The sequence below is a fragment of the Streptomyces sp. NPDC051064 genome, assembly GCF_044455985.1.
GTDB lineage: Bacteria > Actinomycetota > Actinomycetes > Streptomycetales > Streptomycetaceae > Streptomyces.
Genome location: NZ_JBITFK010000005.1, coordinates 399,038 through 511,610 on the forward strand (window position 1 = coordinate 399,038; position 112,573 = coordinate 511,610).

Genomic DNA, 112,573 nt, shown 5'->3' on the forward strand with positions numbered 1-112,573 from the left:
TGCAGATCATGATCGCGATCGGGATGTTCCGGCGGGGGTTCTTGACCTCTTCACCGGCGGTGGTGATGGCGTCGAAGCCGATGTACGAGAAGAACGCCACCGACGCGCCGGCGGTGATCCCGGCCATGCCGTGCGAGGCGAACGGCGAGAGGTGTCCGTCCTGGAACGCGGTGAAGGCGATCGCGCAGAACGCGATGAGGATGCCGATCTTCAGCACCGCCATCGCCGCCGTGGCGCCCGCGCTCTCCCTGATGCCGCGCACCAGCAGGGTGGCCGCCATCATGACCACCACGACGGCCGGCAGGTTGATCACGCCACCGTCGCCGGGTCCGGAGGAGAGCGCCGCCGGCAGGTTCCAGCCGATGAGGCTGTCCAGCAGCTCGTTGACGTACTGGCTCCACCCGACCGCCACGGCGGAGACCGAGACGCCGTACTCCAGCAGCAGGCACCAGCCGACGAGGAACGCGACCCGCTCCCCGAGTGTGGCGTAGGCGAAGGAGTAGGAGCTGCCGGAGACCGGGATGGCGCCGCCGAGCTCGGCGAAGGAGAAGGCGGTGAAGATGCAGGTCACTGCGGCGAGGACGAACGAGACCACCACGGCGGGGCCCGCCTCGGCGACGCTGTCGGACAGCCCGACGAAGATCCCGGTGCCGACGATCGCCCCGACACCGAAGCAGACCAGCTGGAACAGCCCCATGGTGCGCCGCAGGCCGTGCCCTTCCAGGTCGGCTCCGGACTCGGCGAGCAGCAGTTCGGGACTCTTGACGCGTGCCCCTGTCCTGCGCGGGGGGCTCTGCGGGGTGGAGGAGGCGGGACTCATGGGGGGACGGGGTCTCTTCTCTGGTGATGCGGGGGAAATGAGCCCGTGGGGAGGCTCGCACCTGGGCAAGCGCCCCTGACGGGGCACGTGAAAAGGGGTTCGGACGTGCGAGCCCGAACCCCACCAAGTAGCACCATCGTAGCCACTTGTACGCATGTTCACCCAATCGGGTGCATGTTCATGCGGTGTGCGCGCCGCCTGCCAGTGTCGCGACGAGGACCGCCTTGATCGTGTGCATCCGGTTCTCGGCCTCGTCGAAGACGACCGAGTGCGAGGACTCGAAGACCTCGTCGGTGACCTCCAGCTCCGACAGGCCGTGCCGCTCATGGATCTCCCTGGCCACCTTCGTACCGAGGTCGTGGTAGGCGGGGAGGCAGTGCATGAACTTCACGTCGTCGTTGCCCGTGGCGCGCAGGACGTCCATGGTCACCGCGTACGGCGAGAGGGCCGCGATGCGCTCGTCCCAGACCTCCTTGGGCTCACCCATGGAGACCCAGACGTCGGTGACGACGAAGTCGGCGCCCAGGACGCCCTCGGCGACGTCCTCGGTGAGGGTGATGCGCGCACCGCTGGACTCCGCGAGCTTGTTGGCCCGGTCCACGATCTCCGGCACCGGCCAGTAGGCGGCCGGGGCGACGATCCGGACGTCCATGCCGAGCAGGGCCCCGGTGATCAGGTAGGAGTTGCCCATGTTGAAGCGGGCGTCACCCAGGTAGGCGAAGGTGATCTCCTCCAGGGGCTTGGCGCTGTGCTCGGTCATCGTGAGGACGTCGGCGAGCATCTGGGTGGGGTGCCAGTCGTCGGTGAGCCCGTTGAAGACCGGCACACCGCCGTACGCCGCCAGGTCCTCGACGGCCTGCTGACTGTCGCCCCGGTACTCGATGCCGTCGAACATCCGGCCGAGCACCCGGGCGGTGTCCTTGACCGACTCCTTGTGTCCCATCTGGGAGCCGGAAGGGTCGAGGTACGTCGTGGACGCGCCCTGGTCGGCGGCTGCCACCTCGAAGGCGCAGCGGGTGCGCGTCGAGGTCTTCTCGAAGATCAGCGCGATGTTCCTGCCGCGCAGCCGCTGCACCTCGCCGCCCGCCTTCTTGGCGGCCTTGAGCTCGGCGGACAGGGCGATCAGGCCGCGGAACTCCTCGGCCGTGAAGTCCAGCTCCTTGAGGAAATGGCGGCCTGTGAGATCTATGGCCATGGTGACTGCTCCTGGGTCGGGCTGAGGGCATGCGGACAGATGCCTTGGAAGTCTATACGAGACACCGTATTACTATACAGGGCGTGTGCCGCGCGCCTCCCTGCGCTCCGCGCCTCCGGGCTCCGGCCCCGCCTCACACGGGATCGCGCACCACGGGGCAGCTCATGCAGCGGGGGCCGCCCCTGCCCCGTCCCAGCTCGCTGCCCCGGATCTCGATGACCTCGATGCCTTCCTTGCGCAGATACGTGTTGGTGGTGGCGTTGCGCTCGTACGCGACGACGACCCCGGGCTCCACGGCCAGCACGTTGCAGCCGTCGTCCCACTGCTCCCGCTCGGCGGCGTGCACGTCCTGGGTGGCGGTGAGCACCCGGATCCTGTCGAGGCCGAGGGCGGCGGCGATGGCACGGTGCATGTGCTCCGGGGGATGGTCGGTGACCTTCAGCTCACGTGGACCGGCGCCGGGCTCGATCGTGTAGGAGCGCAGCATGCCGAGTCCGGCGTACTTGGTGAACGTGTCCCCGTCGACCATCGTCATCACCGTGTCGAGGTGCATGAACGCCCGCCGCTTGGGCATGTCGAGCGCCACGATCGTCCGGGCCGACCCGGCGTCGAAGAGCCCTCGGGCCAGCATCTCCACGGCCTGGGGGGTGGTGCGTTCACTCATCCCGATCAGGACGGCACCCCGGCCGATGACCAGGACGTCGCCGCCCTCGATGGTGGACGGATAGTCGTCCTGGCCCTGTGACCAGTGGTGGAAGACGCCTGCGTCGGGGCCGGTGAAGAGGGGGTGGTGCCGGTAGATCGCCTCGAAGTGCACGGTCTCGCGCTGCCGCGCCGGCCAGCGCATCGCGTTGATGGACACACCGTCGTAGATCCAGGCGGAGGTGTCGCGGGTGAAGATGTGGTTGGGCAGCGGGCTGAGCAGGAAGTCGTCCAGATCCATGACGTGGAAGCGGACCGAGGTCGGTTCGCTGTGCCGTTGCAGGAACTCCCGCTTCGTCATCCCGCCGACCAGGGCCTCGGCCAGCTCCCCTGCGGGCAGCTCCTCGAAGGCGGCGCGCAGATGCTCGGTCGCGAGCGGGCCGTACTCCTTCTCCGCGAAGACCCGGTCCAGGACGAGCCTTCTCGCGACCGGGATGTCGAGGGACTCCCGGAGCAGCTCGCCGAAGAGGTGCACCTCCACGCCCCGGTCGCGCAGCACATCGGCGAAACCGTCGTGCTCCTCCCTGGCGCGGCGCACCCACAGCACGTCGTCGAACAGGAGCGCGTCCTTGTTGCTGGGGGTGAGCCGCTTCAGCTCCAGATCGGGGCGGTGCAGGATGACGCGGCGCAGCCGCCCGGCCTCGGAATCGACATGGAATCCCATGCCCTCATCCTCACCGCGCGGGACCCGCTTCACCCTGCGAACCGCAACCCGGTTTCGCCGGTCTCCTGGAAGTACCTCCGTGCGGAATCGTGCACGCTTCCGGCCGGGGGGTGCCCGGAGGGCCGCCGCTGCCCCATGATCAGCGGATGCGCCCGCTGAAGCACGGCTACACCAACCACACCGTCGGCGACGGTGCTGTCGTGGAGAAGACCTACGAGGGCCCCGACGCCGAACGCAGGCTCCGTCGTGAGCACGCGCTGCTGACCCGGCTGCAGGGCCGGTTGCCCGTGCCGCCGGTGCGGGGATCGACCGCGGCCACTCTCACGCTCGGCTTCATGTCCGGTGCGCCCGGCCAGGAACTCCTGGACTCCGGTCGGCCGGAGGCTGTCCTGGCGAGCTGTGGGGAGTTGCTGCGCCGTATCCACGAAACCCCTCCGGACGTGCTGCCGGCCGCCGCGCTCGAGACGGACAAGGTGCTTGTGCACGGGGACTTCGGCCCGAACAACGTGCTGGTCGATCCCGACACCTTCGAGGTCACCGCGGTGGTCGACTGGGAGTTCGCCCACCTCGGGGATCCGGTCGAGGACCTGGCCTGGTGCGAGTGGATCGTGCGCACGCACCACCCCGGGCGCGGCCATGCCCTCGGCCACTTCTTCGGTGCGTACGGCGGGGAGGTGCCGCCCTGGCCGGTCCGCAGAACCGCCATGCTGACCAGGTGCGAGGCGATGCGGCAGTTCTGCGACCGGTGGGAGCCGGGCGGCCCGGGCGTGAGGCTGTGGCAGGCGCGTGCCGCGGCCACCGCGGACTGGCGCGAGTAGGCCGACGTCCGGGCCCCGATGAAGCGGGCCCGGACTCTCGACGGGGGCGGCCGTCCGGCTCCGGCCGTCCTACAGCCTGGGGTCGACCGGCTCCGACTCCAGGGCCAGCACCGCGAAGACCGCCTCGTGGATCCGCCACAGCGGCTCACCGTCGGCCAGCCGGTCGAGGGCCTCCAGACCCAGGGCGTACTCCCGCAGGGCCAGCGACCGCTTGTGACCGAGGAACCGGGAGCGCAGGCGCTCCAGATTCTCCGGCCGCGTGTACTCGGGGCCGTAGATGATCCGCAGGTACTCCCGGCCGCGCACCTTGATGCCCGGCTGGACGAGCCTGCCCTTCTCGTCCCGGACGAGCGCGCCGAGCGGCTTGACGACCATTCCCTCGCCACCGCGGCCGGTCATCTCCAGCCACCAGTCGATGCCGGAGCGGACGGAGGCCTCGTCACCCGTGTCGACGACGAGGCGCCGGGTGACCTGGAGCAGACCGGTCGGGTCGTGCTCGACGAGGCGGTCCAGCCACGCCAACTGCTCGTCGTGCGGCACTGAGGCGAGCGAACGGCCCTGCACCGCGAGGATCTGGAACGGCGCGAGCCGGACGCCGTCGAGCCCTTCGGTGCTCCAGCAGTAGCGGCGGTACGCCTCCGTGAACGCGGAGGAGTCCTCCGCGCGCTCCCGCTGGCGGCCGGCCAGTGCGCCGACGTCGACGCCGCGGGCGGCCGCCGCGGCCAGGGCCTCCTCAGCCACGGGCAGGACGGCGCCGGCGGCCGCGCCCACCGCCGCGTACTGCGAGCGCAGCAGCCCCGCCGCCTTGAGGGACCAGGGCATCAGCTCGGCGTCGAGCACCACCCAGTCGGTGTTCCACTCCTCCCAGAGCCCGGCGGCGGTGACGGCGGCGCGGAGCCGGCCGAGGACGACCTCGGTGAGTACGGTGTCGTCCAGGAACGGCCGCCCGGTGCGGGTGTACAGGGCGCCGGTGGTGCCTTCCCCACAGCCGAAAGCGTGGGAGGTGCCCCCGGTCCCGAAGCGCTCGCGCGCGGTGCCGGCGTCGCGGCAGACAAGCGCCACGGCGCGCGAGCCCATGTGCTTCTCCTCGCAGACGACCTTGGTGACGCCGTCCGCGCGGTACTGCGCGAAGGCCTCGGCCGGATGCTCCAGGAAGCCTTCCTCGTGCGAGGTCGCCGTCGGGGCCATGGTCGGCGGAAGGTAGGCCAGCAGCCTGGGATCGACGGCGAAGCGGCTCATGACTTCGAGTGCCGCCGCCGCGTTCTCCTCACGCACCGCGACGCGGCCCATGTGCCGGGTCTCCACGATGCGGCGGCCCTGGACATCGGCGAGGTCGAGCGGCCTGCCCTCCCGGCCTCCGGGGGCCTCGGTGGTCAGCGGCTTCACCGGCTCGTACCAGACGCGCTCGGCCGGTACGTCGACGATCTCGCGCTCCGGCCAGCGCAGCGCGGTCATCTTCCCGCCGAAGACCGCCCCTGTGTCCAGGCAGAGGGTGTTGTTCACCCAGGAGGCGGTGGGCACCGGCGTGTGGCCGTAGACCACCGCGGCACTGCCCCGGTAGTCCTCGGCCCACGGGTAGCGCACGGGCAGGCCGAACTCGTCGGTCTCGCCGGTCGTGTCGCCGTACAGCGCGTGCGAGCGGACCCGCCCTGAGGTGCGCCCGTGGTACTTCTCGGGCAGCCCCGCGTGGCAGACGACCAGCTTGCCCCCGTCCAGGACGTAGTGGCTGACGAGTCCGTCGATGAACTCCGCGACCTGCTTGCGGAACTCGGGGTGCTCGACGTCCTCCCGCTCCAGCTGCTCGACCGTCTCGGCGAGACCGTGGCTGTGCTGGACCTTGCGCCCCTTGAGGTAACGCCCGAGCTTGTTCTCGTGGTTGCCCGGCACGCACAGCGCGTCACCCGACGCCACCATGGACATGACGCGGCGCAGCACGCCCGGGCTGTCCGGGCCCCGGTCGACGAGGTCGCCCACGAACACGGCGGTACGCCCCTCGGGGTGCGTGCCGTCCTTGTAACCCAGCTTGCCGAGGAGGGTGTCCAGCTCGGAGCTGCAGCCGTGGATGTCGCCGATGATGTCGAAGGGCCCGGTGAGGTGCCGGAGGTCGTTGTAGCGGCGCTCCAGGACGACTTCGGCGGTGTCGGCCTCCTCCTCGGTGCGCAGGATGTGCACCTTGCGGAAGCCCTCGCGCTCCAGACCGCGCAGCGACCGGCGCAGCTCACGGCGGTGGCGCTGCACGACATGGCGGGGCATGGAGGCACGGTCGGGCCGGCCTGCGTTGCGCGCCTGGCAGAGCTCCTCCGGCAGGTCGAGCACGATGGCGATGGGCAGCACGTCGTACTGCCGGGCCAGCTGGACGAGCTGCTTGCGGCTCTCCGGCTGCACGTTGGTCGCGTCGACGACGGTGAGCCGGCCGCCGGCGAGACGCTTTCCCGCGATGTAGTGGAGCACGTCGAAGGCGTCACGGCTGGCGCTCTGGTCGTTCTCGTCGTCGGCGACGAGGCCCCGGCAGAAGTCGGAGGAGACGATCTCGGTCGGCTTGAAGTGCTTGCGGGCGAAGGTGGACTTGCCCGATCCGCTGGCGCCGATGAGGACGACGAGGGACAGGTCGGTCACCGGCAGCGTGCGAGAGGTACTGGTCATGCGGCCTTCGCCTCCTTCGTCGTCTCCTGGGCCGTGGTCATCGTGAACACGGCCATCTGTGTGGGAGGCCCCACCTCGGGGTCCTCCGGGCCCACGGGCACGAACGCCACCGTGTAGCCGTGGCGCCCGGCCACCTGGCCCGCCCAGTCCCGGAATTCCTCCCTCGTCCACTCGAAGCGGTGGTCGCCGTGGCGTACGTGCCCGGCGGGAAGCGTCTCCCAGCGGACGTTGTACTCGACGTTGGGCGTCGTCACCAGCACGGTCCGCGGCCGCGCGGAGCCGAACACCGCGTACTCCAGGGCGGGGAGCCGCGGGAGGTCGAGGTGCTCGATCACCTCGCTCAGCACGGCGGCGTCGTACCCCTTCAGCTGCTTGTCGGTGTAGGTGAGCGCGCCCTGGCGGAGGGTGATCCGCCCGGCCTGCCGCTCGCCCATGCGGTCCAGCTTCAGCCGGCGTGCGGCCACGGTCAGGGCGCGCATCGACACGTCGACCCCGACGATCTCCGTGAAGCGCACGTCCTTGAGCAGCGCCTGCACCAACTGACCCTGGCCGCAGCCGAGGTCGAGCACTCGGGTCGCCCCTGCCGCACGGAGCGCCTCCAGGACCGCCGCGCGGCGCTGCTCCGCGAGCGGCACCGGCTTCTCCTCCGTGTCGGTCGTCTCGTCCACCGCGTTGTCGACGCTCTCCACCTCGAGGTCGTCCGACTCCGCCAGCCGCACCAGCTCCAGCCGCTCCATCGCCTGCCGGGTGAGCCCCCAGCGACGGGAGAGATAACGGCTGGTGATCAGCTTCTGCTCGGGGTGGCCGGCCAGCCAGCCCTCGCCCGCCCGGAGCAGCTTGTCCACCTCGTCGGGCGCCACCCAGTAGTGCTTGGCGTCGTCGAGCACGGGCAGCAGCACATACAGCTGGCGCAAGGCGTCCGCGAGCCTCAGCTCCCCCTCCAGCACCAGCCGTACGTAGCGCGAGTCGCCCCACTCCGGGAACTGCTCGTCCAGCGGCACGGCCACGGCCTCCACCCGTGTCCAGCCGAGCGGCGCGAAGAGCTTGTGCACCAGCTCCGCACCACCGCGTGCGGGCAGCGCGGGCACCTCGATCCGCAACGGCAGCGGCTCCTCGGCCCGTTCGGGCATCGCCCGGCACGCCCCGTTCAGCGCGGACTTGAACACCGTCGTCATCGCGACCGAAAGCAGCGAAGACGCAGCGTACGGCCGGTCGTTGACGTACTGCGCGAGTGCCGCGTCGGGGGCTCCGCCCCGGCCCTTGCCCTTGCCGCGCCTCACCAGCGCCACCGGATCCACTTCGAGCAGCAGGGCGGCGGTACAGCGCTCCGCGGACGCCTCGGGGTAGAAGACGTGCGCGGTCCCGTGCGAGGTGGAGAACGTCTGCGCCTTGTCGGGATGCTTGTGCAGCAGGTATCCGAGATCGGTGGCGGGACGCTCAGGGGTGCCGGTCGTGCTGATAGTCAGGAACACGCGTCCGAGTATGGTCCGGCGACCGGCCTCCCACCAGGGATTTTCACACTCCCGACGCTTCCAGTCGCTCAGCCAGCGCCGCGATCCCGGCCGGGCCGACCCGGCAGCAGCCGCCGACCAGCCGCGCGCCCGCCCGCTGCCAGTCCCGCACCCTGTCCGGTTCGAACGTTCCCCTCCCGGTCCAGGCCCGGCCGTCGGCGTCCCACTCCTCCCCACTGTTCGGGTAGACGACCACCGGCTTGCCGGTGGCCGCTGCCGCGACCTCCACCGCACGGTCCGCGTCGGCGGGTTCGCAGCAGTTGACCCCGACGGCCACCACCTGGTCGATGCCGGCGGCGAGCGCGAACGCCTCCGCCAGAGGCTGCCCGGCCCTGGTCCGGTCCCCCGCCACGCTGTACGAGAGCCAGACCGGCACCCCGAGCCCCTCGACCCCCCGGAGCAGGGCCTCGGCCTCGTCGATGTCCGGCACCGTCTCCAGAGCCAACACATCGGGCCCCGCCTCGGCCAGCGTCTCCGCCCGGGGCCGGTGGAAGCGCTCCAGCTCCCGGACGGTGAGTCCGTACCGGCCCCGGTACTCGCTGCCGTCCGCGAGCATCGCCCCGTACGGCCCGACCGAGGCGGCGACCCAGATTTCGCGTCCCGTCACCGCGCCCGCCCGGCGCGCCGACTCGACGCTGCCGGCCATCAGCTCCGCCGCGCGGTCCCGCCCGATCCCACGCCGCGCGAACCCCTCGAGGGTCGCCTGGTAGCTGGCCGTGATCAGCACCTGCGCACCCGCCCGGGCATAGGCGGCGTGGGCGGCCTCGATCTGCTGGGGCGCGTCGCTCAGCAGCCGGGCCGACCAGAGGGCGTCGGACAGATCGCAGCCCTGCGCCTCCAGCTGGTTGGAGAGGCCCCCGTCCAGCAGAACGGTCCCCTCGGCGAGCGCGTCGCCGAGCGTACGGCCGGGCGGGCCCCCCGGCGTCCGGGCGGAATGCACAGCTGCTCCTCACTGCCGGGCGGTTGCTGCCGGTCCCGCGGCCACACGGGCCCGGCCTGCCGCGGGCCGGGTCCCTCCTGTCAGCCCAGCTGCGACTGGACCTGCGACGAGATCAGCTCCAGGTGTTCCAGGTCGTGCAGGTCCAGAACCTGGAGGTAGATCCGCGACGAGCCGATGGCGGCGTACCGCCCGATCTTGTCGACCACCTCGGCGGGTGAGCCCGCCAGCCCGTTCGCCTTGATCTCCTCGACCTCCCGTCCGATGACGGACGCGCGCCGCGCCACCTCCGCGTCGTTCTTCCCGACGCACACCACCAAGGCGTTGGAGTACACCAGGTCGTCGGGGGACCGCCCGGCTGCCACGGCCGCGTCCCTGACCCGGCCGAACTGCTTCACGCTGTCCTCGATCGACGCGAAGGGGATGTTGAACTCGTCCGCGTACCGCGCGGCCAGCCGCGGGGTACGGACCGCGCCGTGGCCCCCGACCAGGACCGGAACCTTCGTCTGCGCGGGCTTCGGCAGGGCCGGCGAGTCGGTGAGCTGGTAGTACGTCCCGTCGTAGCTGAACGTCTTACCGGTCTCGGTCTCCCACAGCCCCGTGATGATCGCCAGCTGTTCCTCGAGCCGGCCGAACTTCTCCTTCGGGAACGGGATGCCGTACGCCTTGTGCTCCTCCTCGAACCAGCCGGCGCCCAGGCCCAGCTCGACCCGGCCACCGGACATCTGGTCGACCTGTGCGACCTGGATGGCCAGCACGCCGGGCAGCCGGAAGGTGCCCGCGGTCATCAGCGTGCCGAGGCGGATCCTCTTGGTCTCGCGGGCCAGTCCGGCCAAGGTGATCCACGCGTCGGTCGGGCCGGGCAGACCGTCCCCGGAGCCCATGTGCAGATAGTGGTCCGATCGGTAGAAGGCGTCGAAGCCGAGGTCCTCGGTGGCCTTGGCGACGGTGAGCAGGGTGTCGTAGCTCGCCCCTTGCTGGGGCTCGGTGAAGATTCGAAGATCCATGCCTCCATCCTGCACCTTCGAAACCGCTGCGCCCTCCCTCTTGGACTCTTCCCCCGTGCCGGGCGGCCGGTGTGCCCCCGGCCTCCCGGCTCACGGCTGGCCGGCGACGAAGCCGGCCGGCCCGTGGATCACCCCGTGGGGGCCGTCGCGCTCCCGGTCCAACTCCTGTTCGTGCTCACGCTCGCGCTCCTGCTCGGCAAGCCGTCTCAGCATCCCGTGGACCCGGTCCACGGACTCGTCGACGGCGTCTATCGCCTCGATGCACTGCCAGTAGAGCCCTTCCTCCTCCGTGCCGCAGGCGACACCCACCAGCGCGATGCCCGCCTCCCCGAGGAGCAGCGCGAGAGCGGCCAACACCCTGGGCACGTGATCCACTTCGGTGAGCTGGGAGGCCCGCACGCCTCCGGCCGGAACCATCGGGTGGTCGAGCACGGCGCTCCCCAGGGCGCAGGTCTCGCTGAGCTCGCGCGCCTCCGCCCGTAATTCCGCCGGTCCGCACCTCGCCAGCCGGCCGCCGACCGCCCGGGCGAGTGCCTGGGCCTGCCATGCCTCCGCCATGACGGCCGGCACCCCCCGGCTCCCCGCCAGGGCGCTCCGGCCCGACTCGATCAGTCGCTCCGCTTCCATGCCACTCCCCCGTCGCCGACACCGCCGGTACAAGAACCCGCTCACTTCTTCATTACCCACAGTGAGGGTCATGGCACACGAAAGCCAGAGGAAATCGGAAATCTGTGGACAGGAAGTCGATTGTGAGTAAAACGATCACTCCGAAGAGTGACGACCAGTCACCTCGACGGCGTCCTGGCCCTGCTCGATGCTTTCCGGTGGTACCGGCTCAACACCCGCCGCCCCCACCGGAAAGCGTTCCTCGTTCCGGTCGATCTTGGCCGCCAGCGCCGCCAACGCGTCGATTTCCAGGACCTCGCAGAACTGCAGCAGATAGGCCAGGACGTCCGCGACCTCGTCCCTGACCCGGAACGCCGAATCCGGGTCCTCCATCACCCTCGCCGACTGCTCCGGCGTCAGCCACTGGAAGATCTCCAGGAGTTCCGAGGCCTCCACGCTCAGCGCCACGCTGAGATTCTTGGGGGTGTGGTACGGCTCCCAGGCCCGGGCCGCCGCGAAGTCGGCCAGCCGCCGCTGCAGTTGTGCTACATCCAGTTCGCTCACCGTGTCAGGTCTACCACTGTCGCACCGGACGTCTCCTGGGCCGCTGCCGCGGCCGACTCACCGACCGTCCCCAGCAGACGCATGTGCCCGTTCGCACAGATCGACGCCGCCAACGCCAGCAGCTCCCCGGTCTGCCGCGCGTCCAGGCTCCGGTCGAGTCCGTCGGCCAGCACGGTGAGGGCCTGCATGGCCGACGGCACCTCCGCCGCCGGGTCGACCACCAGGACATGCGGGCCCGTCAGCAGTACGAGCGCGAAGGCGAGATACCGGAGTTCACCGTCGCCGAGGCGCCCGACGGGCGTACTCCGGCCCGGTCCCCGCCCCGCCAGGGCCTGCACGGTGCCGTCCTCCAGTCGCTCGGCAGTCAGTCCAGTCACCGGTCCCGCGCACCCGGCGTCCGCGCTGGCGACCAACCGGGCGTGCCGCTGCGCGCACTGGCTGTGGGTGCGGTGCAGTACCTCGGCGAGGTTGTCGCAGGACGAGGTCAGCCGCCCTTCCGCGACCGGCACCGCCGCACGCATCCGTCCCGGCTGAGGATCGCAGACGAAGGCCGACCGCAGGGCCACCACCACCTGCTCGGCGGCGGCCAGCACCCTGAGCTGCCCGTCCGTGGTTCCCGCGACCCGCAACGGCAGCAGTGCCGTGCCGAGCCGGTCGTCGGGGAAGGGAGCACGCGTCACCGGCACCGCCCCCGCCGTGTACCAGGCCGCCTGGACCGAGGAACGCCGGGGATCCCGCAGCGCCGTGCTCAGCAGCGTCTCGCCGCTGTCGGTCAGCCGCTCGCCGACGATGCGGAGCGTGGGCTCGGCCTGCACGGCGAGATCCAGTCCCACCGGGCCGGCCGGGCCCTCCACCGTGCAGCCGAGTCTGAATCCGCGCCGCCCCTGCCCGTCGGCCCCAGCCCTTTCGGGCACCCATGCCACCGGGTCGGGGAAGACGTCCTCCAGCGGATCACCGGCGGCCAGCCGCGCGAGCGCCTCGTAACCGCGCAGGGCGGTCGACTTGCCGCTTCCGCTGCGTCCGGTGAGCAGCGTGAGCGGTCCGAGCGGGACGACGGTACGGCGGTGCGATGCGAAGGCGTCGAGGCGGAGTTCGCTGACGAAGGGGCGGGCGGGTCGGCCCGCGCCGGACGGCGCGGAGGCCGCCCTCCCCGTGGAGATCACAACAGTCATGAGCGGACCGTACGCACGCCCGTGAGCGGCGAACCGTTCCGCCCGCACGACCTTCCTACGATTGAGGTACGCCCGCCGCGGTGACCCCCTCGACCTCCATGCCGACCGGCGCGAGCAGGAAGACATTGCGGTCCACCCGGTGCATCCCGCTGCCGAGCCCGAAGACCACACCGCTGCTGAAGTCCAGGATCCGCTTGGCCACATCGTTCTCGGCGCCGGTCAGGTCCAGCAGGACCGGGATCTGGGCGACCAGATACTCGGCCACCTCGCGCGCGTCCGCGAACACCTGGACGCGCAGAACGACCATGCGCCGCTGCTCGGCCGACTCCTGCCGGTCCGGGACCGTCCTGTGGTCGACCCGGGAGGGCCATTCGTTGCGGCCCCTCAGGGGTACGACCTGGGCGAGCCCTTCCCACTGTTCGTCGGTGGCGTCGTACCTGTCGTACCTGTCGTACCTGCTCACAGAACCACCCCGTCCGTATGCCGGTTGGCTGTGCGCCGGCTGCGCTCGCTGTTCATCGGGCAATTCTCTCGCCCCTCACCCGTTCGGCGTACCACCGACACGGGCCGGAACGTGATCGGCGGCCTCCGGGGCGCCCACGGCCTCCGGTTCGGGAAGCGTGTCGAGCGGTGTGAAACGGACCGGGAGGTGGGCCAGGGCGCGGTGGAAGGGGCCCGGCCGCCAGACCAGCGCGCCGGGTTCGACGGCGAGTTCCAGGTCACAGAGCTGGCTGGTGAGCTGTTCGATCGCGGTCATCGCCATCAGCAGGGCGGGCTGCTTGGCGGGGCAGCGGTGCGGACCCGTCGACCACGCCAGGTGAGCACCGTCGCCGGAGCGCACCGCGGGGTCCGAGCCGGACGGCGGCGACTGGGTGTTGGCGGCGGCGAAGGAGACCAGCACCAACTGCCCGGCGCGCAGCGGGACCCCGTGGAAATCGGTGTCGTGGCGCGGGAAGTGCGCACCCATGCTGGCCAGCGGCGGATCGCGCCAGAGCACGTCGTCGACCGCCTCGTGCGCGGTCATCGCGCCGCCGTGCAGGGAGCCGCCGTAACCGGTGTCGCTGAGCATGCGCAGGAGGGCGTTGCCGATCAGATTGGTCGTGGGGTCGTGGCCCGCGCTCATGATGAGCGTGATCTGACGCACGGCCTCGTCGTCGTCGAGCCCGGCAGGGTGCGCCAGCAGGTACGAGGTGAGATCGCGGCCCGGGCTGCGCCGCCGTGCGGAGACGAGAGCGGCGACGACGCCGACGAGGTCGTCGTACGCCGCTGTCGCGTCCCCCGCGGAGTCCATCATCCCCGCCGTACCGCGGACCACCCGCTCCGTGTCCTGGGGAGCCACCCCGAAGGAGGCGGTGAAGACGTGCAGGGGCAGCCTGCGGGCGTACTGGGCGATGAGATCACCGGTGCCGGTGGCCGAGAACCCGGCGATGAGCCGCTGTGCGACCCGCGCGACCTCCGCTCGCAGCAGGTGGGGTTCGATCAGGGCGAGGGTGTCGTTGATGGCGTCGCGGTAACGGGCGTGGACGGCGCCGTCGGTGAAGAGCGCGGTGGGCCGGTAGCCGAGCACGGGAAGGACCGGCGAGTCGGCCGGCACGCCCGCCTGCCAGGCACGTGGGTCCTTGGTGAAGGTCTCCGTGTCCCGCAGCAGGTCGACGGCCGCGTGGTAGTCGGTGACCAGCAGCGCGTCGATGTCCGGGGCGACACGCACCCTGGCCAGCGGCCCCTGGTCGCGCAGCATGCGGTAGTGGCCGTGCGGATCGGCGGCGAAGCCGGCGCCGTACAGCGCGAGGGGCTCGTGGAGCGAGGGTGCGGCGCCGGGTGAAGTACCGGTCACGGAAGGGGTCATGACGATTCCTGGGGCGCGGGCAGGCAGGTCAGCGCGTGCTCGGCGAGGGCGATCAGGGCGTCGATGCCGCCCCCGCGTTCGCGCGCGTCGCACTGCACCAGCGGGGTGCGGGGATCGAGGTCGAGGTGCTTGCGCAGGACCTCGTCCGCGTGGGCGGGGGCATCGGGGAAGCGGTTCACGGCGACGGCGTACGGGAGTCCCTGCTCCTCCACCATGTCCATGACGGCGAACGAGTCCTCGAGCCGCCGGGTGTCGACCATGACGAGGGCGCCGAGCGCACCGCGCGCGATGTCCTCCCAGAGGGGGAAGAAGCGCTCCTGGCCCGGCGTGCCGAACATGTACAGCACCAGATCGTCCTGGACGGTCAGGCGGCCGAAGTCGACGGCGACCGTGGTCGTGGTCTTCTCCGGAAGCCCGGCGGTGTCGTCGAGTCCCGTACTGGACTGCGTCATCGCCTCTTCCGTGTGCAGGGTCGGGATCTCCGACAGGGTACGGATCAGGGTCGTCTTGCCCACGCCGAAGGGACCCGTGACGACGAGCTTCATCAGGGTCTCGGCGGCACTCGGCAGATAGCCGATGCCGCCCCGGTCAGTGGAGGGAACGGAGTCCAACGAGCAGCCTCTCGACGAGCGACCGGTCGATCTCACCGGCACTGGGGATCGGTGGTCGAGCGTGCAGATGTCCCGCGGCCACGAGGTCCGTGGCCAGGAAGACGGTGGCGCTGACCGGCAGGTCCAGATGGGCAGCGCACTCGACGACGGTGAGGGCTCCCGGCTCGAGGAGCTCGCACAGCCTGCGCTGCTCCGAACCGGTGTTCACCGGCAGGGCCGAGTCCGTACGGATGAGCACGGCGAGCCGGTCGAGCGCGGGGCCGGTGGGCGTGGAGCGGCCACCGGTGACCAGGTAGGGGGGAATCAGGCGGCGGCCTGGGCCGGGGGTCATGGCCGGGTGGCAGCGTCCGGTTGGCGGGTGGGGGCGTGCATGGCCCTGGTCAGCGCGGTGACCTGCACCTGCATCTGGTAGGCGATGTTCCCCAGGTGTGCGTCGGGGGCCGCGAACAGGGCCAGAGTGGTGTTCCTGCCGGCCGGTACGACGACGGCGAAGCCCAGGTCGGACTCCACGACCGTCTGGGCCAGTCGCGGCGACTCGGCCTCGGTGAACGCGGTGGTGAAGGCGCGGGCGGCCGCGTGCAGGGTGGCCGTCATCGCGGCGACGCGCTCGGCGGACGCACGGTCCAGGCCGGGCGACGCGCCCTCGACGAGCCCGTCGCCGGTGGCGACCACGGCATGCTGCACACCGGCCAGCTCCAGCAGCGGGGTCAGCACCCAGGCGAGATCACCGGCAGTGGGGGTGGTGCTCACGTCTCGTCGTCTCCTTGGTCGTCGGATGGGGATGCTGAGGGCGTCCGCGCCGGGGGCACGGGCGCCTTCCTGCCGCTGAGGGTGCCCTCCTGGAGGGCGGCCCAGGCCGCCCCGGCCTGCTCGGGCGTGCGGAGCACGGGCTCCTCGGCCGGCTGCTGCCGGACCGTCGGCGCCTCCGGGGCCGCCGTCCGGCGGGATCTGCGCCGCCGGGTGGGCAGGCCTGCCGGACGCGCGGCTTCCCCTGCGGCGGGGGCGGGTTCGGCGGGCACGGACGCGGTGGTCTCGACGGGGGCGGCCGGCGCAGGCTCGGGCTCGGCGGGCTCGGCGGGCTCGGCAGGCTCGGCAGGCTCGGCAGGAGCGACGGGTGCCGCGGGCCTGGTGGGCAAGGGGCTCTCCGCGGCGTCCTCGGCGCGCGCGTGCACCGGCTTCGGCGCGAGCACGGACAGGGTGCGGTCGTCGTCGATCACGGTCAGCAGATGCGCCGGAATACGCAGCATCGCGCGCATCCCGCCGTACGGCGACGACTCGATGTGGCAGCTGAAGCCGTAGCGCGCGATGAGCCGCCCCACCACGGCGAAGCCGGTCTACGGCGGGTCCCCCAGCTCGGTGAGCAGCACCTCGGCGGGGCCCGACAGCAGTGCGCGGGCCCGTTTCAGCGCGTCGTCGTCCATGCCGATCCCGGCGTCGTCGACCAGGATCAGGGCCCCGCGCCCCGCGGTCTGCTGGACCGTCACCGGCACCTCGGTGTCCGGGTGCGAGTACGCCGTGGCGTTGGCCAGCAGTTCGGCGAGCGCGATCGCGAGGGGTTCCGCGGCCCGGGCGACCACCGCGAGCCGCTCCTGGCGCAGATGATTGGCGACCTTGATCCGCTCGTACCCCGCCACCCGGGACTGGGCGCCGAGCACGACCTCGACGAGCGAGGAGTTCTGCCGGGCGAGTCCGGGCCAGGCGTCACAGAGCACGGCCGTGGCCTGGGTGCGGCGCAGCGCCAGTTCGTTACGGAAGTCGAGCTGGAGGATCCGCGGGTCGTCGTACTCGTGCTGGAGCTCGTGCAGCAGGTGCTGCGACTGATTGAGCAGCGACTGGATCTTGGCGGAGGTACCGCGCATGGCCGACCGCGCTGCCGCGTCGACGCGTCGGCGTTCCTCCAGGACAGCTGTGCGCGCGGCCTGTACGGCCTCGGTCAGCAGACGCGCGGCGTCACCCTCGATCCCGGCGGCCTCCCGCAGCCCGGGGACAGGCGCGGAGCGGTGGGAGAGTGCGGTGGCCGCGGCGGGTATCCGGTTCCGGGCCAGCTGGCGGATCTCCTCGGTGAGGGCGAGGGTCCGGGCGTCGGCCGCCTTGGCCTGCCGCTCGGTGAGCTCCGCGCGGGCCGAGGCGCCGTACGCGTCCAGCCTGGCCTGGTGCATGCGTACTGCCGACCAGATCGCCACCACGACGGCGACGAGGGCCACGATCCATGCCAGCACGGCGTCACCGCGTCTCTGTTGTCGGGGACGGGCGACAGCCCGCGCCGGTGCGGGGCGTCCGGCTGCCGTACCGGAGGGCCGTCACGCCGGCCCGCCGGTGCACGCCGCGTCGGTCTCCTGGGCGACGGCCGCCACGTCGGCCATCACCTCGAGGACGCCGGGGAGTTCGGAGCCGTCCAGGTGGCGGTACTCGCTCCCGATGGTCACCACGAGCCGCTCGGACAGGCCGAGCTCCGGGTACCGGCCCTCGGCGATCACCCGGCGGGCCGCCTCGACCGCGGGCACTCCCGCCGCGTGGAGGGCATGGGCGCGGTCGCGTACGTACGCGAGGTAGCCCATGTGCCCGCGCACTCCGGCAGGGTCGAGCACCGGCCCGTGCCCCGGCACGATCACCTCGGCGCCGGTGCCCAGGACGCGTTCGCAGGCGTCGATCACGTTGTCCAGGGGCCCCGCCCAGTGCACCGGGTGGTCCCCGGGCTGCTGGGGGGTGGAGGAGAAGATGACGTCTCCGCTGAACACCGCGCGCTGCACGGGCAGATACACGATCAGGTCGCCCCCCGTGTGCGCGGGCGGCAGGGACGACACCTGGACCGTGTGCTCCCCCAGGGTCAGTTCGAGCTCTCCGGTGAAGTAGGTCGTCGGAGACACCACGTCGGTGGCGGACCAGTCGAAGACGCCGAAGTGACGGCCGAGATACGCGCCGAGGGGAGTGGAGGGATCACTTCCGGCCACCAGGGCGTGCTGCTGCTGCGGGGTGGGATCGTAATGAATGTGCTCCCGGGCCTCTCGGGTCGCGATGATCTCCGCGTCCGGAAGCACCCCTGCGCCCCAGAAGTGGTCGCCGTTGGCATGGGTGACGATCACACGGTCGACGCTCACCCCGTCGGGCAGCCGTTTCTGGCTCTCCACCAGGAACTGACCGGCCATCATCGTGTCGTACGGGGTGTCGATCCACAGCCCCCCGCGCGGCGACACGAGCAGGCCGCAGTTGGCCAGACCCCAGCCCCGCTCCGGCGGCAGCCAGGCGTACAGACCCCTGCCGAGGTCCACGACTTCCCCACCCGTGATCGACATGGGCTGATTATGCCGACCGTATTCCGGCCGCGCGTTCGAACTCGGCCAACGCGCGCGTCCGATGACGTGAAATCGCCCCTCACCGGGGCCACCCGCCACCGCCCGGTGACCGTCCGAGGTCGCCGAGAAGCGGTCCTACAGGGGATTTTCCGCCTGATGTACGGGATGCCGGCAGCGGAGTTCGCGCCATGCGACCGATACCCACACGGCTTCGACGGAACCGGATCGAGTCGGCTACCCACCGAGCATGGCCGAAAACCGACCCTGCTCGGGTAACGGAGGTGTGAACTCTTTGCTTGTTCTTGCTCGATTACCCCATGTAACATGCAGAATTGAACAAGTGGGCGTCGATTTCACACAGCCCCGTCCCACCAGGTGCGAGCAGCAGTGGAAGCGGAGTGCGGACATGTCGCATGTCGAGACCGAGACAGCCGGCCAGCCCGGGTGCTGGCGCCGTGCCGCGGAGGTCGCTGCCGACCGGAAGGCGGCCCTGCCCGCCACCGGTGAGCGCATCGCCGTCGTCGGCTGCGGAACGTCGTATTACATGGCACAGGCGTACGCCTCGCTCCGCGAGGATTCCGGGCAGGGCGAGTCGGACGCCTACGCCGCCTCGGAGTTCCCCTTCGGGCGCACGTACGACCGGGTCGTCGCGCTGACGCGGTCGGGGACGACCACGGAGGTCCTCGGCCTGCTGACGCGGCTGCGGGGCGCCACCCGGACCGTCGCCGTCACCGCTGACCCGCGGACCCCGGTGATGGCCGCGGCCGACGATGTGGTGGTCCTCGACTTCGCCGACGAACGGTCCGTGGTCCAGACGAGGTTCGCGACGACCGCGCTGACGCTGCTCCGGGCCCATCTCGGGCTGCACACCGAGGACGTCGTACGGGACGCGGAGACCGCGCTTGCGGAGCCGCTGCCCGAAGGGCTCCTGGAATGCGCCCAGTTCAGCTTCCTGGGGCAGGGGTGGACGGTAGGGATCGCCAACGAGGCGGCGCTCAAGATGAAGGAGGCGTCCCTGTCCTGGACCGAGTCGTACCCGGCGATGGAGTACCGCCACGGCCCCATCAGCATCGCCACGGCCGGGACCGCGACCTGGATGTTCGGCACCGCTCCGGAAGGGCTACGGGAGCAGGTGCTGGCGACCGGGGCCCGCTGGGTGGAGAGCGGACTGGACCCGCTGGCCGACCTGGTCCGGGTCCAGCGGCTGGCGATCGCCCGCGCGGCGGCCCGTGGCCTCGACCCCGACCTGCCGCGCCATCTGACCAGGTCGGTGGTGCTCGGCACGGCTCCGGGAGCCTGACGGCTCCACGGCATGCCTAGGGCCTTTCGTTCGGATCCGGCGCGATCCGAACGAGAGGCCCTGACCACCGGGCCGGTCGTCCGGCCCGGTGCTCAGGCATGGCCCTGAAGAGGTCAGGCCTCTTCGAAGTAGGCGTCCAGCGCCTCGTCGAGCTCCGCCGTCCACCCCTTGAGGTCGCCCCGGGATCCGGCTTCGACCTCGGCGTTGAACCACCGGCGGCTCGACAGGTGGACCGTCACGGTGAACCGGCGCCCGAAGCGGCCGGTCTTGACCTCGACCGCGCCGATCTCGGCCCAGTCGAACTCAGCCTCCTGGTCGTCGAGGCGGAAGCGGACGCCGTCCGCGTCCACTCTGATGGATCCGCGCCGGTCGCTGACCTCGAAGACGGGGCCGTCCTCATCGGCGGCACTCTTGCCGGGCACGGGCCCGGCCTCCGGGGCCGTCCCGTCGGCCGGGGCCTCATCGTCGTCCCCGGCCGTGCCGTCGGAGGCCGCGTCGTCCACGGCGGTGTCCTCGGGGGCGGCCGCGGATTCATCCACGGCCCCCTCGGCGAGCGCGTCCGCAGTCCCGGTCTCCCGGGTCTCCTCGGCCTCCTCGGGCTTCTGGGGCGCCGCCTTCTCCGCCTCCGCCTCCGCCTCCGTCCGCGCGGGGGCAGGGGCCGTCAGGCCGGGGATGTACGCCGGGTCTGTCCCCGCGGCGAACTCGGGCTTGGTGTTCGAATCTATGCGCTGCTCCACGGCGGGCAGTATGGACGACGAACCTGTACGAGACCAGTCACCCGTGCCCCGCCCGGCCTGTCGGCGACACCTCGGCCGCCCTGACGCCGACGGCGGCCGAGCCTCCGGACCCTATCGGCGCCGGAAAACGGACGACGGGTGGTGCGGGTTCCGCCGAACCCGCACCACCCGTCACTTCTGTCCCTCTGTCACACGCCCGTGCGCCAGCGGTCCCGCCTCGGCGAGGCTCAGTAGGCCCCGAAGACGTTGTCGATGGAGCCGTACTTGTCCGCGGCGTAGTTGCACGCGGCCGTGATGTTGGCGACCGGGTCGTAGCTGTCCATCGACGTACCGGGCACGTGGTAGGCCTGGAAGGTCGGGTCGATGACCTGCAGCAGACCCTTGGACGGGACGCCGTTGATCGCGTTGATGTCCCAGTTGTTGATGGCCTGGGGGTCGCCCGCGGACTCGCGGATGATGTTCCGGTGGATGCCCTCGTAGCTGCCGGGGATGCCGTGCTCGGCCATGACGGCGAGCGACTCCTTGATCCAGCCGTCGAGGTCGTCCGTGTACGAGACCGGCTCGGCGGCCGGAGCGGCCTCGGCGGCGGGTGCGCCTTCCGCGGCGGTGGGGGTGCTCGTGCGCTCCGAACGGTCGGCGCGGTCGGCGCTCTCCGCGGCACGGTCGGACGAGGCGGAGGCCTTGGATTCGGCCTTGTCGCCCTTGTCCGCCGACTTGTTCTCGGCCTTGCCGCCGATGGTCAGCTTCAGACCCGGGTGAATCAGGTCGGGGTTTGCGCCGACAACCTTCTCGTTGTCCTCGTACAGGGCCTTCCAGCCACCGTTCACGGAATGCTCACGCGCGATCTTTGCAAGGGTGTCACCCAAGATCACGGAATAGGTGGTGGACTTGGACTTCTGCGCGGCAATTCCCTTGCCGGACGCGGCAGTCGACGTCGCAGCCTTTTCCACGGCGGCCGGCTGGGCCGGGGCCGCGAAGGCGCCGGTCGCACCGATCAGAGGAAGGGCCAGGGCGGCTCCGCCCGTGCTCACGGCGATGATGCCACGGGTGAGCGAACTGGTCCTGGAACGACGGTGCTTACCGTTTTCGGGCATGCTGAATTCCTCTCCGTCGCCTGCGAAGTGAGCTGTCGGGTTCGGGCTGGAGATGCCCGGCCGCACGCGAATGCGACTTCACCCCGAGCCGCTCCGGAAACCGGATCGGCGCTTACTTGGGTCCCCCGCTCCTGCCGTACGAGAAGTGGTCGGGTAACCGGACGGCGGCAGGATTCGGCGTTCCGCCCGGAGTGATGGTGACCGTAGGCGAGAAATAGGGAAAGGAACAAGCCTGGCGCGATGATCACAATTCATTCGCAAGATCAATTCTCGGGAATTCATGTAATCCACCCCACATCGCGCCGCCCATTTCTCTTGGCGCAGAAGGGAACCGACTGCCGCGCCCCTGCGTCCGGGACCCATAAGGTGACCCTGGTCACGGAGTCCGATTCGGGCGATTTGCGCCCACGCGAAGGCCCCAGGTCACACGAAATGACCTTTTATGGATTACAGGATTAATTCCAAAAAACCGCCTTAAATCGGGCATATGACTCACAGCTGAGACCCAGGCGCATACCGAGGGCGCCCACGTGGAACCGATCCGCCTATGACTGAAAGCCCTCTCGCCTCGGCGCCCCGGATCACTGTCCTGCCCGTCCAGCCCGGGGATCCCCCCTTCCGGATCGTGGAGATCGACGGAGAGGTGATCGGGAGCGCGACGGCGATGACGGATGTGCTGATCGCCGCCGCGGCGGCCGGCATTCCGGTCCACGACCTCGACGACCCGGCCGTCATCCGCTGGGTGGGCGGCGGCAAGCTCACCTGGAAGCCGCGCTGAGCGGGGCGGCAGGGGGCGGTGGGGGTGCGGTCGGCGGATCAGGCGCCCGGCGGAGGCTCGCACGTCGCGGGACCGGCCCGCGAGAGACGCGCAGATGCTGGGTATATTCCACAGATGCCTTGCAAATGCAAGCCTTTGAGCCATATCGTGCATCACATGCAGACCTACACCATCGGGCAGGCGGCACGTCTTCTCGGCGTGAGCCCGGACACCGCCCGCCGCTGGGCGGACGCCGGTCGGGTAGCGACCCATCGCGACGAGGGCGGGCGCCGCCTCATCGACGGCCGCGATCTGGCCGCGTTCTCGATCGAGGTCGGTCAGGCCTCCCCCGGCGAGGAGGAGGTCCCCTACACCTCGGCGCGCAACGCCTTCCCCGGCATCGTCACCGCGGTGAAGCTGGGCGACGTAGCGGCACAGGTGGAGATCCAGGCCGGCCCGCACCGCCTCGTCTCGCTGCTGACCCGGGAAGCCGTGGAGGAACTGGGACTCGAGGTCGGCATGCAGGCCACGGCCCGCGTGAAGTCGACCAGCGTGCACATCGACCGCACCTGACGCGGCATCTGCCGCCCGGGAGCAGCGGCATCACCCAGGAGGTGCCGACCCGGGCGGTGGGAGGGCGACCGTAGCCGGGAGTCTGTCAGCCCATCAGTCCGGCGGCGAGGGTAGCCCCCAGTTCCCAGCACGCCTCCGTGTCGGCCTTGCCCGGCTCACCGGTGACGGTCACGGCATCGGCCGTACGCCGCCATCCGAGGCCCGTGGTGATCGTCTCGATGGACCGTACGGCGCCGGTGACGTCGTTGCCGCCGTGCACGTAGTAACCGAAGGGCCGGCCCTTCGTCCCGTCCAGGCACGGGTAGTAGACCTGGTCGAAGAAGTGTTTCAGGGCGCCGGACATGTACCCGAGGTTCGCCGGGGTGCCGAGGAGGTAGCCGTCGGCCGCGAGCACATCGGAGGCCGTGGCGGAGAGCGCCGCCCGTCGCACGACCCGGACGCCTTCGATGTCCTCCGTCGTCGCGCCGGAGAGCACCGCCTCGAACAGCGCCTGGCAGTTGGGCGAGGGGGTGTGATGCACGATCAGCAGAGTGGCCACGCCCCCGAACCTACCCGTTCACCGATTCCCGCGTCCCCGTCGAGGGACGCGGGGCCGCGAGGCGCGGACGCCCTTTCAGCCGGCGGCGCGGAAGCCGCGCAGCCGGAGGCTGTTGCCGACGACGAAGACCGACGAGAACGCCATGGCCGCACCGGCGATCATGGGGTTGAGCAGGCCGGCGGCGGCGAGCGGGAGGGCCGCCACGTTGTAGGCGAAGGCCCAGAACAGGTTCGAGCGGATCGTGCCCAGCGTCCTGCGGGAGAGCCGGATCGCGTCGGCGGCCACCCGCAGGTCCCCGCGTACGAGAGTCAGGTCACCGGCCTCGATGGCGGCGTCCGTGCCCGTCCCCATGGACAGACCCAGGTCCGCCTGGGCGAGCGCGGCCGCGTCGTTGACCCCGTCGCCGACCATGGCGACGCTGCGTCCTTCCGCCTGGAGCCTCCTGACGACCTCGACCTTGTCCTGCGGCATCACCTCGGCGATGACCTCGTCGATGCCGACCTCGGCAGCGACGGATGCGGCGACCGCCTTGTTGTCGCCGGTCAGCAGGACGGGGGTCAGCCCGAGGTCACGCAGCCGCCGGACCGCTTCGGCGCTGGTCTCCTTGACGGCGTCAGCGACCTCCAGGACCGCACGCGCCTCGCCGTCCCAGGCCACCGCGATCACGGTCCGCCCGTCCTGCTCGGCCAGGTCCTTGGCCTTCCTGAGCTCTTCGGGAAGCTCGATCGCCCAGTCGGCCAGCAGCTTCTCCCTGCCGACGAAGACCGCGTGGCCCTCGACGACGCCCTGCACACCGAGGCCGGGGACGTTGGTGAAGTCCTCGGGCGTGGGCAGCGTGCCCACGGTCCCGGCGGCGCCCTCGGCGACGGCCCGGGCGATCGGGTGTTCGGAGGAGTGCTCCAGCGCGCCCCCGAGGCGCAGCACTTCGGCCTCGTCCGTGGAGGCGGCCGCGTGGACCTTCAGCAGCGTCATGCGGCCCGTGGTGACGGTGCCCGTCTTGTCGAGGAGGATCGTGTCGGCCCTGCGGGTGTTCTCCAGGACCTCCGGGCCCTTGATCAGGATGCCGAGCTGGGCCCCGCGGCCGGTGCCGACGAGCAGGGCGGTGGGCGTGGCCAGGCCCAGTGCGCAGGGGCAGGCGATGATCAGTACGGAGACGGCAGCCGTGAAGGCCGCGGTGAGTCCGGCGCCCGAGCCGAGCCAGAAGCCGAGCGTGGCGAGCGCCAGTCCGATGACGACCGGCACGAAGACCGCGGAGATCCTGTCGGCAAGGCGCTGCGCGGAGGCCTTGCCGCTCTGGGCCTCTTCCACGAGCGTGGCCATCCGGGCCAGCTGGGTGTCGGCGCCGACCCTGGTGGCCTCGACGACCAGGCGGCCGCCGGCGTTGAGGGTCGCCCCGGTGACGGAGTCACCGGTGGAGACCTCGACGGGCACCGACTCGCCGGTGAGCATCGAGACGTCGACCGCCGAGGAGCCCTCGACGACGGTCCCGTCCGTGGCGATCTTCTCGCCGGGGCGGACCAGGAAGCGGTCCCCCACGTGCAGACCGGCCGTGGGCAGGGTGATCTCACGGCCCTCGCGCAGCACGGTGACTTCCTTGGCGCCCAGCTCCATGAGCGCCTTGAGGGCGGCGCCCGCCTTGCGCTTGGAGCGGGCCTCGAAATACCGGCCGGCCAGGATGAAGGCCGTGACACCGGCGGCGGCCTCCAGGTAGATGTTCCCCGCTCCGTCGCCGCGGCTGATCGTGAATTCGAATGGATGCGTCATGCCCGGCATCCCGGCGGTTCCGAAGAAGAGCGCCCACAGCGACCAGAGGAACGCCGCCGACGTGCCGACCGAGATCAGGGTGTCCATGGTTGCCGCACCGTGACGGACGTTGGTCCAGGCCGCGCGGTGGAAGGGCCAGGCCGCGTAGGTGACGACCGGGGCGGCCAGTGTGAGGGAGAGCCACTGCCAGTACTCGAACTGGAGGGCCGGGATCATGGCCATCGCGACGACCGGCGCGGCGAGCAGTACCGCGGTGACGAGCCGCTGGCGCAGGGACCTCAGCTCCCCGTCGGCGCGCTCGTCCTCGCCCCGGCCGGGGGCGGGCTCGCCGGAGTCGCCCGGCTCGGGGAGGGGCGGGGCCGGGCGCTGGGCGGAGTAGCCGGTGGCCTCGACCGTGGCGATCAGGTCATCGACCGAGATGTCCCCGGCGAAGGCGACTCTGGCCTTCTCCGTGGCGTAGTTGACCGTGGCCTCGACCCCCTCCATGCGGTTGAGCTTCTTCTCGATCCGCGCCGCGCACGAGGCGCAGGTCATGCCGCCGATGGCGAGCTCGACCCGGTCGGCGCCGGGAATGGCTGAAGTCATTTACTGCTCCTCGTCCGAACGGAACCCAGTATACCCTTCATGGGTATTCTTCCCCTCGGCCAGGTGTACCCCCCACCCGTATGTGTGGCAAGTCTCCGCGATGCCGTTACAGATACCCTCCACGGGTATAGCACCGGCCCACCGGCCGGGGGGCCTCCAGATCTCCGAGGGCGGTTACGAAGCCCGCCCTGACGGCCGAGGTCGACGGGTACACGGTCTCCCTGAACGGCACCCTGCGCCCCGACGTGCCGGAGCACCTCACCTTCAGGTGCGGAAGGACGGCCGGCCCGTCACCGGTCTGCAGCCCTATCTCGGCGCGTACGGGCATCTCGTCGCCCTGCGCGCCGGTGACCTCACCTATCTCCACGTGCACCCCAACGGGGAGCCAGGCGACGGTTCCACGGAAGCCGGGCCGGAGGTCTCGTTCACCGCGACGGCGCCAGTTCCGCCACCTGCCGGCTCTTCCTGGACTTCAAGCACGACGGCACCGTCCGGACGGCGGCCTTCACCGTCCCGTCCGGGGCGGGGGCAGACACCCCCCGTCCGGCGACGCCTTCGGACGAGCACGAAGACGGGGGCCACGGCCACTGACGTACGGCGGCTGCCGGTGCGGCTTCCCGGTCCCCCTCAGAGCTCCAGGTTCCCCAGCCACGCGTCCTGCCCGTCGGCCAAAGGCCGCCACAGAGGCAGGGCCTCGAACCGGCAGGCGAAGGTGAGGCCGGCGTCCACGCCGTCACCCCCCACCCGGTGGACCCAGGCGTCGGGCGTGTCCTCCGGTGCCCGCAGCAGGAAGAACGTGGTCCGGCGCGGCTGCCGCGTCAGCGGGTGCGGCCTCTCGTCGACGGCTGCCGGCCGGATCACGCCGGCGGTCAGCAGGCCGGTCTCCTCGGCGACCTCCCGCAGAACGGCGTGGGACAGCTCCTCGCCCGGCTCGACTCCCCCTGCGGGAACCTGGGTTCCGGCGTCAGCCATGCCGACGTGGTCGAACACCAGCAGCTCCGCGCCCTCGCGACGACGGATCACATACGCGGCGACACGGATTCTCGGCCTGCTCATCCCCGTCCCCTTCCTTCTCGGCCGACGGCGAGTCCCGTTACAGCGACGTGAGCCGGGCGAGCGTCTGCTTCAGCTCCTCGCGGAGCGTACGGCCTGCAGCGTCGCCGTCCCCCGTGCGACGGCGTCCACCAGCGAGGCGTGGCCCTCGTCGCCGTGGTTTGGGTCCCCGGAGCGCAGTTCGAGCAGGGCGAGCATGTCGATCAGCCCCTTTCGCAGCGTGGGGACGAATTCGGTGAACAGCGCCGAGAGTACGGGGTTGTGTGCCGCCGCGACCACGGCCGCGTGCAGGGCGACGTCCGCGTCGAGGAACGCGGCGTCGCCCGATTCGGCGGCGGCGCGGCGTCCGGCCAGGTAATTCTCAGGACCAGCGCCGGTGGTTCAGCCGGCCGCTGCGACGCTGTGCCTGACGAAGCGTCGGACGGCCGGTGTCGAACGCTCCCGCGGCCAGACCAGCCGCAGGGGCACGGCCGGCCCGTCCTCCAGGAGGATCCCGACAGTTCCCTCGGGCGCTCCGGTGCCGTCGGCCGGCGGGGCCGCGAGCGCGACGGCCTGCCCGAGCCGGACCACCGCCAGCATCTGCAGACCGTCGCTCACCTGGGGCCCCGGCGTGCCCGGCAGTCCGTCCGGCCAGAGGCCCGGGTCGTTGAGCTGGGCGCCCGGGCCGAGCCAGCCGAGCAGTGGTTCGCCTGCGAGGTCGGCGATCGTCAGGGTCTCCCGGTCCGCCAGCCGGTGCCCGGTCCCCAACAGCACGCTGACGCTTTCGTGGCGGAGCACCACGCTGTCCAGTCCGTGCCCGGGCAGCGCGGCGCGCAGAAGCGCGATGTCCGCCTGCCCCGACCGCAATCGGTCGAGCTGGTCGTCGATCGTGCCGACGGTCATCCGGGCCGGATGCCGCGGACCGGTCTCGTTGTACGCCCGGATCATGCCGTCCAGCAGAGCGGCGTCACAGCCGGGCCCGGTCACCGTCACCGAGTTCCGCTGCTCGGCCGCCCGGCGTACCCGCGAGGTGACGTTCCCCGCCTGTGCCAGCAGCGACCTGCCCTCTTCGAGCATCGCGTGACCGGCGGCGGTGGGTGTGACGCCCTTCGGTGTACGCAGCAGCAGGGTGGTGCCCACGGTCCTCTCCAGAGCCAGGATCGCCCGGGAGAGTGCGGGCTGCGTCATCGACAGCCTCTGTGCGGCGCGGGTGAAGTTGCCCTCCTCCGCCACAGCGACGAAGTAGTGGACCTGCCGGATCTCCACATCACCCATGCGCACATCTTCCCACCTGTGGCCATGCCGCCCCGGCATCGGCCCATGCCGGACCGGAACTTCCATGATCAGCGCGCGGCCTGTCTGCTGGAGGCACGGACGGGGCTCACCCGCCCACGGACGACGCGGCGAATGGGAGCACGGAAATGACTGAGCACACCCCGAAGGCAGTGGTGACGGCCGGCACCGGCGGCATAGGCCTGGAGACGGCCGTGGGGCTGGCACGGCAAGGATGGGACGTCACTCTCGTCGCCCGCGACCCGGCCCGGGGAGAGGCGGCGGTGGCCCGTGTCGACGAGGCCGCCGGGCGCGGCGCGGGGCGTTTCGTCCGCGCTGAACTGTCGTCGCTCGCCGAGACCCGGCGGCTCGGGGAGCGCCTCGCCGGCGAAGGCGCCCTGGACCTCCTGGTGAACAACGTGGGCGGCATGTGGACCGAACGGTGGGAGAGCCCCGAGGGCATCGAGGCGAGCATCGCACTGAACCACCTCTCGCCCTACGTCCTCACCGAGGCGCTTCTCGACGCGCTCGCCGCCGCGGCCCCGAGCCGCATCGTGAACGTCACGTCGAGCGCCATCGCCGCGGCCGAGACCGTGTTCGACGACGCCGAACCAGCGGGCCCCCACTACGGTCTGGCCGCCACGGGGCGGGCCAAGCTGGCCCACCTCGCGCACTCCCTGGAGCTGGCGGGGCGTCTGGAATCCAGAGGCATCTCCGTGCTCGCGGCCGACCCCGGGGCCGCCGCCACCGACAACGCCGCGCTCATGACCATCGACATCCTGCCGCCGGCGCTGCGTCCCCATTGGGAGCAGATCCTGAAGGGCGTCTCGGCTCCGGTCACGTCGGCCGCCAAGGGCCCCCTGGCCGCCGCCACCGATCCTGCCCTGGAAGGACGGACCGGCCTGGTCGTCGGGCCCGACGGAACCGTGGACGACACCCTCCTGGCGTTCGTGACACCTGAACTCACCGAGGCCGTGCGCAGGTGGACGGCGGAACTCATGGCGACGGCGGCACGCGCGTCCTGACGGGGCGATGCCCTACCGCACCAGGCAGGGCCGCTTGGCGTCGAAGGTCCAGCCGGGTACGAGGTACTGCATGGCCTCGGCGTCGTCCCGCGCCCCCAGCGCCTCCTTCCGGTAGAGCTCGTGGGCCGCGAGGAGGCGGTCCATGTCGAGTTCGACCCCCAGGCCCGGAGCGTCGGGGACGGCGATCTCGCCACCGACGATGCGCGGCGGTTCGACGGTGAGCCGCTCCAGCCCCTCCTGCCAGATCCAGTGCGTGTCGAGGGCGTTGTACTCGCCCGGGGCTGCGGCACCGCAGTGCGTGATCATGGCGAGCGAGATGTCGAAGTGGTTGTTGGAGTGGCAGCCCCAGGTCAGGCCCATCGCGTTGCACAGCTGCGCCACCCGCACGGAGCCCTGCATGGTCCAGAAGTGCGGGTCGGCCAGCGGGATGGACACCGACTGGAGGGCCAGCGCGTGGGTCAGCTGCCGCCAGTCGGTGGCGATCATGTTGGTCGCGGTCGGAAGGCCCGTGGCGCGGCGGAACTCGGCGAGAACCTCTCGCCCCGAGTAGCCGTCCTCCGCCCCGCAGGGGTCCTCGGCGTAGGCGAGCGTGCCCACCAGCGGGGTGCACAGCTCGACGGCCTCGCGCAGCGACCACGCACCGTTCGGGTCCAGGGTGATCCGCGCCTCGGGGAAGCGGTCCTTGAGCGCGCGTACGGCCCGGACCTCCTCCGCGCCGGCGAGGACTCCGCCCTTGAGCTTGAAGTCCCGGAAGCCGTACAGGTCGTAGGCGGCCTCGGCCTGGCGGACGATCGCCTCGGGCGTGAGGGCCTCCTCGTGCCGGATGCGGTACCAGTCGACCTCGGAGCCGGGTTCCCGGACGTACTCCAGGTCGGTGCGGTCCGGGTCGCCGACGTAAAAGAGGTAGCCCAGCACCCGTACGGAGTCGCGCTGCTGACCGTCTCCCAGCAGCGCCGCGACCGGTACGTCGAGGTGCTGGCCCAGCAGGTCGAGCAGCGCCGACTCGACGGCCGTGACTGCGTGCACCGTGGTTCGCAGGTCGAAGGTCTGCGCACCTCGTCCGCCCGCGTCGCGGTCCGCGAACCGGCTCCCGATCTCACGCAGGACGCGCTTGTGGTCGCCCACCTTCGCGCCGACGACGAGCGACTCGGAATCCCGCAGGGTTCGGGTGATCTTCTCGCCCCCGGGCACCTCCCCCAGCCCCGTACGGCCCTCGGAGTCCTTGAGGACGACGATGTTGCGGGTGAAGAAGGGGCCGTGGGCGCCGGAGAGGTTCAGCTCCATGCAGTCGCGGCCCGCGACGGGGTAGACGGCGAAGTGGGTGACGGTCGGCTGGTTCATGCTGTCCGTTTCCTTGGGTACGGGAGGGGCTGAGAGCGGGGCGTTCAGAGGCCGATGACGTCGAGGGCCCACTCGGCTGCCAGGACGCCGCCGAGGCCCAGGACCGCGAGCACCGTCGTGTAGCCGGTACGGACCTTGATGGCCTGGATGACCGAGAGGTTGAAGTACTCCTTGAACAGCCAGAATCCGGGGTCGTTGACATGGGAGAAGGCGATCGATCCGCACGAGACCGCGAGCACCATCATCTCGGGGTGGACGCCGCTGCCCGCGAGGAGCGGCAGCACCACGCCGGAGGCGGTGACCACGGCGACCGTCGCCGAGCCGAGCGCGATGCGCAGGATGGCGGCGATCAGCCAGGCCAGGATGATCGGTGAGACGGCCCAGTGCTCGGTGATGTCCTTGATGTAGTCGGATATCCCGCCTTCGACGAGGACGTTCTTGAAGGCACCGCCCGCGCCGATGACCAGGAGGATCATCGCCATGGCCTGGGCCGCCGAGGCGCAGGAGGCGCTGACGTCGGCCAGGCTGCGGCCGATCCGCGGTCCGAACGCCCAGACCGCCAGGAGGAGCGCCAGCAGCAGCGCGACCGGTGCCGAACCGATGAAGGCGACGCCGTGCAGGAAGGCGCTCTCGCCGGACGTGAGCATGTCGGTGACGGCCGCGCCGGCGATCAGCACCACCGGGAAGAGGGCCACGAAGAGCGACCAGCCCATGCCGGGCATCTCCTCGTCGGTGAACTCGCGCTCACTGACCAGGCCTTTGGGTATGGAGGGGTTCATCGCCCTGACGAACGGCAGCCGCGGCCACAGCAGCGCGACGAGCGCACCGGCCGGTACGGCGATGAAGAGGCCGTAGAAGAGGGTGTGGCCCACGGAGGCGTGGAAGGTCGCGGCGACGGCGGTGGGGCCGGGGTGGGGCGGCAGGAAGCTGTGCATCGTGGACAGGGCGATCGACATCGGCAGGCCCACCCAGAGCAGGTTCACCCCGGTGACCCTGACGAGCGTGAACGCGATGGGCACGATGATGATGAAGGCGACCTCGTAGAACATGGTCACGCCGATGAGCATGGACGTGACCACCATGGCCACCTGGACACCGCGCGGCCCGAAGGCGTCGAGCAGCTTGCCCGCGATCCGCTGGGCGGCTCCGGAGTCGCCCATGACCCGGCCGACCATGGCGCCCAGGCCGATCGTGAGCATGGTGTCGCCGATCTGGTCCCCGATGCCGGCCGAGAGGACGTCCGGGATCTCGACCGCCGGGATTCCCTGGACCAGCGCCACGCCGACCGCCACGAGCAGGAGTGCGGCGAAGCCGTTGAGCTTCATGCGGGTCATCAGGAGCAGCAGCACCAGAACGCTGATCCCGACCACGAGGAGCGGCATGTCAGTTCCCCTTTGAACTGTCGGACTGTCGGGCTGTGGAACCCCGGCCTGCGGAGGCTCCTCCGCGGCGCCGTCAGCGTGGGGCACGCCTCGGCGACCGCGTTCTCATCCCTGTATGCAGATGGCGTACACGTATGAGAACGGAGGTTAGGCGTGTGAACGCGACGCGGTCAATGGGTGCGACCACGCGGATTTAGGATGTGAACATGCCGGAGAACAACGGGGTACGTGGGGTGAAGTCGGCGTCCCGCACCGTCGCGCTGCTCGAACTCCTCGCCGCCCGGGGCGACCGGCCGGCCCGCCTGGACGAACTCGCCGAGGAACTCCGCGTACCGCGCAGCAGCATGTACCAACTGCTGCGGACCCTCATCGACTGCGGCTGGGTGCGCACCGACACCACCGGCTCGCTCTACGGCATCGGCATCCGCGCCCTGCACACGGGGACGAGCTACCTGGACAGCGACCCGCATGTGCGCGCGGCCCGCCCCTATCTGGACGAGGCCTCGGACGCGCTCGGGGAGACGATCCATCTGGCCCGGCTCGACGGCCCCAACGTCGTCTATCTCGCGACGCGCGAGTCCCACGAGTACCCGCGCACCATCAGCCGGGTCGGCCGCCGGATCCCGGCCCATGCCGGAGCGCTCGGCAAGGCCCTGCTCGCCGAGCGCCCCGACCACCGGCTACCGCTCCCCGAAGGTCCCCTGACGGCCCGTACGGAGAACACCCACACCGAGCGCTCCACGCTGGTCGCCGACCTCGCCGGTGTGCGCGAGCGCGGCTACTCCATCGACCGCGAGGAGACGGTGACAGGCATCGCGGGCTTCGGCTTCGCCCTCCGGTACGACTCTCCTGCCATCGACGCCATCAGCTGCTCGGTGCCGGTGGCACGGCTCAGCGAGGAGCACACGACTCGGGTCGTGGCGGTCATGCGGGAGATCCGGACGAAGATCGAGAGTGTCCTGTCCCCCGCGTCCGGCGCCCCCGACTGGCGCTGACCGGCGGTCGTCCGGGAGCGCCCCTCACGCGGTGCCTGCCGCCGTGTCAGCGGCGGGGCACGTCGAGCGCGTTCAGGAGCCGGTCGACGTCCTCGTCGCACGAGTAGGGCGCGAGACCGACCCGTACGCCGCCCTCCTCGCCCAGTCCGAGCCGGCGGGACGCCTCCAACGCGTAGAAGGATCCCGCCGGTGCGTCGACCCCTCGCTCGGCCAGGTGCCGGGAGACCTCCTCCGGCTTCCTGCCCGCCACCGTGAACAGCGTGGTCGGGGTGCGCCGTGCCGCGCGGGAGTGCACCGTGACGCCGTCCAGCGTCGCCAGGCCCTCCTCCACGCGACCGTGCAGCCGGTCCTCGTGCGAGGCGAGCGCGGTGAACGCGCGGACCAGGTCCTCCCGTCGGCTGCCGGTTCCGGGGACCAGCGCGGCGAGGAAGTCCACGGCCGCCGTCGCGCCCGCCAGCAGTTCGTAGGGCAGCGTGCCCAGTTCGAAACGCTCGGGGACGGCGTCGCTGGAGGGCGCAAGCTTGTCCGGCCGCAGGCTGTGGAGCAGTTCCCGCCGCCCGGTGAGCACGCCGAGGTGCGGTCCGAGGAATTTGTACGGCGAGCAGACCAGGGTGTCCGCGCCGAGCGCGGCCAGGTCGACCGCGGCGTGCGAGGCGTAGTGCACCGCGTCGACATGGAAGAGCGCGCCGGCCCCGTGCACCAGCGCGGCGAGGGCCGGGATGCCGGGGCAGGTGCCGATGAGGTTGGAGGCGGCCGTGACGGCGACGAGCCGGGTGCGGACGGACAGCACGGCCTCGATGTGCTCTGCGCCGAGCTCACCCGTCGCGGGGTCGAAGTCGGCCCACCGGACCGTCGCCCCGACGGCCTCGGCGGCCTGCACCCAGGGCCGTATGTTCGAGTCGTGGTCCAGCCGGGACACCACGACCTCGTCCCCCGGACCCCAGTCCTTGGCCAGGGTGCGCGCCAGGTCGTAGACGAGCTGGGTGGCGCTGCGCCCGAACACCACGGACCCGGCCTCCGAGCCGAGCAGATCGGCCAGGGCCTGCCGCGCACCGGTCACGATCGCCTCGGCGTTGCGTCCGCCCTCCGTGAGCACGCCGCGGTTGGCCAGCGGGCGGGTGAGGGCCTCGGTGATCGCGTCGATGACCTGCTGAGGCGTCTGGGTGCCACCCGGCGCGTCGAAGCGGGCGGTGCCCGCCTTCAGCGCCGGGAAGCAGGCACGGATCGCCTGCACGTCGAGGGTGTGGCCGGTGTCGCTGCTCAAGGGGCACTCCGGGAGGGGGAAGCCGGGCGGTGGGACGGTGCGACTCGGCCGACGCGCCCCTTCGCCCGGGGCGGCAGGTAGCCGGCTCGGACGCACGCCGAGCCGGACCAGGGACTCGAGGCACATGATCGCAGCACGGCCGGGTCGACGACGGGCACGAAGGGCCCGTCCCGAACAAGCCGTTCCTGCAAGGCGCTCGCCCCGCGTTCCTGGCTCACGGCCGCGCGCCGGGCGGTCAGAACGGGTAGCGCTCGATCTGTGCCTGAGCGGTGATCCACTGCACGTCGGAGAAGGTGTCCAGGCTCGCCCTGCCTCCGAAGCGGCCGCCCGTCCCGGACGCCTTGGTGCCGCCGAAGGGGGCAACCGCCTCGTCGTCCACCGTCTGGTCGTTGATGTGTACGGCGCCCGATTCGATCCGGTCGGCGAGTTCCCACGCGGCGAAGGCGTTGCCCGTGAGGATCGACACGGACAGCCCGTACTCGGAGGAGTTGATGATGTCGACGGCCTCGTCGACGGTCTCGTACGCGACGACGGGGGCGACCGGGCCGAACACCTCCTCGGCGAACGCCGGCGAGTCCGCCGGCACACCCGTCAGGACGGTGGGCCGGTAGAACAGGCCGTCGTAGGTACCGCCCGCCGCGAGCTCCGCGCCCTGCTCGACGGTGCGCGTGACGATCGAGTGGATCCTGTCGCGCTGCCGCTCGTCGATGACCGGGCCGAGCACGTTGGCCGGGTCCACCGGGTCGCCGACCGGGATTCCGTTCGCCTTCTCGGCGAGCTTGGCGGCGTACTCGGCGGCTTGGGAGACATGCACCAGATGGCGTCCGGTGGTCATGCAGATCTGCCCCTGGTGCAGAAAGGACCCCCAGGCACCGGCCGAGACCGCTGCGTCCAGGTCGGCGTCCGGGAGGACCAGGAGGGCGTTGTTGCCGCCCAGCTCCAGGTGGACCTTCTTGAGCAGAGGGGCCGCCGCCGTGCCGATCGCGCGGCCGGCCGGGGTGGAGCCGGTGAAGGAGATGCAGGGCACGTCCGGGTGCGCGACCAGGGCCTCGCCGACCTCGGTGCCGCCCGGCAGGACGTGCAGCAGGCCTTCGGGCAGCCCGGCGTCGGCCAGCAGTTCGGCAAGCGCGAGGCCTCCGGACACCGGAGTGCGGGGATCGGGCTTGAGGACCACCGCGTTGCCCGCGGCCAGCGCCGGGGCCACCGAGCGCAGGGCGAGGATGGCGGGGAAGTTGAACGGGCTGATGACGCCCACGACACCGAGCGGGAGCCTGCGCACCGCGGAGAGGCGGGGCTTGGAGCTCCGCAGCAGCTCGCCGTAGGGCTCGGAGGTCAGCGCCGCGGCCTCGTTGAGTTCGGAGACGAGGAGTCCGACCTCGAACTGCGCCTTGCCCTGCCCGGAGCCCGATTCCGGGACGAGCCACCGCACGATGCGGTCGGGGTCGGCGGCCAGCAGGGCGGAGGCCTTGATGAAGACCTGGGCCCGCTCGGCGTAGCCGAGCTTCGCCCAGGCACGCTGCGCGATCCTCGCGGAAGCGACCGATGTGTCGACGTCCTCGGCGGTGGCCGCGCCCACGGTCGCGACGACCTCGCCGGTGGCGGGGGCCGTCACCTCGATGGTGCCGCCGCCCGCAGCGCGCCAGGAGCCGTCGAAGATCTTCGCGGACCAGATCGGCCCGGACACCGAGGGGGCGAAGTCTGTGCTGGTCATGGTGGGTTCCTGTCCGTGAGTCGGGATCGGGTCGGCAGGGTGCTCTGTCGGCTCTGCCTGGCGATTCCACCACAGGGCTCATCCACAGCGTTCCCCCCGGGGGGAGGCGGGGCGCACGGCGCCGAAACCACGGGGTGAGTACCGGATCGGGAACGGGGGCCGTCGCGTCCGACGGCCCCCGTTCGCTCACCGCTGTCCGGCGTACGTCATCCGGCGTACGTCTCGAATTCGGCGACCTTCGGGGCACCGGTCGAGCCGGTGATCTCGAAGGTGATCTTCTTCAGCGACGTCCGCGGGACGGTGATGACGCCCGCACCGCTGCCGGAGGTCAGGACGGCACCGGTGTCGCCGTTGATGACCCTCCAGGATCCGATGCTGCCGGTGGAGCCCGACGCCTCGCGGACATTGATCTTGGCGACCGAGGTGGCGGTTCCCCACTTGACCGAGACGGAACCGGTCGAGCCGGCCGGCGACCAGAAGGTGCTCATGTCACCGTCCCGCACATTGCCGTAGCTGGATCCACTGGCCTTGCTGGAGCCGTCGGCTCCGGCCCCGAGGCTGAGGTTGGTGCCACTGGGCTGGGTGGGGTCGGGCGTGGGGTCCGTCGGGTCCGGCGTCGGGTCCGTCGGGTCCGGCGTGGGGGTGGTCGGCGTCTGCGGCGAGCAGTTGCCGTCCGACACCTTGAGGCCCTTGTTGGCGCCTGCGGTCTCACCCACGATCTCCGGGACACAGCTCGCGGCGTCGAGGCTGTAGGAGTAGGGGATGCTGACGGTGGTGTTGGACTTCGGGTCGGGTCCGGCGGGGTTGTTCTCGCTGCCCGGGGCGGACCAGGTCACGTTGTCGAAGGTGTTGCCGCTGACCTGCCAGTATCCGGCCGCGTCGGTGTAGAACGTGCCCAGGACGTCCTTGGAGTCCTTGAAGTAGTTGTTGTCCACCTTGGCCCGTGCGCCGGCACGGGAGTTGATGCCGGACTCGTTGAGCTTCACGTAGTAGTTGTTGTAGATGTGCGCGATACCGCCACGCAGCAGGGGCGCGCGCGAGTCGATGTTCTCGTACAGGTTGTGGTGGTACGTGATGTAGCCGTTCGACAGCTCGGTCTCACTGGAGCCGACGAGTCCGCCACGGCCGGAGTTGCGCAGGGTGCTGTAGGACAGCGTGACGTACTGGGTGTTGTCCTTCATGTCGAAGAGGCCGTCGTACCCCTCCGACTCTCCGCCGGACGCCTCGAGCGTGGTGTGGTCGACCCATACGTTGCGGACGTCGCTCTCCATGCCGATGGCGTCACCGCCGTTGGACGTGGGCGATCCGGACTTCTTGACGTTCTTGACGGTCACGTTCTGGATGATGATGTTGCTGGACTGACGGATGTGGATGCCCAGCTGGTCGAAGACGGCGCCGTTGCCGACGCCGACGATCGTGACGTTGCTGATCTGCTTGAGCTCGATCACACCGGCGGCTGTGTTGCAGCTGTCGCCCGACACCTGCGTCGTGTTGCCGTGATTGATCGTGCCCTCGACCTCGATGGTGATCGGGGTGCTGCTGCTGGCCCGGCCGCACAGGGCCGCGTGGATCGCCGTCCCCGTGGTCGCACGCACCGTCGCACCGCCGGCTCCGCCGGTGGTCCCGCCGTTCTGGGTCGCGTAGCCGGTGGCGCTGCCGGCCACCGCCGCTGAGGCCTCGGGCATCGACATCACCACACCGGTCGCGGCCGCCACGGCCAGTGTGGCCAGCGCGGCGTTGAGTCGCAGTGCGAGTGGTCGTCTCATGTTCGTGTCCCCATTCGTCTTCACGTGCTGGGTTTCGCCGCGGTCGCAACGGCGGACCGGCGGGACTGCCGGTGGTCACCGGGCAGCCTCGTCGGCAGTTGTGCGTGAGCCCTGCGCCGGACCGGTGGCGGCTCGTGCGTGTCCGTCGCGACGGCCGTCGCGGCGGACGCTTCCACCGGGCGGAACCAGGAGGGGAAAGCGCTTTCTGCCCGCGACAATAGAGCGCCCACCGTCAACTGACAAGGTTCATGACACTTACTGGATCCGGCTCCACCCGGCAGCGCGGAACGCCAACGTCCGTACGGACCACCGGAGTTCGGCGCCGACCGGTCGGCGGGGGACACGGCCCGACCGATACGCCGTGGGGCGGCCTCGACGAGGCCGCCCTGCATGGTCAGGCGTCGAGCCGTCCCCGCTTGACCAGTTGGCTCGCGATGACGTTGCGCTGGATCTCGTTGGTGCCCTCGCCGACGATCATCAGCGGGGCGTCACGGAAGTAGCGCTCCACGTCGAACTCGGTCGAGTAGCCGTAACCTCCGTGGATGCGTACGGCGTTGAGTGCGATCTGCATGGCCGTCTCGGAGGCGAACAGCTTGGCCATGCCCGCCTCCATGTCCACGCGCCGTCCGGCGTCCGCCTCGCGGGCCGCGTACAGGGTGAGCTGACGGGCGGCGGTGAGCGAGGTCGCCATGTCGGCGAGGTAGTTACCGACGGACTGGTGCTTCCAGATCGGCTTCCCGAAGGCCTCCCGCTCCTGGGCGTAGGCGAGGGAGTCCTCCAGCGCGGCCCTGCCGACGCCGAGCGCGCGGGCGGCGACCTGGAGACGGCCGGTCTCCAGGCCCTTCATCATCTGGCCGAATCCGCTGCCCTCGGTCCCGCCGAGCACCGCGTCGGCCGGTGCCCGGTAGCCCTCGAAGGACAGCTCGCAGCTCTCCACGCCCTTGTAGCCCAGCTTGGGAAGGTCGCGGGAGACCGTCAGTCCGGGGCCGTGCTCGACGAGCAGGATGGAGATCCCCTTGTGCGCCGGGGACGCCTGCGGGTCCGTCTTGCACAGCAGGGCGATCAGCTGCGAGCGGCGGGAGTTGGTGATCCAGGTCTTCGCGCCGTCCACCACATACCCCTCGCCGTCCTTACGGGCGACAGTGCGCATGGCCTGGAGGTCGGAGCCGCCGCCCGGCTCGGTCAGGGCCATGGTGGCCCGGATCTCGCCGGTGGCCATCCGCGGGAGGTAACGCCGCTTCTGCTCCTCGGTGCCGAAGCGGAGCAGCAGCTTGGCGACCACGGTGTGTCCGCCCATCGCGCCGGCCAGGCTCATCCAGCCGCGCGCCAGTTCCTCGGTGATGAGGACGTAGCAGGGGGTCGACACCGGCGTGCCGCCGTACTCCTCGGGGACGGCGAGGCCGAAGATCCCGAGCTCCTTCATCTGCTCGATGAGGGCCTCGGGGTAGGTGTTGGCGTGGTCGAGTTCCCTCGCCACGGGCTTGATGTCCTTGTCGACGAAGTCGTGCACCGTGCTGACGATGAACTGCTCGTCCTCGGAAAGGATGTCGAGGGTACTCATGTGGGGGGCGGCCTCCTCGCCGCGGTCCTGCTCGCGTGTCGGGTGGTCAGATGGCGCCGTCGGCCCGCAGGGCGTCGATCCGCGCGGGCGTGAGGCCCAGCTCGGCCAGGATCGGTTCGGTGTGCTCGCCGACCGCGGGGACGGCGCCCATGCGCGGGGTGGTGCCGGCCAGGTCGACGGGCGGCAGCAGGGCCGACATCGTCTCCCCGCCGGGTACGGACACCTCCCGCCAGCGGTCCCGGCCGGCCAGCACGGGGTGTTCCAGGAACTGCTTCACGTCGTTGACGGGGGCGTTGGCGATGCCGATGGCGTCGAGCAGCTCCATCACCTCACCGCTGTCCGAGGCGGCGATCCGCCCGGCCAGGAGCGCGTCGACCTCCTCTCGGTGGCTCACCCGCGCGGACCCGCCGGCGAAGCGCGGGTCGTCGGTGAGTCCGGGGTCGCCGAGGAACTTCTCGCAGAGGGCCGCCCATTCGCGTTCGTTCTGCACGGAGAGCAGTACGTCCTTGCCGTCGGCCGCGGTGTAGGTGCCGTACGGGGCGATGGTGGCGTGCCGGGTACCGACCCGGGGCGGCTGCGCCCCGCTGTACGCCGTGTAATAGGCCGGCTGGCTCATCCACTCGGCCAGCGCCTCGAAGAGGGAGACCTCCACGGCGCGTACGGAACCGCGGGTCGCCCGCGTGAACAGCGCGGTGAGGATGCCGCTGTAGGCGTACATGCCGGCGGCGATGTCGGCGACCGACACCCCGACGCGCGCGGCCTCCTGGGCGCTGCCGGTCAGCGAGACCAGACCGGTCTGGCACTGCACCAGCAGGTCGTAGGCCTTGCGGCCCGCCCACGGTCCGCTCGATCCGTAGCCCGTGACCGAACACGGGATCAGTGACGGGAACCGCTTCGCCAGGGCGTCGGCGCCCAGACCCATGCGGGCGGCCGCGCCGGGCGCCAGGTTCTGCACGAACACGTCTGCCTGTGCCAGGAGTTCCTCCAGGACCTCCCGCCCCTGTTCCGACTTGAGGTCCAGAGTCACCGATTCCTTGGAGCGGTTCAGCCACACGAAGTAACTCGACTGGCCGTGCACCGTGGTGTCGTAGCGGCGGGCGAAGTCGCCCTCACCCGGGCGCTCCACCTTGATCACGCGAGCTCCGAGGTCGGCGAGCTGGCGGGTGGCGAAGGGAGCGGCCACCGCCTGCTCGATGCTCACGACAGTGATGCCGGACAGCGGCAGGTCGTCGGCGGGCGCTGCGTTCTCGGCCATGCGTTGTCCTCCGGAGGTGTCGGTGACCCGAGCGGGAGTACCATCATGTGCATTCATGTGAAGCCAAGGGAAATAACAATCCGTGATGCTGCCATGCGGGCCGCGGATGCCGGAAGAGGGACGCACCATGGACGTCAAGCAGCTCAAGGCACTCGTCACGGTCGCCGAGGTGGGCAGCGTGACGCGCGCCGCCGAGCTGCTCCACCTGGTCCAGCCGGCCGTCACCCGGCAGATCCGCACGCTGGAGGAGGAGCTCGGCGTCGCGCTCTTCCAGCGCACCAGACAGGGGATGCGGCCCACCGAGGCCGGCGGGATCATGGTCGACCGGGCGCGCAGGGCCCTGAACGAGCTGGAGCGGGCGCGCGCCGAGGTGCAGCCCAGCCCCGGAGAGGTGACGGGCATCGTCACGGTCGGGCTGCTGGAGAGCACGAGCGACCTGCTCGCCGAGCCGCTGGTGTCGGCCGTCGGCGCGGCCCATCCAGGCGTGGAACTACGGCTGATGACGGGTTACTCCGGCCATCTCCAGCAGTGGCTCGACGACGGCGACCTGGACCTGACCCTGCTGTACAACCTGGACAGCTCACCCTCCCTCAACGCCCGCCCGCTGGTGCGGGAGCGTCTGTGGGCGGTGGCCCCCGCGGCGGCCGGGCTGCGCGCCGACCGTCCGGTCGCCTTCTCCGACGTGGCGGCGCACCCCCTGGTGATGCCCGCCGCGGGCCACGCCCTGCGGACCCTGATCGACGCGGCGGCGGCCCGGTCCGGGAGCGCGATGGACATCGCCGTACAGACCAACGCGATGCGCGTGCAGAAGCAGCTCGTGCTGGCCGGGCACGGCTGGACCGTTCTGCCCGGCGTCGGCATCGCGGAGGACGTCGCGAACGGCACGCTCAGCGCAGCGCCGCTCTGCGAACCCGACGTGTGGCGTCAGATCGTCCTGGGCACCCCCCGGTACCGAAGGGTCCCTCCTGCCGTGGAGGTCGTCGCCGGCCACCTGGTCCGCCGCATCGATGCGGCCGTGGCGCAGGGGCGGTGGCCCTCGGCCGAGTTGCCCGCGCCCGACGACCCCGGCACCGGCACCGGCACCTGACGTCGGCACCGCACCCACCGGGGCCGGCCGGCCCCACGCCGCTGAGAGGACACCTTTGACCGACACCGATGAACGCCCTGACGCCTTCGTACGGACCGACGACGGTGTGTCGGTGGCGTACCAGCGCCGCGGCACCGGCCTCCCGCTGGTCCTCCTGGCCGGGCAGGCGAACAACCACCACTGGTGGGACGGCGTACGCGAGGACTTCCACGGCACCCGCTCCACGATCACCATGGACTACCGCGGCACCGGCGCGAGCGACGCGCCGCGGGAGGGCTACTCCACCCGGCGCTTCGCCGAGGACGTGGTGGCCGTCCTCGACTCCCTGGGCATCGAGCGGGCCGATGTGTACGGCACCTCGATGGGCGGCCGCGTCGCCCAGTGGGTCGCCGCCCGCCACCCCGACCGGGTCCGGCGCCTCGTCCTCGGATGCACCTCGCCCGGCGGGCAGGCCGCCGTCGAACCCGACGCCTCGGTGCGCCGGGCCCTGGCCCTGCCCGACCCGGACGCCGTACGGCAGACCCTGACCGAGCTGATGTACAGCCCCGGCTGGATCGCCGGGCACCCCGGCCCGTACGCGACTCTCGGCGATCCCCGTATGCCGCCGCACGCCCGGCGCGGGCACCTGACCGCCAGCAACCGCCACGACGCGTGGGACGCGCTCGCCTCCGTCGCCGCCCCCACGCTGATCCTCCACGGCGACCAGGACCGGCTCACCCCGCCGGAGAACCTCCCGCTGCTCGCGGCCCGCATCCCGGACGCCACGGCCCGTCTCCTCCCCGGCGCCCGGCACGCCTACTTCGAGGAGTACCGGGAGACGGCCGGTGCCCTGGTCCGCGGGTTCCTCGGCTGAGCGGGGCCGAAACCGCCCGTCACCGCGGCCAACAGGCGATGCCGGCACCCGTCATGCGGTCGAGTCATGCACGCATCACGGATTTCTATTGTTCTTCCGCGCCGATCAGCACTCATGATGTGTGGCACGTGAGCCGCCGAGCACATGGAGTCGCCACGGACGAGCCGGATCCAGGCAACCGCCCCCTCCGGCGGGAGCCCTCGGCGCACGACACGTATCTCACCGACCACCCCCTTCTTTCCCGCGCCGAAGGGCCGCCCGAGCCGCAGCACCACCTGGGCGACGAAAGCAACGGAGCTCCTCATGCCCCAGAGCCGCACACCCGCACTCCCCGCCCCCGACCGCTCCCGCGTCACCGCGAACGTCGTACGCGGCTGTCTCGGCAACCTCGTCGAGTGGTACGACTGGTTCGCCTACGCCACCTTCAGCATCTACTTCGCGTCGGTTTTCTTCCCCGAGGGCGACCGGACGGCCCAGCTGCTCTCCACAGCCGTCGTCTTCGCCGTCGGTTTCTTCATGCGCCCACTCGGCGGCTGGCTGCTCGGCGCGTACGCGGACCGGTTCGGCCGGCGCCGCGCGCTGACCCTGTCGGTGACCCTCATGAGTGCCGGATCCCTGACCATCGCCCTCGCCCCCGGACACGAGGCCATCGGCCTCTGGGCCCCTGCCCTGCTGATCCTGGCCCGGCTGGCGCAAGGCCTGTCCGTGGGTGGGGAGTTCGGCTCCAGCGCCTCGTACCTATCCGAGGTCGCTCCCGAGGGACGGCGCGGCTTCTACTCCAGCTTCCAGTACGTCTCCATCGTGATGGGCCAGCTGGCCGCGCTGCTCGTGGCGATCGTCCTGCAGAACCTGCTCACCGAGGACCAGCTGCACAGCTGGGGATGGCGCATCCCCTTCGTGATCGGCGCCGTGGCCGGTCTGGTCGTGATGTATCTGCGCCGCACCATGGAGGAGTCCGAGCACTTCGAGAAGGAGCAGGCGCGCACCGCCAGGCAGCGTGACGAGCCCGGAACCCCTGAACGCAAGGGCCTCGTCGCCCTGTTCGCCGAGTACCCGCGCCAGCTCCTCGCCGTCTTCGGCCTCGCCATCGGCGGCACCGTCGCCTTCTACACGTACACGACGTATCTGCAGAAGTACCTGGTCAACACCGCCGGCATCCCCCAGTCGACCGTCACCCTGATCGGCTTCGCCGCGCTGTTCGTCTACATGCTGATGCAGCCTGCCGTGGGCGCCCTGTCCGACCGCATCGGCCGCCGCCCCGTCATGTTCGCCTTCGCCGGCGGCTGCATGCTGCTGACGGTGCCGCTCATGACGCTCCTCGGCCGCACCACCAATCCTTGGATCGCCTTCCTCCTCATGACCGTGGCCCTGACCTTCGTCACCGGCTACTCCGCCCTGGCCGCCATCATCAAGGCGGAGATGTTCCCCACGAAGGTCCGGGCCCTCGGCGTCGGCCTGCCGCACGCCCTGGTCACCGCCACCTTCGGCGGGCTGACCGAGCCCATCGCACTCGCCCTCAAGGACGGCGGCCAGGAGAACCTCTTCTTCTGGTACGTCACCGGATGCGTCGGCCTGACCTTCCTGGCGACCCTTCTCGTACGGGAACCGTCCCGCGCCTCCCATCTCGACGCCACGGAGGCACCCGCCGGCGCCCCGCGACCGTCGAAGACCGCACCACTCGCCTGAAACCCGAGGTCCGATTCCATGCAGCCCGCCCCCCTCAGCTCCTACGTCGAGACCTGGCACCCCGGGCCCGTCACGGCCCACGACCCGATGGACCCGGGCCCCACCGCCGCCGTCTCCGCCCTGCTGGACCTGCCCGGGCCGGCGGCCAAGGCCGGTGACCCCGTGCCGCCGCTGTGGCAGTGGTTCCACTTCCTGCACTGGCCCGCCCAGCACGAGCTGGGCCCGGACGGGCACCTGCGCGACGCGCGTTTCCTCCCGCCGCTCCCCGACCGCCAGCGCATGTTCGCCGGCGGGCGCTGCCGGTTCGTCCGGCCCCTGCGCCTGGGCGAGCCGGCCGAACGCGTCAGCAGCCTGGGCTCGGTGACGCCGAAACACGGCCGCAGCGGAGAGCTGCTCTTCGTGACGGAACGCCAGGAGTTCCGTCAGTTCGGCCGCACCTGCCTGGTCGAGGAACAGGACATCGTCTACCGGTCCGGGCGCGGCAGCGTGCAGCACCCGGCCGCCGCCGACGACCGCACGGCACCGGACGCGGAGGAACCCTGGCAGCTCCGCCTCCAGCCGGACCCGACGCTGCTGTTCCGGCTGAGCGCGCTCACGGCCAACGCGCACCGCATCCACTACGACGCCCCGTACTGCCGTGAGACGGAGGGCTATCCGGGCCTCGTCGTCCACGGCCCGCTGCTCGCCCTGCTCATGCTGGAGGTGGTCAGGCGTGAGGCCCCCGGCCGCCAGGTGGGCACGCTCTCCTTCAAGCTGCTGCGGCCGGCGTTCGCGGGCGAGCACCTCCTCGCGGAGGGCGGCCTCTCGGGCGCGGGTGCCCGACTGCGCACCGCCACCCACCGCGACGCGCGCCACGCCACCGCCGAGGTGACCTTCGCATGAACACGCACACCCGGATCGCGGCCGCCCGCACCCTGCTCTTCGTACCGGGTCACCGCCCCGACCGCTTCGACAAGGCCGCGAGCTCCGGCGCCGACCTCGTCATCGTGGACCTGGAGGACGCGGTCGCCGCCGAGGACAAGGACCGGGCCCGCCGGGCCGCCGCCGAGTGGCCGGCGCTCGGGGGCCGTACGGTCGTACGCGTCAACGCGCCCGGCACCCCGTGGTTCGAGGCGGACCTGCGCATGGCTGCCGGTCTCGGCTGCCTGGTGATGGTGCCGAAGGCCGAGGACCCGGCGGTCCTCGCGGAGATCGCCGCCCGCTGCACGCTGATCGCCCTCATCGAGACGGCGCTCGGCGCCGAGCGGGCGTACGAGGTGTGTTCGGTGCCGGGCGTCGTCCGCGCCGCGTTCGGCAACGTGGACCTCGCCGCGCAGCTCGGCGTCGCCCACGACGACACCCTCGCCCTGATCCACGCCCGCTCCCGTCTCGTCCTGGCGTCGGCGGCAGCGGGTATCAGCCCACCGGTGGACGGCGTCACGACCGCGGTGCGGGACGTCGACGCGCTGGCCGCGGACACGGCACACGCCCGCCGGCTCGGCTTCTCGGGCAAGCTCTGCGTCCATCCGGCGCAGATCGCACCGGCAGCCGCCGGTTTCGCCCCGACGGAGAGCGAACTGCGCTGGGCACGGGCGGTCCTGGGTGCGGGGGAGGCGGTCACGACCGTCGACGGGCATATGGTCGACAAGCCGGTCCTGGAGCGCGCCCGCCGGATCCTGGCGCGGTCCGCGGAACCCGGAACCGCCGGGTGACCGACGCAGGCCGTGCTCGGCTGAAGCTCGCGCTCGCCGACGACAAGTGGGCCATCGACGGCACCCTGTTCACCTTCGGCGGGCAGCGCTGATTCGTCTGGTCCGGCTGGGCCGGCGAAGGCTTCACGGACGACGGCGACCACGATGGCCTGCGGGTCGGAGGAATGTGGGTAGCTCGAGGGAGCGGCGATCCCCGCCACCCGTCGACCCCGTCCGGCGCGCGCTGCCGGATCCGGCCGTACAGGTCGGGGTCGCGGTAGTCGACAGGGGTCGCGCCCAGCTCGCGCACAGTCTCGTGGTGACGCTTCGAGGCCGTACCGATCACCGTGATGCCCGGTGGCGGTGACCGTGCCCACGAGGTCGTAGCCGGGCACGAAGGGGAACGGCGGCTGGTCGTAGTACTTCCCGCGCCGCATCTGCTGTTCGGCGAACGCGACGCCGGTCGCGTTCATCGCCAGGAGAACCTGCCCTTCGGCGGGGGCCGGAAGGTCACGGGTGCGGAGCTCGAGGCCGTCCGGCTCGACGGTGCCGGGCAGGACAACTTCAGTGACACGGGTGATGGCTGTGCTGGTCATGGTGGAACTCCCTGACACTTCGCCCGTTTACTTACAACCGTAAACCTACAAGTGCCAGCCGAAGCTCGCAAGGGCCTGCCGCAGTAAACTTCACTGTGTAAGGTGACAGCATGGAGCACACCGGAACAGCCGCCTCATCCACACCTGGACCGGCACGCGCGCGCAACCGCCGCGGCGAGGGCGGTCGCCTGCGCGGCGACATCATCGCCGCCGCAGTGGAGCTGCTCGACGAGGCCGGCGACGAACGCGCCATCACCCTGCGGTCGGTCGCACGCAAAGTGGGGATCGCCGCCCCGTCGATCTACCCGCACTTCCCCGACCAGCCGGCCATCATGCTCGCCGTCGTGCGCCAGGAGTTCACCGGACTGGAGAACAAACTGCGCTCCATACTGGGCGAGACCGACGACGACCCGCGGCAGCGCCTGTACGCCGTGTGCAACACCTATCTCGAATTCGCCCGGCTCCACCCCGAGCGCTACCGCACGATGTTCGGCGGGCTCTGGGTGCCGGACCTCGACGACAGCTCGCTGACCAAGCAGGATCTGGCAACTCTCGGCATGGAGACCATGCAGATCCTGGTCGACACCCTCGGCGACTGCGTCGCCGGCGGTTACTCCACCAGTACGGACCCCTCCGCCGACGCGGTCGCGCTCTGGCTGGGCCTGCACGGACTCGCCCACCAGCGCGCCGTGACCCGCGCCTTCCCCTGGCCGGAAGACATCGAGGACCGCATCATCACCACACTCGCGCACCTGGACACCGCCGACGCATGAGCCCCGCCGGAGCGAGCAGGGCGGCACTCTCCACCGGCTCCTCCGAGCCTGCGTCCCGCCTCGCCGAGCCCGAACCTCCTCGGTGCGAGGCCGTGGCCATAGCCCTTGCGAGCAGCGACGTCGGCGAGAGAGCCGGATGCCCACAAGGAGGCCCGCAGCCGCCGTAGTCGATCCAGCACATCGGCTCCGCCGCCGTTCCGTGCCATGACTCCGGGCACTGCCCGGCACTCCACCCGACGGTGGAGCCCGCCGCACCCGCCTCTACGGAATACGCCGGGATGCATTCATCCCGATATGCGCCTTTATGCGAGGCGCCTTAGCCTGCTCATATTGCCAGGTGAAAGTCGACAGCCGGCCCGGCCGGCGGAGGGCGAGCTTCCATGGCCGAGCGCCGTGCAGGGTCCGTTTTGCTGGGCGAGTTGTCAGCAGAGTTCGTGGGCACGATGATCCTCATCCTCTTCGGATGCGGTGTGGTCGCCCAAGTGGCGGCGGGCGGCGCACTGACCGATCCGCCCGGCGGTCTCGGGGACCACGACAGCATCGCCTGGGCCTGGGGCCTGGGTGTCACCTTGGGCGTCTACGTCGCGGCGCGGCTGAGCGGGGCCCATCTCAATCCCGCGGTGACCGTCTCACTCGCCGCGTTCAAGGGCTTCCCGTGGAGCAAGGTGGCTCCGTACGCGCTCGCCCAGACGGCCGGAGCGTTCGTGGCCGCCCTCCTCGTGCGCTGGAACTACAGCGAGGCGCTGGCGAAGGCCGACCCCGGGCACACCGTCAAGACACAGACCGTGTTCTCCACGCTCCCGGCCAACGGCAACCCCGCCCTGCCGGTTCACGAATGGGGCGCCTTCCGCGACCAGGTCATCGGCACCGCCATCCTGCTGTTGCTGATCATGGCCATCACCGACATGCTGAACACCCCGCCGGGCGCGAATCTGGCCCCGTTCGTCATCGGCCTGGTCGTGGTCGCGATCGGAATGGCGTGGGGGACCAACGCGGGCTACGCGATCAACCCGGCCCGTGACTTCGGCCCCCGGCTGGCGAGCTTCATCACCGGGTACAACGGAGCATGGCGGGACCAGTACGGCAATCTCTACTTCTGGGTACCCATCGTCGGCCCCCTGGTCGGCGGGCTGCTCGGCGCGGGTCTGTACAAGGGGCTCGTCGGCCGGTTCCTGCCGGCCGCCGAGCCCGAACCACCGGGACGGGTCCCGGTGAGCGAAGACCGATAACACCGGCCGGAGAGGTGGCACATCATGGCGGACTTCATCGGTGCGGTGGATCAGGGAACCACCAGCACCCGATTCATGGTCTTCGACCACGGCGGCAACGAAGTCGCCAAGCACCAGCTGGAACACGCCCAGATCCTCCCCCGCTCCGGCTGGGTGGAGCACGACCCGGTGGAGATCTGGGAGCGCACCAACTCGGTGATGCAGAACGCCCTGCGCTACGGCGGCCTGTCGCCCCAGGACCTGGCGGCGATCGGCATCACCAACCAGCGTGAGACCACGGTGGTCTGGGACCCGCGCAACGGGCGGCCCTACTACAACGCGATCGTCTGGCAGGACACCCGGACGGACGCCATCGCGGCGAACCTCGAACGCACGGGCCAGGGCGAGGTCATCCGCCGTAAGGCCGGGCTGCCCCCTGCCACCTACTTCTCCGCTGGCAAGATCCAGTGGATCCTGGAGAACGTCGACGGTGTACGGGAAGCGGCGGAGGCGGGCCACGCCCTCTTCGGCAACACGGACGCCTGGGTCCTGTGGAACCTGACGGGCGGCCCCGACGGCGGCATCCACGCCACCGACGTGACCAACGCGAGCCGCACCATGCTGATGAACCTGGAAACCCTCGACTGGGACGACGAACTCCTGGGCTTCTTCGGCATCCCTCGGGCGATGCTGCCCACGATCAACCCCTCGTCGCACCCGGAAGCCTTCGGCGCGACACGCACGTCCCGGCCTCTGCGCGCCGCCGTACCCATCGGCGGGGTCCTCGGCGATCAGCAGGCGGCGACGGTGGGACAGGTCTGCTTCTCCCCCGGCGAGGCCAAGAACACCTACGGCACGGGCAACTTCCTGTTGCTCAACACCGGCACGGAGCTGGTCCGTTCCCAGCACGGTCTCCTCACCACCGTGGCCTACCAGTTCGGCGACAGCCCCGTGGTCTACGCGCTGGAAGGATCCATCGCGGTGACCGGCTCCGCGGTGCAGTGGCTGCGCGACCAGATGAAGATCATCAAGACCGCAGCCGAGAGCGAGGATCTCGCCCGTACGGTCGACGACAACGGCGGTATGTACTTCGTCCCCGCCTTCTCGGGCCTGTTCGCCCCCTACTGGCGCTCCGATGCCCGGGGAGCGATCGTCGGCCTGGCCAGGTACAACGACAACGCGCACCTGGCACGAGCCACCCTGGAAGCCATCTGCTACCAGAGCCGCGATGTGGTCGAGGCCATGGAACAGGACTCCGGCGTCCACCTCGATGTGCTCAGGGTCGACGGCGGTGTCACCGCCAACAACCTCTGCATGCAGATCCAGGCAGACGTCCTCGGCGTCCCCGTGAGCCGTCCCGTCGTCGCGGAGACGACCGCCCTCGGCGCGGCCTACGCGGCCGGACTGGCGACGGGCTTCTGGCGGGACACCGACGAACTGCGCACCCACTGGCACGAGTCCGAACGGTGGGAGCCCCAGTGGTCCGACCTACAGCGCGCGGACGGTTACGCGGGCTGGAAGATGGCCGTGGAACGCACTCTGGACTGGGTGAAGGTCCCCTGAGCGTCGGGCCGCTGCCGAGAGATGCGCGGAGGGCCCGGTCGCCCCTCATGGTCACTCTTCCGGGCCCTCGATGAGCTGCTCCGTCCAGATGGTCTTGCCTGAGGCGGTGTACCGGCTGCCCCAGCGGTGGGTGAGCTGGGCGACGAGGAACAGCCCCCGGCACGGAACACAAGCTCGTCGAGCCCGCGCCGGGTCAGCTGGCCGGCCGTCTCGGCCCGGGCATCCGCGACCCGCTCCATGTCCGCGGGATACTCCCACGCGGCCACCGCCCCTCCGGCCGAAGCCCGTACGCGCGCCACCAACAGTGCCGCGTCGTCGTCCGGCGGCTCGTCGAGGATGGGGGCGAGGAGGGCCTGCCCCAGATCCTGCACCCGCAGCGGGTGCCGCCCACCGCGTTGCGGGCCCGGCCCCGAACCGCTCGGCGACGGCATCACGCGCACCGTCCTGGGCGAGTGAGCCGGCCAGGAACGCGAGGACTCACTCGTCGATCGCTCCCGGGCTGCGGTCACGCCGGCTGCGTCCCCTGCGTATCGGTATCTCTCCCGGGACCGTGCGCGCGCAGCCCCTGCCGGATCTCCCCGGTCATTGTCCGCAGCCCCTGCGTGTCCGCCTTTCGGCCGAGCCCACCCGTGAAGACGCGCACAGCCGCCCGCCGGCCACGCGCGCCGGGAGGTCAGCGCGTCTCTCAGCTGCCCGGCCCTTACGGGGTCGCCGGCGCAGGACTGGCGAGTTTCTTGAGCAACTCGGCGGCGAGCGAACCCGATGAGGCGGGGTTCTGGCCGGTGACGACGTTGCGGTCGACCTGGACGTGCGGCGCCCACGGCTCGCACACCTCGACCTTCAGACCCGCTTCGGTGAGCCGGTCCTGCAGCAGCCACCTCGCTGTGTCGGCGTTTCCGGCCAGCCGCTCCTCGGTGTTACTGAAGGCGGTGATCCGGTAGCCGGCGTAAGCGTTCGTCCCGTCCTCCTTGACCGCGGCCAGCAGCGCGGCCGGACCGTGGCACACCACGCCGACCGGAAGGCCGGACTCCACCGCCTGGGTGAGGATGCGGCCGGAGTCGGCGTCGACCGCCAGGTCCTCCATCGGGCCCTGCCCGCCGGGAACGTACACCGCGTCGAAGTCCCCCACCCGCACCTCGGAGAGCGCCGACGGGCTACCGAACTCCGCAGCGCCTTCCACCACGGCCCGGACCGCGGCGGCGTTCTCTTCACCGCCGTTGGCCCCGGCGCCGAGACTGGCCGGGTCCACCGGCGGCACCACTCCGCCCGGAGTGGCCACGGTGATCTCGTGGCCCGCGGCCTTGAACGCCTCGTACGGGATGACCGCCTCGTCGGCCCAGAAACCGGTGCGTTTCTTGCCACCGTCGGCCAGCGTCCGCTGGTCAGCACCGGTCATCACAAAAAGAATCTTCGCCATGTGCTCTCCTGGAAGGGTTGCGCTCCGCGTGGTCACCTCCCGCGACGGAGGCCGTCGCCGGGCAGCACCGTGGCGACTCCCCCGACGTTAGACCTGTACGCCGTGGGAGTACCAACAGTGTTACCGATCCGGGCCATCGGAACTCCGAATGGAAACGATCGGCACCGTGCACCGCATGGCCCGGGCCGCGAGATCGTGACGCCCGCCGGCGCCGCGGAATCTAGGAGTTGGCGGCCTTTGCGAGGACGCGGGCGAGTTCGCGGGGGCGGGTGACCATCGGCCAATGGCCGGAGTCGAGGTCCACGTACTCGAGGTCGGTGACGCGGGCGAGCTCAGGACTCTCACCGGCGGCGATCCACTTCTCGGCCTGGGCAGGCGTGAATTCAGGGCAGACAACCACAACGGGTACGTCGAAGCGGCGCTCGTTGGTCAAGCGTACGACTCCCCTGGCGACCGCCTCGGGGACAGGAACGGCGGCGGCCGCGAAGCGGTCCCGGGTGTACTGGTCCAGGTCGGCGGCGTCCGCGCCCTCGAAGGGGGCCCAGCCCGGGAAGGGCATGGCGCCGCCCTCGATCGCGAAGTGATCGGCGTAGGACCGCCCTTCGTCGGCGGGGAAGCCGCCGATCAGGGCGACCTTGGCCACCTTCTCCGGTCGTGCGTCGGCGGCCAGCCAGGCCAGGGTTGATGCTGCGGAGTGCCCTGCCACCAAAGGCGTTCCGGGCGCCGCGTCGACTGCGGCAACCACTGCTTCCAGCTGGTCGTCAAGTGTCGCGGAGGCGGCGCCGTCGCCCTGGCCCGGAAGGGTGAGCGGCACGGGATGATGCCCGAGCGCGGTGAGTTCGGGCACGACGTCGTCCCAGGCGGATCCGTCGAGCCACAAGCCGCCGATGAGCAGAATGTCCATGGTGGTTCTCCCGCAGTGAGCCGCATCTGGATGCCGTCACGCTACCGGGAGGCTCTGACACCGAGGTCCGGCCGGAATGCGGTCCTCGAAAACGGCGACCCGGCCCGACCCGACCCGGCGGACCCACGCGGCACCGCACCCGGAGCCGCTCAGCGAGGACGCCGCCACGAAGAGCAGGTCAGGCCGCGGGGTTCCGTCGGCGTCGATCGGTGCGCGCCGCCTCAGTCCTGCAGCGCTGAGGATCGTCGTTGCAACCCTGCGGCCGCTGCACGACGCTGAGCGGCACCGGGTCCGGAGCCTCACGGGGCTGTGCGCTACCGGGCCCCGCGGCCGGGTGCCGGCGGGGTCCGCGGCCGCAGTCGTTCGCCCTGCGGCCCGAACAGGATCAGGTACTCGACCGGCTCGCCGGGGCCGGCGTTCGCCACCCCGTGCAGGGTGCGGGTATCGAACTCGGCGACGTCCCCGGCGGCCAGGACAAGATCCTGGTCGCCGAGCGCGAGCCACAGTCGCCCGTACAGAACGCACAGCCACTCGTAGCCCTCGTGGGAGACCTGCCGGGGCCGCGCGGGCGATTCCTCGACGGCGGGCAGCACATGCTTGTGGGCGTGCAGGCCGCCGACGTACCGGGTGAGCGGCAGCACCGCCTTGTCGTCCCCGAAGCTGTGCAGCGCCGTGCTGCGGCGCGCGACCGCGGGGGAGGGAGCGGTACCGGCCAGCTCATCCAGGGAGACGCCGTACTCCTTCGCCAGCTGCAGCACGACCTCCAGGGTGGGCTTGCGCCGACCGGTCTCGATCCGCGACAGCGTGCTCGACGAGATGCCGGTCGCACGGCTGATACCGGCGAGCGTGGCGCCGTGCTGCTCGCGCGCGGCTCGCAGTCCGGGTCCAATCGCCGCCATCGTGCCGTCCAGGTCGTCGCCCGACATCGTTCCCGCTCCTCTCAGCCACACCGCTCATCCGCCCTGCGCTGCGATCTTGCCAGAATGGCAACGCTGATCGCCTCGGGAGGCCGCCGCGCCGCATGATCGACAGGTAGCCGCGTCCGCCCGCTAACCGAGGAGAAGCCATGCAGCCCGAACCGACTGCCGAGTTCCGCCACCGCACCATCGAGACGCCGGCCGGGCGCATCCACCTGGTCGAGCAGGGCACCGGCCCGCTGGTCCTGCTCGTACACGGCTTCCCCGAGTCCTGGTACTCCTGGCGCCACCAGATCCCGGCCCTCGCCGCCGCCGGCTACCGGGCGGTGGCGATCGACGTGCGCGGCTACGGCCGCTCCTCCAAGCCCGCCGCGACCGACGCCTACCGGATGCTCGACCTGGTGCGGGACAACGTGGCCGCGGTGCGCGCCCTCGGCGAGGAGAGCGCGGTGGTCATCGGCCACGACTGGGGATCCAACATCGCCGCCTCCTCCGCACTGCTCCACCCCGAAGTCTTCCGCGCCGTCGGCCTGCTGAGCGTCCCCTACGCGCCGCCGGGCGGTCCCCGCCCCACCGACATCTTCGGCCAGATCGGCGGCCCTGAGCAGGAGTTCTACGTCTCGTACTTCCAGGAGCCCGGCCGCGCCGAGGCGGAGATCGAGCCCGACGTCCGGGGCTGGCTCGCCGGCTTCTACGCGGCGCTGTCCGCCGACACCATGTCCGCCCAGGGCGACACCGACCCGCACTTCGTCACCCACGGCGGCCGGCTGCGCGACCGCTTCCCCGCAGGCAAGCTTCCCGCCTGGCTGGGTGAGGACGACCTGGACGTCTACGCGGCGGAGTTCGAGCGCACCGGCCTGACCGGCGCTCTCAACCGCTACCGCAACATGGACCGCGACTGGGAAGACCTCGCCCCTCACCGCGGAGCCCCGGTCACGCAGCCGTCCCTGTTCATCGGCGGCACCCTCGACGCCTCCACCACCTGGATGGCCGACGCCATCGACGCCTACCCCACCACCCTCCCCGCCCTGTCCGCCTCCCACCTGCTGGAAGGCTGCGGCCACTGGATCCAGCAGGAACGCCCCGCTGAGGTCAACCGCCTGCTGACCGACTGGCTCACCGCCCTCCAGGGCTGAACCGGACACCACGCGCAGCCGCCTGTCGATCACGACGCCGTGTGCCAGGCTTCTCCTGCGAAGTCGTGGCAGCACCCTTCCCGTTGATGCATGCCGAACCGGTAGCGCCCGTGCGCGTGGGCACGTTCAGCTCCCGGTCGGGACCATGGCCTGTGCGACGGTAAGGGTGTCCTCGAACAGATGAAGGCGTTCGATGCGCCCGTCACGGACCGTGAGACGGAAGGCCACGGGGGTCGTGAAGCGGCGTCCGGTCGACTTGACCGTGTGCGTGAACCGGCCGAAGAGGGCAGCCTCGTCGCCGTCCACGAGGATGTGGCCGATCTCTGATTCGCTCGCGCCCTCGACGAAGACCGGCCACAGGGTGCGGAAGTACGCGGAGACCTCTTCGCGACGGGACCGCACACCCGTCCAGGGGAGGCTGCTGTCGCCGGGGACGAACCAGTCGATGTCATCGGCGAACAGGCCGGCCAGGCCCTCGGCGTCTCCGGCTGCCAGCAGGGCGAGGAAGCGGCTGATGGTGTCCCGCACCGTGCAGGTCGGGGAAGTTGCGGACATGTCGGCTCCTTGGAGAGTGATGAGCATGGTGGGGGGTACCGCGGCAGCTTCGGCTTTCAGAGCTGGGTGGCGCCACCGTCGACGAGCAGTGCCGCGCCGGTGGTGAAGGTGTTCTCGCCGCCGGCCACCTACCGGGCTGTCGCGGCGACCTCCTCGAGGCGCCCCAGCGGGGTAGGTGCCGCGCTCTCGGCCACGTCGGGCCGGCCGTCGACCGGGCGACGCCCCGCAGGGGACGACGAAAGCCGAAGCTAGGTGGCGGCGAGCACGTCCCGGAGCACGTCCCCCAGCGTGGTCTTCGCAAGCTCCCTACGCAGGGCGGCCTCCACGTCGCCGTACACGGCGGTCATCACGGGACCGATCCCCCGGCCCACGACACACTCAGGGTCAGGCGCCGAGCGGTGCAGCGCGAAGACCGATCCCGGCTCGACCGCCTCGTAGACGTCGAGCAGAGTGATCATCTCCGGCTCCCGGGAGAGCATCCACCCCGCCCCCGCACCGCGCCGCGAGTCAGCGAGGCCGGCCTTGCGCAGCTCCGCCAGCAATCGCCGAATGACGACCGCATTGGTGTTGACGCTCGTCGCGATCTGCTCCGAGGTCGCCACCTCGTGGCCACGGCGCTGATACAAGCCGATCCACGCCAGGGCATGAGCCGCAACGGTCAGCCTGCTGTTCGCACTCATCCTCACCACCTCGGTCGTAACATTAACCGTTACGTCAAAGTGGGCGCAAGTACTCCACGTCACTCCGTCGGGTCATGACATGACGGCAGTGCGCTCGCCGGCGCGCCGGCCTGGTCGATCAGCGGATGCGCCCTGGCCGGCCCGGGCCTGCGCGCCGTTGTGGACGCGAACATCAGCGCGCGACCGGCAAGGCCGCTCCGGCGGACGCGGCAGCCATGTGCGTCGGCGCGTTCTTCGGCCACGGCTTCACCAGGGGCCCGGCCATGGCGGCGGCAGGGAGCGCCGAAGGAGCGTCAGGGGTGAGTGAACGGGTTCACGCTTCCCTCAGCCGCCTCCGGGGAGACGGCGTGGGAAAGCTGGCTCGCGTGACCGTCGGGGCCGACAAATGGTTCCGGCAACCGCGGCGAGCCACGCCGCCCACCCGGCAGGCGTGGCAGGCGCTCCCGCGAGCCCGCAATGGGAGGTGAGAGGAACCCCGGCCGCCACACGGCCGGGGTTCCTCGATGCGGTGGTGCCGGTCAGCAGGTGGGCCCGGCCCCGCGGTGAAGCGCTCGCCCACACGCCTGCAGACCGCACCACATCACGGTCACCGTGAATCGGGAAGATCAGCGTTGCAGGGTGAGGACGCCCGGCCGCCACGGCAGTCGGTTGTATTCGCCGCCCGCGTTGGGGTCCTTGCCCTGGTAGAGGAACTGCAGTTTGCAGGGATCGATGGTCATGGTCTGGTCGGGGTTGTCGCGGACCAAGTCACCGTGGCTGATGTCATTGGTCCAGGTGGCTCCGCTGTTGGCCTTACCCGCGAAGGGGTTGCTCTCACTGGCGGCCTGCGGGGTCCACGACCCGTTCAGGCTGGAGGCCGTGAAGGAGCGGAAGTAGCGCCCGTTCGCGCCCATCGCCTCGACGATCATGAGGTACTGGTTCTGGCCTTGGACCTTGTAGACCTGTACGCCCTCGAAGAGGTTGGCCTTCGTGTCGCTCATGATCGTCGTGTACGACGAGCCGAAGTTGCCCGGGAAGTTCCCGATCGGCATGCTCGCCCGGTAGATCTTGCCGTTGTCACCGGCGAAGAACAGGTACATGTTCTGGCCGTCGGCGATCAGGGTCTGGTCGATCGGGCCGGTGTCGGAGCCGGAGAGGCTGCCGGTGAACAGCGCCTGGGGCGAGGACCAGCCGTTGGCGTTGGTGGGGTCGCTCGACGTTCGGTACATGAAGGCCGCCGAACCCCACTGGTACGCCAGCACCCAGATGTTCTTGGGTGCGAAGTAGAACAGCGTGGGCGCCACCGCACCCTGGCTCATCCCGGTCTGGCCGGCCGACCCCATGTCGGACCAGTTCGTGAACGGACTGAACATCATCGAACCGTACGACGATCCCGACACGTTCGACGCGTAGACCAGGTGCCTGCCGTTGTGCGTCACGGTGGTGAAATCCTTCACCGCGGCCCACCCGTTCGCCGGCTGCGCGAGCACACCCGTCGACGTCCAGCGGTACGTCGACGGAAGAGAACACGTGCCGTCCGTCGGCGGCGTCCCGGTCAGACCGGTCCACTTCTGGTTGCTGCCGCCGTTGCACGTCCACAGTTGCACCGCCGTGCCGTTGGCCGTACCGGCGCCCGCGGCCTCCAGGCACAGCCCGGACTCCACGCCGACGACCGTGCCGTCGGAGTTCACCCGCCACTGCTGGTTCGCACCGCCGGAACAGCTCCAGATCTGCACCCGGGTGCCGGCCGTCGTGGCGTGGCCCGGAACATCCAGGCACTTGTTGCCGTAGACGGTCAGCTGGTTGGCGTCCGTCAACGTCCACTGCTGGTTGGTTCCGTTCCAGCAGTCGTAGATCTGCGGGTACGTGCCGTCGGTCTGGACGGCGCCCGGCACATCGAGACACCGGCCCGAACCGGCACCGCGCAAGGCGCCACTGGCAGCCGCCTGAGCCGGGGTGGCGACGAGCATCGCCGCCAACGCGGCCAGGGCCGCGACCGCGGCGGCGAGCACCGCAGACGGATGCCTGCGGCTGAAATTTCCTCTGTGCATGGGGACTTCCTCAGCCTTGAGTAGACGGTTCCGGTTCGCCTCGTCAAAGGTCGCCCGGACTGTCGGCGTGGTGCGGTGTGCAGCGGTCTGCGAGCACCACGGCATACCGCTTGTGACTTCCCGGTCGGAATAGATTGGCGAGGTCATGACATATGCATGCGGGCCTTGCGGTACTGCGTTCGGGCGGCGCGACCCGGTATTGCCCTGCTGTGCGATGGAGTGACTCGGCGCGTTCGGCATATCGAACAAGGGTCGAAGTGTCGAGCGCCCTTAATGATAGGGAGCCGGCGAAGGGCGTCAATACTTCTCGCATGTGTCGCTACCGATGCCGAAACAATTGCGGGATCCCGCGCACGAAACGTCGCACGTCACACTCGACACCGTGCCGCCCACTGCCGCCTTGCCGCAGCTACGAGACCCGTCCAGCCGGCGCGACATCGTGGATCAGCTGATCGATGGCCGGCAGGACCTGCCGGCCCACCGGCCGCGCTGCGCAGACCTGGCGGGATCGACCACCTTCGGGGCCAAGGCGCGATGCGGGGCGACGCGTTCGCGAGCTCTTGACCCAAATCCCATTCCGAAAGTTTCGGAAGCGAAACAGAAACTCTTCTGCGGAAGTCTTGACGATGCCTCGTCAGTACCTCAATCATTCCTGTCTGAGATACCGGCCGCGGCTCGATACTTCGAACCGCACCGGCCTCGGGCAGTCTGTACCGCCCGGCAGACCCACGCACAACTGCACTACAGATCCGCGCACCAAAGCACCTGCGCCACCCCGTTTCGTTCCGGTGAGGTCCGCACCAGCGCATCCTGGCTCTTCACGCAGTTGGAGAGATACACGGCGCCGCGTGGCGGTCCCCCGGCTGAGCCGCGATGGAGTACCCCCGTGCCTGTGCCGAAGGTCGTCCCGTCCCATAACCGCGGTGTCCGGTGAATCCGTGCTGCCCGGGCTCCCGACCGCCCCGTCCGTCCATCAGCTGAACGGGAGCGGACGGCGCAATCCCCTGCGTTTCAGTCCTTCCGTGATTTCTACCTTGGAGGCACAGTCATGGGCTCGTACGCCCTTCCCAGACCCGTTATCCGCCGGAAGATCCGCGGCCTGCTGTTGGCGCTGGTCGTCGGCGTCCTCGGTGCGGCCGCCGCACTGGTCGCGCCCCCTACCGCACACGCCGCCGAGAGCACGCTCGGCGCCGCAGCGGCGCAGAGCGGCCGCTACTTCGGCACCGCCATCGCCTCGGGCAGGCTGGGCGACTCGACGTACACGACGATCGCGGGCCGTGAGTTCAACTCGGTGACGGCCGAGAACGAGATGAAGATCGACGCCACCGAACCGCAGCGGGGCCAGTTCAACTTCACCGCCGCCGATCGCGTCTACAACTGGGCGGTGCAGAACGGCAAGCAGGTGCGCGGCCACACCCTGGCCTGGCACTCCCAGCAGCCCAGCTGGATGCAGAGCCTCAGCGGCAGCACGCTGCGCCAGGCGATGACCGACCACATCAACGGCGTGATGTCCCACTACAAGGGAAAGATCGCTCAGTGGGACGTCGTGAACGAGGCCTTCGCCGACGGCAGTTCGGGAGCCCGGCGGGACTCCAACCTGCAACGCACCGGCAACGACTGGATCGAGGTCGCCTTCCGCGCCGCGCGCGCAGCCGACCCGGCGGCCAAGCTCTGCTACAACGACTACAACGTCGAGGACTGGACCTGGGCCAAGACCCAGGCCATGTACGCCATGGTCCGGGACTTCAAGCAGCGCGGCGTGCCGATCGACTGCGTCGGCTTCCAGTCGCACTTCAACAGCGGCAGCCCCTACAACAGCAACTTCCGCACCACCCTGCAGAACTTCGCCGCCCTCGGCGTCGACGTGGCCGTCACCGAGCTCGACATCCAAGGCGCCCCGGCCTCGACCTACGCGAACGTGACCAACGACTGCATGGCCGTCCCGCGCTGCCTCGGCATCACCGTCTGGGGCGTGCGCGACACCGACTCCTGGCGATCGGAGCAGACGCCGCTGCTGTTCAACGGTGACGGCAGCAAGAAGCCCGCCTACACCGCCGTCCTCAACGCACTCAACGGCGGCTCCACCACGCCGCCTGCGGAGTCCGGACAGATCAAGGCCGTCGGTTCGGGCCGCTGCCTGGACGTGCCCGGCAGCAGCACCACCGACGGCACCCAGCTCCAGGTGTGGGACTGCAACAGCGGCACCAACCAGCGGTGGGCGTACACCGACGCCGGCGAGCTCAGGGTCTACGGCAACAAGTGCCTGGACGCCGCCGGCACCGGCAACGGCTCCAAAGTCCAGATCTACAGCTGCTGGGGCGGCGACAACCAGAAATGGCGCCTCAATTCTGACGGATCCATCGTCGGCGTCCAGTCCGGCCTCTGCCTTGACGCCGTCGCAGGCGGCACCGCCAACGGAACCCTGATTCAGCTCTACTCCTGCTCGAACGGCAGCAACCAACGCTGGACCCGCACCTGATGGGACCTGCCACAAACGAAAGGGCGAATCGATGACGGCCCAGGTTGTGGCTTCTCCCGTCGCTTCAGGAAGACATCGTTGATGGTCCCGGGTCGCCGCCGCGCTGGCGGCGACCCCCGATCGGCATGCTCGCCGGCTGCCCACGGCCCAGCAACTCGGCGGCTCGATCGGGATGACGGCGGCCGGGCCGGCCTATTTCGCGCATGCCGACGGTGCGAACGCGGCGTTCGCCATGGTCTACGAGGCCGCGGTCTTCGTGCTCACGGCGCTGATCGCCCTCCGGCTGCGACGGGCCGGAGCCGGACCGGAGCGATCCCAGCCGGGACCGCCTCCGGAGCGCACAGGCAGCCCGCCCGACGCGGCGCCCTGCGCCACTGACAGTGAGGATGCCGGTCGCCGGGAGTGGGCTCTCACCGCTGTGCGGCCTCTTGATCCGCCACCGATTGAACACGCAAAGCGGAGTGAACCGGCTCCTCACGGGGAACGATCAGGGCTTCCGAACGGGCACCACCGCTCGCCTACCCGCAAGGACCACCGATGCTTCCTGAGGTCCGCCCTCACGTATCCGCTCCCCTCACGGGCCAGTTGGAACACCAATTGGGTCTTGCTCCGAACTGCGGAGCCGGCCATCTCGATGTGGAGCGCGTCGCCGGCATCGCAGTTGTCGCGGCTGCCCACTCAGGTGGCTACGCGGCCATCGGCCATCTCCTCGGACTGCTGGCCGCGCTCCCTTCCCCCACTGAGGCAGGGGAACATTTCTGGTCGGACCTGTGGAGGTCCTCCGGCACCGCCTACCTGCTACCCGCCACCATCAAGGCCGATGTGCTGCAGGCCCTGGCAGGCGAGGGGACCGCCCTGGCCCGCCAGATCCTTTCGGCGGTCGACGAGATGACCCCACCGCAACGCGTCGCAGCCGGAGAGGTGATCGGCCAAGCCCTCGCCGAATCCGACCATCTCCCCGACCTCAAGACACAGGTCATCGGAGAACTGTGGCTCCGCGATCTCGAACTCACCGCCTGGCACGTCCTGCACGCCGACCGCAGGGCGGACGATCCCACTGGACGGAAAGCCTTCCTCGAAGCCTGGACGAACGTCTGAAAGTCCACTGAGCCTCCGTCACTCGAATTCGCCGGTCAACCAATGTGACGGTCTTCCGGGGTGCTCACGTCAGTCGTGGCCGGCCCGCAGCGGAGACCGCTGCGGGCCTGTGAGGAGATCGCATGGTGAGGATCAGTGCTGTGCGGCGAACATGTCTTCGATCTCCCTGAGTACGAGATCGGGACGGTCCGTCGGCACCTCCTGTCTGTCACCGACGCCATGGGACACGACGTGGACGCCGCCCTGCTGGCCACCCTCCTCGTCGGAGCGCTGCGACGCGCCCGCAGGCAGGGGGCTGACCTTGCCGAACAAGCGCAGAGCGCCGACCAGGCCGTGGCCGAGCACAGCGGCGGCCGCTACGTCACCGGACACTGCTGCGGATCAACCTGCACGACGGTCGGACCGAGTTCATCAACGCCGGCCACCCCTGGCCCCTGCGCCTGCGCGGCGGGAGAGCGGACCTCCAGCTGCCTGCTCTCATCGAGAGCACCCAGGACCTGCACACGCGTCGTCCTGGCCGCAGCCGACACCGCAGAAAGCAGCCCGCCGGCCGGCGAATATAATCGGCCCCATGTCGAAGCCTGACGCGCTGCTCGTAGACATTGCCGGCCTGGTGGAGTCCGGGCACAGCAATCAAATGCCTCTGACCGTGGTCGCCGGTGGTGCTGTCATCACGGGTCGGCTGGCTCCCGAGGCCGTCTGGAGGCAGCGGGTGTCGGAGGTCCTGGCGGACTCGGCCCGCCTGAGCGACTTCTCCGCCGTGTTCACGGCTGCGGCGCGCGTGGAAGGACCGCCCACCCATCTGCATTTCCATGTGGCCCGGATTCTGCAGGGTCCGGTGGGGATCCCGGAGACGGGTGGTATGTACCGCGTGGCGATCGAGGACGTCAGTGCCTGGACGATGGGCGACTTCAGCTACTCCGACCACTGACCCACTGCCGCGCCGAGACACCTCGGTACGCGGTGAGGGCCCGACCGGTGTAACCCTGTCGGACCCTCACCGCTGCATGCCGGGGGCTCGCGCCTGCCCGTCGGTCAGGCGGCCACAGGGCTGCCGAGCAGCGCGGACGCCTGTTGCAGCGGGCTGAGGGCGCGTACGGGCGCGGCCTGGGGAAGGCTGCGGCAGGTGAAGCCGAGCTGAGTCATGGCTCGGAGGACTTCGCCTGCGCTGAAGTCGCGGCGGTCCTGGCGTGTGATGACCTGGCCGACCTGTTTGACGGGGTAGGTGCGTCGACCGATGATCACGGACTCGCCGGAAGCCTGCTCGGGCTTGATGCCCTTCATCGATTCCAGGACGCCGCTCCTGGTGAGGTCGAACGGGAAGCGGGCGATGACACAGCGCATGATGCCTCACAGGGAGAGGAACGAAGAGGGAGTGGTTCTGCCTCGGTTGAGGCGCTTCAGCGGGCGAGGGCGAGGACGCCCAGGGCGCTACCGTGTTCGTCGACCACAGGCAGGGCATCGACCTGGCTGTCGCACATCATGTTTCCGGCTTCGGCCATGGTGGTCCCGGGCGAGGTGAACGGCTCGCGATCGCCGAGGATGTCGCGCAGCTGGACCCTGTCCGAGTACGCGGAGCCGTCACGGGCTGCTGTGAGCTGAGACTGGGTGACCAGTCCGGCGCACAGGCCGCTGTCGTCGCAGACAAGCATATGCCCGGTTCGGGCACTGGCCATGACGGACAGGGCAACCTCGACGGTCATGTCGTCACAGACCTGCGGTCCGGCGGTGTCCATGGCGTCGGCCACCGTCCTGCGTACGGTAGTGGCATTCGTCGAGCGGGGCTGCATCTGAACCAACGTCAAAAGGTGCCTCCTGCATGAGTGGGTCAGTTTCCGGATCACGGAGTTCTCAGGCCGCCGCGTCGAAGGAGGACTGATGCGCGGTCACGCGACGGGCCGCCGAGGCGGGGCTGCGCCGGCCTCGTGAGGACGCGCTGCGCTGACGCCGCTCGACGACCGGTGCGGTGATCGTCACCGGGATGCCGGAGGGGGTCTGGGCACCGGTGATCCGGCCGAGTGCCTCTTCGCCGGAGCGGACCTGGGTGGTCTGGGGCACGATGCCGGCGGCGGTCATGAGGCGGGTCATGTCGCGGCGCTGGTTGGGGGTGACCAGGGTGACGACGCTGCCGGACTCCCCTGCCCGTGCGGTACGGCCGCCGCGGTGCAGGTAGTCCTTGTGGTCGGTCGGCGGGTCGACGTTGACGACGAGGTCGAGGTTGTCGACGTGGATGCCGCGAGCGGCGACGTTCGTGGCCACGAGCACGGTGACGTGTCCGGTCTTGAACTGGGCCAGGGTTCGGGTGCGCTGCGGCTGTGACTTCCCGCCGTGCAGGCCGGCGGCCCGTACACCGCTGGCCAGCAGGTGGTCGGTGAGCTTGTCCACAGCCCGCTTGGTGTCCAGGAACATGATCACCCGGCCTTCGCGTGCCGCGATCTGCGTCGTGGTGCGGTGCTTGTCGGTGCCCTGGACGTGCAGCACGTGGTGCTCCATCGTCGTGACCGCACCTGCGGAGGGGTCGACGGAGTGGACGACAGGGTCGGTGAGGTAGCGGCGGACCAGGCGGTCGACGTTGCGGTCCAGGGTGGCGGAGAACAGCATTCGCTGGCCTTCGGGGCGGACCTGGTCCAGGAGCGCGGTGACTTGGGGCATGAAGCCCATGTCAGCCATCTGATCGGCCTCGTCCAGGACGGTGATCGCGACCTGGTCAAGTCGGCAGTCACCGCGATCGATGAGGTCCTTGAGCCGGCCCGGCGTCGCCACGACGACCTCGGCGCCACCACGCAGCGCGTTGGCCTGCCTCCCGATCGACATTCCGCCGACGACGGTGGCCAGGCGCAGCCTCACCGAGCGGGCATAGGGGGTGAGCGCGTCGGTCACCTGCTGGGCCAGCTCACGCGTCGGCACGAGGACCAGGGCCAGCGGCTGGCGAGGCTCGGCACGCTGGCCGGCGGTGCGCGCCAGCAGAGCCAGGCCGAAGGCGAGGGTCTTGCCGGAGCCGGTACGCCCGCGCCCCAGAGCATCGCGGCCGGCAAGGGTGTTGGGCAGGGTCGCGCCCTGGATCGGGAACGGGACGCTCACGCCCTGCGCGGTGAGCGCCGCCAGCAGCTGCTTGGGCATGTCCAAGTCGGCGAACACCTCGACCGCGGGAAGCGCAGGAGTCACCGTCTTCGGCAGGGCGAACTCTCCCTGCACCGCCGCCGGCCGCCGACCATGTCCGCTCGACCGGCTCGGACCTCCCGAACGGCTCGGAGCGGACGAGCCGAGGCGTGCGCCCCGCCGCGAATTGGCGTCGGAGCCGAAAGCGAGACCGTCCGTCCGGTTGCGACTGGAGGAACGGCTGTTCGTACGTGTGGGGTTCATCGAGAACCTTCCTTGATACACGGCGCGCACCAAGGTATTCCCGCAACGAAAAGCAGTGCAGGGAATCACAAGAAACGGGCCGAATGGAATGCGAAAGAGAATCTGGTGTGCAGTGAATCTGGCGCGGCAGGAAGGCCACGAAATGGATGACGTCACACAGGACGTGAAATCCCGGACTTCGACCGATTGCGCTCCGAAGAGGCACGGATCCCTGAAGAAGGGGTACGGGCGACCTTCAAGGGGACACCGCTGCGGGAAATGTCCGCAGCTGGGGCCCGCACCCCGTGGGATGCGGGCCCCAGCTACGAAGTGCGCGACAGCGTCAGGCGGGAACGATGTTCTCGGCCATCGGGCCCTTCTGGCCCGGCGCGATGTCGAAGGTGACCTTCTGGCCTTCGAGCAGCTCACGGAAGCCCTGGGCGGCGATGTTCGAGAAGTGGGCGAACACGTCAGCGCCGCCACCATCCTGCTCGATGAAGCCGAAACCCTTGGCCGCGTTGAACCACTTCACTGTGCCTGATGCCATGTCATATCTCCTTTGGGGCAGTACGCCGGGATCCGCGATGCCAGGTACCCGGGTCGCCGCGATGATGCCCCGACCGGAAAATGACCGGCAATACAAAGCGCTTCCAGTGGCCGACAATTCCGGCGAAAGCGCTTGAAGTTTTGGGAACCACAACTGCAACTGAGATCGACAGTAGCATGCCGTAACGGCTCGGGCACGGTAAATAACTTCGCTCGGTTGGTTGCGGCACAAACATTCCCCGCATGGCACGGTAAACTCTGACCTCGCGGCCATAGATATTGGCCCACCCCGAACGCACGATTTCGTAAAGAGCGGTCGCGGTACGCGGCTGGGAGAGCACATTTTCGGTGGCATCCTCCTGCCAGGCGGGGTTCACACCCTCGGCCGCAGGGGCACCTTTGGCCCCGGGCCGCATCACACAGGGCTTGACCTCGGGGAGCTCATGAAAACCCGAGGCGTCGATCGCAGAGTAACGGGGGTACACGTCCGGGCCGCCTCCGCCCTGGGCGACGCAGCCGAGTAGCCCCGTCTCGCGCTTTCGAGTCGATGTACGCTCCCGCAACGTGCCGGAGGCGGAGGTGATCGCGGGGGTTCCTGCGGCACGGAGAGCGCCCCCGCCGAAGACTCAGACGAAGGGGACTTTCGGACCACGACAGCCGACACGGACGCCCACCCACCACGGGAAACGATCCAGAGCCCCCGCCACGTGCGGGCGGGGACCCGCCGGTGCCCGGCGGGCGGGCTGCCTCAGGCCTTGGGCGGACTGAACGATCCTGCGGCGCGGTGGTGTTCGGTGTTGATGCGCTGGGCTTCTTCGAGTTGGTCTTCGAGGATGACGATGCGGCAGGCGGCTTCGATGGGGGTTCCGGCATCGACGAGTTCGCGGGCGCGGGCGGCGATGCGCAGTTGGTAGCGGGAGTAGCGGCGGTGTCCGCCGGCGGAGCGGAGCGGGGTGATGAGGCGGGCTTCGCCGATGGCGCGGAGGAAGCTCTGGGTGGTGTGGAGCATGTCGGCGGCCCGGCCCATGGTGTAGGCGGGGTAGTCGTCGTCATCGAGACGGCCGAACGAGTCGTCTGCTGTCATTGCACCTCTCTGTGAAACGCGTGGAGGGGCCCTGGTGCCATTGGCACCAGGGCCCCGAAGGAACTGCTACACCATCTGCCGGCCCTCGTGCTGCGCCAGCCTTCTGTTTCCGCAGACCCGACCTGAACGGCGTCGGGGGTACGGGGATCGCGGTTGCTTGACCGGAGACCACCTCACTATCGATGTCCTGCGGTACCCGGGCTCAAGACGTCCGCCCGGGCGATCCTGATGGCGCTCGGCCCCTCCGTTATTCCCTCTGGATGAACTACTCACCAAACGGGACCTGCGTACTGCTGATACAGCGAACTGCTGGTGGCTTCGAACAGCGCCACTCTCCGGCAGCCAGCCCCGTCGCCCGTCATGCATCTGCTCTGGCTTAGAACCCCACTGCCGAACCTCCCGGTACGCGCGCCCGCAGCCGACGCCTTCACCGAGGTACTGCTCACTCACTTCACTGCTGGGTACTGCCACTGCGGCACTGCTCGCGGCGGCCCCTGATCACTGCGGGCCACCCGGTCCGGTCGTCAGCCCCGTCGCCGTCCTGCAACAACCCTGGCTTCGAAACTCCACCACCGCACCGTCCTGCAAACTACAACTCCGTACTACTGCCCGGCAGTTCGTCCCTGCCGGGCCCTGCTCGATCTCGGCTACGAGAGAAACCATAACCACACCGCTCCCCAATGTCTACTCCGGCCGATACAGATTTCTGCTTGCTGGCCGGAGAGATAATCCGCCTGAACCACTGCGGGGACGGTGCGGACTCGAAGCCGCTGGGCCGGCACTGGCCCTTGGTGAACTCCGCAACGATCCAACGACAGGTGACCTGCGGTGATCAGCTCCAGGCGGGTCAGGTCGCGCACCGCGGCCAGGACGTGGGTGGAGTCGGTGCGCTGGGTGGTGCGCTGGGTGGTGCGCTCGCGCACCAGGCTGACCGCGCGGATTGCGCGGGCGAGCACCCGGGCCGCGGCCTCGGTTCTTCGACCAACGACACCATCGGCACCGTCTCCAACCGTCACGGCTCTCCGCATGAGCTTGAGTCGCCGGTCGTGGTCGGCGGACGGTACAGGTCACCGGACCGGGCAGGTGCCGCTCGCTCCGGCTCTGCTTCAGGGTCGTGGTGTCAGCGCGGGGCTCGCTGGTCGTAGTCGCGCTGGCGTGCTTGGATCTCGGCGGCGTTCGCGACGGTCCAGTCGTAGAGGTGAGCGAACGGCTCGCGCAGGGATTCACCGAGGGAGGTCAGCGAGTATTCGACGCCGACCGGCGAGGTCGGCAGCACGCGGCGCTCGACCATCCCGTTGCGTTCGAGCCGGCGCAAGGTCTGAGTGAGGACGCGTTGCGTGACGCCCTCGAGGCGACGTTTGATCTCGTTGAACCGACGTGGTTCGACCAAGACCGCCATCACCATCATCGACCACTTGTCGGCGATCTGATCGAGGATCGGCCGGCTCGGACAGTCGGACCGAAACACCGCGTCGTGCTCGGCGGCGGCCCGGTAGACGGCCTCAGAAGTTGCCATGGCGGTATCCTCCACGATCCCTAGGATGCCTGAAGTGCGTCATTGACGCAGGTCAAAGACGGTTTCACAGTAGGTATACAACAGGAACCAGAGTCCTGCCAGATACCTGGGAGAAAAGCCATGGGCCACGACGCCTACCAGACCTTGCGGGTCAGCCAGAAGGACGGAGTCTCGCACGTCACGATCGACAACCCGCCGGTCAACGTCCTCAACGTCGCGGTCATGACCGATTTGCGACGCCTACTCACCTCGCTGGCCGGCGACGACGCCATACACGTGATCGTGTTCGACAGTGCGGACCCAGACTTCTTCCTCGCCCACTTCGACATGACCGCCACCCCGGACGCCCTCGCCGGACTCATGGCCGACCTGCCGGACGGCGTCAACGTCTTCCAGGCCGTCGGGGAGCAGCTACGCCGCCAGCCTCAGGTGACCATCGTCAAGCTCGCAGGCAAGGCGCGCGGCGGCGGAGCCGAATTCGTCGTGGCCGCGGACATGGCGTTCGCGGCGATCGGCAAGGCCGGGCTCGGCCAGATCGAAGCCCTCATGGGCATCGTCCCTGGCGGTGGCGCCACGCAGTACCTCACCGAGCGCGTCGGCCGTAACCGCGCCTTGGAGATCGTGCTCGGTGCCGACCTGATGGACGCCGAGACCGCCGAGCGGTACGGCTGGGTCAACCGAGCCGTCCCCGCCGACCAGCTCGACGAGTTCGTCGACCGCCTCGCCGGCAACATCGCCGCGTTGCCCGGCGGCGTCGTCGCGGCGGCCAAGCGCGCTATCGTCCTCCGCGATCATTCTGATGGCCTGGCAGGGGAGAACGACGCCTGGGCCGGGCTCGTATTCCGCCCCGCCACAGCACAGCTCATGAGCGCCGGGCTGGACAACGGCGCCCAGACCCGGGACGGCGAACAGGACCTCGAGGGTCTGTTCCGCAATCTCGCCGGGTCTGAATGAGCGCCTGTGACAAGTCGAATGCCTTGTTGGTGACAACAAGACTGCTTCGACTGTTCCGCTTCGCCGGCTCACGCGGCTCCGCAGGTGACAACTCCTGGGCTTCGGTTCACATGGTCAGCATCGAGGACGCCCATCTCGGGTAGGTCCATCCGGCGAGCGCGAGATTGGGCAGGCGGGCGATGCCGAGCACAGCGTGATAGACGCCGTCGCCTTTCAAGCGGCAGTGGCGGCAGATCTTCCAGCTCTTCATGCGGGCGAAGGTCTGCTCGACACGGGCGCGGACCCTGCGGTCTTCCCGGTGTCCACGCCGGTCGCTGAGCGGCCAGTGCCGTCGCCAAGGACGTCCAACGGCTACGAACCGTGTGAGAAAGCTCGGCCTCTACCGCTTCCACGACCGCAGATGCTGCTACGCCAAGCCGCACCAGCACTGACCGACGCGTTCACCCAGTGCGCTGCACCGACACGACGGCGTTCCTCTCCCCCACCGACCTCGAATTCGTCCGCCGCCACCGAATCAAACTGGTCTCCCTCATGCCGGAGACCCAGCGCACCTCGGCCGAGAAGCAGTACGCGGGCTCCCCGGCGTCGGTCACCGTGGTCGGTGACACCCCTGGTCCTCACCGGCGGGTACGCGGTACGGGCGCACCGCCTCGTGAACCGTCCCACAGGCAGCGAGGCCAGGAGAAACCGCAGGCCAGAACCGGTTTCTCGGCTTGGCAGGCGACACCTCGGGGGGCCGGAGCGTCACGGCCGAGACGGGCCGGCCCCGCCGGAGTGTGCCAGCAGCGACTGTCGCCGGAAGGCTGGACCTACGACAGCGCGGCGGGGGTCGTCGCTGTCGTCAATGGGAGTGTCTTGATCAGGACAGTCCCGTCGGACGCCGGGGCGGGAGAAGTCGAGACCTGAGATCCAGGCTCGCTCCCCCTGGCAGAGCGCGAGCAGTGTGGCGTCAGAAGGTCAGGTCCGCCTTGGAAATGCGGCAGTGGACGCCCTTGACGATGTCGACCACCTGGGAGACCTGGAAGTCGGCGGCCGCGCTGAGGTAGGCGAGGGCAACCGGGCCGGGGACGGAGAAGCGCTCGTCGAGGAGGGTGAGGGCGTCGCGTACGGCATGGCGCATCGCCTCGTCGAGGTCGGTGTCCAGGCCCATGACGACGTGCTCGGTGTCGGTCTCGGCGAAGGGGGCGCGCAGGCGGGATGCGAGTCGGCGGAGGGCGGGGTCGCGGTGGACGGTGAGGCGGAGGGTCGCGCGCAGCGGGGCTTCGAAGGCGGTGAGGGCCACTTCGCCGTCGCCCTGGGAGAAGTGCGGGTCGCCGGCGTAGAAGAGGGCGCCCTCGACGGCAACGGGGAGGAAGAGGCGGGCGCCGACGCCGAGGTGGCGTACGTCGAGATTGCCTCCGTGCGGGCCGGGAGGCACCGAATGCACCGGGGCTTCGGTGGCGGGGGAGGTGCCCATGATGCCGAGGAAGGGCTGGAGCGGGAAGCGGATGTCGCGACCGTCTCCCACGGGGAGGCGGCCACGGCCGTCGTCGTCGACGGTGGCGACCAGGCTGACCGGGTCGGGGCCGGGGCCCTGGGGGTATTCGCCGGGGAGAGCGCCCTTGCCGTGACGGTTGCTGATCACGCCGTAGGGGGCGCGGCGGCGCAGGCGGAGGACCTCCACTTCGAGTACGTCGCCGGGCTCGGCCCCCTGGATGTGGACGGGTCCTGTGACAACGTGCGGGCCGTGGGCGGCGGGGTCGTGAAGGCGGGTGGAAGCGGCGAGTTCGGCCGTGTCGTGGAGGATGTCGTGGATGCCGGCCGCGGCGAAGAAGGCGGCCGGGTCTCGGCCCTGGTCGGCGAGGATGCCCTCGTGGCTGATGGTGTCAAGGCTGACGATCGCGCCGGAGAGGACCGAAAGGGCCGGCTTGGAGCGCGCGTTGGGGAGCAGCCCCCAGTGGACTGCCGCTGGGTCTGCGGGCAGGTAGTGGTCGCCGTCGACGGGGCCCCGGTGGGGTTGGAGGAGGGTCACAGGGCTTCCTGGAGGTCGGCGGCGGTGAGGGTGAAGCCGAAGCACTGGCGGATGTTGTAGACCGTGGCGTCCATGCAGTACGGGGGTGAGGTGGTGGCCACCGCATCCTCCAGCATCAGCACGTCGTAGCCGAGGCTCGCTGCGTCCATGAGGGTGGCGAGGACGCACTGGTCGGCGTTGACTCCGGCGAAGAGGAGCGTGTCGGCGCGGAGATTGCGCAGGACGCTGTCGAGTTCGGTGTCCTGGAAGCCGCTCATGCGGTACTTGGCGATGTGCAGGTCGCCGGGTGCCGCAAAGAGGGGTGCGGTGATGTCGGCGGACGCGCTGTCTCGCTCCAGGACCCTTGCCCCCGTGGGCAGTTGGGAACCGATGCCGCCTCCGGTTCCCTCCTGGTCGTAGACGTGGAGGACGCCGGGCGGGAGGTTCGCGCGGTCGGGGCGGTTGCCCCAGTTGAGCCAGACGACGGGGACGTCGGCCGCCCGGAGGGCGGGGAGGAGCCGCTGGAGTACGGGGATGGGGGTGCGGGCCGGGGACACGTCCACGCCCATCGAGGCCAGCCAGCCGTCGGGCGAGCAGAAGTCGTTCTGCATATCGATGACGACGATCGCCGTTGAGGCCAGGTCGAGCGTCAGGATTTGGGGCTGAGCCTCCACGGTCACGGGGCGGGCCGGGCGCTGCGGGCGGCGGAGGTCGACGTGTGTGGCGTCCGCGCTCCAGGAGTTACGGGAGTTGGGGCCGATTTCACGCATGGGTCAGCTCCAGGAGGGCGTGGTCCGTGCCCGGTGCGCCGATCGCGCAGAGTCCGACCGGGAGGTCGCGGACCCGCAGCCGGGGCATGGTGACGGCGGGCAGCCCGGCGAGCGAGGCAAGGCAGGTGAGGCGGAGGGTTGCGGCTCGTACGGTCTCGACCTCGGCCGGTGTCGCATCGGCACGGGGGGCCGGGCTGCTCGTGGCCGGGAGAAGGAGCGCGGTGCCGGGCGGGAGGGCTTCGACGATGACCGAACGGGCGGACAGGAGCCCGGAGGTGGCGTCACGCCCTTCACCCTCCGCGACCTGGCTCCCCCCGGCGAACCGGGCCTCGATGTCGGCCCCCAGCGCGCCCGGGTGCTTCTCGATCCACTCCCCGTGCGCGGCCCACGCCTCGGCCGCCTGGACGGTACGGAAGGCGGGCAGCCACTCCTCCAGGTGGGCGGCCATGCCGGTGTCGGTCCGTATGAGCTCCAGGCCGATGCGGAGGGAGAGCGCCCGGCATGCCGCCTCGAAGGATGCCTGGACCTCGGGTTCGGCGAGCGCGGTGAGGGCGTCGTCGACCAGAAGAGTGGTCATCGGGGCTTCGTCGTCCCGGGGCAGGAGCACCTTCGCCGCTGTACGCAGTAGGCCGGGGTCCCGGGCAAGCAGTCCCGCCGTGTCGAAGGACGGGGCCAGCGGGAGCAGGCCGCCGGTGGGAACGGCTCCGTGGGTGGGGCGCCAGCCGTAGAGGCCGCAGTAGGAGGCGGGGACCCGGATCGAGCCCGCGGTGTCCGTGGCCAGCCCCAGGTCCGCCCAGCCGCGGGCGACCGCCGCCGCCGGGCCGCTGCTGGATCCGCCGGTGATCCGGCCGGGGGCTACAGGGTTGACGGGAGTGCCGTGGTGGATGTTGGTCCCAGCGAGGCTGAAGGCGAGTTCGTCGGTCTGGGCGATCCCGGCGACCTGGGCGCCGGCGCTGAGCAATTCCCGTACAGCGTCGGCATGTCGGGGCTCCACCGGCGCTTCGGCCAGCCACTGCGGGTTGCCACCGCCGATCTGCTGTCCGGCAACGGCGAAGAGATCCTTGACGGCAGTACGTACGCCGGCGAGCGGCCCCTCCCCCGCCCCGGCGACCAGCGGCTCGCCAACGACCCGCCACACCGCGGGGTCCGGAGCCTCGTCCGCCACCGTATCCGGCACCGCACTGACGTGCGCGGCCGCGATCCGCCAGCCCTCCCCCGTCAGCCGCCACACCTGTGTCTGCATTCCGCGCGACCCGCCGGCCCGCAGCGTTTCGGCGGTCAGTACGGCGACGTCCTCGGCGATCCGCACCTCATGGACGCGCTCGACCGTACGGGCCGGGGCTCCCCCGCTACGGCCGCGACGGAAGTCCGAGATGGCGGCATGTCCGCTCAGCACCATGGAACCCTCGGCGCGCACCGTGTCCGGGGCGTCCAGGAACCAGTGGTCGAGGCCCACCAGGTCATTGGCGCCGAGGGCCTGTTCGTACGACCAGAAGGCGTCGAGCAGTTCGCTGCGGTTCGCCCCGCGAGGGCGGTGGGGCGAGGCGGGCCGGCCTGCTTGTCCGGCCGGGGGTCCGGGGGTTGCCCCCCGGGAAGGCACAGTGCTCATCGGGCGGCTCCGAGGACGGCCAGGTCCGTGTCGTCGAGCGCCGCGAAGGGGCCGCGCTGGATCAGGTCGGCGAAGCCCTCGTCGGGGGACATGATCGTGAGGGTGTAGAGCCGCTCGGTGGCCGAGGTGTTGGTGATCCGGTGCTTGGATCCGACGGGCAGGACCAGTACATCGCCGGGTGCGAGATCGCGTTGGTGCTCGTCGCTGACCGCGCGGCCCTCCCCCGCGAGCACCACGAAGGTCTCCACGGACTCGGGGTGCCAGTTGAGCGGCTGGGCGCCGCCCGGCTCCCACACCTCGAAGACGACGGTGGTCGGTGAGCCGTCGGCCGGACCGGTGAGGACGGCGAGCTTGACCGTGTCGCCTGCGGTGATGTGGTGGGCGGTGATCTCACTGAGCGGCTTGTGGAGCGGGGGGATAGCCATGGCGGGTGTCCTCGACGTCAGGCGGTCGGACGGATGGTGGTCAGGCGGAAGGCAGGAAGCGGGCGCATTCGCGCAGTGCGGCCGCGTTGTTGGCGACGGCGGCGTCGACGAGCTTGCGGCCGAGTTCGGGGGTGGCTCCGGTCGGGTCGCCGATGACACCGTTGCCCGTACCGAAGTCGTCGCTGGTCCAGCCGAAGGAGACGGACTTGCCGAAACCGATGTGCTCGTAGGCGGTGAGGTGTTCGGGGACACTGCGCCTGGCCAGCGACATGTCCACCGTATCCGGGTGGAGGTGCAGCATCGCCGCGGTCTCGTTCAGCCCGCCGTGCACGCCAAGGCCCAGCTCGCCGGAGGATGACGCCCCGCCGTGGTCCGCGGGCAGCGCGGCGTGCAGCAGGAAGGTGAACAGGCCGTACTTGGTGCGCAGTTCACGCAGGGCGACTCCCAGCAGCGCGCTGTTGCCGCCGTGTGCGTTGAGGAACGCGAGCCGCCGGACGGGGCCCTTGGCGAGGGATCGTCCGAGGTCGTCCAGAACCGCGAAGAGCGTCGAGGCGCTGAGCCACAGTGTCCCGGGCGACCAGGCGTGTTCGTCGGACTTGGTGTACGCGAGGCCCGGCAGCAGCGTGATGTCGCAGGTGTCGGATGCGGCCAGGGCGGCGCCCTCCGCTATCGCCTCCGCCATGAAGTAGTCGGTGGCGACCGGCAGATGGGGCCCGTGCTGCTCGATCGCGCCGACGGGGAGGACGGCCACGGTGTCGGCGGACAGGTCGGTGACCGTCGGTCCGCTGAGGTCGGTGAAGCGGGTGAAGGCCATGGTCAGTGCGCTCCCAGGAGGTGGCCGGGGTTGAGCAGCCCCAGCGGGTCGGCCGTGCGGGCGGTGGCGCGGGCAAGTTCGATGCGCCGGTCGACGTACCAGTTGTGGACGTCGTGGACGCCGACGCCCAGCGCCTCCAGGGCGGTGATCCCCTCGTACACGGTGGCCTCGTCCTTGTAGTGCGCCATCAGCATGCCGACGGTCCCCGAGCGCATGCCCTCCAGGTGCAGCACCGTCCCGGGGTAGACCGCCTTGACCGCCGTCGGGTCGCCGAGCAGTACGTCGCCGCCGATCTCCAGGTGGAAGTAGCCGTCCTTGGCGTTCATCAGGTGGTACGTGGGGTGGTTGAAGGAGAGCGAGGAGATGAGGGCGGGGCCGCGCGGTGCGGGACGTATCTCCGCCACGCGTCCGCCGTGCTTCTCGATGATCGCGCGGGCGTCTCCGTCGGCCTGCTCCTCGATGATTGCGCGGACGCTCAGGGCGGTCGGGTCGAGTGCCGGGTCGGCCTCGAAGGTCTCGACGAGGCCGGGCTCGTCGAGGGAGACGAGGCGCGGGGCGGGTTCCAGGCGTACGAGGTCGGCGAGGGCGGCGGTGGCGGAGGTCCAGGTGTCGAAGGAGGTGAAGAGCCCCGTCCAGGTGCGGGCCGGCTGGAGTGCGACGGTCGCGGTCGTGGTGATGCCGGTGGTGCCGTAGGCGTGTATGTACGGGAGGGCCTCCTCGCCGCGTACGGTGAAGGGCTCGGCCTCTTCCGTGCACGGGACGACGGTCAACTCTCGTACAAAGCCATCCCCGTTGGTGCCGTTGGCCAGCGATCCCGTGCCGCCGTTCCCACCGCAGAGGAAACCGCCGAGTGACGTCCCGAAGGTGGAGGGGAACATCCACAGCTCCTGGCCCAGCGTGCGCGCATGCGCCTCCAGGTCGGACATCTTTGCGCCCGCCTCGGCCCTGATCCACCCGTCGCCCGCACCCAGGATGCGTCCGCATCCGGTGAGGTCGAGGACGGCACCGCCGTGCAGCGGGATCGCCTGGCCGTAGTTGCCGGTTCCCTTGCCGCGCGGGGTGAGCGGGATGCGCAGGCGGTGGGCGAGGGCGACAAGGGGCTGGACCTGCTCGTACGAGGACGGTCGCAGCACCACCTCGGCGCGACCGGCGGGGAGCTTGGCGGCGAGGATCGGCGACATGTGCGCCCAGTCGCGGGACGCCTTGTCGAGGGCGGAGTCCTCGCGTACGACGGCATCCTCACCCAGGAGTGAGGCGGCCTCCATACAGAATTCCTCGATGCCGGGGGTGCGGTGCGTGGTACGTCCTCCGGCGTCCGATACCGCATCGTCCACGACCAGTTCGGTCATCCGGCGCAGTTCGGCAGCGGAGAGGGTCGTGCCCTTGGGGTCGACGGCCATCACTTCATTCCGATCTTGGTGTCGATGAATGCGTTGGTTGCCAGATCGTCGGCGCTCAGCCCGGCCGGGATCTTGACGCCGCTCTCGGTGAGGATCGGCCCGAAGGTCTTCAGGGAGTCGGTCACCCGCTTCTTGTCGAAGCTCGCGATCGATCCGTCGGCCTCGTTGCCGAGGATGCCGAGCTTGACCATCTCCTTGGCGGCGTACTGGCCGGTGCCCTTGGAGTAGACCCAGCTGGTGCCGTACTGCTTCACGATGTCGTCGATGAGCGTGACCGCTGTGTCCGGTGCGGCGGCGAAGTCGGCGGCCGACTGCTGGATGACGGGGACGAGCTTCTCCAGACAGGGGCTGAGCTTCTTCAGGGCGCCGGTCCGTACCGAGAGCGCCTGCGGGTAGACCGTGTAGCCGACGTCGGAAAGCAGCTGGAACCCGACCGGCTTCCTCCAGGCGCCGATCTCGTGCTCGTAGAGGTACGGTTCGGCGGTCGCGAAGCCCTGCTGGGCGATGGAGGGGTCGGCGACGAAGCGGGAGGGTGCGCTGTCGTAACTCCCGTCCAGTTGGCTCTTCTTGATGAGTCCCTTCGCCACGAGCATCGGGGCGAATGTCTCGCCGTCCCGGTAGACGACCTTGGCGTTGCTCTTGCCGATGTCGGCGACGGTCTTCCAGTCCGGGTGGGTCCTGGGGTCCCACATCAGCACCTGCGGGCTCTTCTTCATCAATGCCGTGACCGCGGTGACGGGCTGCTTGCCCGCGGCCTGAATGGCGCTGTCGGTGGTGACCATGCCGAGGGTGATGGACTGGTCGATGTACATCTGCGAGGCGGGGCTCTGGAAGCCGACTGCGCTGCCGCCCGCCCGTATCTGGATCTTGACACCGGTGTCCTTGCCGCCGATGACGAGCGGGCCCGTGACGCGCTTCTTGTCGGTGTCGACGGTGTAACCGGGGCCGACGAGGTTGTAGAGCGGGCCGTGTTCTGCCTCGGGCTCCCAGTCGGCCTGGACGACGACGGTGGCGGGGCAGACCGTGTCGAGGCGCTGGGAGGCGGGGGCGGGCTTGAGGTCGGCGGACGACCCTGCGGCGGTGGCGCCGGCGCCGCAGCCGGTGGCGGCGAGCAGGAGGAGCGAGGTGCTCAGTCCCGTGACAAGGCGTCGTCCGGAGGGGGTCGACGCTGCGGAAAGTGGCATGACTGTCTCCCGGAAGGGGCTCTGAAGAGGGTGGTCAGCTGCGGCCGGACGCGTGCCACGAGCCGACGACAAGGCGGGACAGGAGGGTGAAGAGGGCGAAGACGGCGACCCCGAAGAGTGAGGCGAGGAGGATCGCTGCGAAGAGGTCCTCGGACTGGAGGCGTGAGCGGTAGACGTCCAGGAGAGTGCCGATGCCGGCCGCACCCTGCTTGAAGAACATGTCGCCGACGATGGCGCCGATGACGGAAAGGCCGGAGGAGGTCCGCAGCCCGGTGAAGATGGCAGGGAGTGCGGCGGGCAGTTCCAGTTTGCTCAGCCGGGCCCAGCGGCTCGCCTTCTGGAGGGTGAAGAGGTCGTGGTGGGCCCGGTCCACGGACTGCAGCCCGAAGAGGGTGTTGGCGATCAGCGGGAAGAGCGCGATGAGAACGCAGACGACGACTCGGCTGGTGAAGCCGAAACCGAACCAGAGTCCGACGAGGGGGACGATGGCGAGGATCGGAACGGTCTGCAGGATGACGGCGTACGGGTAGAGCGACCGCTCCAGCCAGCGGGCGCGGCTCATCACGACCGCCCCGGTGATACCGAAGACGGCGGCAATGGCGAGCCCGGCGAGGGCCACCTGGGCGGTGAGGGCGAGGGCCTGGAGCATGGGCTGCAGATGGGTCCAGTCGAGGACGGCGACCTGGAGGACCTGGTGCGGGGGCGGTACGAGGAAGCGGCGGCCGGGAGCGAGCAGCAGGTAGCTCACCGCGTACCAGAGCCCGATGGCGACGACGAGCGAGCCGGCGGGGGCCAGTACGGCGACCCGGCTGCGGCGCTTGCGTACGGGCGCGGGACCCTCGGCGGCAGCGGTGACGACCGGCGCGGCGGTCAGGGTGTCTGTGGTCACTGGGCATCTCCTCGCAGGGCTGCGGACACCGCGCCCGCTATTGCGGCGAACTCCGCCTCGTAGCGCAGCGAAGCCGGCCTGGGGTGGGCGAACGGCACGTCGAACTCCGCGGTGATCCGTCCCGGGCGGTCCGACATCACCACCACCCGGTTGGCCAGGAACACCGCCTCGGTGACCGAGTGCGTGATGAAGAGGCCCGCGAATCCCGTCTCGGCGAAGATCCGCTGGAGCTCCTCCTGCATACGAAGCCGGGTCATCTCGTCCAGCGCCCCGAAGGGTTCGTCGAAGAGGAAGAGCGCGGGGCGCATCATCAGCGCGCGGGCCAGCGAGACCCGCATCCGCATGCCGCCCGACAGCTGTCCCGGCAGCTGTTCCTCGAAGCCGTCCAGGCCGACGAGGCGAATGACGTCCATGGCGCGCTCGCGCCGTTCCGCCTTGGGGCGGCCGGCCAGTTCGGAGGGCAGCGCCACATTGGCGAGAACACTGCGCCAGGGCAGCAGGGTGGCGTCCTGGAAGACATAACCGACATCCCCTCCCGGGGTGTCGATCTCGCCCCCACTGGGGACATCCAGCCCGGAGGCGAGCCGCAGCAGGGTGGATTTGCCGCATCCGGAGGGGCCCACGACCGCCACGAACTCCCCTGCCGCGACGCGGAGGTCCACGCCCGAGAGCGCGGTGGTCCCGCTGCCGAAACGCTTGTCGACGGCTACGAAACTCAGCGCCGTCTGCACCGCTGTCGCCACGGTGGCTCCTTCCTTCTGGTCTCTGTGATGCATTCACCGATGTTCGTAGCATCAACATTCATTGTTTCGCGGTGATGTCCCGGGCGTGTACGTCCTGGACCAGTCAGAGCGCTTCGCGGACCACCGTGGTACGGCTCACCGCTCGCCCGCCCTTGAAGACGATCCGGTCCGGGTACGAGGCGCCGACAGCCCCGGAGAGCGAGTCGGTCCGTACGGCGAGGAGGTCGGCGATCGCACCCTCGTACGGCCCTGCGGCGGGTAGCCCGAGGACCGTGCGGGCGCCTGTGGTCACCGCGTGGACGGCCTCGGGCAGCGTCAAGTGACCTGCCGCGACGAGGAGTCCGGCGGTCTCCAGGGGGTCGGCCCTGCCTACCGGGTTGAAGGGGTCGCGGATGTTGTCGCCGCCCCCGGCCAAGGGAACGCCCGCGTCGAGGAGGGCACGTACAGCAGTCAGACCGCGCGGGGTGCGGGCAGGGGTATCGCGGCCCTGGAGGTAGAGGTTGGTGAGCGGCAGTGCGACGACCCCGATCCGGGATGCCGCTGCCTCCTTGGCGATCCGGGCGGCCTCGGCCGGGTCCAGACCGCCCAGGCCCACGCAGTGGCTGGCGGTCGCGCCGTGGGCGAAGCCCCGCTCGCGCACCGCCTGGGCGAGCAGCAGCAGATCCTTCGGGTCCGGGCGGAGATGCTCGTCCGCGTGCAGATCGACGCCGACGCCGTGCCGCTCGGCGATGGTCAGGGCGCGGGCGACGGCGGCCTGTGGGTCGTCGGAGAGGTGCGGGCAGCCACCGAGCAGGTCGGCCCCCAACTCCAGTGCCTCGTCGAGGACTTCATCAGGCGCGTCGATATGCAGTACGGCGATCTGCAGCGTGACCCGCTCGCTCGACTCCTCGCGCAGCCGCAGCAGCGCCCGCAGCCCCCGGAGCGGATCGGGTCCGGGCAGGACGTCGGCGTGGGTGCGGACGGCGGTGGCACCGTTGGCGACCAGCTCGTGCAGCGCGCGGCGGGCTCTGACCAGCACGTCCTCCTCCGTCACCCGCTCGGCATAGCCGTGCCAGGCGGCGACCGCCCCCGGCAGGTCGCAGGGCGGCGCACCGGCCAGGTCCCAGGTGAGGGCCTTGTCGAGGTGGGCGTGGGGTTCGGCGGGGGCGGGCAGCAGCAGGAAGCCGAAGAGGTCCATCTCCTCGCACAAGGAGGGGAGTTGACCGGCCGGCGCGACGGCCGACACCCGCCCGTCCTCGATCAGTACGTCCCGGACCTGTCCTTCGGGCAGCCGCGCCCCGCGGAGCAGCAGTGCCGTCGCCGTCATCGTGCCTCCTCGTTCTCCGGTGCCGTGAGTACCGCGAAGCCGTCGAAGGCGTGCCACATCGCGGGCGCGCCGAACATGTCCTGACGACGGACCGGGCGGGTCCGTCCGCGTACCACTTGGTCGAAGGCTTCGGCGACCCGCCCCACGAAGTAGTGGTCCTCGCTGTGGCGCAGATTGTGCCCCAACAGCGCTGTTGCGACCGGGAGTTCGGCCAGGCGTCGGGTCGACGCGGCGAAGGCGGGCACATCGGCACCCGGGACATGAGCGAAGAAGGTTCCGCTGATCAGGGTGTCGCCGGCGAGGAGCAGACCGGTCTCAGGCTCCCAGAGGCAGACGCCGTCGGGCGAGTGGCCGGGGGTGTGCAGGACATGCAGCCTGCGCCCGCCCAGATCGAGCTGCTCCCCTTCCCGGAGCAGCCGGGTCGGGCGCACCGCGTCGATGCGCCACTGGGTCAGTTCGGGGACGGGCCGCACCTCGATCCGTGAATCGGTGAGGAAGAAGCCCTCGGCGCAGAGCGCACTCAGCTCGGTGTAGCGCTGCCGCATCTCATGGGCTATGTGCCCGTAGGCCTCGAGCCACTCGAGGGGCGCGGGCTCGCCGTGCAGGTCCGCGCCCGCCTCGTGGACGGCGAAGTCCTTGGCCTCACCCACGAGTGACGCGTTGCCTCCCCGGTGGTCGAAGTGGTGGTGGGAGTTGACGACGATCAGCGGCAGTGAGGTCAGTGCCCGCACCTCGCGCCCGATGTCGCCGATGCCCATCCCGGTGTCGTAGAGCAGGGCGAGGTCGTCACCGAGGACGAGATAGCTGTTGACGTGTCCGGGCTCGGCGATGAGGAAGGTCCCGGGCCCGGCCGGCCGTACGGAGAACCAGCCACGCCCGCTCATGCGCCGACGCCGTGATAGCGGCGGGCGTGGTGGACGAGGGCGCCGGCGCCGCCCTGCCCTGGGACGATCTCCTCGATGCCGGCTATCAGCAGCAGGTGATCCCCGGCCGCCACCTCTTCCCGTACGCGGCACAGCACGGCATACGCACTCTGCGCGAGCAGCAGCGGGACACCACCTTCCCCCGCCGTCCACTCCAGCCCGGCAAACCGGTCGGCGGCTGGATCGGCGAACCGCCGCGAAACGGATTCGCCGTCCGCGGCGAGGATGTTGAGGGCGAACCTGCCGCCGTCCTGGAGCAGTGGCAGAGTGCGGCTGCCGCGCTGGACGCTGATTGCAAGCAGTTGCGGTGTGCGGCTGAGGCTCATCACGGCGGTGCTGGTGAATCCGGCCGGTGTGCCATCGGCTGCGGTGGCGGTGACCACGCAGACGCCGCCGGCGAGGGCGGCCATGGCATCGAGGAATCCCGCCGTGGCGGGTCGGTCAGCGGTGGTCGCGGTCATTCGAGCTCCTCGCCTAGAATGTTCGTCACATCAACATTGAGCGTAGGAGACATGTGTTTCGCAGGAGTAAATCCCACCTGAAGTGACCGCTTAGGATTTCCGCCATGGCAGACCGCCCCACCGAAACCCCCGCCGATCCGGACCAGCAGCTCGGCAACGCGATCCGTCGGCTGCGCAAGAGACGCGGCCTGACCCTTGTCCAACTCGCGGGCAGCGCGGGCCTTTCACACCCCTTCCTCAGCCAGCTGGAGCGCGGGCTGACCCGCCCGAGCATGCCCTCGCTGCACCGGATCGCCCAGGCGCTCGGCACCACCCAGCAGGCCCTGCTGGCGCACTCGGCCACCTCCCCCGCCGACATCCATGTCGTACGGGAAGGGACCGGTACCCCTGTCGCCAACAGCGGCGGCTCGGCCCGGATGCTCGGGGCACCCCAATTCGCCGTCCACCCGGCCGAGTACACCGGAGGACCCACCGGCTTCGAGGAGTACTACGACCACCCGGGCGATGAGTTCCTCTACGTGGTGCACGGTGCGATCGAGGTCGACCTACTGGGCCCCAGCGGCCGCGAACTGCACCGCCTCCACACCGGCGACAGCCTGCTCTACGCAGGCGGAACCCCGCACCGCTGGCGAGTTCTGACGGAAAATCAGGACGTCCTCGGGGTGCGTATCCTCGCCGTACAGAACGCGCCTCGCTAGAACGCCGAACCAGGAGCGACGGGACAGTGCAGAAGGCCCGCGACCCTGGCTCCGGATCGGCCGTATTCGACAGCCAGGGTGGCCGGTTCGCCTTCCCCTGCGGGGAGTGGCACGCACTCGGGCATGCCTTCGCACTGATGGGTCAGGCGGTGCTGCGCTGTCCGTTGTACGTAGCCCGAGCGCCGTCTCGGGCGACGCCTTTCACATGGAACGCCCCGGCAAACGCTCCGTACCCTCCGGCCAGGAGGCGACCCATCGCAGGGCGCCGAGCAGGTGGGCCCGGAAGACCGGGTCGCCGTAGGCCTCGATCGCATGGCCGAGCGCGGTGTAGAAGCTGCGTCCGCGGCCGTGGCGCCGGTGCCAGACGAGGGGATGGTCGGCGCCCATACCGCCGCCGGTGTAGGTCGCTTCGTCGACGGTGGCCAGGACCGTGACGTCGCGGGGTGGTGTCCTGAAGTCGTACCACTCGTCGGTCCAGTGCCATTGCCGGGGAAGGTGTGCGGTGGCCGGATGCGAGCGGTCGACGGTGAGTACGGCCGGCTGCACCGGGGGATGTCCGGCGAACCTGGCGCCGAGGAGTTCGCCGTAGGCAGGCCACTCGTACTCGGTACAGGCAGCGGAGTGAACGCCCAGGAATCCCCCGCCTCCCGCGATGTGATCGAGCAGTGCCACCCGGCCCGGTTCGTCGAGGACCTCGCCGCTGGTCGACAGGAACACGACCGCGTCGTACCCGTCGAGGGAACGCAGCGGCTCCTCGGTGGCGTGGACCTTGAAACCGTGCTCGGCGCCCAGCTCGCCGAAGGCGGCGACGGCGGCGGGAATGGACTCGTGCCGGTATGCGGCGGTCGCTGTGTACACGAGAACCTGTCTGGTGGACATGCACGCTCCAGTGCTAGAAAACGATCTTTTATCGCAACCCGCTGACCCTTCGGATGGCGCTGCCATCACCGGCGGGTGAGGGAAACACGGCAACGCAGGGTGTGCTCGCCGGGATCGAGGACGCCTCGAAGAGCCGGAAGGACCGTGCGCGGGTGCAGAAGGTGGGAGCCCGGCATCTGCAGCACGACGACGCCGTCGCGTGGTGGTTCGTCGACCGTCAGGCAGACGATCTCGCTGACGGTCGTGTCGGCCGCTGCCCGGGCCAGGCCGGGGCGCTCCGTGACGTTGTGGGGCGTCGCCCCTAGGCCGGTCTTCGGGACGCAGAACCCGCCTTCCGCCGTGTACAGCCGACGCCCGGTGGTGATGCGGTGCTCGCGGACGTGCCCACCGCCGTCGTGCCACAGTCGGGTTTCGACGACCACGTCCAGCCACGGCTGCCAGCGCACGACGAGGGTTTCGCCCTCGATCCGGGACTCTCCGGCGGAACGCGCACGCCAGCATTCGCCGTCGTCGGACAGGGCCAGCGCACTGTCGAAGCCGCCCTGCTCCAGGGACGGTTCACCGGTGGGCACGCTGACCCCGGCGAGGGTGGAGTAGGTGAACTTCGCGTACTTGGCGTTCCCGCCACGGGGGTTCCAGCCGGGCGCGTTCTGCCCGGCGAGCGCGGTGACATCCCCCGCCGCGTCCCGCGCGAGGATCACCGCCGCGGCCGGTTGCGGGCTGACGCGAGGAGGCAGGTCCGACGCGGGCGTCGCCGTCCAGAACGGATGATCGTCGGCCGCGGCGAGGCTCGCGAAGATCTTCATGCCCCAGTACGGCGACCCGCCGGCCATGTACTGCTCGACGACACCGGTGTTCGGGTAGGCGTAGCCGACGGTGAGGGAGCCGTCCTCGGCAAGGATCGGCTGCTGCCACCACCAGCCGAGGTTGCGCTGAGCCAGGGTGCGCGCGGTGGCCCAGTCGACGGCGGGCAGGTCGGCCGCGGCCAGTACCGACCAGAAGGAGCCCTGGGCGAACCGGTAGCCGAGGCTGCGGCCGAAGGGCACGGCGGCTCCGTCGGCGGCGAACCAGTGCTGGAACTGCGCCGCGAACTCGGTCGCCCGCTGCCGGTAGCGCCGGCCCCGCTCGTCGTCGACCGCCTTCAACGACGCCAGCAGGAGCCCGTAGAAATGGAACCCGAACGGGACGTAGTAGTCGCGGGAGCCGGGCCGCTCGGGCGTGCCGGGCCCGTCGGCATACCAGCCGTCACTCAGTGCGAAGTCCTCGATGCGATCCAGGTGCGCGGCCACCCGCGCCTCGTCCACGGGTACGCCCACCGAACGCAGTCCGACGGCGGCGAGCACAGGAAAGAAACACCAGTTGTTGTCAAAGGGTGTTGCCGACGCCGCCGCCGACAGCCAGTCGGCGAGCTGTTCCCGCTGCCGTTCGGTGAGGGGATCCCAGAGCTGGTCCTTCGCGACGGCGAGGGCGTAGCCGACGGCGGCGGATTCGACGAGGCGCTGGTCCATGTCGGCCGGTCGGCCGGCGTACCAGGGATGTTCGGGGTCGACGGCGGCGGCCAGCGCGCTGCGCAGTTCGTCCCACTGCCGGTCCGCGCCGGACAGGCCGCCGGCGGCGTGCCCGGCGAGTCCCCACAGCGGGCGGGCGACGAGTTCGAACCAGACCGCCCCACGGTCGCTCATGCTCGGATAGACCGGCACGCGCTCGGGTCCGGCGGCCGCCAGGCACGTGGCCGGTGCGACAAGGGCGAGCAGCGCGTCGGCCCAGCCCTCCCGGGTGGTGGGGGCTGGGCCGAACAGCTGTGACGGGGCGGGCATGGCCACCATCGTATGGATCAAACCCTGCGGTGTGCAACCGGTTTCCAATGTTTCCATCAGCCGGATCATCCCGTGATGACCTGCAAGAACGGCGGATTCGTGGAATTGGCCCGGCCGGCCAGGAGGACGAGGACCCCCGCCGAGGCCTCGGCGAGGGCGACCGTCGCGGTCCCGTCGCCGGCGTACTGGGTCTGGATGTGGCTGGTGACGTCGATCGGGATCCAGTCCTTGGCGCTGCCGATCGAGCCGGAGGAGAGCGCGCTGCCCAGGGCCGGCTGGGTGTTCCAGGTCAGGCCGGTCTCAGTCCATCTGTCGCTGCTCACCGCGTACCCGGTGACGGTGGCCTGGGTGCCGGCGGAATCGGAGGTGGCCCCCTGGACCCACAGCACCGCGCGCCTGGGCGTGGCAGCCAGGCCGGACAGGTCGAACTTGAGGAAGGACCGGCGGTTGTATCCGGTGCTGCTGGTGGACTTGATGTCCAGGTCGGTGGTGCTGCCGTAGTTGGTGCCGGCGTAGGAGCCGTCGCGGACGTACGCGTCCGCGGTCGGGGTGAGCTTGGTGTATCCGCCGGCGGTGACGGTCGTGCCGGTGCCGAACGTGATGGTGCGGGAGGCGCCCTGGGCGCCGCCGACCTCCACGATCAGCGTGAGGGGAGACAGGCCGACGACGCTGACGCCGTCGTCCGCGGTGGCCTTGGTGTATCCGCTGCCGTTGATGGTCACGGTGATGATGGCGGCGGCGCGGGTGGGGTCGGCGACGCTGACCGACAGCGCGTCGTCGGACTCCCGTATGAGCACGGAGCAGGGGGCCGAGACGGTGATCCGGCCCGCGGTGCCGGCGGCGAAGAAATTGGCGGCGGTCACGCCGGTGGCGGTGTCCGTGACCGCCTGGATGGAGCTGGTGTTGGCCAGGACGCTCACCGTCGGGGCGGCGGCGCGGGCGGCAGTGACCGTGGACGTGGCGCCGGGCAGGAGGATGTAGCTGTAGGCGGCGGCGGTGGGATCGGTGCCGTGGTCGAACCACAGGGTCAGGTAACGGCGGGTCAGGGAGGTGGTCGAACTCCCGGTGTTGAGGTCGCTCCAGGCGCCGGTGCGGGCCTCGCGCAGCGCCTTCACAGTAGCCCCGCCGGGGAAGACGTAGCCGCCGACCCCGTTGATCGACGCCCAGGAGGCGCCGGTGAAGGTGGCGGACCAGCCCAGCGTGGTCGACTGGGCGACCCCGTCGACGACCAGCCCGTTGGAGGCAGTGGCGCCGAGGTTGCGGTTGTCGGCAGTGGTCTCGACGGTGTATCCGTCGGTGGCGGTGATCCCGGCGCCCAGGCAGACGACCTGGTCGTCGAGGCAGAACCAGGACTTCTTGGCTACCAGTGTGGAGCCGAGGCCGCGGGTGTCCTGGCCGAGCGAGCTGTAGGTGCCGTCGGTGGCGCCGCCGACCCAGACGACGCTCGATGACGGCGCCGGCCGGGAGCCGCCTTGGCCGTCCGACAGCGGGATGCGGGACACGGTCGTGCCGGGCAGACGGTACGGGTTGACGGTCGGCCAGTACGCGTCGGAGTACTGGCCGTTGCCGTAGGTGTCGCCCCACCAGTAGGTCATTCCGGAGCTGGTGTGCCAGCCGTGCAGGTTCTCGCCGTTGATGCACTCGTGGAACGCGGTCCGACCTGAGCACATGGAGACGGCGAGGGCCCAGGAGCCGCGTCGGTGGGTGGCGCGGTCCATGCTGCCGAAGACCCGGGCGGCGACCGGTTCGGCGGTCGGGGTGATCGAGGTGTCCTCGAGAACGGACTTGCCGAGTGCCAGGACGGGAAGCGTCTGGTACGAGTCCTCGAGCAGCGGCGCCCAGTAGTCGCGCTCCAGCCAGCCTCTGGCCATCGCGTTCCACGTGGCGGCCTCGGTGGCCGAGGCGGCGTCCGCCAGCATCAGGATGCTTGCGATGACGAGATGGCCGCGAACGTGGTCGTCCTGCTGAATCCTCAGCGGATTGTCGACGACCTTGACGCCGCGGCTGATCGCCCGCCCGGACACGCCGTCCATCATCAGCCCGTTGAACAGGAACGGGGCGAAGGCGTCGGTGACGGCGTCGAAGAGGAGCTGCCGGTTGTCGTCGGTCACCTCCCAGCTCGATCCCGCCAGCAGCGACAGCAGGCCGGCCAGTCCGCTGATCAGAACGGAGCCGTAGGACCCGGTGTAGGGCACGGTGGTGTGCTGGATGAACGAGCCGTCGGCGTAGAACCCGTCGCCACTGCTGACCAGCGGGAACACCGGTGAGAGTCCGGCGACCCCGGTGGTGATCTTCGCCGAGCTCTTGGCGAGGACGCCGCGCAGGATGAGCACGCGGCACAGGTCGACCCGGTTCGCTCCGGTGCTGACCCCGCTGTAGGAGGAGACCGCCGAATCCGGCACGAAGGCGTCGATCGCCTCGTAGTAGTCGGCGAGTTGGCCGCTGCTGAGCTCGGCGTACAGCAGGCAGGCGATGTCCAGCGAGAGGCGCGGTGCGCCGATCTGCCAGTCCCACCAGTTGTCGTAGGTGGTGGCCGTCGGGGTGTAGGCGTTGGCGTACATCCAGTCCAGACCGGCCAGGAGGGCGGAGAGGAGATCGGCGTCCCCGGTCAGCCCGGTGCCGTCGAAGGCCCACGCCTGGGCCATCCACTTCAGGCGCACATAGCTGGAGGTGACGTTGCCACTGACGCTGCCGACCGGCAGGTCGTCCCAGAGCGACGCACTGATCGGGTTCATGTCAGTCAGGAAGCCGGTCGCGGTGCTGCCGATGAGGGCGAGGAGGGTGGCGAACGGCTCGTCCGAGGAGTCGTAGCCGGTACCCAGCAGGGTCTTGTCGATCCAGCGCAGGCGCAGGGTGTCGTACTCGTCGGCGGCGAAGGCCGGCGGCGCACCGGTCGCGGCCAGACCCAGGGTGATGCCGGCCGTGGCGGTGGCGACTTGCAGCAACTGTCGGCGAGTGAGCATCGGGGATCCCCTCCGCACCCCGTGCGGGGTGCGGTCAGGCGGACGCAGGCGTCCGCGGTGGACGGTTGTCCAGCTCCCCCGGTAGCTGGGGCAGGCCAGTTGGCGGGGACGGTAAACCGGTTTCATCATGAGAGGCAATCCCCCCGACCATCGTCGTTCCCAACTCTTAGCCGATTTTCAGGGCGAAATCGTCTCCTCCCTGCCGTCTCTTGACGCAGCATCTCGATGGCCTCTACTTTGACGAGGCCCAAATATGAAACCGGTTGCACACACAGAAGCAACCGCCTTCCCTGAGGAGCAGTGAACCGGTGAGCCGCCGCATGACCGTCGCGATCGCGATGCAGCCTGAGGTCGCCACCCTCGCCCTCACCGAGACGCTCGTCGCCCGGCTGGAGGAGAGCGCGGCCGTACAGCCCCACGTCATCACCGACTTCACCGATCCGGCCACCAGAGAGCGCCTGGTGAACGTGGACGTGCTTCTCACCGGCTGGGGCTGTCCCCTCGTCGACCGCGACGTCCTCGACGCCGCACCCCGGCTGCGCGCGATCGTGCACGCCGCGGGGTCGGTCAAGCACCACCTCACGCCCGAGGTCTGGAAGCGAGAAATCCTCGTCTCCTCCGCGGTTTCCGCCAACGCCTTCCCGGTCGCGCAATACACCGTCAGCGCGATCCTGCTCGCGGGCAAGCGCGCCTTCCGACTGGCCGACGCGTACTCGCGGGGCCACTACAAGAACAAGCTCGCCGACGACACCGGCAACCACGAACGGGTCGTCGGGGTCGTCGGCGCCTCCCGGACCGGTCGTCTGGTTCTGGAGCTGCTCGCCCCGCACGGCTTTCATCTACTGGTCAGCGACCCGACCCTGGACGCGCGCGCGGCGGTCGAGCTGCTTCCGGCCGGACAGGTGCAACTGGTCGAGCTGGACGAACTGCTGCGCCGCAGCGACGTGGTCAGCCTGCACGCACCAGCCCTGCCCGAGACCCACCACCTGCTCGACGACCGCCGTCTCGCGCTGCTGCGTGACGGCGCCGTCCTGATCAATACCGCGCGCGGACAGCTGATCGACACCGAGGCGCTGCTCCGGCACTGCGCCACCGGCCGGATCGACGCCGTGCTGGATGTCACCGACCCCGAACCCCTGCCCGTCGGCCACCCGCTGCTGGCGCTGCCCAACGTCACGGTCACGCCACATGTGGCCGGGGCGATGGGCACCGAGATACGTCGGCTCGGCGAGTTCGCAGTGGCCGAGATCGAACGCCTCGCCGCCGGCCAGCCCCTGCACGGGCGCGTCCACGGCGACCAGCTGGCGCTGCTGGCCTGACCTGGCCGGTCCGGCGCCGTCCCCATCGCAATACCGTCCCATCGCAATGAAGGAGAGGCACCAAGTGAACACCCTCCCCCCGGCTTTCTCACGGCGGGCCCTGCTGAGATCCACAGCGGCAGCCGCCCTCGCCGTGTCCGGCGCCGGCCTGCTGACCGCGTGCGCCGGCTCCGGCGGCGACAGCAACACCGCGGCTGAAGGCAAGGTCACCGCCGACAACCCGTTCGGCGTCGCGGAGGACGCCGCGCTGGATGTCGTCGTCTTCAAGGGCGGCTACAGCGACGACTATGCCAAGTTCGACGAGAAGCTGTACGGCAAGAAGTTCCCGAAGGCGAAGATCAGCCACTCCGGCATCACCGAGATCGGGACCGAGCTGCAGCCGCGGTTCGTCGCCGGCGACCCGCCGGACGTCTTCGACAACAGCGGGGGCAAGAAGATAGCGATGGGCACGCTGGTCGACGACGGCCAGCTGGCCGACCTGGCCGACCTGCTGAAGGCCCCCTCGTTCGACGACCCGGACACCACGGTCGAGGACACCCTCCTGCCGGGCGCGCTGGACGCCACCACGTTCGACGGCAAGGTGATGGGCCTTCCGTACGTATTCACCGTCAACGGCTTCTGGTACTCCAAGACGCTGTTCGACCAGCACGGCTGGACCTGGCCGACCACCTGGGACGGCCTGACCGCGCTGGCCGCCAAGATCAAGAAGGCGGGCATCGCACCGTTCGCGTACGGCGGCACGACGGCGGCCGACTACTTCTTCAGCTCGCTGATGGCCCTCGCGGTCAAGCAGGGCGGGGTCGACGTGGTCAAGGCGATCGACAATCTGGAAGCCAACTCGTGGCAGGCCGAGCCGATGAAGGCCGCCGCCGAGGCGATCGCCTCACTGGCCTCGTCCGGGTACTTCCTCAAGGGCAGCGAGGGGCTGGACCACACCCAGGCACAGACCGCGTGGGTGCAGGGCAAGGCCGCGATGTACCACGCCGGTTCGTACATCGAGAACGAGATGAAGGCAATCACCCCGGACGGGTTCGACATGGTCTTCGGCGCGGTCCCCCCGCTCTCGGCGACCGGCAGCCTGCCGCAGACCGCGCTGCACGCCGTCGCCGGGGAGATCTTCGTCGTCCCGGCCAAGGCCAAGAACGTCCGTGGCGGCAAGGAGTTCCTGCGGACCATGCTCTCCAAGGAGGCCGCGGTCAATTTCACGAAGACGACCAGTGCCCTCACCGTCGTCAAGGGGGCGACGGGGGACGAGGACTTCGGTTCCACCGCGCTGGGATCGGTGACGAAGGCCATCGCCGCGGCCGGCGACGACCTGTACGCCTACCAGTTCCTCGGCTGGTACGCCGACCTGAGCGCCACGCTGAAGACCGAGATCGCCAACCTGCTCGCCGGGCGCACCGACGCGTCCGACTTCCTCTCCACGATGCAGGCCGCGGCCGACGACGTCGCCGCCGACTCCTCCATCACGAAGTTCAAGCGCTAGCCGGATCGGGTCTGCCGCCCCCACGGGGTTGTGGCGGCAGACCCCGTCTCCCTACTTCCGGAGTCGTTCGTGAACCACGGAAAAACCCGAATCATCCTCCTCTTCCTGGCACTGCCGCTCACCCTGTACGCGGTGCTGGTGGTCTCCCCCTACGCGCAGGCGTTCCAGATCTCGCTGACCAGCTGGTCGGGGTTCACCGCCGACAAGCCCTTCGTCGGGTTCGACAACTTCCAACGCCTGCTTCAGGACCCGGACTTCTGGCGGGCCCTGGCACACAACGGGCTGCTTCTGCTGGTGGTGCCGCTGGTCACGATCGTGCTCGGACTGTTCTTCGCCGCCATGCTCAACGTCGGCGGCTCGGGGGGCAAGGTGGCGGGAGCCCGCGGCTCGGTCTTCTACCGCCGCGTCTACTTCCTTCCGCACATCCTCCCCGTGGTGATCACGGCGATTCTCTGGCAGTTCATCTACAACCCGCAGATCGGGCTGCTCAACGGAGGGCTGGAGGCGATCGGGCTGGGCGGGCTGGCGCACTCCTGGCTCGGCGACCCGGCCGTCGCGCTGTGGGCGTTGATCGGCGTGATGGTCTGGGCCGGCGTGGGGTTCTATGTCGTCCTGTTCAGCGCCGCGATGCAGTCAATTCCGAAGGACATCTTCGAGGCCGCCGAACTGGACGGCGCCGGACGGTTCCAGACGCTGACCCGCATCACCCTGCCGCTGCTGCGGGAGACCGTCCAGGTCGCCTGGATATATCTGGGCATCCACGCCCTCGACGCGTTCGCGCTGTTCATGGTTCTGGCCCCGTCCGGCGGCCCTGACAACTCCACCATGGTGCTGTCCCAGTACCTGTACCTGTCCGCGTTCCACGAAGGCAACTTCGGCTACGCCACCGCGATCGGTGTACTGCTGAGCCTGCTGAGCCTGCTCATGACAGCGCTCACCTTCGGCACCTCCCGCAAGAAGACCACGATCGAGTTCTGAGGCCACCCCCATGACGACTTCGCCCCACCGCACCCGGCCCGACGCTCCCCCGGCCGAACTACCGAGTGCTGAGGCCGACCCGATGACGACTCGGCCCCACCGCACCCGCCCCGGCGCTCACCTGGCCAACGGCGTGACCCACGCTCTGCTAGCCGTCTGGGCCCTGCTGTCCACCGTGCCTCTGCTGTGGGCCTTGATCAGCGCGTTCAAGGACAACCGCGAGCTGTTCGGCAACCCGTGGCAGCTCCCCAGCACCTGGCACGTCGACAACTTCGCCCGGGCCTGGTCCCAGGCGAGCATCGGCGACTTCTTCGTCAACACCGTCGTCGTCGTGTTCGGCGCGCTGGCCCTCACGATGATCCTGGGTTCGATGGTCGCCTACGTGCTGGCCCGGTTCACCTTCCCCGGATCCCGGCTGATCTACTACATGTTCATCGCCGGCATGGCCTTCCCCCTCGTCCTCGCCCTCGTCCCGCTCTTCTTCATCGTCAAGAACCTCGGCCTGCTCGGCAGTTACCACGGCATGATCCTGGTCTACACGGCGTACGCGCTGCCGTTCACCGTCTTCTTCCTGACCAGTTTCTTCCGCACCCTGCCCACGGCTGTCGCCGAGGCCGCCCTCATCGACGGCGCCTCGCAGGAGGCCATATTCTTCCGAGTCATGCTGCCCATGGCCAAGCCCGGTCTGCTGTCGGTCGGCATCTTCAACTTCCTCGGCATGTGGAACCAGTACCTGCTGCCCGTCGCGCTCAACACCGACCGCGACAAGTACGTCCTGTCCCAGGGCCTGGCGAGCCTCTCCAGCCAGCAGGGCTACGAGGCGGACTGGAGTGCCCTGTTCGCCGGACTCGTCATCGCCGCCGTCCCCGTGATCGCCCTGTATCTGATGCTCCAGCGGCGCATCCAGGCCGGCCTCACCGTGGGGATGCTCAAGTGAGCCCGTTGTCTCCGGAGGAAACAAACAGGCAACCGTATACTTCAGGTATGCACGACAGCCAGGACGCGGCTCCGCGTGCCGCCACCATCCGCGACGTCGCCGCCCGAGCCGGCGTCTCCCCGGCGACCGTCTCCCGGGTCCTGACCGGCAACCGCCCGGTCTCCCCCACGGCTCAGGCACGCGTGCAGCGGGCCATCAGAGATCTCGACTACGTGGTCAACGCCCAGGCGCGCGCCTTGTCGGCACCGCACTCACGCACCGTGGCGGTCCTGTTGCCGACACTGTCCTGGCAGTTCCACAACCGGGTCGCCGGCGGCATCGAAGAGCAGGCCGTCAACGAGAATCGGCTCTGCATCGTCTGTTCCACCAGGAACGACCCGGACCGGGAGATGGCGCTGCTGGAGACACTGCGCCAGCACAACACCGAGGCGGTCGTACTCATCGGCGGAACGTTGGTCACGCCGCACTACGCCGAGCGCATCTCCCGCTTCGCCCGAGTCCTCGACGCCAACGGCTCACGGCTGGTGCTCTGCGGTCGCCCCGCCCCCGCGCCCGACCTGCCGATCACGGTCGTGGACTACGACAACGAAGGCGGCGCCCACGCGGCCGTCAGCCACCTGCTGTCCCTCGGCCACCGGCGCATCGCCCTCCTCGGCGGCCTCCGTGACCACACCACGACCAACCTGCGTATCGCCGGATACCGCCGCGCGCACGAGGACCACGGCATCACCCCGGATCCGGGACTCCTCTACATCGGACGTGCCGACCGGCCGTTCGGTTACGAGACCGTGCGCACCCACCTGGCCGCCGGGCCACTGCCTTACACCGCGGCGTTCTGCTTCGACGACTACCTCGCGGCCGGCGCGATGGCCGCCGCCCGCGAGGCCGGCCTGTCCATTCCGGACGACCTGTCGCTCATCGGCTACAACGACGAGCCGATCTGCGCCGACCTCTACCCACCGCTGACTTCCGTGCACGTGCCCTTCGACGAACTGGGCCGCACCGCGGTGCGGATGGCGTTGCACCGCGACGACCCGTTGCACTCCGACCAGAGCGTCACACTCGGCACACACCTGGTCATGCGCCAGAGTGCGCGCTCCATCAATGCGAGACCGTAGGTTAGCGGCGGTCGAAGGACGCCGAGGCGGACGCTCCCACCGATCCTCCAAAGGGTCCCCCGCGCGCTCGGCGGCAGGGGCCTGAGTCCCCGTACTCAGGCGAGTGGCGGCAGGGGCGGTCCGCGACCGCGTCCGTATCCTCGCGGTCCAGGACGCACCCGGCACCGACGACCAGCACCCCGACGACCCGAGCCCGCGCCGATGACGTGCGCAGTCGCCCTGACACCCGCGCTATGGGACGTATTCCGCCGGGGAGGTAGACGTCGGCCGAGTCTGCTTCTCTCCCTCTGCCTCGTCGTCCGCCGTACGTGCCGGGCGGGTCCGGTTGAAGGTCAGGTTCAGCCCGAACGCGATCAGGGTCGCGCTCGTCACCGGTGAGCCCAGCACGATACGCACACCGTCCGGGAAACGGGAGTAGAGGTCCGGTGCCACGTCGGGCGCCATGCCCACGCCGATCGACACGGCGATGATCAGCAGGTTCTGCGTTCCCTCGAACTCGACCTTCCGCAGTGTGCTGATACCGACGGCGGCGACCGTGGCGAACATGACCAGTCCCGCTGCGCCCACGACCGGCCCGGGCAGCCCGGCCACCACCGCCCCCAGCTTGGGGACCAGACCCAGGGCAACCAGGATGGCGCCCGCGACGGTGGCCACATGGCGGCTGCGCACCCGGGTCATCGACACCAGGCCCACGTTCTGGGCGAAGACGGTGTCGACGAAGGCGTTCATCACTCCGCCGAGCACCCCGGACAGTCCGTCGGCGGCCAGCCCGCGCGCCATGTCCGCGGTCGTCAGCTTCTTGCCGGTGAGTTCGGCGACCGCGATCAGGTCCGCGGTCGACTCGGCGAACAGGACCAGCATCACGACACACATCGAGATGACCGCGACCGGTGGGAACTCGGGCGCGCCGAAGTGGAACGGAGCGCTCACCCCGATCCAGTCGGCGTCACGGGCGGCTGACGGGTCCACCAGACCCAGCGGTACCGCGACCGCGGTACCGGCCAGCAGCCCGAGCAGGACGCCGGTCTGGGCCAGAAAGCCCCGGCCGAACCTCGCCACCAGCAGGATCACGATGACGACGAAGGCGGCGAGGGCGAGGCGCGACGGCGCCGCGTAGTCCGCCGCCTCGGGGTCGCTGCCGACGACAAGGTTGACGCCGACACCGATCAGCGCCAGGCCGACCACGGTGATCACCACACCGCTCACCAGCGGCGGGAAGAAGCGCGCTGCCTTGGCGAACGGCCAGGCGGCGAGCAGGCCGAAGATCCCGGCGGCGAGCATCGAGCCGTATACGGCCTGGAGCCCGTACTCACCGGCGATCAGGATCATCGGCGCCACGGCGGTGAAGGCCGCGCCGGCCATCACGGGCATGCGGACGCCGAGCACCCGCCCGACGCCCGCGCCCTGGATCATGGTGACGACGCCCGCGACCAGCAGGTCCGCGTTGATGAGCAGAGCGATGGTCGCGGCATCGAGCCCGGTGGCCGCGCCGAAGACGAGCGGCACCGTGACGCAGCCCGTGTACATCACCAGGACGTGCTGGAGACCCAGCACCGCGAGCCGCCCGAACGGCTCCCGCTTCTTCGCGGACGTCATCACAACGGCACCTCTATCGTGCGAAGTTGGCAGCGATGCGCTGCTGGATGTATTGCTCCGCCGTGATCGGCGGATACCGGCCGTCCGGCCCCTCGATCACCACGTCACGGTCGGCCTGGGCGAAGAAGGCGATGCTGTAGCGGGCGCCCCGGTCCTCGCCCGGGCCCGGGGACTTGACCCGGTGGAAGTTGGACGGAAGCCGGTCGTCGCTCCACCGCATCAGCATGTCGCCGATGTTGCAGGTGATGGCGTCGGCCGAGGGCACCACGGGAGTCCACTCCTGGGCCTCGGCCTCCTTTCCCGGGCACACCTGCAGCCCGCCCTGCCCGTCCTGCTGGAAGAGCAGCGTCAGGCAGTCGAAGTCGGTGTGCGCACCGGCCCGCCACACGTTCGGTGCGGGCTCGGCGTCCTCGGGGATCGCGAAGTAGTGCAGCATCCGCAGGGTGGACTGGTAGTGCATGCTCTGAGGGTCGTGGGCGCGGGTGAAGAAGTCGCAGGCGAAGCCCAGCTTGTCGGCGAAGCAGGACAGGACCCGCATCGCCACCTCGCGGCAGCGCGTCTCGAAGTCGAGCGCGCGCAGCCGGAATTCGGGCAGGACGTCGTCGGGCCAGAGCCCCTCCATGTGAGGGCGGGTGACCTGGTACGACTCCTTCTGGTCCGGTGTCCCGACGGACGGCCTGACCTGGGTCATGGACTCCCACCCGGAGTTGAGGCCCTTCTTCAGCCCATGCCGGGCCTTGTGGGCCTCGGGCAGCGCGAAGAATCCTTCGGCGTTCATGAACGCCTCGTCCACCAGGGCCTGTTCGATGCCGTGGTTGACCAGCTGGAAGAACCCGATGTCCGTGGCCGCCGCCCACAGCTCCTCGGTGATCTCGGCCTTGCGGGCCTCGAAGTCAGAGAGGTCGATGCGGCGGATCTCCCGCGCGGTGTTCTCGGTTCCGGCCCCGCCCATGCGGGTCTCCTTGTCGAGTTCGGCGAGGCCGTACGTCGATCGAGGCGTCGTGTGCGGCATGGCACGCGTCGTGATGTCAGTCATCGCGGCAAGTACTCCCGAGTACGTCGGAGTGGTGTTCCCCGAAGTCCTACGAGGTGCAGTCACCGCCCCTGCACCCCCACCGCGGACACACAGAGGCCCGCGGGCACGGTCGGCCTCGGACCCGTCCGTGGGCCCGGCGCCGTGGGCTGGCATACGCCCCGTCGACAGGGGCCATGCGCGATGAAGCCAGCCTGGCGGCACCATGTTTCGTCCGGGAACCAGTTCTGTTACTGCAACAGCACGTCCACGACGAACGATGACGTCGGTGTGGCGGCGGTACGGGCCGAAATCGGGACCCCCCGATGCTGTGCGCTCGGCGCCGCCCACCCCATGCGAAGGACCATCACCAGAGGGTGGCCGTTATCGCGTCAACAGGTCCACCAGGAACGCCTCGGAAAGGCGCGCACTGCGCCCGTCCCGCACCACCGCCTCTCCCGCCACCAGGACCGTGTCCACGGTCCGGCTGCTCGCGCAGGTCAGCAGCGTTGCGCCCGGATCGCGCACCGGAAGGCATGCGTAGTCCCGCTCGAAGCGGTGCAGGACGAGGTCGGCCCTGGCACCGGCCACCACACCGTCCGCGCGGGAATCGAGCCCGAGCACCTCGTTGGCGCCGCCGGCGGCGATGGCCAGCATCTCCGCGAAGCCGAGCAGATCGGCCCGCCGGTGCGCGGCACGCTGCAGATACGCCCCGATCCGCATGGCCTCCAGAATGTCCTGGGTGTCGTTGCTGGCGGCCCCGTCGACCCCGAGCCCTACCCGAAGTCCCGCTTCCCGCATGGCGAGCACGGGGGCGATGCCGCTGCCCAGCCGCATATTGCTGAGCGGGTTGTAGGAGACGCCGACTCCGTGGCGGGCGAGCGCCGCACGGCCCGCCGCGTCCAGCTCCACACAGTGCACGGCGAGCAGCCGCTCCCACAGGAATCCGGCCGCCTCCAGGTATTCCACGGCTCCTTGACCGGTGTGCTCCCGGCACATCAAGTCGTCCGTCCCCGTCTCCAGGAGGTGGATCGACACCGGCAGGTCCCGCTCTTCGGCGTACGTCCGTACCTGCCGCATTCCCGCAGGAGTGAGGCAGCGCGGATTGGGCACGGCGAGCCCCGCCGAGACGCGGCTGCCCGCCGTGGCGTCCACCAACTCGTCGGTGTGCGCGAGGGCGCTGTCCAGCTGCTGCATGAGACGTGGGTCGAAGCCCCACTTGCGGGACGGGTCCGCCCGGTCGGCCACGCCGCGGCACAGCACCGCGCGGATCCCCGAGTCATGAAGGGCGCGCAGTACCGCTTCGTGGATCTCGGCGGACGGGTTCGGCCACATGTGGTCCACCAGGGTGGTGGTGCCGCTGCGCAGAGCCTCCGTCGCCGCGGCGGCGGCCGCTGCGTAGGCGCGCTCGGGAGTGAGCACGACGGTCTCCTCGCCGACGGTTCGCAGCCAGGACAGCAGCGGCTCGCCTTCGCCGATGCCGCGCATGCCCGCCTGGTGGAGGTGGGTATGCGTGTTGACGAGGCCCGGGATCAGATGCCCGCCCGCCGCCGCCAGTACCCGCTGTCCACGGGGCAGTTCGCGGGCCCCGACGACTGCCGTCACCCGCCCGTCCGCCACGTGCACGTCCCGGGCGTCCAGCCACCGCCCGCCGCTCCACACACAGACGTCGGTGATCGTGTCGATGTACATCAGGACTGCTCCTTGCCACGAAGGACGCGACGGGTGTGGCGCGTGTGGTGGAACAGCAGATTCAGCGTGAAGGCGACGATCCCGGTCACCGCGATGCCGCTGTCCAGGACGGTGCGCAGGTACGACGGCAGCGGCGCGTAGAAGTCGGGCGCGCCGACCGGGATCATGCCGAGGCCGAACGCGAGTGCCGCCGTCAGCAGATTGCGCCCGTCGGAGAGGTCGGCGCGGCTCAGGATCCGCAGCCCGACCGCGCCCACGGTGCCGAACGTCACGAGTGACACCCCGCCGAGCACAGGTCCCGGTACCGCCGCAACCGCCGCCCCGAGCACGGGAACGAAGGCGAGCAGCACCATCAACGCGCCGGACAGCGCGACGACATGACGGCTCATCACCCGCGTCACGCTCAACAGACCGACGGACTGCCCGAACGTCACGATCGGGAAGGACGAGAAACCGCCGGAGACCACGGTGGCCGCCCCATCGGCGCGCAGCGCCCTCACCACGGTTTCCGGGTCGTCGCCGCGCTCCACGATCTGTCCCACGGCGAGGGTGTCACCCACCGACTCGACCATGTTGACCACCTGCACGACGAGCAGGGCGAGGATCGCCGGCACGACGAACGTGGGCGCCCCGAACGCGGTCGGATCCGGCACCGACAGGGCCTGCGCCTCACCGACCGCCGAACCGTCGAACAGGCCCAGGGGTACGGCCAGAAGCGCACCGGCGGCCATCGCGACCAGCACGGAGAAGCGGGCCATGGCGGGGGGCGCCAGCCGTTCGACGAGGACGACGAGGGCGACGGTGACGGCGGCGAGGGCGAGCCCTCGCGCGCCGCTGCCGTCCTCGTTCCCACTTCCGGTGATGAGCCCGGCCGCCGAGGGCACCAGGGAGAACCCGATGACCGCGATGACCGAGCCGGTGACGAGCGGCGGAAACAGATGCAGGATCCGCCCGAACCATGGTGCGACCGCCACCGTCACGAGCCCGGCGACGATGGTCGCCCCGAACACTGCGGCCAGGCCGTGCTCCTGGCCGATGAGCACGGCCGGAGTGATCGCGGTGAACGTCGACCCCATCACGATCGGCAACCGCGCCCCGAACCACTTGAAACCGAGTGTCTGCAGCAGCGTCGCCAGACCGCTGACCAGAAGGTTCGCGCTGATCAGCAGCCGGATCCGGTCATCCGGCAGATCCAGCGCGACTCCCACGAGCAGCGGCATGGTGGCCAGGCCCGAGTAAGCGACGAGCACATGCTGCAGGCTCAGCGGCACCATGCGGTGCAGGGGCGGTCGTACGTCGACGGGGTGCGCGGCGGCTTCTGGGGGGCGCGTGTCGGCAGGAGGCTGCACAGCCATCCTTCCTCCTCAAAACGCGGTGAAAGGTGGCTGGTTAGCGCCGGAGTGCCGGTCACCCGTCGGCCGTTGCAGCCATGACCGACGTGCGGGCGACCCTAGGGAGGGTATGTTTCGCACGAATTTCGGCCAGGCAACGGCCGGGGTGCCCTTCGGGCCCGTGTCTACGGCCGTGCAGCGCGCGCAGCGACCAGGTTGCGGAGCCAGACGTGAGCGGGGTCGTCGGTCACAGTGGCATGCCAGATCGAGCTGACCGTGTACTCAGGCATCGGCAGGGGCGGCGTGACGGCCGTCAGGCCCAGGGTGTCGGCATGGACGGTGGCCGCGTGGGTGGGGAGGGTGGCCAGGGCGGGCAGGGTCGCGTAACAGCGGCGTCGTCCACGCTGACCGCGCCCGTCTCGCCCGAGCCGTCGGGCAGCGGCCGCTTGATGACGAACGTGTCGAGAAGCCCGATGACGCCGGTGAGGTGTTCTCCGGTGAGGTACTGGGTGAGGTCGACGATGTGGGAGCCGATGTCGCCCAGGGCGCCGGATCCGGCCTGTTTCTTGTCCAGGCGCCAGGACAGCGGAGTGGCCGCGTCGGCGAGCCAGCCCTGAAGGTACTGGGCGCGCACGTGCCGGACCCGGCCGATGCGCTCTCGGCGTGGGTGTCGCCGGGCGTGCAGATGTCGACCAGGTCGATGTCGTCGCGCTGCACGACCTGCCGCCAGTCGGTCGCGCTCACCTCCCATCCCAGGCGGTCGGCGGCCAGGGCGGCACGCGCCGCGTCCCGGCCGACCACGACCGCGCGCCGAGGGGCCAGGGGCAGGTCGAAGAAGTGCGGGGCGGTGCGCCACGCCTGGGAGTGGGCGGCGCCCATGAAGGCGTGGCCGATCAGGGCGACGCGCAGTTCGTCGCGAGGCATGGAGGTCACCGTCCTTCGGCAGGCAGGTTGCCGGCGATGTGCCGGGCGCCCGCGATCGCCAGGGCGACGGAGGTGAGCGTCGGGTTGCAGGCGGTCGCGGTCGGGATGACGCCGTTCCCGGCGACGTAAAGGCCGCGAACGTCCCACACCTGACTGTCCGCGTCACACACAGACGTCCCGTCGTTCTCGCGGCCCGCACGGACGGTGCCCTGGTAGTGCAGGGAGGCGCCGAGCGCGAGGGCGCGGGGCTCGTTGTCGAGCGGCTCGCCGAGTGCTTCGGCGGCGCGACGCACCGCGCCGCGGGCCGCCTCGATCGCCGCGTGGTCCCGGGCGGTGAGCCGGTAGCGAATCTGCATGGCGGGCAGGCCGTACGCGTCGTCGCGCTCGTCGTCGAACTCGACCCGGTCCTCCGCCCGCACGTCCTTGGCGCAGAACCAGCCGAGCCCGACGACGGTTCCTGGCGCGGGCTCGTCGTCTTCGGCCAACGGTACGGGGGATGCGTCGAGTTGCATCACCTGGCCGTGGAAGGGTTCTTCGTCGGTGTACGGGACCCAGCTCACGCCGCTGTGCCGCGCGATGCCCTCGGTCCGCTCCCCTGGTCCGGCGGCCACGTCGCGCAGCCGCACCGCGAACACCACCTGGGGCTGGTCGTTGAGGTACCGGCCCAGTGCGGCCGGGCGGATCCCGGAGGCCCACAGCAACTGCGGGGTGCGCAGCGCGTCTGCGGCGATCACGACACGCCGGGCCCGCACCTCGTGGGTCGCACCGTCGCGCAGATCATGAATCAACACCCCGACCGCATGGCCCTGTTCGACAAGAACGCGCGTCGCCAGCACCTCGGGGGCCAGGGTGTGCCGCGGGTTGTTGCGAGTCGCCTCGCCGAAGACCACGTCTGCGCCGGACCAGGTGAGCCGGCCGTCGGGGTCGCGGCGCACCGCGAGTGGCATGGGCTGCACGCCGCGCTCCTGGGGGCGCTTGCCGTCCAGGGCGCCCGCGAGCCGCTTGCGTACCTCGGCGGCGAACGGCGCGTCGTCAAAGGCATGAGCGTCGACATCCAGCAACCGCTCTGCCTCGTCCAGCAGTTGGTCGAGTCCTGCCACGAAGTCGATACGCTCGGCGCCGCCGGGGCGCGGGCAGGCCGCCGTCCAGTGGGCGCCCATGCCGCCGACGTTGCTGGACATAGCCGCGTTGGGCAGGCCGTCCTCGCCCTGCGCGGTGTGCCCGTCGGGGAGCAGGAAGGTTCCCGGGCGGGCCAGTCGGCCGTCCGGCGGAGCAGGGGCCGGTCCCTGAGAGCGCTGCTGGGCTCTCGCCCGCTCGTCCGGATCTGCGATGTTCTTCACGTGTCCGCCCGGCGGGTCGGCAAGGAGCGGCCCGGCCTCGAAGGTGACCACGTGCAGGTCGGGTCGCTGCTCGGACAGGATGCGTGCGTACGCGGCCCCGCACGGCCCGCTGCCGACGATCGCCACGTCGACGTGCTCGGGGAATGTCCTGGTGCCGCCGTCCGCGTTCCTGTTCCCGTTCCCCATGCTCACGCCCCTTCGAGGACGAGCTGCTTGTGGTCGCGCCCGCCGCCCGACACCGGCATGTACGAGATGCGCAGCCGCACCACGACGGCGACATCGTGCGCTCCGGGCGCGAGCGGCTCGTCGGCTTCGAAGGCGAGGACCGCGCGCTCGCCCATCTCCCAGCGGTCGCCGGTGACATGGGGCATCTCGGCGAAGGTGTACGTGGAATCGCGCACGGTGAACGTGGTGCGGCCGGGTGGGACCGGCTGACCGTCAAGGGTGAGGTCGACGGCTTCCACCATGGACAGGAACAGACCCCGGTAGTAGGGCATCCGGACTTCGATCTCGCCGCCCGGACGGCCGTCGCCACGGTGGCGCAGACTGTTCTCACAGACGATGTACTTCTCGAACATGATTGTCTCCCTGCGGTGTTGAGGCGAGGTGCGGCGGTCAGGCGAACTCGCCGATGAGGCGCGCGAGCAGGCGCTGCTGTCGGCGCACCTGCTCGACGCTGTCGACCTCGAACACATCCTGGATGTGCCGGTTGCCCTCGTACTCGCTGGAGAAGTAGCCGTCGAATCCCCCGTCGGCGTACACCGGGACGATCTCCTCGTACGGAATGCTGAACTCGTGGCCCCCTTCGGCGTCGTCCGTCATCTCGTAGAACTTCGCCTGGACGTGGCCGACGAAGGCCATGTGGTCGAGCATGTCCTTGGGCTCGGTCCAGATGTAGTGGGTCGCCTGCCGGGCCAGGGCAAAATCGACGGGGCCGCCGCCGCGGTAGTTGACGATGTCCATGAGTGCGTGGGTGTCGCCATGGTCGTCGTAGGTGCGCACGATGTAGTCGACGAGTTCGGGTCGGGCCCCGTCGCGCAGCGCGCGCTCGCTGACCACGCGCGGGAAGCGGCGTACGTGGATACCCATGTCGGGCATGAGGCCCAGCACATCCGGGCCGACGCGGTGCATGACCTCCAAGTGCGCCTGGACCCACGGGTGCTCCAGGTGGAACGGTGCATGGACTTCCAGGAGGAACCGGACTCCCTGGTCCCGCGCGTACGGCGCCGAGGCCGCCATCACCTCAGGCGAGAAGTTGATCGTCGCCTTCACGATCGGGGCGCCGAGCCGGACCGCGATGTCGATGTCGCGCTGGACGGACGCGGTCTGCTCGTCCAGGGTCAGGAGGCGGCCGGGGTGGAGCTTGGTGTCGAGGAAGGCGTTGGTGGCGACCGGCGTCGTGCCGTAGCGGCTCATCCACTCCTGCCAGCGAGCGACGAACTCGTCCGTCAGGCGGGGGTAGCCGGGAATCGACTGTTCCGGGATGATCTCGATACCACGGGCCCCCATGTCGGCCGCGGCGGCGACGCAGTCCTCCACGGACAGGGTTCGCAGGAAGTACTCCTCCTGGAACGAGTAGAGACTGACTCCACGCCGGACGCGGTGCGGCGCCCGCTCGGAGGAGGGTATTGAGGAGGTCATGGCGGCTCTTTCGTATCCTTCGGAGGATCTGTGAGGATCTGTGGGGCCCAGTCTGGGCCCCACAGATTTCAATTTCAAGATTCTGATTCTGTTTTTTGGTCCGCAATGAGCCCCTGCCCATGGGACGTGAGGCAGAGGTGGACCCTACGGACGGCCTGCGGCGCGGACCTCGGCGGCACGGTCGATGTCCGCGCGGATCTGCTCGTGCCGGCCGTCCATGTCCCAGAAGAGCATCGTGACGGCCTGCGCGACGACGAGCACCAGCGGCCCGCCGTAGAACATGATCCGGATCGCCGTGAGCGCGCCGCCTTCCGTCACGCCCGGGTGGTATCCGGCGAGCGCGAGGCCGTATGCGACGACCGCCGAACCCACCGCGGAGCCGACCTTGGTGGCGAAGCTGATTCCGGAGGAGAGCAGCCCTTCGTTGCGGGTTCCGTAGCGCCACTGCTGGTACTCGACCGCTTCGGCGACCATCGTGAACATCGAGATCATCGACACCGCGATGGCGAGTGTGGCGACGGTGTAGACGGCCAGGAAGACCGGGAAGTTGCCCTCGAACGGGAAGAGCGCGGCCCATGCGACGAAGCCGACGGCGAGTGCAAGGAGGTTGCCGCGGCGCTTGCCGAAGCGGCGGTAGTAGAACGGCGCGACGATGCCACCCGCGAGCATCGTCCCCGACACCAGCGGCAGTAGGACCGAGATCGCCCACGGCTTGTTCAGAACGGAGAGCGCGAAGTAGATGGCGACGGCAAGAACGAGCGAGAGCCGGATGAAGTTGAGCACTCCGTAGACGAAGGTGACCTTCCAGGGGCGGTTGCCCCACAGGGTCCTGAACGACGCGGACAGACCCATCCTTTCCGTCTCGACAGGGAGCGCGTAACGCTCTCTGCAGGTCAGGAAGGTGACAAGGAAGAACCCGATGCTGAGCACACCGTAGATCACGGTCGCGATCGTCCAGCCGCGCTGTTCACTTCCCGCGCCCAGCCAGGCGACGAATGGCGTCGTCGACGCGGTCACGATGATCGAGCCGACCGAGCTGCCGATCGCCCGCAGACTGCCCATCTGCATCCGCTCGTCGGGGTCGCGCGTCATCATCGGCAGCATCGAGCTGTAGGGGACGTTGACCAGCGAGAAGAGCAGACCGAGCGTCAGGTAGGTCAGGAATGCATAGATCAGCTTTCCGCTCTCGCCCACATCCGGAACGGTGAACGCGAGCACCCCGACGATGCCGAAGGGTACCGACGCGAAGACCAGGTACGGACGGGCCTTGCCCCAGCGGGACTTGGTGCGGTCCACCAGAACACCGATGGCCGGGTCGATGACTGCGTCCAGAAGGCGGGCGACGAGGAAGAGCGTGCCCAGCATCGCGGTCGGCAGGACGGCGACGTCGGTGTAGTAGTAGAGCAGGAATCCGCCGACGAGATTCCAGGAGAGGTTCGAGGCGAGGTCTCCGGCTCCGTAGCCACACTTCTCCCGCCAGCCGAGCCGGACCGCCGTCCCGCGACCCGTCTGCGGCTTGATCTCACTACTGGTGATGTCCAATGTGCTCCGCTCCTTTGCGTGCACGGCGCCACAGCGGCGCCCTCGACGCACAGAGCACACCACTGCGGGGTGCGGCACAAGAGAAAGTGAATTCAAAATTCGGATTCTACTTATCTACGGCATGGATACCTTCCGGCTTCACCCATTCTGACCAGCACAGATTCCGACGTCGCGAACATGTCATGCATCCACACCGACCGTCCCGAACGGCAGACCGGCAGCGGAACCGGAGCGTCCGAAGGCACAATGCCCGGCGACGGCGGGGCGTGCCGTGAGCCGCCCGACGGGAAGCCGACCCCTCTCCCGCGCCCGAAGCCGCCGTCAGTCGCTGGAGTCCCCGTGGCCCGAAATGCCTCCCTGCGCGCGGCCGGAAAGCCTCGTCGCAGCCTGTTCGTCTGCCTGGTGCTCGTCACCGCCCTCGGAGCGCTCGACCAGACCGTCGTCGCGACAGCGCTCCCGGCGATCGTGACCGATCTCGGCACACCGTGGCGCGCCTCATGGATCGTCACCGCGTACGTCCTCACCCTGACCGCGGCCATGCCGGCCGTCGGTGCGCTCGGCGACCGATTCGGTCGCCGCTTGGTCCTCGTGGCCGCCATCGCCGTGTTCGTCGCGGCGTCGGCCGCCTGTGGAGTAGCGGGTGGCGTCGAGTCCCTCGCCGCGGCCAGGCTGGCCCAAGGGATAGGCGGCGCAGGGTTGTTGACCCTGCCCCAGGCCGTGGTGGCCGATGCGGTGCCCGCACGCGAGCGCGCCGCCTACCTCGGCCCGCTCGGCGCCGTGTTCTCCGTCGCCACCGTGGTGAGCCCGCTGCTCGGCGGCTGGCTCACGGATGCCGCCTCCTGGCGGTGGATCTTCTGGCTGAACCTGCCGCTCGGCGTCGCGGCGACGGCGCTCGTCCTCGCGGCAGTGCCTGCTGCGGCCTCGCGCCGGGGCCGGGGCCGCACCTTCGACACGGTGGGCGCGGGCCTGCTCGCCGCCGCGTCGGCCGGCCTCGTGCTGGTCACCCTGGCCGTCGCCGAGTCCGGCTGGACCGCGCGGACCTGCGCGGCAGCGCTCGCCACCGCCCTGCTGGCCACGATCGCCGTGCGGTGGGAGCATCGCGTCGCCGACCCGGTGCTGCCGGTACGGATCCTGGCCCGCCGGCCCGTCTCGCTATGCTGCCTGCTGGCCCTGGTGGGCGGCATCGGCCTGTTCGGCGTGCTCGCCTACGTCCCCACGTGGATCCAGGGGGCCTACGCCACGTCCGCGACGACGGCGGGGCTGATGCTGCTGCCGGTCACCGCCGGGATCGTCGTGGGGATGAACGGTTCCGGGCGCGCGGTGCGGCGCCGGGGGCACTGGCGCCCGTACCCGATCGCCGGCTGCGCACTGTCCGCACTGGCGACCGCGACCCTGGCCGTATTCAGCCGGGGCACGCTCCCCCTGCCGCTGGTCGCGGCGCTGCTGGCCCAACTGGGCCTGGGAACGGGCCTGTTCATGCAGGTCGTGGTGGTCGTCGCACAGGACGCGAGCGACCGCACGGCAACCGGAGCGGTGACCGCAGGGATGGCCTTCACCCGGGAGATCGGCGTGCTGGCCGGCGGCGCGGCCCTCGGCGCCGTCGCGGGACACGCACTCACCGCCGACCACGCCGCGTACGGGGCCGCGTTCACCACGGTGTTCGCCACGGCCGCCGCGTGCTTCGCCTGCGGCCTGGCCGTCGCCCTGCGCATGCCCGCCCACACCTTGGCGAGCGCCCGCACCTCCTAGTATCAGAATCGTGATTCTGCTTAGATACGTTCGGCGGCCCGCGCCGAGCACCGCCCTGTCCTTGGGAGTTGAACGCCGATGAACGCGCTCCGCTGGAGCTACATGGATCACTGGCGGGTGGACAGCCCGCGCGGACCCGTCACCCAGTACGCCGCCCGCCGCCACATGGACGACTTCGTCAAGCAGATCAGCGCGGTGGGCTTCGAGGGCCTGGACATGTTCGACTTCCAGGTCTACGCCCTGACCGGGATGTACGGCTCGGTCGAGAACTACCAGCGCCATCTGCGCGACCACGGCATAGCTAAGATCGTCAATCTCTTCCGCGGGATTATGTACGACCCCCGCGTCGCGGACGCCCACGTCCGCGAGACCCACGACGAGATCGTCACGAGCACCCGCCGCATGCTGGGCATGTGGGACGCGCTCGACATCGAGAGCCTCATCGTCATGCCCGCGAGCCTGTACACACAGACCGCACCAGTCACCGACGACAAGATCAAGGCGGCGGCCGAGTGCTGGAACCGGGTGGGCGAGATGACGCTCACCGAGTTCGGCGTCCGCACCACCTGCCACCACGAGTTCTTCTGCGCGATCCGCACCGAGGACGACATCCGCAAGTTCTACGAGTGGACCGACCCGCGGTACGTCTCCTTCTTCTGCGACACCGCCCAGCACTGCATCGCGAGCATCGACCCGGTCGCCCTCTTCATGGACCTGCACGAACGCTGCTCGGGCTTCCACTTCAAGGACACCCGGCAGCGCGACACCACCGAGGCGTACCGGCACAGCCCCGACGCGGAGCTGATGGCCCCGCAGACCGCGCAGTGGTTCCACGAGATGGGCACCGATGGCGGCCTGGTCGACTTCCCGCGCCTGATGCGCGCCATCAAGGACGTCGGCTACGAGGGATGGATCAGCGTGGAGCACGACAAGGCCAACATCACCGGCGACTACGCCGAGGCCACCGCCCTGTCCATGTGGTACGCCCGCAACGTCCTCTCGGAGATCTACGCATGAGCACCGCCGCCCCGATCCGCCTGGGCTACGCCATCAATCAATGGAAGCCGAACTTCGACGACTTCACCCGCGTCGAGCAGCACGAACGCGCCCTGAAAGTGATCGCCGCCTGCGGATTCACAGGCGTCGAACTGCGCGGCGGCACCGGCCGCTGGGACCCGCTGGGCCGCCCCGCCTCCATCACGGCCACCTACGGTTCGACCGGAACCTTCCTGGACCTGGTGCGCCGCACCGGGCTTGCCGCGGTCAGCAGTTGGTACGTCGACCCGGGCGAGCCGGTCGACGAGGAGCTGAGCCGGGGCCGTTCCATCCTCGACCCCGCCCAGCACTCGGATATCGCCCGATCCCTGCTGCCGTTCGCGGAGTTCCTCGCCGAGGCCGGCGGTTCGCGGCTCGTCGTACGCGCCCTTCCGGCCGCCTGGTCCCTCGAACCACCGCTGGACCGGACGCGCATCGCGCACGCTGCGGCCGGCTGGAACACGGTCGGCGCGGCCGTCGCCGACACCGGCGTACGCCTGTCCCTGCACGTCGACTGCCTCAGCGCCGCCGCCGACGGGACCACGCTGACCGCACTGCTCGCCGAGACCGACCCCGCGCTCGTCGGACTGACGCTCGACACCGCGGAACTGACCGTCGCCGGACTCGACCCCGTCCAGGTCTTCGACACCCACCACGACCGGGTCGACCACCTCCACCTCAAGGACACCCGACACGTCGACATGGACGGCGAGCGCCTCGCCCCGTACGCCGAGGCATCGTTCCTGTCCGAGGGCGGCACGCGCGGCGTAGAGCGCTGGTTCTACGAGTGCGGCACCGCGGGCGGCCTGGTCGACTTCCCGGCACTGGCCGAGCGGTTGCGCGCCCACGCCTGGGCCGGCTGGGCCGTCTTCGAGAGCGACCAGACACCCAATCCGGCGCGCAGCGCGATGCTCAACGGCTGGTACGCACAGCGGCTGTTGCCCCGCTGAGCAGGCACCCTCTTTCCTTCCACCTGAACAGACACCCCTTTCTTCCGCCGCCCGCGCACACGGCACGGGCATCGACTGCTCCCCCCGCGGTTACCGTCGCGGGGTTCCCTTCTCCACTTCTGGAGTCTCCGTGTCCGCAAGCCTTCCCCTCTCCGTCAACGTCGAGCTGCTGTTCAAGGAGGTGGGCGACGACCTCGGCGACCGTATCCGCACCGCGGCCGATCACGGCATCGGCGTCGTGGAGATCTGGTCGCACAGCGACAAGGACCTGGGAAACGTCCGCAAGGCGCTGGACGCCTGCGGTTCGACCCTGCACACGCTGCTCGTCGAGGGCCGCCTCACGCTGGCCGACGCCTCGACCCGCGAAGCGTTCGTCGGCCATGTCCACGCGGCGGCGCAAGCCGCATCCTCCGTGGGCTGCACCCGCATCGTGACCGGCTCGGGCGTCGGCCTGCCGTACATGAAGCGGGCCGTCCAACACCGCATCGCCGTCGACGCGTTGAAGGCGGGCGCCGACATCGCCGCCGAGTACGGTGTCACCCTGCTCCTGGAAAACCTGAACACCAAGGTCGACCATCCCGGCACCCTGTTCGACACGACCATCGAGTGCCTGGCCGCCGTACGAGAGGTCGGCTCGCCCGGACTCGCGCTGCTCTACGACGCCTACCACTCGCTGCAGATGGGCGAGGCGCCCGAGGACGTGCTGGCCGGCGCGGTCGATCTCGTCTCGCACGTACAGATGGCCGACCTGCCGGACCGCTCGGAGCCGGGAACCGGCACGGTGGACTGGGCCGCACAACTGCGCACGCTGCGCCGGCTCGGCTACGACGGGCCGTTCGGCCTGGAGTACTTCCCGAGCACCGAGTCCCTCACGTCACTGCGGGCGATACGGGAGATCGTCACCGCGTTGTGAGATGAACAAAAGGCGGAAGGTGGAGGAGACGAGACCGTCTCCTCCACCTTCCGCTTTCCGCGTCACCTCTCGACTGTCAGCCGATGCACAACCTCCTCCGCCGACCGTGCCACCAGCACCTCGTGACGGCCGGCGGGCACCGCCCAGCGACCCGCTGCGACGTCCCACCGCTCCCACGTACGGGGATCAAGGGACACCCGCACCTCACCGCGCCCGCCGGGGGCGAGCCGGATGCCTCCGAAGCCCGCGAGCCGCGCGTCCCGCTCCCCCGGTGCCCGCACATACACCTGCACGACCTCCCTGCCGCTGCGGGACCCGGAGTTGACCACTTCCTGGCGGATCACGCAATCGTCCGTACGCCGCTCCAAGCGCGCTGTTCCCCAGCGCCAGCTCGTGTAGCCGAACCCGGAACCGAAGGCGAAGCGGGCCCTCGTCCCGGTGCGGGTCAGGTGGCGGTAGCCGGTCGGCTCCGCGGCGGTGTAGTCGCGGCGCAGCGTGTCGTCGAGGCCCTCGCCATGGGTCGAGCGGTCGGCATCGCTCAGGGGCACCGTCACCGGCATCCGGCCTCCGGGTTCGTCGTCCCCGCTCACAATCCGGGCCAGCGCTTCGCCGAACCCCTGTCCGGCGAACCAGCCCTGCACGACCGCCGCGACCTCGCCCGCCCAGGGGGCGTCGACGGGCCGCCCGGCGTTCACCACCACCGCCGTACGGGGGTTGGCCCTGGTCACCGCGTCGATGAGCCGCACTTGTTCGTCGGGGAGCGCCGAGTTCTCCAGGTCCCTGCTCTCGCGCGAGGTCTCCAGTTCGTCACCGACGACGAGGACAACTGCGTCGGCCCGCGCTGCAGCCGCGCGCGCCCGCTCCAGCGCGCCGGGCGCCGCAGGCGGGGCACAGGAGACGGTCAGCGCCTGCACCCGGCTGCCCTCGCCGGTCATCTCCACCACCACCGTGACGGACTGACCAGCCGTCAACTCCACCTCCCCGGTGCTGGTCTCGGCCCGCGCCACCTGCCCCATCACGTCCGCGGCCGCAGGCGCTGCACGCCTGGCGAGCACCACCCCGTCCACCGACACGACCACCGCGCCCGATCCACCCGCCCCGAAGGTCCAACACCCGTCCGCGTCCGGGGTGAAGACCGCGGTCAGCCTGAGCAGTCCAGGCTCGGTGGTAGGTCCCACACCCGGCACCTGACCGAACCAGATGAACGCGCTGTCCCCGCGCACCTCGCTCAGCACCGTCGCGCCACCGCGTATGTGTTCCAGGAGCACACCCGGCTCTCCCACAGGCGTGGTGACGTGAAACGCGCCGAGCGAGGACGCCGGCGTCACGTCCACTCCGCGCTCGTGCACGACCTCGCAGTGCGGGCCGTACCTCTGCCGCAGCGCTTCGAGCGGGGTGACCAGGGCCTCGACGGGCCGGATCCGACCGAAGGTCGCACCTTGGTGGCACGGGCAATCGGCGTTGGGGCCGAGGACGGCGATCCGGCGCACCGACCGCGGTTCCAGCGGCAGCAGGTTCCCCTCATTGCGCACGAGGACGAAGGACGCCACGGCCGCCTCGACCAGGACCTCGTGCGACAGCCCCGCGGGCACGTACGCGTCGGGAGCGGCCGCCGCACGCGGGGTCCCGTCGATCCCGCCGACTCTGCGTGCAAGGCGGAGCAGCCGGGTCACGGCGTCGTCGAGGCGCTCGGGCGGCACCTGACCGCTGCTCACCGCGTCGGCGAGGCGCTCGCCGAAGTGGATCGCGGGACCGGGCATCTCCAGGTCGAGTCCGGCACAGGCCGGTCCGAGTGTCTCGTGGAGTGCGAAGTAGTCGGAGACCACGACACCGTCGAACCCCCACTCGCCCTTCACGATCTCCAGCAGATCGGCGTGGGCAGCGCACGGTGTTCCGTTGAGCCGGTTGTAAGCGGCCATCAGCCCCCAAGCACCCGCACGCACAGCCAGTTCGAAGGGCCGCAGGTACACCTCGCGCAAGCTGGTGTCGTCGACCTCGGCGCTCATCTGCTGCCGCGCCGTCTCCGTGTCGTTGCAGACCAGGTGTTTGGGAAACGCGGCCACACCTTGGCCCTGGAGGCCGGCGACCACCGCCGCCCCCAGCACCCCGGCCAGGACCGGGTCCTCGGAGAGCATCTCGAAGGTGCGCCCGGACAGGCCGGTCCTGGCCAGATTGAGGTTGGGCGCGTACACGGCGTCGTATCCGCGGCGCACCGCCTCGGACGCCTCGGCCGCCGCCACCCGCCGTACTGTCTCGGGATCCCAGGTCGCCCCGAGAGCGATGCCGCTCGGCAGCAGCAGCGAGGTCTCCCGCTCGTCGAAGGTGGGACTGACCAGGCCGAGCGGCCCGTCGACCAGGATCAACGGGCGTAGCCCGAGAGCCGCTTCGCCCGGGGTACTCCACCCGGTCTCACCCGCCGTGAGGGCGGCTCGGCGAGCCGGGGCGAGACGTTCAACGTGGCGCAAAGCGACCTCCGATGCGAATTTTCAGAAGACAGATTCTACTTTTTCGCGGCGACGCTACGCCAGCCACCACCACCGGTCAACGACCGGACCTTGACTCACCACCCCCCTTCCTCCTAATTTCAGAATCACAATTCTGATTCCTCTTCCTGGAGGTGCCTCGTGCGCTTCTCCACCTTCCTCGTCGGCCGCTCCATGTCACCCACCGACGACGCCTATGTCATCCAGGCCCTCACCGAGCACGCCCTGGAGGCCGACCGGCTCGGCTTCGATGCGGTCTTCCTGCCGGACCACCACTTCACCGGCTACGCGCCGATGTCCTCGGACCCGTTCCTGTTCGCCGCCCACCTGGCCGCGCAGACGAAGAACGTCCACTACGGCTTCTCCGTGACGACGCTGCCGCTGCACCACCCGGTCCGGTTCGCCGAGCGCGTGAACCTGCTGGACCACCTCACCAAGGGCAAGCTGCTCGTCGGCATCGGGTCGGGCACGACCCCGGAGGAGACCATAGGGTTCGGCGTCGACTTCCAGGACTCCAAGGGCCTGATGGAAGCCCAGGTCGAACTGGTCCAGCGGCTGTGGGACAAAAAGATCGACGACGAGCCGATCCTCTTCGAGCACGGCCCGTACAAGGGTGCCGTCGTCCAGCGCATCGTGCCCGCGCCCTACAGCGACCGCCGGCGTCTGATGAGTGTGGCGCTGCGCGAGTCCAGCACGGCGCGCGCGGCGAAGTACGGCTGGCCCGCGTTCATCCCCGCCTTCGTGCCGCCGATCCCCGCGAGCGGCGAACCTTCCACCGCCTTCCAGAAGTACTTCGACGCCTACCGCACGGCGATGGCATCCTCCGGCCACCCGCAGGCCGTCATCGACGACTGCATGTCCTGGACCACGCACTCCTACCAGTGCGTCCACGTCGCCGAGACCGACGGACAGGCCCGTGAGGAGCTGGAGTTCATCCTCCGGGGCTACCAGGAAGCGATCGACCGCGAGTACGCGTACAACAAGCGCGCCGAGGGCATCAGCGGCGTCGACCTGACCTCCGCCCAGGCCCCGAACGCACTGAGCGAGGAGTGGATCCGCACCTGGTGCCTGTACGGCAGCCCGGACACGGTCGCCGAACAACTGTGCCACTACAAGAAGTTGGGCGTCGGCAACGTCCTGCTGGGCTTCACCAACGGCCCGCTCACCCCTGAGCGCTACGCCCTCACCCAGTCCTCACTGAACCTGTTCGCCCGCGAGGTC

Annotated in this window: 100 protein-coding genes, 5 pseudogenes and 1 riboswitch (2 of these 106 cut by a window edge); of the genes and pseudogenes, 32 read left to right on the top strand and 73 right to left on the bottom strand. The window is 70.1% G+C overall.

What is annotated here, in order from left to right:
* The 3 genes from ACIBCU_RS20000 to ACIBCU_RS20010 form a co-directional block, all read right to left on the bottom strand.
* Window positions 1-820 carry the 5' portion of an amino acid permease gene (locus ACIBCU_RS20000; RefSeq protein ID WP_362932493.1) on the bottom strand. 659 nt of this gene lie to the left of the window's left edge, so 820 of the gene's 1,479 nt are visible here — the first part of the coding sequence; its start codon is at window positions 818-820; the stop codon falls past the left edge of the window.
* 178 nt (window positions 821-998) lie between these two features.
* Entirely contained in the window at window positions 999-2,015 is a 1,017-nt protein-coding gene (argF, locus tag ACIBCU_RS20005; protein ID WP_362932495.1) for an ornithine carbamoyltransferase, read from the bottom strand.
* Window positions 2,016-2,148: 133 nt separating this feature from the next.
* Window positions 2,149-3,381, bottom strand: a complete 1,233-nt coding sequence (locus ACIBCU_RS20010; protein WP_362932497.1) for an arginine deiminase — start codon at window positions 3,379-3,381, stop codon at window positions 2,149-2,151.
* Between the two features lie 146 nt (window positions 3,382-3,527).
* On the opposite strand from ACIBCU_RS20010, the gene ACIBCU_RS20015 reads away from it, so the two are divergent.
* Window positions 3,528-4,199: a phosphotransferase family protein gene (locus tag ACIBCU_RS20015; protein ID WP_399232779.1), complete on the top strand. Its 672-nt coding sequence runs from the start codon at window positions 3,528-3,530 to the stop codon at window positions 4,197-4,199.
* A 69-nt stretch (window positions 4,200-4,268) separates the two neighbouring features.
* On the opposite strand, the gene ACIBCU_RS20020 is transcribed toward ACIBCU_RS20015, so the two are convergent.
* From ACIBCU_RS20020 to ACIBCU_RS20090, 15 genes are all read right to left on the bottom strand, one after another.
* Window positions 4,269-6,842, bottom strand: a complete 2,574-nt coding sequence (locus ACIBCU_RS20020; protein WP_399232781.1) for a polynucleotide kinase-phosphatase — start codon at window positions 6,840-6,842, stop codon at window positions 4,269-4,271.
* Window positions 6,839-8,314, bottom strand: a complete 1,476-nt coding sequence (locus ACIBCU_RS20025) for a 3' terminal RNA ribose 2'-O-methyltransferase Hen1 (protein WP_399232783.1) — start codon at window positions 8,312-8,314, stop codon at window positions 6,839-6,841. Before ACIBCU_RS20025 ends, ACIBCU_RS20020 begins: the two co-directional genes overlap by 4 nt.
* Before the next feature lie 43 nt (window positions 8,315-8,357).
* Window positions 8,358-9,293, bottom strand: coding sequence for a homocysteine S-methyltransferase (gene mmuM, locus ACIBCU_RS20030; protein WP_399232785.1), 936 nt, complete (start codon window positions 9,291-9,293; stop codon window positions 8,358-8,360).
* 80 nt (window positions 9,294-9,373) lie between these two features.
* Window positions 9,374-10,297 (bottom strand): LLM class F420-dependent oxidoreductase, encoded by a 924-nt coding sequence (locus tag ACIBCU_RS20035; protein ID WP_362932507.1) that lies wholly within the window; start codon window positions 10,295-10,297, stop codon window positions 9,374-9,376.
* A 90-nt stretch (window positions 10,298-10,387) separates the two neighbouring features.
* Complete coding sequence (locus ACIBCU_RS20040) at window positions 10,388-10,924, bottom strand: DUF6099 family protein (protein ID WP_399232787.1); 537 nt, start codon at window positions 10,922-10,924, stop codon at window positions 10,388-10,390.
* Window positions 10,925-11,059: 135 nt separating this feature from the next.
* Window positions 11,060-11,467, bottom strand: coding sequence for a nucleotide pyrophosphohydrolase (locus ACIBCU_RS20045; RefSeq protein WP_399232789.1), 408 nt, complete (start codon window positions 11,465-11,467; stop codon window positions 11,060-11,062).
* Window positions 11,464-12,687 (bottom strand): AAA family ATPase, encoded by a 1,224-nt coding sequence (locus ACIBCU_RS20050; RefSeq protein WP_399232791.1) that lies wholly within the window; start codon window positions 12,685-12,687, stop codon window positions 11,464-11,466. Before ACIBCU_RS20050 ends, ACIBCU_RS20045 begins: the two co-directional genes overlap by 4 nt.
* Before the next feature lie 7 nt (window positions 12,688-12,694).
* Window positions 12,695-13,102: a cell division protein SepF gene (locus ACIBCU_RS20055; RefSeq protein ID WP_393764655.1), complete on the bottom strand. Its 408-nt coding sequence runs from the start codon at window positions 13,100-13,102 to the stop codon at window positions 12,695-12,697.
* Between the two features lie 75 nt (window positions 13,103-13,177).
* Entirely contained in the window at window positions 13,178-14,485 is a 1,308-nt protein-coding gene (locus tag ACIBCU_RS20060) for a cytochrome P450 (protein ID WP_399232793.1), read from the bottom strand.
* On the bottom strand, window positions 14,482-15,096 hold the full coding sequence (locus ACIBCU_RS20065; RefSeq protein ID WP_399232795.1) for a GTP-binding protein: 615 nt from the start codon (window positions 15,094-15,096) through the stop codon (window positions 14,482-14,484). The genes ACIBCU_RS20060 and ACIBCU_RS20065 overlap by 4 nt, the downstream gene beginning before the upstream one ends.
* Window positions 15,074-15,427 carry a DUF742 domain-containing protein gene (locus ACIBCU_RS20070; protein ID WP_362931180.1) on the bottom strand — a complete coding sequence of 118 codons (354 nt, stop codon included), beginning with the start codon at window positions 15,425-15,427 and terminating at the stop codon, window positions 15,074-15,076. The genes ACIBCU_RS20065 and ACIBCU_RS20070 overlap by 23 nt, the downstream gene beginning before the upstream one ends.
* Complete coding sequence (locus ACIBCU_RS20075; protein WP_362931178.1) at window positions 15,424-15,846, bottom strand: roadblock/LC7 domain-containing protein; 423 nt, start codon at window positions 15,844-15,846, stop codon at window positions 15,424-15,426. The genes ACIBCU_RS20070 and ACIBCU_RS20075 overlap by 4 nt, the downstream gene beginning before the upstream one ends.
* Window positions 15,843-16,418 (bottom strand): hypothetical protein, encoded by a 576-nt coding sequence (locus ACIBCU_RS20080; protein ID WP_399232799.1) that lies wholly within the window; start codon window positions 16,416-16,418, stop codon window positions 15,843-15,845. The genes ACIBCU_RS20075 and ACIBCU_RS20080 overlap by 4 nt, the downstream gene beginning before the upstream one ends.
* A 12-nt stretch (window positions 16,419-16,430) precedes the next feature.
* The gene (locus ACIBCU_RS20085) at window positions 16,431-17,315 is read right to left on the bottom strand and encodes a hypothetical protein (protein ID WP_399232801.1); all 885 of its coding nucleotides are present in this window, start codon (window positions 17,313-17,315) and stop codon (window positions 16,431-16,433) included.
* An 81-nt stretch (window positions 17,316-17,396) separates the two neighbouring features.
* Window positions 17,397-18,389, bottom strand: a complete 993-nt coding sequence (locus ACIBCU_RS20090) for an MBL fold metallo-hydrolase (protein WP_362931174.1) — start codon at window positions 18,387-18,389, stop codon at window positions 17,397-17,399.
* Between the two features lie 406 nt (window positions 18,390-18,795).
* Here ACIBCU_RS20090 and ACIBCU_RS20095 point away from each other — a divergent pair, with 406 nt between their 5' ends.
* On the top strand, window positions 18,796-19,689 hold the full coding sequence (locus tag ACIBCU_RS20095; RefSeq protein ID WP_362931172.1) for a sugar isomerase: 894 nt from the start codon (window positions 18,796-18,798) through the stop codon (window positions 19,687-19,689).
* A 113-nt stretch (window positions 19,690-19,802) separates the two neighbouring features.
* Here ACIBCU_RS20095 and ACIBCU_RS20100 read toward each other — a convergent pair whose 3' ends face one another.
* Window positions 19,803-20,426, bottom strand: a complete 624-nt coding sequence (locus ACIBCU_RS20100; protein WP_362931170.1) for a hypothetical protein — start codon at window positions 20,424-20,426, stop codon at window positions 19,803-19,805.
* A 227-nt stretch (window positions 20,427-20,653) separates the two neighbouring features.
* A complete protein-coding gene (locus ACIBCU_RS20105) occupies window positions 20,654-21,520 on the bottom strand; it encodes a LysM peptidoglycan-binding domain-containing protein (RefSeq protein WP_362931168.1) in 867 nt (288 codons plus the stop codon).
* Window positions 21,521-21,524: 4 nt separating this feature from the next.
* Window positions 21,525-21,710, bottom strand: a riboswitch (cyclic di-AMP (ydaO/yuaA leader).
* A 357-nt stretch (window positions 21,711-22,067) separates the two neighbouring features.
* Between ACIBCU_RS20105 and ACIBCU_RS20110 the strand changes: the two genes are divergently transcribed.
* Window positions 22,068-22,298: a hypothetical protein gene (locus ACIBCU_RS20110; RefSeq protein WP_362931166.1), complete on the top strand. Its 231-nt coding sequence runs from the start codon at window positions 22,068-22,070 to the stop codon at window positions 22,296-22,298.
* Window positions 22,299-22,454: 156 nt separating this feature from the next.
* Entirely contained in the window at window positions 22,455-22,850 is a 396-nt protein-coding gene (locus tag ACIBCU_RS20115) for a helix-turn-helix transcriptional regulator (RefSeq protein ID WP_362931164.1), read from the top strand.
* A gap of 85 nt (window positions 22,851-22,935) precedes the next feature.
* Here the strand turns inward: ACIBCU_RS20115 and ACIBCU_RS20120 are convergent, their stop codons facing one another.
* Window positions 22,936-23,388, bottom strand: coding sequence for an NAD(P)H-dependent oxidoreductase (locus ACIBCU_RS20120; RefSeq protein WP_362931162.1), 453 nt, complete (start codon window positions 23,386-23,388; stop codon window positions 22,936-22,938).
* A 75-nt stretch (window positions 23,389-23,463) separates the two neighbouring features.
* Window positions 23,464-25,737: a heavy metal translocating P-type ATPase gene (locus ACIBCU_RS20125; RefSeq protein WP_362931160.1), complete on the bottom strand. Its 2,274-nt coding sequence runs from the start codon at window positions 25,735-25,737 to the stop codon at window positions 23,464-23,466.
* Window positions 25,738-25,901: 164 nt separating this feature from the next.
* On the opposite strand from ACIBCU_RS20125, the pseudogene ACIBCU_RS20130 reads away from it, so the two are divergent.
* Window positions 25,902-26,328, top strand: a pseudogene (locus ACIBCU_RS20130) (hypothetical protein); the annotation flags it as partial.
* A gap of 36 nt (window positions 26,329-26,364) precedes the next feature.
* Here the strand turns inward: ACIBCU_RS20130 and ACIBCU_RS20135 are convergent.
* The 3 genes from ACIBCU_RS20135 to ACIBCU_RS20145 form a co-directional block, all read right to left on the bottom strand.
* The gene (locus ACIBCU_RS20135) at window positions 26,365-26,793 is read right to left on the bottom strand and encodes an NUDIX domain-containing protein (protein ID WP_399232808.1); all 429 of its coding nucleotides are present in this window, start codon (window positions 26,791-26,793) and stop codon (window positions 26,365-26,367) included.
* 69 nt (window positions 26,794-26,862) lie between these two features.
* On the bottom strand, window positions 26,863-27,144 hold the full coding sequence (locus ACIBCU_RS20140) for an FCD domain-containing protein (protein WP_399233062.1): 282 nt from the start codon (window positions 27,142-27,144) through the stop codon (window positions 26,863-26,865).
* A gap of 27 nt (window positions 27,145-27,171) precedes the next feature.
* The gene (locus ACIBCU_RS20145) at window positions 27,172-28,044 is read right to left on the bottom strand and encodes a LysR family transcriptional regulator (protein WP_362931158.1); all 873 of its coding nucleotides are present in this window, start codon (window positions 28,042-28,044) and stop codon (window positions 27,172-27,174) included.
* Between the two features lie 146 nt (window positions 28,045-28,190).
* On the opposite strand from ACIBCU_RS20145, the gene ACIBCU_RS20150 reads away from it, so the two are divergent.
* Window positions 28,191-29,066 (top strand): SDR family NAD(P)-dependent oxidoreductase, encoded by an 876-nt coding sequence (locus ACIBCU_RS20150; protein ID WP_362931156.1) that lies wholly within the window; start codon window positions 28,191-28,193, stop codon window positions 29,064-29,066.
* 12 nt (window positions 29,067-29,078) lie between these two features.
* Here ACIBCU_RS20150 and ACIBCU_RS20155 read toward each other — a convergent pair whose 3' ends face one another.
* Both ACIBCU_RS20155 and ACIBCU_RS20160 read right to left on the bottom strand, forming a co-directional pair.
* Window positions 29,079-30,407 carry an enolase C-terminal domain-like protein gene (locus ACIBCU_RS20155; RefSeq protein WP_362931154.1) on the bottom strand — a complete coding sequence of 443 codons (1,329 nt, stop codon included), beginning with the start codon at window positions 30,405-30,407 and terminating at the stop codon, window positions 29,079-29,081.
* A 44-nt stretch (window positions 30,408-30,451) separates the two neighbouring features.
* Window positions 30,452-31,789: a gluconate:H+ symporter gene (locus tag ACIBCU_RS20160; RefSeq protein ID WP_362931152.1), complete on the bottom strand. Its 1,338-nt coding sequence runs from the start codon at window positions 31,787-31,789 to the stop codon at window positions 30,452-30,454.
* A gap of 206 nt (window positions 31,790-31,995) precedes the next feature.
* On the opposite strand from ACIBCU_RS20160, the gene ACIBCU_RS20165 reads away from it, so the two are divergent.
* Complete coding sequence (locus ACIBCU_RS20165) at window positions 31,996-32,784, top strand: IclR family transcriptional regulator (RefSeq protein WP_399232811.1); 789 nt, start codon at window positions 31,996-31,998, stop codon at window positions 32,782-32,784.
* Window positions 32,785-32,830: 46 nt separating this feature from the next.
* Here ACIBCU_RS20165 and ACIBCU_RS20170 read toward each other — a convergent pair whose 3' ends face one another.
* The 5 genes from ACIBCU_RS20170 to ACIBCU_RS20190 all read right to left on the bottom strand — a co-directional run bounded on the left by ACIBCU_RS20170 (window position 32,831) and on the right by ACIBCU_RS20190 (window position 40,341).
* A complete protein-coding gene (locus ACIBCU_RS20170) occupies window positions 32,831-34,048 on the bottom strand; it encodes a cysteine desulfurase-like protein (protein WP_399232814.1) in 1,218 nt (405 codons plus the stop codon).
* A 235-nt stretch (window positions 34,049-34,283) separates the two neighbouring features.
* Window positions 34,284-35,759, bottom strand: coding sequence for an aldehyde dehydrogenase family protein (locus ACIBCU_RS20175; protein WP_399232816.1), 1,476 nt, complete (start codon window positions 35,757-35,759; stop codon window positions 34,284-34,286).
* Between the two features lie 206 nt (window positions 35,760-35,965).
* Complete coding sequence (locus tag ACIBCU_RS20180; protein WP_399232818.1) at window positions 35,966-37,525, bottom strand: polysaccharide lyase family 1 protein; 1,560 nt, start codon at window positions 37,523-37,525, stop codon at window positions 35,966-35,968.
* A 394-nt stretch (window positions 37,526-37,919) separates the two neighbouring features.
* Window positions 37,920-39,086, bottom strand: a complete 1,167-nt coding sequence (locus ACIBCU_RS20185) for an acyl-CoA dehydrogenase family protein (protein WP_399232820.1) — start codon at window positions 39,084-39,086, stop codon at window positions 37,920-37,922.
* Between the two features lie 46 nt (window positions 39,087-39,132).
* Complete coding sequence (locus ACIBCU_RS20190; protein WP_399232822.1) at window positions 39,133-40,341, bottom strand: CaiB/BaiF CoA transferase family protein; 1,209 nt, start codon at window positions 40,339-40,341, stop codon at window positions 39,133-39,135.
* A 127-nt stretch (window positions 40,342-40,468) separates the two neighbouring features.
* Here ACIBCU_RS20190 and ACIBCU_RS20195 point away from each other — a divergent pair, with 127 nt between their 5' ends.
* From ACIBCU_RS20195 to ACIBCU_RS20215, 5 genes are all read left to right on the top strand, one after another.
* Entirely contained in the window at window positions 40,469-41,428 is a 960-nt protein-coding gene (locus tag ACIBCU_RS20195; protein ID WP_399232824.1) for a LysR family transcriptional regulator, read from the top strand.
* Between the two features lie 55 nt (window positions 41,429-41,483).
* A complete protein-coding gene (locus ACIBCU_RS20200; protein WP_399232827.1) occupies window positions 41,484-42,281 on the top strand; it encodes an alpha/beta fold hydrolase in 798 nt (265 codons plus the stop codon).
* Between the two features lie 303 nt (window positions 42,282-42,584).
* Window positions 42,585-43,967: an MFS transporter gene (locus ACIBCU_RS20205; protein WP_399232830.1), complete on the top strand. Its 1,383-nt coding sequence runs from the start codon at window positions 42,585-42,587 to the stop codon at window positions 43,965-43,967.
* Window positions 43,968-43,985: 18 nt separating this feature from the next.
* Entirely contained in the window at window positions 43,986-44,849 is an 864-nt protein-coding gene (locus ACIBCU_RS20210) for a hypothetical protein (protein WP_362931134.1), read from the top strand.
* Window positions 44,846-45,658, top strand: coding sequence for an HpcH/HpaI aldolase/citrate lyase family protein (locus ACIBCU_RS20215; protein ID WP_399232832.1), 813 nt, complete (start codon window positions 44,846-44,848; stop codon window positions 45,656-45,658). Before ACIBCU_RS20210 ends, ACIBCU_RS20215 begins: the two co-directional genes overlap by 4 nt.
* Before the next feature lie 202 nt (window positions 45,659-45,860).
* Here the strand turns inward: ACIBCU_RS20215 and ACIBCU_RS20220 are convergent.
* Window positions 45,861-46,233 (bottom strand): annotated as a pseudogene (locus tag ACIBCU_RS20220) (alcohol dehydrogenase catalytic domain-containing protein); the annotation flags it as partial.
* A 110-nt stretch (window positions 46,234-46,343) separates the two neighbouring features.
* On the opposite strand from ACIBCU_RS20220, the gene ACIBCU_RS20225 reads away from it, so the two are divergent.
* The 3 genes from ACIBCU_RS20225 to glpK all read left to right on the top strand — a co-directional run bounded on the left by ACIBCU_RS20225 (window position 46,344) and on the right by glpK (window position 49,777).
* The gene (locus ACIBCU_RS20225) at window positions 46,344-47,006 is read left to right on the top strand and encodes a TetR/AcrR family transcriptional regulator (RefSeq protein ID WP_362931130.1); all 663 of its coding nucleotides are present in this window, start codon (window positions 46,344-46,346) and stop codon (window positions 47,004-47,006) included.
* A 380-nt stretch (window positions 47,007-47,386) separates the two neighbouring features.
* Entirely contained in the window at window positions 47,387-48,235 is an 849-nt protein-coding gene (locus ACIBCU_RS20230; RefSeq protein WP_362931128.1) for an MIP/aquaporin family protein, read from the top strand.
* A gap of 24 nt (window positions 48,236-48,259) precedes the next feature.
* A complete protein-coding gene (gene glpK / locus ACIBCU_RS20235) occupies window positions 48,260-49,777 on the top strand; it encodes a glycerol kinase GlpK (RefSeq protein ID WP_399232835.1) in 1,518 nt (505 codons plus the stop codon).
* A 700-nt stretch (window positions 49,778-50,477) separates the two neighbouring features.
* Here the strand turns inward: glpK and ACIBCU_RS20240 are convergent.
* The 3 genes from ACIBCU_RS20240 to ACIBCU_RS20250 all read right to left on the bottom strand — a co-directional run bounded on the left by ACIBCU_RS20240 (window position 50,478) and on the right by ACIBCU_RS20250 (window position 53,024).
* Window positions 50,478-51,194, bottom strand: coding sequence for a type 1 glutamine amidotransferase domain-containing protein (locus tag ACIBCU_RS20240; protein WP_399232838.1), 717 nt, complete (start codon window positions 51,192-51,194; stop codon window positions 50,478-50,480).
* 220 nt (window positions 51,195-51,414) lie between these two features.
* Window positions 51,415-52,098 carry an alpha/beta fold hydrolase gene (locus ACIBCU_RS20245; protein WP_399232840.1) on the bottom strand — a complete coding sequence of 228 codons (684 nt, stop codon included), beginning with the start codon at window positions 52,096-52,098 and terminating at the stop codon, window positions 51,415-51,417.
* Between the two features lie 314 nt (window positions 52,099-52,412).
* On the bottom strand, window positions 52,413-53,024 hold the full coding sequence (locus ACIBCU_RS20250; protein ID WP_399232842.1) for a helix-turn-helix domain-containing protein: 612 nt from the start codon (window positions 53,022-53,024) through the stop codon (window positions 52,413-52,415).
* A gap of 140 nt (window positions 53,025-53,164) precedes the next feature.
* Between ACIBCU_RS20250 and ACIBCU_RS20255 the strand changes: the two genes are divergently transcribed.
* Window positions 53,165-54,151, top strand: a complete 987-nt coding sequence (locus ACIBCU_RS20255) for an alpha/beta fold hydrolase (RefSeq protein WP_399232844.1) — start codon at window positions 53,165-53,167, stop codon at window positions 54,149-54,151.
* A 126-nt stretch (window positions 54,152-54,277) separates the two neighbouring features.
* On the opposite strand, the gene ACIBCU_RS20260 is transcribed toward ACIBCU_RS20255, so the two are convergent.
* The 3 genes from ACIBCU_RS20260 to ACIBCU_RS20270 all read right to left on the bottom strand — a co-directional run bounded on the left by ACIBCU_RS20260 (window position 54,278) and on the right by ACIBCU_RS20270 (window position 57,416).
* Window positions 54,278-54,706 (bottom strand): nuclear transport factor 2 family protein, encoded by a 429-nt coding sequence (locus ACIBCU_RS20260; RefSeq protein WP_399232847.1) that lies wholly within the window; start codon window positions 54,704-54,706, stop codon window positions 54,278-54,280.
* A gap of 248 nt (window positions 54,707-54,954) precedes the next feature.
* A complete protein-coding gene (locus ACIBCU_RS20265) occupies window positions 54,955-55,386 on the bottom strand; it encodes an Rrf2 family transcriptional regulator (protein WP_362931114.1) in 432 nt (143 codons plus the stop codon).
* A gap of 605 nt (window positions 55,387-55,991) precedes the next feature.
* Window positions 55,992-57,416: a non-reducing end alpha-L-arabinofuranosidase family hydrolase gene (locus tag ACIBCU_RS20270; RefSeq protein WP_362931112.1), complete on the bottom strand. Its 1,425-nt coding sequence runs from the start codon at window positions 57,414-57,416 to the stop codon at window positions 55,992-55,994.
* Window positions 57,417-58,464: 1,048 nt separating this feature from the next.
* Between ACIBCU_RS20270 and ACIBCU_RS20275 the strand changes: the two genes are divergently transcribed.
* The 4 genes and pseudogenes from ACIBCU_RS20275 (at window position 58,465) to ACIBCU_RS20290 (ending at window position 61,924) form a co-directional block, all read left to right on the top strand.
* Entirely contained in the window at window positions 58,465-59,895 is a 1,431-nt protein-coding gene (locus tag ACIBCU_RS20275) for an endo-1,4-beta-xylanase (RefSeq protein WP_399232850.1), read from the top strand.
* Window positions 59,896-60,492: 597 nt separating this feature from the next.
* Entirely contained in the window at window positions 60,493-60,993 is a 501-nt protein-coding gene (locus ACIBCU_RS20280) for a hypothetical protein (RefSeq protein ID WP_362931108.1), read from the top strand.
* 201 nt (window positions 60,994-61,194) lie between these two features.
* Window positions 61,195-61,448 (top strand): annotated as a pseudogene (locus ACIBCU_RS20285) (PP2C family protein-serine/threonine phosphatase); the annotation flags it as partial.
* A 116-nt stretch (window positions 61,449-61,564) separates the two neighbouring features.
* Window positions 61,565-61,924 (top strand): hypothetical protein, encoded by a 360-nt coding sequence (locus tag ACIBCU_RS20290; protein WP_362931105.1) that lies wholly within the window; start codon window positions 61,565-61,567, stop codon window positions 61,922-61,924.
* A 104-nt stretch (window positions 61,925-62,028) separates the two neighbouring features.
* On the opposite strand, the gene ACIBCU_RS20295 is transcribed toward ACIBCU_RS20290, so the two are convergent.
* The 8 genes and pseudogenes from ACIBCU_RS20295 to ACIBCU_RS20330 form a co-directional block, all read right to left on the bottom strand.
* On the bottom strand, window positions 62,029-62,337 hold the full coding sequence (locus ACIBCU_RS20295) for an SCO5918 family protein (RefSeq protein ID WP_362931103.1): 309 nt from the start codon (window positions 62,335-62,337) through the stop codon (window positions 62,029-62,031).
* A 56-nt stretch (window positions 62,338-62,393) separates the two neighbouring features.
* Window positions 62,394-62,798, bottom strand: coding sequence for a CBS domain-containing protein (locus tag ACIBCU_RS20300; RefSeq protein ID WP_399232853.1), 405 nt, complete (start codon window positions 62,796-62,798; stop codon window positions 62,394-62,396).
* 46 nt (window positions 62,799-62,844) lie between these two features.
* Complete coding sequence (locus ACIBCU_RS20305; RefSeq protein WP_362931099.1) at window positions 62,845-64,356, bottom strand: DEAD/DEAH box helicase; 1,512 nt, start codon at window positions 64,354-64,356, stop codon at window positions 62,845-62,847.
* Window positions 64,357-64,678: 322 nt separating this feature from the next.
* A complete protein-coding gene (locus tag ACIBCU_RS20310; RefSeq protein ID WP_362931097.1) occupies window positions 64,679-64,882 on the bottom strand; it encodes a cold-shock protein in 204 nt (67 codons plus the stop codon).
* A gap of 364 nt (window positions 64,883-65,246) precedes the next feature.
* Window positions 65,247-65,444: pseudogene (locus ACIBCU_RS20315) on the bottom strand (hypothetical protein); the annotation flags it as partial.
* A 185-nt stretch (window positions 65,445-65,629) separates the two neighbouring features.
* Window positions 65,630-65,965, bottom strand: a complete 336-nt coding sequence (locus ACIBCU_RS20320; RefSeq protein WP_362931095.1) for a MerR family transcriptional regulator — start codon at window positions 65,963-65,965, stop codon at window positions 65,630-65,632.
* A 647-nt stretch (window positions 65,966-66,612) separates the two neighbouring features.
* Complete coding sequence (locus ACIBCU_RS20325) at window positions 66,613-66,981, bottom strand: hypothetical protein (protein ID WP_399233078.1); 369 nt, start codon at window positions 66,979-66,981, stop codon at window positions 66,613-66,615.
* A gap of 104 nt (window positions 66,982-67,085) precedes the next feature.
* Window positions 67,086-67,481 carry a winged helix-turn-helix transcriptional regulator gene (locus ACIBCU_RS20330; protein WP_399232857.1) on the bottom strand — a complete coding sequence of 132 codons (396 nt, stop codon included), beginning with the start codon at window positions 67,479-67,481 and terminating at the stop codon, window positions 67,086-67,088.
* A 120-nt stretch (window positions 67,482-67,601) separates the two neighbouring features.
* Between ACIBCU_RS20330 and ACIBCU_RS20335 the strand changes: the two genes are divergently transcribed.
* Window positions 67,602-68,435, top strand: a complete 834-nt coding sequence (locus tag ACIBCU_RS20335; protein WP_399232860.1) for an enoyl-CoA hydratase/isomerase family protein — start codon at window positions 67,602-67,604, stop codon at window positions 68,433-68,435.
* Window positions 68,436-68,541: 106 nt separating this feature from the next.
* Here the strand turns inward: ACIBCU_RS20335 and ACIBCU_RS20340 are convergent, their stop codons facing one another.
* The 13 genes from ACIBCU_RS20340 to ACIBCU_RS20400 form a co-directional block, all read right to left on the bottom strand.
* On the bottom strand, window positions 68,542-68,685 hold the full coding sequence (locus ACIBCU_RS20340; RefSeq protein WP_399232862.1) for a hypothetical protein: 144 nt from the start codon (window positions 68,683-68,685) through the stop codon (window positions 68,542-68,544).
* A gap of 699 nt (window positions 68,686-69,384) precedes the next feature.
* Window positions 69,385-70,446, bottom strand: a complete 1,062-nt coding sequence (locus ACIBCU_RS20345; protein WP_362931087.1) for an acetamidase/formamidase family protein — start codon at window positions 70,444-70,446, stop codon at window positions 69,385-69,387.
* A complete protein-coding gene (locus ACIBCU_RS20350; RefSeq protein WP_362931085.1) occupies window positions 70,443-71,195 on the bottom strand; it encodes an isochorismatase family cysteine hydrolase in 753 nt (250 codons plus the stop codon). Before ACIBCU_RS20350 ends, ACIBCU_RS20345 begins: the two co-directional genes overlap by 4 nt.
* Window positions 71,188-72,804, bottom strand: coding sequence for an amidase (locus tag ACIBCU_RS20355; protein WP_399232865.1), 1,617 nt, complete (start codon window positions 72,802-72,804; stop codon window positions 71,188-71,190). Before ACIBCU_RS20355 ends, ACIBCU_RS20350 begins: the two co-directional genes overlap by 8 nt.
* Entirely contained in the window at window positions 72,801-73,229 is a 429-nt protein-coding gene (locus ACIBCU_RS20360; RefSeq protein WP_399232867.1) for a cupin domain-containing protein, read from the bottom strand. The genes ACIBCU_RS20355 and ACIBCU_RS20360 overlap by 4 nt, the downstream gene beginning before the upstream one ends.
* A 40-nt stretch (window positions 73,230-73,269) precedes the next feature.
* The gene (locus tag ACIBCU_RS20365) at window positions 73,270-74,043 is read right to left on the bottom strand and encodes a creatininase family protein (protein WP_399232869.1); all 774 of its coding nucleotides are present in this window, start codon (window positions 74,041-74,043) and stop codon (window positions 73,270-73,272) included.
* 2 nt (window positions 74,044-74,045) lie between these two features.
* Complete coding sequence (locus tag ACIBCU_RS20370) at window positions 74,046-75,443, bottom strand: FAD-binding oxidoreductase (protein WP_399232871.1); 1,398 nt, start codon at window positions 75,441-75,443, stop codon at window positions 74,046-74,048.
* Window positions 75,443-76,627, bottom strand: coding sequence for a hypothetical protein (locus ACIBCU_RS20375; RefSeq protein WP_399232873.1), 1,185 nt, complete (start codon window positions 76,625-76,627; stop codon window positions 75,443-75,445). The genes ACIBCU_RS20370 and ACIBCU_RS20375 overlap by 1 nt, the downstream gene beginning before the upstream one ends.
* Before the next feature lie 34 nt (window positions 76,628-76,661).
* Complete coding sequence (locus ACIBCU_RS20380; protein WP_399232875.1) at window positions 76,662-77,516, bottom strand: ABC transporter permease; 855 nt, start codon at window positions 77,514-77,516, stop codon at window positions 76,662-76,664.
* Window positions 77,513-78,259, bottom strand: coding sequence for an ABC transporter ATP-binding protein (locus ACIBCU_RS20385; protein WP_399232877.1), 747 nt, complete (start codon window positions 78,257-78,259; stop codon window positions 77,513-77,515). Before ACIBCU_RS20385 ends, ACIBCU_RS20380 begins: the two co-directional genes overlap by 4 nt.
* Before the next feature lie 103 nt (window positions 78,260-78,362).
* Window positions 78,363-79,565 carry an amidohydrolase family protein gene (locus tag ACIBCU_RS20390; RefSeq protein WP_399232879.1) on the bottom strand — a complete coding sequence of 401 codons (1,203 nt, stop codon included), beginning with the start codon at window positions 79,563-79,565 and terminating at the stop codon, window positions 78,363-78,365.
* On the bottom strand, window positions 79,562-80,449 hold the full coding sequence (locus ACIBCU_RS20395) for an MBL fold metallo-hydrolase (protein ID WP_362931067.1): 888 nt from the start codon (window positions 80,447-80,449) through the stop codon (window positions 79,562-79,564). Before ACIBCU_RS20395 ends, ACIBCU_RS20390 begins: the two co-directional genes overlap by 4 nt.
* Complete coding sequence (locus tag ACIBCU_RS20400) at window positions 80,446-80,949, bottom strand: flavin reductase family protein (protein WP_362931065.1); 504 nt, start codon at window positions 80,947-80,949, stop codon at window positions 80,446-80,448. Before ACIBCU_RS20400 ends, ACIBCU_RS20395 begins: the two co-directional genes overlap by 4 nt.
* A gap of 104 nt (window positions 80,950-81,053) precedes the next feature.
* Here ACIBCU_RS20400 and ACIBCU_RS20405 point away from each other — a divergent pair, with 104 nt between their 5' ends.
* Complete coding sequence (locus ACIBCU_RS20405) at window positions 81,054-81,647, top strand: XRE family transcriptional regulator (protein ID WP_362931063.1); 594 nt, start codon at window positions 81,054-81,056, stop codon at window positions 81,645-81,647.
* A gap of 201 nt (window positions 81,648-81,848) precedes the next feature.
* Here ACIBCU_RS20405 and ACIBCU_RS20410 read toward each other — a convergent pair whose 3' ends face one another.
* From ACIBCU_RS20410 to ACIBCU_RS20420, 3 genes are all read right to left on the bottom strand, one after another.
* Entirely contained in the window at window positions 81,849-82,526 is a 678-nt protein-coding gene (locus ACIBCU_RS20410) for a ThuA domain-containing protein (protein WP_362931061.1), read from the bottom strand.
* A gap of 65 nt (window positions 82,527-82,591) precedes the next feature.
* Entirely contained in the window at window positions 82,592-84,343 is a 1,752-nt protein-coding gene (locus ACIBCU_RS20415) for a DUF2264 domain-containing protein (protein WP_399232883.1), read from the bottom strand.
* A gap of 65 nt (window positions 84,344-84,408) precedes the next feature.
* Entirely contained in the window at window positions 84,409-87,306 is a 2,898-nt protein-coding gene (locus tag ACIBCU_RS20420) for a polysaccharide lyase family 8 super-sandwich domain-containing protein (protein ID WP_399232886.1), read from the bottom strand.
* A 308-nt stretch (window positions 87,307-87,614) separates the two neighbouring features.
* Between ACIBCU_RS20420 and ACIBCU_RS20425 the strand changes: the two genes are divergently transcribed.
* The 5 genes from ACIBCU_RS20425 to ACIBCU_RS20445 all read left to right on the top strand — a co-directional run bounded on the left by ACIBCU_RS20425 (window position 87,615) and on the right by ACIBCU_RS20445 (window position 93,144).
* A complete protein-coding gene (locus ACIBCU_RS20425) occupies window positions 87,615-88,625 on the top strand; it encodes a hydroxyacid dehydrogenase (protein WP_399232888.1) in 1,011 nt (336 codons plus the stop codon).
* A gap of 64 nt (window positions 88,626-88,689) precedes the next feature.
* Window positions 88,690-90,111 carry an N-acetylglucosamine/diacetylchitobiose ABC transporter substrate-binding protein gene (gene ngcE / locus ACIBCU_RS20430; RefSeq protein ID WP_399232890.1) on the top strand — a complete coding sequence of 474 codons (1,422 nt, stop codon included), beginning with the start codon at window positions 88,690-88,692 and terminating at the stop codon, window positions 90,109-90,111.
* A gap of 69 nt (window positions 90,112-90,180) precedes the next feature.
* Window positions 90,181-91,089 carry a sugar ABC transporter permease gene (locus ACIBCU_RS20435; protein ID WP_362931051.1) on the top strand — a complete coding sequence of 303 codons (909 nt, stop codon included), beginning with the start codon at window positions 90,181-90,183 and terminating at the stop codon, window positions 91,087-91,089.
* A gap of 10 nt (window positions 91,090-91,099) precedes the next feature.
* Entirely contained in the window at window positions 91,100-92,026 is a 927-nt protein-coding gene (locus ACIBCU_RS20440; protein ID WP_399232892.1) for a carbohydrate ABC transporter permease, read from the top strand.
* A 47-nt stretch (window positions 92,027-92,073) separates the two neighbouring features.
* Complete coding sequence (locus tag ACIBCU_RS20445) at window positions 92,074-93,144, top strand: LacI family DNA-binding transcriptional regulator (RefSeq protein WP_362931047.1); 1,071 nt, start codon at window positions 92,074-92,076, stop codon at window positions 93,142-93,144.
* 231 nt (window positions 93,145-93,375) lie between these two features.
* On the opposite strand, the gene ACIBCU_RS20450 is transcribed toward ACIBCU_RS20445, so the two are convergent.
* From ACIBCU_RS20450 to ACIBCU_RS20490, 9 genes and pseudogenes are all read right to left on the bottom strand, one after another.
* On the bottom strand, window positions 93,376-94,740 hold the full coding sequence (locus tag ACIBCU_RS20450; protein WP_362931045.1) for a nucleobase:cation symporter-2 family protein: 1,365 nt from the start codon (window positions 94,738-94,740) through the stop codon (window positions 93,376-93,378).
* A gap of 13 nt (window positions 94,741-94,753) precedes the next feature.
* Window positions 94,754-95,776: an isopenicillin N synthase family dioxygenase gene (locus ACIBCU_RS20455; RefSeq protein WP_399232895.1), complete on the bottom strand. Its 1,023-nt coding sequence runs from the start codon at window positions 95,774-95,776 to the stop codon at window positions 94,754-94,756.
* Window positions 95,777-96,136: 360 nt separating this feature from the next.
* On the bottom strand, window positions 96,137-97,444 hold the full coding sequence (locus tag ACIBCU_RS20460) for an amidohydrolase family protein (RefSeq protein ID WP_399232897.1): 1,308 nt from the start codon (window positions 97,442-97,444) through the stop codon (window positions 96,137-96,139).
* On the bottom strand, window positions 97,444-98,799 hold the full coding sequence (locus ACIBCU_RS20465) for a uracil-xanthine permease family protein (RefSeq protein ID WP_399232899.1): 1,356 nt from the start codon (window positions 98,797-98,799) through the stop codon (window positions 97,444-97,446). The genes ACIBCU_RS20460 and ACIBCU_RS20465 overlap by 1 nt, the downstream gene beginning before the upstream one ends.
* Window positions 98,800-99,160: 361 nt before the next feature.
* Window positions 99,161-99,699 (bottom strand): annotated as a pseudogene (locus tag ACIBCU_RS20470) (Gfo/Idh/MocA family protein); the annotation flags it as partial.
* Between the two features lie 5 nt (window positions 99,700-99,704).
* Window positions 99,705-101,225: a GMC oxidoreductase gene (locus ACIBCU_RS20475; RefSeq protein ID WP_399232901.1), complete on the bottom strand. Its 1,521-nt coding sequence runs from the start codon at window positions 101,223-101,225 to the stop codon at window positions 99,705-99,707.
* Between the two features lie 2 nt (window positions 101,226-101,227).
* A complete protein-coding gene (locus tag ACIBCU_RS20480) occupies window positions 101,228-101,617 on the bottom strand; it encodes a DUF6379 domain-containing protein (protein WP_399232903.1) in 390 nt (129 codons plus the stop codon).
* Between the two features lie 37 nt (window positions 101,618-101,654).
* Window positions 101,655-102,680, bottom strand: a complete 1,026-nt coding sequence (locus ACIBCU_RS20485) for a sugar phosphate isomerase/epimerase family protein (RefSeq protein ID WP_399232905.1) — start codon at window positions 102,678-102,680, stop codon at window positions 101,655-101,657.
* Window positions 102,681-102,824: 144 nt separating this feature from the next.
* Window positions 102,825-104,222 (bottom strand): MFS transporter, encoded by a 1,398-nt coding sequence (locus ACIBCU_RS20490; protein ID WP_362931031.1) that lies wholly within the window; start codon window positions 104,220-104,222, stop codon window positions 102,825-102,827.
* 339 nt (window positions 104,223-104,561) lie between these two features.
* Between ACIBCU_RS20490 and ACIBCU_RS20495 the strand changes: the two genes are divergently transcribed.
* The 4 genes from ACIBCU_RS20495 (at window position 104,562) to ACIBCU_RS20510 (ending at window position 108,869) form a co-directional block, all read left to right on the top strand.
* Window positions 104,562-105,971 (top strand): MFS transporter, encoded by a 1,410-nt coding sequence (locus tag ACIBCU_RS20495; RefSeq protein ID WP_399232907.1) that lies wholly within the window; start codon window positions 104,562-104,564, stop codon window positions 105,969-105,971.
* A gap of 78 nt (window positions 105,972-106,049) precedes the next feature.
* Entirely contained in the window at window positions 106,050-106,988 is a 939-nt protein-coding gene (locus ACIBCU_RS20500; protein ID WP_399232909.1) for a sugar phosphate isomerase/epimerase family protein, read from the top strand.
* Complete coding sequence (locus ACIBCU_RS20505; protein WP_399232911.1) at window positions 106,985-107,956, top strand: sugar phosphate isomerase/epimerase family protein; 972 nt, start codon at window positions 106,985-106,987, stop codon at window positions 107,954-107,956. The genes ACIBCU_RS20500 and ACIBCU_RS20505 overlap by 4 nt, the downstream gene beginning before the upstream one ends.
* Window positions 107,957-108,086: 130 nt before the next feature.
* A complete protein-coding gene (locus ACIBCU_RS20510; RefSeq protein ID WP_399232913.1) occupies window positions 108,087-108,869 on the top strand; it encodes a TIM barrel protein in 783 nt (260 codons plus the stop codon).
* Between the two features lie 62 nt (window positions 108,870-108,931).
* Here ACIBCU_RS20510 and ACIBCU_RS20515 read toward each other — a convergent pair whose 3' ends face one another.
* Entirely contained in the window at window positions 108,932-111,232 is a 2,301-nt protein-coding gene (locus ACIBCU_RS20515; RefSeq protein ID WP_399232915.1) for a beta-glucosidase, read from the bottom strand.
* A 261-nt stretch (window positions 111,233-111,493) separates the two neighbouring features.
* Between ACIBCU_RS20515 and ACIBCU_RS20520 the strand changes: the two genes are divergently transcribed.
* Window positions 111,494-112,573: the 5' portion of an LLM class flavin-dependent oxidoreductase gene (locus ACIBCU_RS20520; protein WP_399232916.1), read on the top strand. The gene runs 45 nt beyond the window's last position; only the first 1,080 of its 1,125 coding nucleotides appear in the window; the start codon lies at window positions 111,494-111,496; the stop codon falls past the right edge of the window.

Excerpts from the sequence above, each read along its gene's own strand:
- argF (WP_362932495.1), bottom strand. The coding sequence starts at position 2,015 with ATGGCCATAGATCTCACAGGCCGCCATTTCCTCAAGGAGCTGGACTTC.
- ACIBCU_RS20010 (WP_362932497.1), bottom strand. The coding sequence starts at position 3,381 with ATGGGATTCCATGTCGATTCCGAGGCCGGGCGGCTGCGCCGCGTCATC.
- ACIBCU_RS20015 (WP_399232779.1), top strand. The coding sequence starts at position 3,528 with ATGCGCCCGCTGAAGCACGGCTACACCAACCACACCGTCGGCGACGGT.
- ACIBCU_RS20020 (WP_399232781.1), bottom strand. The coding sequence starts at position 6,842 with ATGACCAGTACCTCTCGCACGCTGCCGGTGACCGACCTGTCCCTCGTC.
- ACIBCU_RS20035 (WP_362932507.1), bottom strand. The coding sequence starts at position 10,297 with ATGGATCTTCGAATCTTCACCGAGCCCCAGCAAGGGGCGAGCTACGAC.
- ACIBCU_RS20040 (WP_399232787.1), bottom strand. The coding sequence starts at position 10,924 with ATGGAAGCGGAGCGACTGATCGAGTCGGGCCGGAGCGCCCTGGCGGGG.
- ACIBCU_RS20060 (WP_399232793.1), bottom strand. The coding sequence starts at position 14,485 with ATGACCCCTTCCGTGACCGGTACTTCACCCGGCGCCGCACCCTCGCTC.
- ACIBCU_RS20070 (WP_362931180.1), bottom strand. The coding sequence starts at position 15,427 with ATGACCCCCGGCCCAGGCCGCCGCCTGATTCCCCCCTACCTGGTCACC.
- ACIBCU_RS20090 (WP_362931174.1), bottom strand. The coding sequence starts at position 18,389 with ATGTCGATCACGGGTGGGGAAGTCGTGGACCTCGGCAGGGGTCTGTAC.
- ACIBCU_RS20095 (WP_362931172.1), top strand. The coding sequence starts at position 18,796 with ATGTCGCATGTCGAGACCGAGACAGCCGGCCAGCCCGGGTGCTGGCGC.
- ACIBCU_RS20105 (WP_362931168.1), bottom strand. The coding sequence starts at position 21,520 with ATGCCCGAAAACGGTAAGCACCGTCGTTCCAGGACCAGTTCGCTCACC.
- ACIBCU_RS20110 (WP_362931166.1), top strand. The coding sequence starts at position 22,068 with ATGACTGAAAGCCCTCTCGCCTCGGCGCCCCGGATCACTGTCCTGCCC.
- ACIBCU_RS20115 (WP_362931164.1), top strand. The coding sequence starts at position 22,455 with ATGCAGACCTACACCATCGGGCAGGCGGCACGTCTTCTCGGCGTGAGC.
- ACIBCU_RS20125 (WP_362931160.1), bottom strand. The coding sequence starts at position 25,737 with ATGACTTCAGCCATTCCCGGCGCCGACCGGGTCGAGCTCGCCATCGGC.
- ACIBCU_RS20135 (WP_399232808.1), bottom strand. The coding sequence starts at position 26,793 with ATGAGCAGGCCGAGAATCCGTGTCGCCGCGTATGTGATCCGTCGTCGC.
- ACIBCU_RS20145 (WP_362931158.1), bottom strand. The coding sequence starts at position 28,044 with ATGGGTGATGTGGAGATCCGGCAGGTCCACTACTTCGTCGCTGTGGCG.
- ACIBCU_RS20150 (WP_362931156.1), top strand. The coding sequence starts at position 28,191 with ATGACTGAGCACACCCCGAAGGCAGTGGTGACGGCCGGCACCGGCGGC.
- ACIBCU_RS20155 (WP_362931154.1), bottom strand. The coding sequence starts at position 30,407 with ATGAACCAGCCGACCGTCACCCACTTCGCCGTCTACCCCGTCGCGGGC.
- ACIBCU_RS20160 (WP_362931152.1), bottom strand. The coding sequence starts at position 31,789 with ATGCCGCTCCTCGTGGTCGGGATCAGCGTTCTGGTGCTGCTGCTCCTG.
- ACIBCU_RS20165 (WP_399232811.1), top strand. The coding sequence starts at position 31,996 with ATGCCGGAGAACAACGGGGTACGTGGGGTGAAGTCGGCGTCCCGCACC.
- ACIBCU_RS20175 (WP_399232816.1), bottom strand. The coding sequence starts at position 35,759 with ATGACCAGCACAGACTTCGCCCCCTCGGTGTCCGGGCCGATCTGGTCC.
- ACIBCU_RS20180 (WP_399232818.1), bottom strand. The coding sequence starts at position 37,525 with ATGAGACGACCACTCGCACTGCGACTCAACGCCGCGCTGGCCACACTG.
- ACIBCU_RS20185 (WP_399232820.1), bottom strand. The coding sequence starts at position 39,086 with ATGAGTACCCTCGACATCCTTTCCGAGGACGAGCAGTTCATCGTCAGC.
- ACIBCU_RS20190 (WP_399232822.1), bottom strand. The coding sequence starts at position 40,341 with ATGGCCGAGAACGCAGCGCCCGCCGACGACCTGCCGCTGTCCGGCATC.
- ACIBCU_RS20195 (WP_399232824.1), top strand. The coding sequence starts at position 40,469 with ATGGACGTCAAGCAGCTCAAGGCACTCGTCACGGTCGCCGAGGTGGGC.
- ACIBCU_RS20205 (WP_399232830.1), top strand. The coding sequence starts at position 42,585 with ATGCCCCAGAGCCGCACACCCGCACTCCCCGCCCCCGACCGCTCCCGC.
- ACIBCU_RS20210 (WP_362931134.1), top strand. The coding sequence starts at position 43,986 with ATGCAGCCCGCCCCCCTCAGCTCCTACGTCGAGACCTGGCACCCCGGG.
- ACIBCU_RS20215 (WP_399232832.1), top strand. The coding sequence starts at position 44,846 with ATGAACACGCACACCCGGATCGCGGCCGCCCGCACCCTGCTCTTCGTA.
- ACIBCU_RS20225 (WP_362931130.1), top strand. The coding sequence starts at position 46,344 with ATGGAGCACACCGGAACAGCCGCCTCATCCACACCTGGACCGGCACGC.
- ACIBCU_RS20230 (WP_362931128.1), top strand. The coding sequence starts at position 47,387 with ATGGCCGAGCGCCGTGCAGGGTCCGTTTTGCTGGGCGAGTTGTCAGCA.
- glpK (WP_399232835.1), top strand. The coding sequence starts at position 48,260 with ATGGCGGACTTCATCGGTGCGGTGGATCAGGGAACCACCAGCACCCGA.
- ACIBCU_RS20240 (WP_399232838.1), bottom strand. The coding sequence starts at position 51,194 with ATGGCGAAGATTCTTTTTGTGATGACCGGTGCTGACCAGCGGACGCTG.
- ACIBCU_RS20245 (WP_399232840.1), bottom strand. The coding sequence starts at position 52,098 with ATGGACATTCTGCTCATCGGCGGCTTGTGGCTCGACGGATCCGCCTGG.
- ACIBCU_RS20250 (WP_399232842.1), bottom strand. The coding sequence starts at position 53,024 with ATGTCGGGCGACGACCTGGACGGCACGATGGCGGCGATTGGACCCGGA.
- ACIBCU_RS20255 (WP_399232844.1), top strand. The coding sequence starts at position 53,165 with ATGCAGCCCGAACCGACTGCCGAGTTCCGCCACCGCACCATCGAGACG.
- ACIBCU_RS20260 (WP_399232847.1), bottom strand. The coding sequence starts at position 54,706 with ATGTCCGCAACTTCCCCGACCTGCACGGTGCGGGACACCATCAGCCGC.
- ACIBCU_RS20265 (WP_362931114.1), bottom strand. The coding sequence starts at position 55,386 with ATGAGTGCGAACAGCAGGCTGACCGTTGCGGCTCATGCCCTGGCGTGG.
- ACIBCU_RS20270 (WP_362931112.1), bottom strand. The coding sequence starts at position 57,416 with ATGCACAGAGGAAATTTCAGCCGCAGGCATCCGTCTGCGGTGCTCGCC.
- ACIBCU_RS20275 (WP_399232850.1), top strand. The coding sequence starts at position 58,465 with ATGGGCTCGTACGCCCTTCCCAGACCCGTTATCCGCCGGAAGATCCGC.
- ACIBCU_RS20290 (WP_362931105.1), top strand. The coding sequence starts at position 61,565 with ATGTCGAAGCCTGACGCGCTGCTCGTAGACATTGCCGGCCTGGTGGAG.
- ACIBCU_RS20295 (WP_362931103.1), bottom strand. The coding sequence starts at position 62,337 with ATGCGCTGTGTCATCGCCCGCTTCCCGTTCGACCTCACCAGGAGCGGC.
- ACIBCU_RS20305 (WP_362931099.1), bottom strand. The coding sequence starts at position 64,356 with ATGAACCCCACACGTACGAACAGCCGTTCCTCCAGTCGCAACCGGACG.
- ACIBCU_RS20310 (WP_362931097.1), bottom strand. The coding sequence starts at position 64,882 with ATGGCATCAGGCACAGTGAAGTGGTTCAACGCGGCCAAGGGTTTCGGC.
- ACIBCU_RS20320 (WP_362931095.1), bottom strand. The coding sequence starts at position 65,965 with ATGACAGCAGACGACTCGTTCGGCCGTCTCGATGACGACGACTACCCC.
- ACIBCU_RS20330 (WP_399232857.1), bottom strand. The coding sequence starts at position 67,481 with ATGGCAACTTCTGAGGCCGTCTACCGGGCCGCCGCCGAGCACGACGCG.
- ACIBCU_RS20335 (WP_399232860.1), top strand. The coding sequence starts at position 67,602 with ATGGGCCACGACGCCTACCAGACCTTGCGGGTCAGCCAGAAGGACGGA.
- ACIBCU_RS20340 (WP_399232862.1), bottom strand. The coding sequence starts at position 68,685 with ATGAAGAGCTGGAAGATCTGCCGCCACTGCCGCTTGAAAGGCGACGGC.
- ACIBCU_RS20350 (WP_362931085.1), bottom strand. The coding sequence starts at position 71,195 with ATGCGTGAAATCGGCCCCAACTCCCGTAACTCCTGGAGCGCGGACGCC.
- ACIBCU_RS20355 (WP_399232865.1), bottom strand. The coding sequence starts at position 72,804 with ATGAGCACTGTGCCTTCCCGGGGGGCAACCCCCGGACCCCCGGCCGGA.
- ACIBCU_RS20360 (WP_399232867.1), bottom strand. The coding sequence starts at position 73,229 with ATGGCTATCCCCCCGCTCCACAAGCCGCTCAGTGAGATCACCGCCCAC.
- ACIBCU_RS20365 (WP_399232869.1), bottom strand. The coding sequence starts at position 74,043 with ATGGCCTTCACCCGCTTCACCGACCTCAGCGGACCGACGGTCACCGAC.
- ACIBCU_RS20370 (WP_399232871.1), bottom strand. The coding sequence starts at position 75,443 with ATGGCCGTCGACCCCAAGGGCACGACCCTCTCCGCTGCCGAACTGCGC.
- ACIBCU_RS20375 (WP_399232873.1), bottom strand. The coding sequence starts at position 76,627 with ATGCCACTTTCCGCAGCGTCGACCCCCTCCGGACGACGCCTTGTCACG.
- ACIBCU_RS20390 (WP_399232879.1), bottom strand. The coding sequence starts at position 79,565 with ATGACGGCGACGGCACTGCTGCTCCGCGGGGCGCGGCTGCCCGAAGGA.
- ACIBCU_RS20395 (WP_362931067.1), bottom strand. The coding sequence starts at position 80,449 with ATGAGCGGGCGTGGCTGGTTCTCCGTACGGCCGGCCGGGCCCGGGACC.
- ACIBCU_RS20400 (WP_362931065.1), bottom strand. The coding sequence starts at position 80,949 with ATGACCGCGACCACCGCTGACCGACCCGCCACGGCGGGATTCCTCGAT.
- ACIBCU_RS20405 (WP_362931063.1), top strand. The coding sequence starts at position 81,054 with ATGGCAGACCGCCCCACCGAAACCCCCGCCGATCCGGACCAGCAGCTC.
- ACIBCU_RS20410 (WP_362931061.1), bottom strand. The coding sequence starts at position 82,526 with ATGTCCACCAGACAGGTTCTCGTGTACACAGCGACCGCCGCATACCGG.
- ACIBCU_RS20415 (WP_399232883.1), bottom strand. The coding sequence starts at position 84,343 with ATGCCCGCCCCGTCACAGCTGTTCGGCCCAGCCCCCACCACCCGGGAG.
- ACIBCU_RS20420 (WP_399232886.1), bottom strand. The coding sequence starts at position 87,306 with ATGCTCACTCGCCGACAGTTGCTGCAAGTCGCCACCGCCACGGCCGGC.
- ACIBCU_RS20440 (WP_399232892.1), top strand. The coding sequence starts at position 91,100 with ATGACGACTTCGCCCCACCGCACCCGGCCCGACGCTCCCCCGGCCGAA.
- ACIBCU_RS20445 (WP_362931047.1), top strand. The coding sequence starts at position 92,074 with ATGCACGACAGCCAGGACGCGGCTCCGCGTGCCGCCACCATCCGCGAC.
- ACIBCU_RS20450 (WP_362931045.1), bottom strand. The coding sequence starts at position 94,740 with ATGACGTCCGCGAAGAAGCGGGAGCCGTTCGGGCGGCTCGCGGTGCTG.
- ACIBCU_RS20455 (WP_399232895.1), bottom strand. The coding sequence starts at position 95,776 with ATGACTGACATCACGACGCGTGCCATGCCGCACACGACGCCTCGATCG.
- ACIBCU_RS20460 (WP_399232897.1), bottom strand. The coding sequence starts at position 97,444 with ATGTACATCGACACGATCACCGACGTCTGTGTGTGGAGCGGCGGGCGG.
- ACIBCU_RS20465 (WP_399232899.1), bottom strand. The coding sequence starts at position 98,799 with ATGGCTGTGCAGCCTCCTGCCGACACGCGCCCCCCAGAAGCCGCCGCG.
- ACIBCU_RS20475 (WP_399232901.1), bottom strand. The coding sequence starts at position 101,225 with ATGGGGAACGGGAACAGGAACGCGGACGGCGGCACCAGGACATTCCCC.
- ACIBCU_RS20480 (WP_399232903.1), bottom strand. The coding sequence starts at position 101,617 with ATGTTCGAGAAGTACATCGTCTGTGAGAACAGTCTGCGCCACCGTGGC.
- ACIBCU_RS20485 (WP_399232905.1), bottom strand. The coding sequence starts at position 102,680 with ATGACCTCCTCAATACCCTCCTCCGAGCGGGCGCCGCACCGCGTCCGG.
- ACIBCU_RS20500 (WP_399232909.1), top strand. The coding sequence starts at position 106,050 with ATGAACGCGCTCCGCTGGAGCTACATGGATCACTGGCGGGTGGACAGC.
- ACIBCU_RS20505 (WP_399232911.1), top strand. The coding sequence starts at position 106,985 with ATGAGCACCGCCGCCCCGATCCGCCTGGGCTACGCCATCAATCAATGG.